This window comes from Paracraurococcus lichenis, from assembly GCF_030657435.1.
Lineage (GTDB): Bacteria > Pseudomonadota > Alphaproteobacteria > Acetobacterales > Acetobacteraceae > Paracraurococcus > Paracraurococcus lichenis.
Genome location: NZ_JAUTWS010000012.1, coordinates 1 through 107,941, shown reverse-complemented (window position 1 = coordinate 107,941; position 107,941 = coordinate 1). Strand labels below are relative to the sequence as shown.

107 protein-coding genes and 2 tRNA genes (1 of these 109 cut by a window edge) are annotated in these 107,941 nt (G+C 73.2%); 43 read left to right on the top strand and 66 right to left on the bottom strand.

Going from position 1 to position 107,941, the window contains the following annotated elements:
* Window positions 1–359, top strand: the 3' portion of a protein-coding gene (locus Q7A36_RS14535; protein ID WP_305104433.1) for a hypothetical protein. It extends 322 nt beyond the left edge of the window; 359 of the gene's 681 nt are visible here — the last part of the coding sequence; its start codon lies beyond the left edge, outside the window; it ends in the stop codon at window positions 357–359.
* A gap of 23 nt (window positions 360–382) precedes the next feature.
* Here Q7A36_RS14535 and Q7A36_RS14530 read toward each other — a convergent pair whose 3' ends face one another.
* Together Q7A36_RS14530 and Q7A36_RS14525 are read right to left on the bottom strand one after the other, a co-directional pair.
* Window positions 383–955, bottom strand: coding sequence for a 2'-5' RNA ligase family protein (locus Q7A36_RS14530; RefSeq protein WP_305104432.1), 573 nt, complete (start codon window positions 953–955; stop codon window positions 383–385).
* A gap of 185 nt (window positions 956–1,140) precedes the next feature.
* Complete coding sequence (locus Q7A36_RS14525; protein ID WP_305104431.1) at window positions 1,141–1,542, bottom strand: gamma-glutamylcyclotransferase family protein; 402 nt, start codon at window positions 1,540–1,542, stop codon at window positions 1,141–1,143.
* A 47-nt stretch (window positions 1,543–1,589) separates the two neighbouring features.
* On the opposite strand from Q7A36_RS14525, the gene Q7A36_RS14520 reads away from it, so the two are divergent.
* From Q7A36_RS14520 to Q7A36_RS14505, 4 genes are all read left to right on the top strand, one after another.
* Window positions 1,590–2,993: an L-lactate permease gene (locus tag Q7A36_RS14520; protein WP_305104430.1), complete on the top strand. Its 1,404-nt coding sequence runs from the start codon at window positions 1,590–1,592 to the stop codon at window positions 2,991–2,993.
* A gap of 172 nt (window positions 2,994–3,165) precedes the next feature.
* A complete protein-coding gene (locus tag Q7A36_RS14515) occupies window positions 3,166–3,843 on the top strand; it encodes a DNA-3-methyladenine glycosylase family protein (RefSeq protein WP_305104429.1) in 678 nt (225 codons plus the stop codon).
* Window positions 3,844–4,215: 372 nt separating this feature from the next.
* Window positions 4,216–5,178, top strand: coding sequence for a metallophosphoesterase (locus Q7A36_RS14510; RefSeq protein WP_305104428.1), 963 nt, complete (start codon window positions 4,216–4,218; stop codon window positions 5,176–5,178).
* Between the two features lie 100 nt (window positions 5,179–5,278).
* Window positions 5,279–6,274 (top strand): calcium-binding protein, encoded by a 996-nt coding sequence (locus Q7A36_RS14505; protein ID WP_305104427.1) that lies wholly within the window; start codon window positions 5,279–5,281, stop codon window positions 6,272–6,274.
* A 10-nt stretch (window positions 6,275–6,284) separates the two neighbouring features.
* Here Q7A36_RS14505 and Q7A36_RS14500 read toward each other — a convergent pair whose 3' ends face one another.
* The 3 genes from Q7A36_RS14500 to Q7A36_RS14490 form a co-directional block, all read right to left on the bottom strand.
* Entirely contained in the window at window positions 6,285–7,049 is a 765-nt protein-coding gene (locus Q7A36_RS14500; RefSeq protein ID WP_305104426.1) for an alpha/beta fold hydrolase, read from the bottom strand.
* 71 nt (window positions 7,050–7,120) lie between these two features.
* A complete protein-coding gene (locus Q7A36_RS14495; protein WP_305104425.1) occupies window positions 7,121–8,044 on the bottom strand; it encodes a DMT family transporter in 924 nt (307 codons plus the stop codon).
* Entirely contained in the window at window positions 8,041–9,048 is a 1,008-nt protein-coding gene (locus Q7A36_RS14490) for an NAD(P)H-quinone oxidoreductase (protein ID WP_305104424.1), read from the bottom strand. Before Q7A36_RS14490 ends, Q7A36_RS14495 begins: the two co-directional genes overlap by 4 nt.
* 132 nt (window positions 9,049–9,180) lie before the next feature.
* On the opposite strand from Q7A36_RS14490, the gene Q7A36_RS14485 reads away from it, so the two are divergent.
* Window positions 9,181–10,416 (top strand): ABC transporter substrate-binding protein, encoded by a 1,236-nt coding sequence (locus tag Q7A36_RS14485; RefSeq protein WP_305104423.1) that lies wholly within the window; start codon window positions 9,181–9,183, stop codon window positions 10,414–10,416.
* Here Q7A36_RS14485 and ugpC read toward each other — a convergent pair.
* From ugpC to Q7A36_RS14450, 7 genes are all read right to left on the bottom strand, one after another.
* Window positions 10,413–11,483, bottom strand: a complete 1,071-nt coding sequence (gene ugpC, locus Q7A36_RS14480; protein WP_305104422.1) for a sn-glycerol-3-phosphate ABC transporter ATP-binding protein UgpC — start codon at window positions 11,481–11,483, stop codon at window positions 10,413–10,415. The two genes, Q7A36_RS14485 and ugpC, sit on opposite strands and share 4 nt — an antisense overlap.
* Window positions 11,483–12,367 (bottom strand): sn-glycerol-3-phosphate ABC transporter permease UgpE, encoded by an 885-nt coding sequence (ugpE, locus tag Q7A36_RS14475; protein WP_456306796.1) that lies wholly within the window; start codon window positions 12,365–12,367, stop codon window positions 11,483–11,485. Before ugpE ends, ugpC begins: the two co-directional genes overlap by 1 nt.
* Window positions 12,354–13,235 carry a sn-glycerol-3-phosphate ABC transporter permease UgpA gene (ugpA, locus tag Q7A36_RS14470; RefSeq protein WP_305104421.1) on the bottom strand — a complete coding sequence of 294 codons (882 nt, stop codon included), beginning with the start codon at window positions 13,233–13,235 and terminating at the stop codon, window positions 12,354–12,356. The genes ugpE and ugpA overlap by 14 nt, the downstream gene beginning before the upstream one ends.
* A 193-nt stretch (window positions 13,236–13,428) precedes the next feature.
* On the bottom strand, window positions 13,429–14,766 hold the full coding sequence (gene ugpB / locus Q7A36_RS14465) for a sn-glycerol-3-phosphate ABC transporter substrate-binding protein UgpB (protein ID WP_305104420.1): 1,338 nt from the start codon (window positions 14,764–14,766) through the stop codon (window positions 13,429–13,431).
* Window positions 14,767–15,086: 320 nt separating this feature from the next.
* Window positions 15,087–15,407: a DUF2171 domain-containing protein gene (locus Q7A36_RS14460; protein ID WP_305104419.1), complete on the bottom strand. Its 321-nt coding sequence runs from the start codon at window positions 15,405–15,407 to the stop codon at window positions 15,087–15,089.
* A 223-nt stretch (window positions 15,408–15,630) separates the two neighbouring features.
* Window positions 15,631–15,882 carry a hypothetical protein gene (locus Q7A36_RS14455; RefSeq protein WP_305104418.1) on the bottom strand — a complete coding sequence of 84 codons (252 nt, stop codon included), beginning with the start codon at window positions 15,880–15,882 and terminating at the stop codon, window positions 15,631–15,633.
* A 55-nt stretch (window positions 15,883–15,937) separates the two neighbouring features.
* Window positions 15,938–17,101: a diaminopropionate ammonia-lyase gene (locus Q7A36_RS14450; RefSeq protein ID WP_305104417.1), complete on the bottom strand. Its 1,164-nt coding sequence runs from the start codon at window positions 17,099–17,101 to the stop codon at window positions 15,938–15,940.
* An 85-nt stretch (window positions 17,102–17,186) separates the two neighbouring features.
* On the opposite strand from Q7A36_RS14450, the gene denD reads away from it, so the two are divergent.
* Together denD and Q7A36_RS14440 are read left to right on the top strand one after the other, a co-directional pair.
* A complete protein-coding gene (gene denD / locus Q7A36_RS14445) occupies window positions 17,187–18,173 on the top strand; it encodes a D-erythronate dehydrogenase (protein WP_305104416.1) in 987 nt (328 codons plus the stop codon).
* A 2-nt stretch (window positions 18,174–18,175) separates the two neighbouring features.
* Entirely contained in the window at window positions 18,176–18,565 is a 390-nt protein-coding gene (locus Q7A36_RS14440; RefSeq protein ID WP_305104415.1) for a RidA family protein, read from the top strand.
* 16 nt (window positions 18,566–18,581) lie between these two features.
* On the opposite strand, the gene Q7A36_RS14435 is transcribed toward Q7A36_RS14440, so the two are convergent.
* The 4 genes from Q7A36_RS14435 to Q7A36_RS14420 all read right to left on the bottom strand — a co-directional run bounded on the left by Q7A36_RS14435 (window position 18,582) and on the right by Q7A36_RS14420 (window position 22,141).
* Window positions 18,582–18,962, bottom strand: coding sequence for a YkvA family protein (locus tag Q7A36_RS14435; protein ID WP_305104414.1), 381 nt, complete (start codon window positions 18,960–18,962; stop codon window positions 18,582–18,584).
* An 83-nt stretch (window positions 18,963–19,045) separates the two neighbouring features.
* On the bottom strand, window positions 19,046–19,888 hold the full coding sequence (locus Q7A36_RS14430) for an alpha/beta fold hydrolase (RefSeq protein WP_305104413.1): 843 nt from the start codon (window positions 19,886–19,888) through the stop codon (window positions 19,046–19,048).
* 86 nt (window positions 19,889–19,974) lie between these two features.
* Window positions 19,975–21,840, bottom strand: a complete 1,866-nt coding sequence (locus tag Q7A36_RS14425) for a tetratricopeptide repeat protein (RefSeq protein ID WP_305104412.1) — start codon at window positions 21,838–21,840, stop codon at window positions 19,975–19,977.
* A gap of 215 nt (window positions 21,841–22,055) precedes the next feature.
* A tRNA-Leu gene (locus tag Q7A36_RS14420) sits at window positions 22,056–22,141 on the bottom strand.
* A gap of 29 nt (window positions 22,142–22,170) precedes the next feature.
* Between Q7A36_RS14420 and lipB the strand changes: the two genes are divergently transcribed.
* From lipB to Q7A36_RS14405, 3 genes are all read left to right on the top strand, one after another.
* A complete protein-coding gene (gene lipB, locus Q7A36_RS14415; protein WP_456306795.1) occupies window positions 22,171–22,842 on the top strand; it encodes a lipoyl(octanoyl) transferase LipB in 672 nt (223 codons plus the stop codon).
* A 93-nt stretch (window positions 22,843–22,935) separates the two neighbouring features.
* The gene (locus tag Q7A36_RS14410) at window positions 22,936–23,532 is read left to right on the top strand and encodes a hypothetical protein (protein WP_305104410.1); all 597 of its coding nucleotides are present in this window, start codon (window positions 22,936–22,938) and stop codon (window positions 23,530–23,532) included.
* Between the two features lie 10 nt (window positions 23,533–23,542).
* Window positions 23,543–24,685: a FlgO family outer membrane protein gene (locus Q7A36_RS14405; protein WP_305104409.1), complete on the top strand. Its 1,143-nt coding sequence runs from the start codon at window positions 23,543–23,545 to the stop codon at window positions 24,683–24,685.
* 49 nt (window positions 24,686–24,734) lie between these two features.
* Here the strand turns inward: Q7A36_RS14405 and Q7A36_RS14400 are convergent, their stop codons facing one another.
* The 10 genes from Q7A36_RS14400 to Q7A36_RS14355 all read right to left on the bottom strand — a co-directional run bounded on the left by Q7A36_RS14400 (window position 24,735) and on the right by Q7A36_RS14355 (window position 36,815).
* Window positions 24,735–25,013, bottom strand: coding sequence for a hypothetical protein (locus tag Q7A36_RS14400; RefSeq protein WP_305104408.1), 279 nt, complete (start codon window positions 25,011–25,013; stop codon window positions 24,735–24,737).
* Between the two features lie 241 nt (window positions 25,014–25,254).
* Window positions 25,255–26,220: a Bug family tripartite tricarboxylate transporter substrate binding protein gene (locus Q7A36_RS14395; protein ID WP_305104407.1), complete on the bottom strand. Its 966-nt coding sequence runs from the start codon at window positions 26,218–26,220 to the stop codon at window positions 25,255–25,257.
* 156 nt (window positions 26,221–26,376) lie between these two features.
* Window positions 26,377–27,858: a DEAD/DEAH box helicase gene (locus Q7A36_RS14390; RefSeq protein WP_305104406.1), complete on the bottom strand. Its 1,482-nt coding sequence runs from the start codon at window positions 27,856–27,858 to the stop codon at window positions 26,377–26,379.
* Between the two features lie 312 nt (window positions 27,859–28,170).
* Window positions 28,171–29,517: a hypothetical protein gene (locus Q7A36_RS14385; protein ID WP_305104405.1), complete on the bottom strand. Its 1,347-nt coding sequence runs from the start codon at window positions 29,515–29,517 to the stop codon at window positions 28,171–28,173.
* Between the two features lie 167 nt (window positions 29,518–29,684).
* Complete coding sequence (locus tag Q7A36_RS14380) at window positions 29,685–30,770, bottom strand: TRAP transporter substrate-binding protein (RefSeq protein WP_305104404.1); 1,086 nt, start codon at window positions 30,768–30,770, stop codon at window positions 29,685–29,687.
* A gap of 197 nt (window positions 30,771–30,967) precedes the next feature.
* On the bottom strand, window positions 30,968–31,552 hold the full coding sequence (gfa, locus tag Q7A36_RS14375; protein WP_305104403.1) for an S-(hydroxymethyl)glutathione synthase: 585 nt from the start codon (window positions 31,550–31,552) through the stop codon (window positions 30,968–30,970).
* Between the two features lie 144 nt (window positions 31,553–31,696).
* Window positions 31,697–31,963, bottom strand: a complete 267-nt coding sequence (locus Q7A36_RS14370; RefSeq protein ID WP_305104402.1) for an acylphosphatase — start codon at window positions 31,961–31,963, stop codon at window positions 31,697–31,699.
* Complete coding sequence (locus Q7A36_RS14365; RefSeq protein WP_305104401.1) at window positions 31,960–32,673, bottom strand: ATP12 family chaperone protein; 714 nt, start codon at window positions 32,671–32,673, stop codon at window positions 31,960–31,962. Before Q7A36_RS14365 ends, Q7A36_RS14370 begins: the two co-directional genes overlap by 4 nt.
* Before the next feature lie 252 nt (window positions 32,674–32,925).
* Window positions 32,926–35,559 carry an AsmA family protein gene (locus tag Q7A36_RS14360; protein WP_305104400.1) on the bottom strand — a complete coding sequence of 878 codons (2,634 nt, stop codon included), beginning with the start codon at window positions 35,557–35,559 and terminating at the stop codon, window positions 32,926–32,928.
* Window positions 35,560–35,825: 266 nt separating this feature from the next.
* A complete protein-coding gene (locus Q7A36_RS14355) occupies window positions 35,826–36,815 on the bottom strand; it encodes an RluA family pseudouridine synthase (RefSeq protein WP_305104399.1) in 990 nt (329 codons plus the stop codon).
* Window positions 36,816–36,997: 182 nt separating this feature from the next.
* On the opposite strand from Q7A36_RS14355, the gene Q7A36_RS14350 reads away from it, so the two are divergent.
* Window positions 36,998–37,450: a septal ring lytic transglycosylase RlpA family protein gene (locus tag Q7A36_RS14350; protein ID WP_305104398.1), complete on the top strand. Its 453-nt coding sequence runs from the start codon at window positions 36,998–37,000 to the stop codon at window positions 37,448–37,450.
* A gap of 102 nt (window positions 37,451–37,552) precedes the next feature.
* Here Q7A36_RS14350 and Q7A36_RS14345 read toward each other — a convergent pair whose 3' ends face one another.
* The 3 genes from Q7A36_RS14345 to Q7A36_RS14335 form a co-directional block, all read right to left on the bottom strand.
* A complete protein-coding gene (locus Q7A36_RS14345) occupies window positions 37,553–38,020 on the bottom strand; it encodes a YybH family protein (RefSeq protein WP_305104397.1) in 468 nt (155 codons plus the stop codon).
* A gap of 110 nt (window positions 38,021–38,130) precedes the next feature.
* On the bottom strand, window positions 38,131–38,685 hold the full coding sequence (locus tag Q7A36_RS14340; RefSeq protein WP_305104396.1) for a demethoxyubiquinone hydroxylase family protein: 555 nt from the start codon (window positions 38,683–38,685) through the stop codon (window positions 38,131–38,133).
* A complete protein-coding gene (locus tag Q7A36_RS14335; RefSeq protein ID WP_305104395.1) occupies window positions 38,682–39,149 on the bottom strand; it encodes a disulfide bond formation protein B in 468 nt (155 codons plus the stop codon). The genes Q7A36_RS14340 and Q7A36_RS14335 overlap by 4 nt, the downstream gene beginning before the upstream one ends.
* A 111-nt stretch (window positions 39,150–39,260) precedes the next feature.
* Between Q7A36_RS14335 and Q7A36_RS14330 the strand changes: the two genes are divergently transcribed.
* Together Q7A36_RS14330 and Q7A36_RS14325 are read left to right on the top strand one after the other, a co-directional pair.
* Complete coding sequence (locus Q7A36_RS14330) at window positions 39,261–39,887, top strand: glutathione S-transferase family protein (protein WP_305104394.1); 627 nt, start codon at window positions 39,261–39,263, stop codon at window positions 39,885–39,887.
* A gap of 40 nt (window positions 39,888–39,927) precedes the next feature.
* Window positions 39,928–40,560, top strand: coding sequence for a glutathione S-transferase family protein (locus Q7A36_RS14325; protein WP_305104393.1), 633 nt, complete (start codon window positions 39,928–39,930; stop codon window positions 40,558–40,560).
* 138 nt (window positions 40,561–40,698) lie between these two features.
* On the opposite strand, the gene Q7A36_RS14320 is transcribed toward Q7A36_RS14325, so the two are convergent.
* Together Q7A36_RS14320 and Q7A36_RS14315 are read right to left on the bottom strand one after the other, a co-directional pair.
* On the bottom strand, window positions 40,699–41,124 hold the full coding sequence (locus tag Q7A36_RS14320) for a hypothetical protein (RefSeq protein WP_305104392.1): 426 nt from the start codon (window positions 41,122–41,124) through the stop codon (window positions 40,699–40,701).
* Window positions 41,125–41,171: 47 nt separating this feature from the next.
* Window positions 41,172–42,161 (bottom strand): helix-turn-helix domain-containing protein, encoded by a 990-nt coding sequence (locus Q7A36_RS14315; protein WP_305104391.1) that lies wholly within the window; start codon window positions 42,159–42,161, stop codon window positions 41,172–41,174.
* Between the two features lie 470 nt (window positions 42,162–42,631).
* Here Q7A36_RS14315 and Q7A36_RS14310 point away from each other — a divergent pair, with 470 nt between their 5' ends.
* Window positions 42,632–43,303: a glutathione S-transferase family protein gene (locus tag Q7A36_RS14310; RefSeq protein ID WP_305104390.1), complete on the top strand. Its 672-nt coding sequence runs from the start codon at window positions 42,632–42,634 to the stop codon at window positions 43,301–43,303.
* A gap of 141 nt (window positions 43,304–43,444) precedes the next feature.
* Here the strand turns inward: Q7A36_RS14310 and Q7A36_RS14305 are convergent, their stop codons facing one another.
* The 3 genes from Q7A36_RS14305 to Q7A36_RS14295 are packed head-to-tail and all read right to left on the bottom strand — an operon-like array spanning window position 43,445 to window position 45,837.
* Window positions 43,445–44,791, bottom strand: a complete 1,347-nt coding sequence (locus Q7A36_RS14305) for an alpha,alpha-trehalose-phosphate synthase (UDP-forming) (protein ID WP_305104389.1) — start codon at window positions 44,789–44,791, stop codon at window positions 43,445–43,447.
* The gene (gene otsB / locus Q7A36_RS14300; protein WP_305104388.1) at window positions 44,788–45,552 is read right to left on the bottom strand and encodes a trehalose-phosphatase; all 765 of its coding nucleotides are present in this window, start codon (window positions 45,550–45,552) and stop codon (window positions 44,788–44,790) included. The genes Q7A36_RS14305 and otsB overlap by 4 nt, the downstream gene beginning before the upstream one ends.
* Before the next feature lie 57 nt (window positions 45,553–45,609).
* Complete coding sequence (locus Q7A36_RS14295; RefSeq protein ID WP_305104387.1) at window positions 45,610–45,837, bottom strand: hypothetical protein; 228 nt, start codon at window positions 45,835–45,837, stop codon at window positions 45,610–45,612.
* Window positions 45,838–45,945: 108 nt separating this feature from the next.
* Here Q7A36_RS14295 and Q7A36_RS14290 point away from each other — a divergent pair, with 108 nt between their 5' ends.
* The 4 genes from Q7A36_RS14290 (at window position 45,946) to Q7A36_RS14275 (ending at window position 49,320) form a co-directional block, all read left to right on the top strand.
* Window positions 45,946–46,347, top strand: a complete 402-nt coding sequence (locus Q7A36_RS14290) for a cupin domain-containing protein (RefSeq protein ID WP_305104386.1) — start codon at window positions 45,946–45,948, stop codon at window positions 46,345–46,347.
* 47 nt (window positions 46,348–46,394) lie between these two features.
* Window positions 46,395–46,480 (top strand) — tRNA-Leu (locus tag Q7A36_RS14285).
* Window positions 46,481–46,837: 357 nt separating this feature from the next.
* Window positions 46,838–48,043 carry an acyltransferase family protein gene (locus tag Q7A36_RS14280; RefSeq protein WP_305104385.1) on the top strand — a complete coding sequence of 402 codons (1,206 nt, stop codon included), beginning with the start codon at window positions 46,838–46,840 and terminating at the stop codon, window positions 48,041–48,043.
* A gap of 224 nt (window positions 48,044–48,267) precedes the next feature.
* A complete protein-coding gene (locus tag Q7A36_RS14275; RefSeq protein WP_305104384.1) occupies window positions 48,268–49,320 on the top strand; it encodes an acyltransferase family protein in 1,053 nt (350 codons plus the stop codon).
* Window positions 49,321–49,849: 529 nt separating this feature from the next.
* Here Q7A36_RS14275 and Q7A36_RS14270 read toward each other — a convergent pair.
* Entirely contained in the window at window positions 49,850–50,161 is a 312-nt protein-coding gene (locus tag Q7A36_RS14270; RefSeq protein ID WP_305104383.1) for a hypothetical protein, read from the bottom strand.
* A 377-nt stretch (window positions 50,162–50,538) separates the two neighbouring features.
* On the opposite strand from Q7A36_RS14270, the gene Q7A36_RS14265 reads away from it, so the two are divergent.
* The 7 genes from Q7A36_RS14265 to Q7A36_RS14235 all read left to right on the top strand — a co-directional run bounded on the left by Q7A36_RS14265 (window position 50,539) and on the right by Q7A36_RS14235 (window position 56,750).
* Window positions 50,539–50,838: an acyl carrier protein gene (locus Q7A36_RS14265; protein ID WP_305104382.1), complete on the top strand. Its 300-nt coding sequence runs from the start codon at window positions 50,539–50,541 to the stop codon at window positions 50,836–50,838.
* A gap of 9 nt (window positions 50,839–50,847) precedes the next feature.
* Entirely contained in the window at window positions 50,848–51,312 is a 465-nt protein-coding gene (locus tag Q7A36_RS14260; RefSeq protein WP_305104381.1) for a 3-hydroxyacyl-ACP dehydratase FabZ family protein, read from the top strand.
* Window positions 51,309–52,460, top strand: a complete 1,152-nt coding sequence (locus tag Q7A36_RS14255; RefSeq protein WP_305104380.1) for a beta-ketoacyl-ACP synthase — start codon at window positions 51,309–51,311, stop codon at window positions 52,458–52,460. The genes Q7A36_RS14260 and Q7A36_RS14255 overlap by 4 nt, the downstream gene beginning before the upstream one ends.
* A gap of 1 nt (window position 52,461) precedes the next feature.
* Window positions 52,462–53,727: a beta-ketoacyl-ACP synthase gene (locus Q7A36_RS14250; protein WP_305104379.1), complete on the top strand. Its 1,266-nt coding sequence runs from the start codon at window positions 52,462–52,464 to the stop codon at window positions 53,725–53,727.
* A 69-nt stretch (window positions 53,728–53,796) separates the two neighbouring features.
* Window positions 53,797–54,819: a zinc-binding dehydrogenase gene (locus Q7A36_RS14245; protein WP_305104378.1), complete on the top strand. Its 1,023-nt coding sequence runs from the start codon at window positions 53,797–53,799 to the stop codon at window positions 54,817–54,819.
* A 2-nt stretch (window positions 54,820–54,821) separates the two neighbouring features.
* Window positions 54,822–55,721, top strand: a complete 900-nt coding sequence (locus Q7A36_RS14240; RefSeq protein ID WP_305104377.1) for a lipid A biosynthesis lauroyl acyltransferase — start codon at window positions 54,822–54,824, stop codon at window positions 55,719–55,721.
* A gap of 87 nt (window positions 55,722–55,808) precedes the next feature.
* Window positions 55,809–56,750, top strand: a complete 942-nt coding sequence (locus Q7A36_RS14235; protein WP_305104376.1) for a ketopantoate reductase family protein — start codon at window positions 55,809–55,811, stop codon at window positions 56,748–56,750.
* A 6-nt stretch (window positions 56,751–56,756) separates the two neighbouring features.
* Here the strand turns inward: Q7A36_RS14235 and Q7A36_RS14230 are convergent, their stop codons facing one another.
* Both Q7A36_RS14230 and mmsB read right to left on the bottom strand, forming a co-directional pair.
* Window positions 56,757–58,523, bottom strand: a complete 1,767-nt coding sequence (locus Q7A36_RS14230; protein ID WP_305104375.1) for a sensor histidine kinase — start codon at window positions 58,521–58,523, stop codon at window positions 56,757–56,759.
* A gap of 258 nt (window positions 58,524–58,781) precedes the next feature.
* Window positions 58,782–59,660, bottom strand: coding sequence for a 3-hydroxyisobutyrate dehydrogenase (gene mmsB, locus Q7A36_RS14225; protein ID WP_305104374.1), 879 nt, complete (start codon window positions 59,658–59,660; stop codon window positions 58,782–58,784).
* Between the two features lie 147 nt (window positions 59,661–59,807).
* Between mmsB and Q7A36_RS14220 the strand changes: the two genes are divergently transcribed.
* Window positions 59,808–60,770, top strand: coding sequence for a retroviral-like aspartic protease family protein (locus Q7A36_RS14220; RefSeq protein WP_305104373.1), 963 nt, complete (start codon window positions 59,808–59,810; stop codon window positions 60,768–60,770).
* Here the strand turns inward: Q7A36_RS14220 and Q7A36_RS14215 are convergent.
* Window positions 60,730–62,322: an alkaline phosphatase D family protein gene (locus Q7A36_RS14215; RefSeq protein WP_305104372.1), complete on the bottom strand. Its 1,593-nt coding sequence runs from the start codon at window positions 62,320–62,322 to the stop codon at window positions 60,730–60,732. The genes Q7A36_RS14220 and Q7A36_RS14215 overlap by 41 nt on opposite strands.
* Here Q7A36_RS14215 and Q7A36_RS14210 point away from each other — a divergent pair.
* The 5 genes from Q7A36_RS14210 to Q7A36_RS14190 all read left to right on the top strand — a co-directional run bounded on the left by Q7A36_RS14210 (window position 62,287) and on the right by Q7A36_RS14190 (window position 68,586).
* Window positions 62,287–63,573, top strand: coding sequence for a serine hydrolase domain-containing protein (locus Q7A36_RS14210; protein ID WP_305104371.1), 1,287 nt, complete (start codon window positions 62,287–62,289; stop codon window positions 63,571–63,573). The two genes, Q7A36_RS14215 and Q7A36_RS14210, sit on opposite strands and share 36 nt — an antisense overlap.
* Before the next feature lie 22 nt (window positions 63,574–63,595).
* Window positions 63,596–64,855, top strand: a complete 1,260-nt coding sequence (locus Q7A36_RS14205) for a flavin-dependent oxidoreductase (protein ID WP_305104370.1) — start codon at window positions 63,596–63,598, stop codon at window positions 64,853–64,855.
* 108 nt (window positions 64,856–64,963) lie between these two features.
* Window positions 64,964–66,160, top strand: a complete 1,197-nt coding sequence (locus tag Q7A36_RS14200; RefSeq protein ID WP_305104369.1) for a hypothetical protein — start codon at window positions 64,964–64,966, stop codon at window positions 66,158–66,160.
* Window positions 66,153–67,094: a DUF6384 family protein gene (locus tag Q7A36_RS14195; protein ID WP_305104368.1), complete on the top strand. Its 942-nt coding sequence runs from the start codon at window positions 66,153–66,155 to the stop codon at window positions 67,092–67,094. The genes Q7A36_RS14200 and Q7A36_RS14195 overlap by 8 nt, the downstream gene beginning before the upstream one ends.
* 7 nt (window positions 67,095–67,101) lie before the next feature.
* A complete protein-coding gene (locus tag Q7A36_RS14190) occupies window positions 67,102–68,586 on the top strand; it encodes a coiled-coil domain-containing protein (RefSeq protein WP_305104367.1) in 1,485 nt (494 codons plus the stop codon).
* Between the two features lie 3 nt (window positions 68,587–68,589).
* Here Q7A36_RS14190 and Q7A36_RS14185 read toward each other — a convergent pair whose 3' ends face one another.
* Window positions 68,590–70,002, bottom strand: a complete 1,413-nt coding sequence (locus tag Q7A36_RS14185; protein WP_305104366.1) for an FAD-binding oxidoreductase — start codon at window positions 70,000–70,002, stop codon at window positions 68,590–68,592.
* A gap of 122 nt (window positions 70,003–70,124) precedes the next feature.
* On the opposite strand from Q7A36_RS14185, the gene Q7A36_RS14180 reads away from it, so the two are divergent.
* Window positions 70,125–71,750 (top strand): GMC family oxidoreductase, encoded by a 1,626-nt coding sequence (locus Q7A36_RS14180; RefSeq protein WP_305104365.1) that lies wholly within the window; start codon window positions 70,125–70,127, stop codon window positions 71,748–71,750.
* A 7-nt stretch (window positions 71,751–71,757) separates the two neighbouring features.
* Here Q7A36_RS14180 and Q7A36_RS14175 read toward each other — a convergent pair whose 3' ends face one another.
* From Q7A36_RS14175 to Q7A36_RS14160, 4 genes are read right to left on the bottom strand one after another with little or no spacing between them, the layout of a single operon-like run.
* Window positions 71,758–72,492 carry an enoyl-CoA hydratase/isomerase family protein gene (locus Q7A36_RS14175; protein ID WP_305104364.1) on the bottom strand — a complete coding sequence of 245 codons (735 nt, stop codon included), beginning with the start codon at window positions 72,490–72,492 and terminating at the stop codon, window positions 71,758–71,760.
* Window positions 72,489–73,142 carry an enoyl-CoA hydratase/isomerase family protein gene (locus Q7A36_RS14170; protein WP_305104363.1) on the bottom strand — a complete coding sequence of 218 codons (654 nt, stop codon included), beginning with the start codon at window positions 73,140–73,142 and terminating at the stop codon, window positions 72,489–72,491. Before Q7A36_RS14170 ends, Q7A36_RS14175 begins: the two co-directional genes overlap by 4 nt.
* 38 nt (window positions 73,143–73,180) lie before the next feature.
* The gene (locus tag Q7A36_RS14165; protein WP_305104362.1) at window positions 73,181–74,155 is read right to left on the bottom strand and encodes a hydroxymethylglutaryl-CoA lyase; all 975 of its coding nucleotides are present in this window, start codon (window positions 74,153–74,155) and stop codon (window positions 73,181–73,183) included.
* Window positions 74,152–75,012 carry a CoA-binding protein gene (locus tag Q7A36_RS14160; RefSeq protein ID WP_305104361.1) on the bottom strand — a complete coding sequence of 287 codons (861 nt, stop codon included), beginning with the start codon at window positions 75,010–75,012 and terminating at the stop codon, window positions 74,152–74,154. The genes Q7A36_RS14165 and Q7A36_RS14160 overlap by 4 nt, the downstream gene beginning before the upstream one ends.
* A gap of 13 nt (window positions 75,013–75,025) precedes the next feature.
* Here Q7A36_RS14160 and Q7A36_RS14155 point away from each other — a divergent pair, with 13 nt between their 5' ends.
* Window positions 75,026–76,153, top strand: coding sequence for an ATP-grasp domain-containing protein (locus tag Q7A36_RS14155; protein WP_305104360.1), 1,128 nt, complete (start codon window positions 75,026–75,028; stop codon window positions 76,151–76,153).
* On the opposite strand, the gene Q7A36_RS14150 is transcribed toward Q7A36_RS14155, so the two are convergent.
* From Q7A36_RS14150 to tsaA, 6 genes are all read right to left on the bottom strand, one after another.
* Window positions 76,154–77,113, bottom strand: a complete 960-nt coding sequence (locus tag Q7A36_RS14150) for a Bug family tripartite tricarboxylate transporter substrate binding protein (protein WP_305104359.1) — start codon at window positions 77,111–77,113, stop codon at window positions 76,154–76,156.
* Window positions 77,114–77,137: 24 nt separating this feature from the next.
* Window positions 77,138–77,647, bottom strand: coding sequence for an MmcQ/YjbR family DNA-binding protein (locus tag Q7A36_RS14145; RefSeq protein ID WP_305104358.1), 510 nt, complete (start codon window positions 77,645–77,647; stop codon window positions 77,138–77,140).
* 2 nt (window positions 77,648–77,649) lie between these two features.
* The gene (locus Q7A36_RS14140) at window positions 77,650–79,275 is read right to left on the bottom strand and encodes a thiamine pyrophosphate-dependent enzyme (RefSeq protein ID WP_305104357.1); all 1,626 of its coding nucleotides are present in this window, start codon (window positions 79,273–79,275) and stop codon (window positions 77,650–77,652) included.
* A gap of 68 nt (window positions 79,276–79,343) precedes the next feature.
* Window positions 79,344–79,865 (bottom strand): GNAT family N-acetyltransferase, encoded by a 522-nt coding sequence (locus tag Q7A36_RS14135; protein WP_305104356.1) that lies wholly within the window; start codon window positions 79,863–79,865, stop codon window positions 79,344–79,346.
* A 111-nt stretch (window positions 79,866–79,976) separates the two neighbouring features.
* The gene (locus tag Q7A36_RS14130; protein WP_305104355.1) at window positions 79,977–80,273 is read right to left on the bottom strand and encodes a hypothetical protein; all 297 of its coding nucleotides are present in this window, start codon (window positions 80,271–80,273) and stop codon (window positions 79,977–79,979) included.
* Window positions 80,274–80,303: 30 nt separating this feature from the next.
* Window positions 80,304–80,768: a tRNA (N6-threonylcarbamoyladenosine(37)-N6)-methyltransferase TrmO gene (gene tsaA / locus Q7A36_RS14125; protein ID WP_305104354.1), complete on the bottom strand. Its 465-nt coding sequence runs from the start codon at window positions 80,766–80,768 to the stop codon at window positions 80,304–80,306.
* 78 nt (window positions 80,769–80,846) lie between these two features.
* Between tsaA and Q7A36_RS14120 the strand changes: the two genes are divergently transcribed.
* Entirely contained in the window at window positions 80,847–81,806 is a 960-nt protein-coding gene (locus tag Q7A36_RS14120) for a tripartite tricarboxylate transporter substrate-binding protein (protein ID WP_305104353.1), read from the top strand.
* 9 nt (window positions 81,807–81,815) lie between these two features.
* Here Q7A36_RS14120 and Q7A36_RS14115 read toward each other — a convergent pair whose 3' ends face one another.
* The 4 genes from Q7A36_RS14115 to Q7A36_RS14100 all read right to left on the bottom strand — a co-directional run bounded on the left by Q7A36_RS14115 (window position 81,816) and on the right by Q7A36_RS14100 (window position 85,309).
* Complete coding sequence (locus Q7A36_RS14115; RefSeq protein WP_305104352.1) at window positions 81,816–83,015, bottom strand: CaiB/BaiF CoA transferase family protein; 1,200 nt, start codon at window positions 83,013–83,015, stop codon at window positions 81,816–81,818.
* Complete coding sequence (locus Q7A36_RS14110; protein WP_305104351.1) at window positions 83,012–83,860, bottom strand: FAS1-like dehydratase domain-containing protein; 849 nt, start codon at window positions 83,858–83,860, stop codon at window positions 83,012–83,014. The genes Q7A36_RS14115 and Q7A36_RS14110 overlap by 4 nt, the downstream gene beginning before the upstream one ends.
* Before the next feature lie 69 nt (window positions 83,861–83,929).
* Window positions 83,930–84,970, bottom strand: a complete 1,041-nt coding sequence (locus Q7A36_RS14105) for a hypothetical protein (RefSeq protein ID WP_305104350.1) — start codon at window positions 84,968–84,970, stop codon at window positions 83,930–83,932.
* 60 nt (window positions 84,971–85,030) lie between these two features.
* On the bottom strand, window positions 85,031–85,309 hold the full coding sequence (locus tag Q7A36_RS14100) for a hypothetical protein (protein WP_305104349.1): 279 nt from the start codon (window positions 85,307–85,309) through the stop codon (window positions 85,031–85,033).
* A gap of 151 nt (window positions 85,310–85,460) precedes the next feature.
* Between Q7A36_RS14100 and rutC the strand changes: the two genes are divergently transcribed.
* Complete coding sequence (gene rutC / locus Q7A36_RS14095; RefSeq protein WP_305104348.1) at window positions 85,461–85,847, top strand: pyrimidine utilization protein C; 387 nt, start codon at window positions 85,461–85,463, stop codon at window positions 85,845–85,847.
* A gap of 93 nt (window positions 85,848–85,940) precedes the next feature.
* Here rutC and Q7A36_RS14090 read toward each other — a convergent pair whose 3' ends face one another.
* Window positions 85,941–87,143 (bottom strand): CaiB/BaiF CoA transferase family protein, encoded by a 1,203-nt coding sequence (locus Q7A36_RS14090; RefSeq protein WP_305104347.1) that lies wholly within the window; start codon window positions 87,141–87,143, stop codon window positions 85,941–85,943.
* A gap of 154 nt (window positions 87,144–87,297) precedes the next feature.
* On the opposite strand from Q7A36_RS14090, the gene Q7A36_RS14085 reads away from it, so the two are divergent.
* Genes Q7A36_RS14085 through Q7A36_RS14075 form a run of 3 tightly spaced genes read left to right on the top strand, consistent with a single transcriptional unit; the run spans window position 87,298 to window position 89,804 of the window.
* Complete coding sequence (locus Q7A36_RS14085) at window positions 87,298–88,446, top strand: acyl-CoA dehydrogenase family protein (protein WP_305104346.1); 1,149 nt, start codon at window positions 87,298–87,300, stop codon at window positions 88,444–88,446.
* A gap of 3 nt (window positions 88,447–88,449) precedes the next feature.
* A complete protein-coding gene (locus Q7A36_RS14080; protein ID WP_305104345.1) occupies window positions 88,450–89,202 on the top strand; it encodes a PIG-L deacetylase family protein in 753 nt (250 codons plus the stop codon).
* Window positions 89,199–89,804, top strand: a complete 606-nt coding sequence (locus Q7A36_RS14075; RefSeq protein WP_305104344.1) for an SAM-dependent methyltransferase — start codon at window positions 89,199–89,201, stop codon at window positions 89,802–89,804. Before Q7A36_RS14080 ends, Q7A36_RS14075 begins: the two co-directional genes overlap by 4 nt.
* Here Q7A36_RS14075 and Q7A36_RS14070 read toward each other — a convergent pair.
* Both Q7A36_RS14070 and Q7A36_RS14065 read right to left on the bottom strand, forming a co-directional pair.
* Window positions 89,725–90,912, bottom strand: coding sequence for a glycosyltransferase (locus Q7A36_RS14070; protein ID WP_305104343.1), 1,188 nt, complete (start codon window positions 90,910–90,912; stop codon window positions 89,725–89,727). The two genes, Q7A36_RS14075 and Q7A36_RS14070, sit on opposite strands and share 80 nt — an antisense overlap.
* Window positions 90,913–91,272: 360 nt before the next feature.
* The gene (locus tag Q7A36_RS14065) at window positions 91,273–93,219 is read right to left on the bottom strand and encodes an elongation factor G (protein WP_305104342.1); all 1,947 of its coding nucleotides are present in this window, start codon (window positions 93,217–93,219) and stop codon (window positions 91,273–91,275) included.
* Window positions 93,220–93,553: 334 nt separating this feature from the next.
* On the opposite strand from Q7A36_RS14065, the gene Q7A36_RS14060 reads away from it, so the two are divergent.
* A complete protein-coding gene (locus tag Q7A36_RS14060; RefSeq protein WP_305104341.1) occupies window positions 93,554–93,784 on the top strand; it encodes a hypothetical protein in 231 nt (76 codons plus the stop codon).
* Window positions 93,785–93,850: 66 nt separating this feature from the next.
* Window positions 93,851–94,627 (top strand): SDR family NAD(P)-dependent oxidoreductase, encoded by a 777-nt coding sequence (locus tag Q7A36_RS14055; RefSeq protein WP_305104340.1) that lies wholly within the window; start codon window positions 93,851–93,853, stop codon window positions 94,625–94,627.
* 64 nt (window positions 94,628–94,691) lie between these two features.
* Here Q7A36_RS14055 and Q7A36_RS14050 read toward each other — a convergent pair whose 3' ends face one another.
* From Q7A36_RS14050 to mgtA, 7 genes are all read right to left on the bottom strand, one after another.
* The gene (locus tag Q7A36_RS14050; RefSeq protein WP_305104339.1) at window positions 94,692–95,783 is read right to left on the bottom strand and encodes a 5-methyltetrahydropteroyltriglutamate--homocysteine S-methyltransferase; all 1,092 of its coding nucleotides are present in this window, start codon (window positions 95,781–95,783) and stop codon (window positions 94,692–94,694) included.
* 25 nt (window positions 95,784–95,808) lie between these two features.
* Window positions 95,809–96,522 carry an ABC transporter ATP-binding protein gene (locus Q7A36_RS14045; RefSeq protein WP_305104338.1) on the bottom strand — a complete coding sequence of 238 codons (714 nt, stop codon included), beginning with the start codon at window positions 96,520–96,522 and terminating at the stop codon, window positions 95,809–95,811.
* Window positions 96,515–97,267: an ABC transporter ATP-binding protein gene (locus Q7A36_RS14040; protein ID WP_305104337.1), complete on the bottom strand. Its 753-nt coding sequence runs from the start codon at window positions 97,265–97,267 to the stop codon at window positions 96,515–96,517. The genes Q7A36_RS14045 and Q7A36_RS14040 overlap by 8 nt, the downstream gene beginning before the upstream one ends.
* Entirely contained in the window at window positions 97,264–98,196 is a 933-nt protein-coding gene (locus Q7A36_RS14035) for a branched-chain amino acid ABC transporter permease (protein WP_305104336.1), read from the bottom strand. Before Q7A36_RS14035 ends, Q7A36_RS14040 begins: the two co-directional genes overlap by 4 nt.
* A complete protein-coding gene (locus Q7A36_RS14030) occupies window positions 98,193–99,053 on the bottom strand; it encodes a branched-chain amino acid ABC transporter permease (RefSeq protein ID WP_305104335.1) in 861 nt (286 codons plus the stop codon). Before Q7A36_RS14030 ends, Q7A36_RS14035 begins: the two co-directional genes overlap by 4 nt.
* A gap of 220 nt (window positions 99,054–99,273) precedes the next feature.
* A complete protein-coding gene (locus Q7A36_RS14025; protein WP_305104334.1) occupies window positions 99,274–100,443 on the bottom strand; it encodes an ABC transporter substrate-binding protein in 1,170 nt (389 codons plus the stop codon).
* Window positions 100,444–100,501: 58 nt separating this feature from the next.
* Complete coding sequence (mgtA, locus tag Q7A36_RS14020) at window positions 100,502–103,021, bottom strand: magnesium-translocating P-type ATPase (protein WP_305104333.1); 2,520 nt, start codon at window positions 103,019–103,021, stop codon at window positions 100,502–100,504.
* A 100-nt stretch (window positions 103,022–103,121) separates the two neighbouring features.
* Between mgtA and Q7A36_RS14015 the strand changes: the two genes are divergently transcribed.
* Together Q7A36_RS14015 and Q7A36_RS14010 are read left to right on the top strand one after the other, a co-directional pair.
* Window positions 103,122–103,787: a gamma-glutamylcyclotransferase gene (locus Q7A36_RS14015; protein ID WP_305104332.1), complete on the top strand. Its 666-nt coding sequence runs from the start codon at window positions 103,122–103,124 to the stop codon at window positions 103,785–103,787.
* Between the two features lie 61 nt (window positions 103,788–103,848).
* Window positions 103,849–104,535, top strand: a complete 687-nt coding sequence (locus tag Q7A36_RS14010; RefSeq protein ID WP_305104331.1) for an isochorismatase family protein — start codon at window positions 103,849–103,851, stop codon at window positions 104,533–104,535.
* Between the two features lie 79 nt (window positions 104,536–104,614).
* Here Q7A36_RS14010 and Q7A36_RS14005 read toward each other — a convergent pair whose 3' ends face one another.
* From Q7A36_RS14005 to Q7A36_RS13995, 3 genes are all read right to left on the bottom strand, one after another.
* A complete protein-coding gene (locus Q7A36_RS14005) occupies window positions 104,615–106,021 on the bottom strand; it encodes an NAD(P)(+) transhydrogenase (Re/Si-specific) subunit beta (protein ID WP_305104330.1) in 1,407 nt (468 codons plus the stop codon).
* A gap of 4 nt (window positions 106,022–106,025) precedes the next feature.
* A complete protein-coding gene (locus Q7A36_RS14000; protein WP_305104329.1) occupies window positions 106,026–106,439 on the bottom strand; it encodes an NAD(P) transhydrogenase subunit alpha in 414 nt (137 codons plus the stop codon).
* A gap of 74 nt (window positions 106,440–106,513) precedes the next feature.
* Window positions 106,514–107,671: a Re/Si-specific NAD(P)(+) transhydrogenase subunit alpha gene (locus tag Q7A36_RS13995; RefSeq protein ID WP_305104328.1), complete on the bottom strand. Its 1,158-nt coding sequence runs from the start codon at window positions 107,669–107,671 to the stop codon at window positions 106,514–106,516.
* Window positions 107,672–107,941: the final 270 nt, after the last annotated feature.

Genomic DNA, 107,941 nt, shown 5'->3' with positions numbered 1-107,941 from the left:
AACAAGATCTGGAACTCTCGAACCTGCGACAGCAACTCGTTGATGCACAACAGGTGAAGGACCAGTTGGATATACGGCTTGCGATCGCCAATCGAAACATCAATAGTCTTCAGGCCGAGCGAAAAAACAATCTTGCAGATATTGTGCAATTAAAGCAAAGCAATTCTGACTTATCCAAACAGAATACAAGTCTCGCAAGAGAACGTGCCGACCTCTCGGCCCGCCTCGATGAGACCACCAAAGACAAGGCTGCGATGCAGCGCCAGCTCACGGCAGCCCGCAATGAAGTGGAAAGTAGCCGGCGCGATCCGTCGAACGGTGACCGGGGAAACCCTTCCGCCAGATCTTGCCCGGATTAGCTCTTCGGGCGGCTAGGCCGCGGCTACAGGATGACCTCCCGCGGATAGGCCTCGGCGGTGAAGGGGAAGCGCTCCAGCGGCTCCCAGGGGCCGCCGCGGTAACGCCAGAGCAGCAGCGCCTCGGCCCGCGCCTCGCGCGGCGGCAGCAGGGCCGCGAGCGTCTCGTAGAGCGCCCGCGCCCGCTCCGGCGAGACCTTGTTCTGCACCGTCGCATGCGGCCGCCAGCGCTGCCGGTCCTGCGCCGTCAGCCAGGGCCGCCACTGCGCCGCCAGCCTGTCCCGCAGCGTCGCGACGGCGGGCGCGCCGATCTCCATGGCGACCCCGCGGCCGAGCGAGCGCGGCGGCCCGACCCGCACGCGCGACGGCGGCAGGGCGGCGCAGGCCTCGGCCAGCACCGCGCGGATCGCCGCCGCCTCCTCGCCCGGGAGGGCATGGAAGAGCGTGACATGCGCGGGCACCAGGTTGCGCGCGGGGGGGAAATGCGCGCGCCGCATCGATTCCAGCCAGGACTGCGTCTCCGCATCCAGGCCGAGCGTCAGGATCAGCGGCGCCACCGCCGCTGCCACCGGCAGCACCTCGGGGTCGATCTCCGGCATCGGCCCTCCTCGGCGCGAAATGTCATGCGCCGGACGCGAAAGGCAAATCACCCCTCGGCCATGCGCCGCCCTCGCGCCTGCCGCGCGCCCCGGCGGCTTGTTGCGCGGGCAGGCGGTGCCGCAGGCTGCGGCGGTCCGGAACGGCGGGAGCGACGGGGTTGGCGGCAGGGAGGTTCCGGGGCGGCTCAGCCGCCGCGGGCGAGCGCGGTCTCGAGCGGCGCCGGGTCGAAGCCGAAATCGGCATAGCCGCGCCGCAGACGCTCCACGTATTCGGCGGCGGGCGGGCCGGGGCGGTGCACCAGTTCCAGGTAGATCCAGGCCTCCCGCCCGTCCGGCAGCGGCAGCAGGCGGCGCCCGTAGGTATGCGGCCCCTCGTAGCGGTCGAGCGCGGCCAGGTGCTCCGGCGTGATGCGCCACAGCCCGATCGGGCAGGCCGCCGCCGGGTCCGGCTCGACCAGCGCGAATTTGCGGACAGCGAGGCGCCAGCCGGGCAGCGCCAGCGCCCCCGCCACGGTCGCGCCGGGGCAGCGCATGGCCATCTGCGCGTGCCAGAGATTGCTGCCATAGGCGGCATAGAGGTCGGACATGGAGCCGGAGCCTCGCCCCGGGCCGCCGCCGGCGCAAGCGGCTGCCGATGACGCTGGCGCTTCAGGCCCTGCCGCTCCTGCTGCTGCTCGCGCTGCTTGGCAGCGGGCGGGCGACGCCGGCCGGCGCCGCCCTCGTTGCATTGTTGGCGACCCTGCCGGCGCTGCTGGCGGGGCTGCCGGATCCCGGCGCCCTGCCCGGCGTCCTGGCGGAGCAGGTGCTGCGCGGCGCCTTCCTCGGCCTGCAGCCGGTGGCGGTGGTCACCGGCGGGCTGCTCTTCCACGCCGCGGTCACGGAGGGGGATGCGGCGGCCGGCCCGCAGGCGGCGAGCCCGGCGCGGGCCTTCGCCGTCACCCTGCCGCTTGGCATTGTCCTCGAGAGCGTGACGGGCTTCGCGGTCGGGGCGGTCTTCGCCCTCTCGAGCCTCCGGCGCATGGGCCTCGGCGGCGCGCCGGCCGGCGCGCTCGCGCTGCTCGCCCTTGTCATGGTGCCCTGGGGCGGGCTCGCGCCAGGCACCGCGCTCGGCGCCGCCATGGCGGGCGTGCCGGCGGAGGGCATGTCGATGGTCGCGGCTTGGCTGACCGCGGCCTGGCTGCTGCTGCTCGCGCCGCTGCTCTGGTCGTTGCTGGCCCGGGCCGGGCTGCCGGTGCCGGGGCGCGAGAAGGCGGCGCAGGCCGGGATGCTGGCGGCGCTGGGCGGGCTGCTGGTCGCGGGCGCCGCGCTGCTGCCCTTCGAGCTGGTGGGCCTCGTCGCCTCGGCGCCGGTCGTGCTGCTGGCGCTGTGGCGGGCGAATCCGCTGCGCGACCCCCGAGCGGCGCTCGGCCGCGCCGCGCCCTACCTGCTGCTGACCGCCGCCCTGCTGGCGGCGCGGCTCTGGCCGGGCGCGCCGGCCTGGCGGCCCTTCGCCGAACTGCCGCCCCTCCCGCTGAGCCATGTCGCTGTCGTGCTGTGGCTGGTGGCCGGCGCGCTCCTGCTGGCGCGGCGGGACGGTCTGGCGCGGGCCGGCGCCGCCCTGCGGCGGGCAAGGCGGCCGGCCATCGCCCTCCTGCTCTATGTCCTGCTCGGGCGGCTGCTGGCGGGCAGCGGTGCGGCCGCCGGCCTCGCCACCGCCGCATCGGAAGCGCTCGGGCCGCTCGCGCCCTTCGCCGTCGCGCCCATCGCGCTGCTGTCGGGCCTCATCACCGGCAGCAATGTCGGGTCGAACGCGGCGCTGATGCCGGTGCAGGTCGCGCTCGGCGCGGCGGCCGGCCTGCCGCCGCTGGCCGCACCCGCCGTGCAGAATTTTGCTGGGGCGGCGGGGGTGCAGGTGAGCCTCGGGGTCACGGCCATGCTCTGCGGGCTGCTCGCGGACGGCACGCGCCCGGCGCAGCTCTGGCGGCTGCTCTGGCCCTCGCCGGTGCTGGTGCTCGGCCTTGGCTGGGCCGCAACCTGGCTGCTGCGCGGGGCCGGCTGACACGGCGGGCCGTGCCTCGGCGGCGACGTTTCGGGGGCGGGCGAAGCGTCGCGCGCCGGCGCGGCCGGGCCCTGGCGCCGGGGCACGCGCCGCGCTGTGATCCCTCCCGGACGGAGGGTGGACACCGGATGGGTCGAGTCGTGGCCGCGCCGCCGCGCGGGGGCAGTTCCTGATGGTCGAGATCGTGGGCACCGGCGCGCCGCCGGCGAAGGCCGCCGGGCCCTGGGCCAAGGCCGAGCGCCACCTGCGGAAGGACCCGGTGCTGAAGCCGGTGATCCGCCGCATCGGCCCCTGCACCCTCGCCGCGGTGGAGCGCGAGCCCTACGAGGCGCTGGTCCGCGCCATCGCCCATCAGCAGGTGCATGGCCGGGCGGCGGAGGCGATCCTCGGCCGCTTCCTCGCGCTGCACCCAGCGCATGCCTTCCCGCCGCCCGAGCTGGTGCTGGCGACGCCGCCCGAGGCGATGCGCGCCTGCGGCTTCAGCCAGGCGAAGATCGCCGCCATCCGCGACATCGCCGAGAAGGCGGCGGGCGGGCTGGTGCCGACGCGGGAGGGCTGCGCCCGCTATGCCGATGCCGAGCTGATCGAGCGGCTGGTGGTGATCCGCGGGGTCGGGCGCTGGACGGTGGAGATGCTGCTGATCTTCACCCTGGGACGGCCGGACGTGCTGCCGGTGGATGATTTCGGGGTGCGGGAGGGCTGGAAGGTCGCGGCCGGGCTGGAGGCGCAGCCGAAGCCGAAGGAACTCGCCGGCCTCGGCGAGGCCTGGGCGCCCTGGCGCAGCATCGCCGCCTGGTATCTCTGGCGCGCGGCGGATGCGGCGAAGCGGAGCACCTTCAAGCCGCAATGATCCGGGGCGCGGGCCGGCGGCGGCGCGCCGGGGCCTGGCCCGCCGGATCCGCCGTCAGGCGCCGCCGGGATGGCGAAGAGGCAATCCGGCCGCGCCTTTCAGTAGCCCCGCCGGGACGCCTCCTGTATGAAGCGGCGCATCTCCCAGGCGCCACGGGCTGCGGGGGCCGGGCCGACGGATTCGGACTCCGGCAATCGACCGCGGTGCAACTGGGTGAAGAGAGGCCCGGGACGGCATGCGGCCGCCGGGCCCCAAGGTCGGAATTCGGCCCTTCCGCGCAGCGGCGCCAGGCGTGGCGCAGCGTTTGCCAGCCGCCCCAGGCGGCCGGTGTGCCCCCAGTGGGCGGTGCGGACGGCCAGGACGGGGTTGCGCATGGACGGTGACGTGGCGGCATTCGCCCGGAGGACAGGCATTCGGGCGGGCTGGCGGAGCAGGCTGAAGCGGCGGACGCTGCTGCGCGCGGCGGGCGGTGCCGGCGCGGCCGGGGTCGGCCTCGGCGGCTACGCCTTCGGCTACGAGCCGGGCGTCGCCTTGCGGGTGGTGACCCACCGGCTGGCGCCGGCGAACTGGCCGGCCGGCCTCAGGTTGAGCATCGCCCTCATCGCCGACCCGCATTGCGGCGGCCCGCACACGCCGCTGCCGCGGCTGCAGCGCGCAGTCGCCATGGCCAATGCGCTGCAGCCGGACCTGGTGGTGCTGCTGGGCGACTACCTGGCCGACCACCGCTTCACCACGGAGAGGCCGAGCTTCCGGCAGGTCGCCGATGTCCTGGCGGGGCTGCGGGCGCCGCTCGGCGTGCATGCCATCCTCGGCAACCATGACTGGTGGGAGGACCCTGCGGCGCAGGCCGGCCGCGCCCCGCTGCCCGGCGCCGCCGCCGACTTCGCCGCGGCCGGCCTGCCGGTGCTGCACAACGAGGCGCGGCGGCTGGTGCATGACGGGCGCGCCATCTGGCTCGGCGGCCTCGGCAGCCAATGGGCCTATCGCGGCCGCGGCGGCGGGCTGCGCGGCGCCGACGACCTGGAGGCGACGCTCGGCGCCTTCACCGATGACGCGCCGGCGATCCTGCTCGCGCATGAGCCCGACATCTTCCCGAACGTGCCGGACCGGGTGGCGGTCACGCTCTCGGGCCATACCCATGGCGGGCAGGTCCGCATCCGCGGCTATTCGCCGATCGTCCCCAGCCGCTTCGGCAACCGCTACGCCTATGGCGCCATCGAGGAGGAGGGGCGGCACCTCGTCGTCTCCGGCGGCATCGGCAATTCCATGCTGCCGGTGCGCCTCGGCATGCCGCCCGAGGTGACGATGGTCGAACTCGGCGGCGTCGAGGCCTGACGCCGGCGCCAGCCGGAGCGCGTCGCGCGGTCGTGGCCGCGCGGCGGAGGGCGGGCAGGTAGAGTCTCCCGGTCGTCGACGCGCCGGGGAGAGCAGGCCCATGGCCATGCCGGTCATCGGAACATCCGGACCCGATTCCCTGCGCGGCACGGAAGGGGAGGATGTCATCCTCGGCCTTGCCGGGCGCGACACCATCGAGGGGCTCGGCGGGCATGACCTGCTGCTGGGCGGCGCGGGGGCCGACCTGGTCCGTGGCGATTTCCCCGGCTTCGAGCACACCGGCACCGGCGGCAACGACACGATCCTGGGCGGACCCGGCGACGATACGCTCTACGGCGGGTCGGTGTCGTTCGGCGGCCCGGCCGGTGACGGCGACAACCTGATCCTCGGCGGCAGCGGCAATGATGCCATCGTCGCCGGCTGGGGCGCCGACACCGTGCTCGGCGGCCGCGGCGATGACCAGATCCGCGGCTTCGGTGAAGCCCTGGGCTTCAGCTTCCGCGGCGCCGAGCTGCTGGCACGCGCCGATCAGGCCGACCTGCTGCGGGGCGGTCCGGGGAACGACGGCATCTACGCCGGCGCCGGCGCCGATTCCGTCTTCGGCGGCCCGGGCGACGATACGCTGTCCGGCCAGCTCGGCGCCGATCTGCTCGACGGCGGCAGCGGCGCCGACCGGTTCGTGATGGCGCCGATCATCCTGCCCTTCGCCAACTCGCTCATCGATACGGGCGTCGGCGAGGGCCAGCGCGACGTCATCCTGGACTTCCGGCAGGGCGAGGACGTCATCGATCTCAGCGGCTACGATTCGCCCGATCGCTTCCCCTTCACCCGCATCGGGCCGGAGCGCCCGGAGGAACTGCCGAAGCCGGTCTTCCTCGGCACCGGGGACTTCGTGCCCAGCCTCGCCCTGCAGGTGCGCACGGAGATCCTGCCGGACGGCAATACCCTCGTGCAATTCGCCACACCCCTTGGACCCAGGCAGCCCGACCCGGACACTGCGCCGACCGTGCCGCCCCAGCCGACCGGCGAGATCGAACTCGTCGGCACCTTCTGCCTGACGGCGCAGGACTTCGTGCTGGACTATCCGCTGCGGTAGCGCGGACGCGTCACCGCCCGGCCAGGAAGGGCTCGAGCAGCGCGAGGAAGCCCTGCGGGTTCTCCGCATGCACCCAGTGGCCGGTCCCCGGCACGGTGGCGAATTCGGCGCGCTGGAAGAGCGCGCGGATGCGGTCGTGATGCACCGGCCGGACGTAGCTGGAGCGCTCGCCGTTCAGCACCAGCACCGGCCCTTCGTAGCGCGCCTCGACCGCGGGGAACCCCTCGATGACCGGCATGGCGGCGGCGATCTCGCCGAGGCCGAGGCGCCAAGCCGGACCGCCCTCCCCGAAGCGGAGGTTCTGCAGCAGGAAGGCGCGGATATTCGCCTCCGGCACCGCCCCGGCCAGCGCGGCATCGGCCTCCCGCCGTGTCAGGCCGGGGGCGAGCGGCACGGCCTGCATGGCCGCGACATAGCCGCGCAGCGCCGGCGGGTAGGCGACGGGGGCGATGTCGGCCACGACCAGCCGCTCCACCAGCCCGGGCTGCGTGAGCGCGAGCGCCATCGCCACCTTGCCGCCCATGGAATGGCCGAGGACGGCGGCCGGTGCGGCGCCGAGATCGCCGAGGGTTTCCGCCACGTCGGCGGCCATGGCGGGGTAGTCCATGGCGGCCTCGCGGTCGGAGGCGCCGTGGTTGCGGAGGTCCATCGCGAGGACCCGGTGCGTCGCGGCCAGATGCTTCTGGATCGCGCCCCAATTGCCGGCCGCCCCGAACAGCCCGTGCAGCAGCACGAGCGGCGGTCCCTCCCCTGCCTCGACTAGGTTCAGCCGCATGCCCGCACCCCTCTATGCCCGCGTTGGCCTGTCAGCGCCCCATCGGCTGCACGCCGTCAGCACCAACCACCCTAGCCCCGCGCCGCCAGCAGGACGCTCGCCCCGATCAGCACCCCGCCCAGCACCACGTCCCAGCCCAGCGCCTCGCCCAGCCAGATGTTCGAGATGGCGACGCCGAGCGCCGGCACCGCCAGGAACCCGACCGAGGCCATGATGCCCGAGAGCCGCCGTCCGGCCTCGATGGTCGCCCAGGTGCCGATCGGGGCGGCGATGGCGCCGACGAAGGCGGCATAGGGCCAGGACTCCCACCCGATCCCGCCCGCCGGCTCCCGCCACAACGCCAGTGGCAGCAGCAGCGCCGCGCCGATGGCGAAGGCCCAGGGCAGCAGCTCCATCACCGGCCGCCGCGGCGGCAGCCGCCGCGTGACCAGGATGGCGAGGCTCCAGGAGAGGCTCGCCAGCAGCAGCAGGCCATAGCCCGGCAGCACGCCCGGCCCCTGGGCACCGATCGCCCAGGGTTGCATCAGCGCGAGCACGCCCAGCAGCCCGACCCCGACGGCCAGCCACTGGTTGCGCGAGACCCTGTCGCCCAGCACCCAGACCGAGAGCGGGATGAGCCAGAAGACCGTGACATTGCCGAGGATGGCGGTGCGCCCGGCCGGCACCCATTCGAGGGCGATATGCGTCAGCGCGAAGAAGCCGCCGAGCTGCAGCAGGCCGAGCGCCGCGATGCAGGGCAGGTCGGCACGCAGCGGCAGGCGCAGCCGCCCGAGCGCGGCCAGCAGCAGCGCCGAGGCGACGGAGGCCATCCCGGCGCGGTTCAGCGCGAACCAGAGCGGCGTCGCATGCGCGAGCGCCGCCTTGGTGACGGGCCAGACGCCGCCGAACAGCACGATGGAGACGCCGAGGTAGCGGAGCCCGGCCAGCAGGCCCGCCGGCGCGGCAGCGGCGCCCATCGCGGCAGGCTGCGGGCGGGCCCCGTCGGCGAGGCTCAATCCGCCACCTTCAGCATGATCTTGCCGATATGCGTGCTGCTCTCCATCAGCGCATGCGCCGCCGCGGCCTCGCGCAGCGGGAAGACCTGGTGGATCGGCGGCGCGACCCGGCCGGCCTCGAGCAGCGGCCAGACCTTCTCCCGCAGGGCGGCGGCGATCGCCCCCTTCTGCGCCGTGGTGCGCGGCCGCATGGTGCTGCCGGTGACCGTCAGGCGCCGCGTCATGATCGGGCGGAGGTCCACCTTCGGCGCCTCGAACCCGCCGAGGAAGGCGATGATGACAAGGCGCCCGTCCATGGCGAGGCAGCGCAGGTTGCGCGCGAAATACTCGGCCCCGACCATGTCGAGGACGACATCCGCCAGCTTGCCGCCGGTCGCCTGCTTCACCGCCTCGACGAAATCCTGCTCGCGGTAGTTCACCGCATGGTCGGCGCCGAGCTTCCGCATGGCCTCGCATTTCGCGGCGCTGCCGGCCGTCGCGATCACCGTCGCGCCGAAGGCCTTGGCGAGCTGAATGGCGGTGACGCCGATTCCCGAGGTGCCGCCATGGATCAGCACGGTCTCGCCGGCGGCGAGGCGGCCATGGCCGAAGAGGTTGGCCCAGACCGTGAAGAAGGTTTCCGGGAGTGCCGCCGCCCGGATCGCGTCATAGCCCTTCGGCCAGGGCAGGCATTGCGGTGCGGGCGCCACGCAATATTCGGCATAGGCGCCGCCATTGGTCAGGGCGCAGACATGGTCGCCGATCTTCCAGGGGCCGGCCTCCGGCCCGACCGCCACCACCTCGCCCGCCGTCTCCAGGCCGATCACCGGGCTCGCGCCGGGCGGCGGCGGGTAATCGCCCTTGCGTTGCTGCACGTCGGGCCGGTTCACGCCGGTCGCCAGCACGCGGATCAGCACCTCGTTACCCTTCGGCTGCGGCACCGGGCCCTGCCGCGGCACCAGCACCTCCGGCCCGCCGCCCTGGCCGTGGTCGATATAGGTCATGGTCTCCGGCAGGGGTGGCATTGGCGGTCGTCCTCGTCCTCGCGGGGCGGCGAAGTTCCGCGCGCGCCCCCGCCGCGTCAAGCCGGGTTGGGGTTGCGCCGGAAGGCCGGCCCGACGAGTATCCGCGCATCTCCTCCACCCGAAGGCTCAGGCATGGCCCGGATCGCCCGCCGCCCGCTGCTCGGCGGCCTCGCCGCCCTGGCGGCCGCGGCGCGCCCGGCCGGCGCGCAGCAGGCCGAGGCCAACAGCACGCGCCTCGGCGCCCTCTTCCCCTTCACCGGCCCGCTCGCGCTCCTCGGCGACGAGCATTTCCGCGGCCTCGAGCTGGCGGCGGAGGAGCGCAACGTCGCCGGCGGGCTGCTGGGCAAGCCCATCCGCCTGGTCAAGGGCGATGCCGCCGACCCGGCCCAGGCAACGGCCGAGGCGAAGCGGCTGATGGGGGCGGAGCGCGCCCTGGTGCTCTTCGGAACCTGCGCCTCGCCGCTCTCCTTCGCCGCGACCCAGGCCGCGGAGCTGCAGGGCGTGCCCTATGTCGAGCTCGGCGCCGTCGCTGACCCGATCACCGAGCGCGGCTTCCGCCTGCTGTTCCGCACCGCGCCGCGCGCCTCCGAGATCGGGCGGATCGCGGTGGACGCGATCGCCGACCTGCTGGCGCCGGCCTGGGGCCTGCCGCCCGAGGCGCTGAAGATCGCCCTGCTGCACGAGGACAGCCTCTACGGGCAGTCGGTCGCGGCGGCGGAGGAGGCGCAGCTCAAGGCCCGCGGCCTGCCGATCGCCGAGAAGCTCGGCTACACGCTCCGCAGCCTGGAGGCCGCGCCGATCGTGCAGCGGCTGCGCGGCATGGCGGCGGACGTGCTGCTGCATGTCGGCTACCAGAACGACATTCTGCTGCTCTATCGCGGCCTGCGGGAGGCTGGCTGGCGCCCGCGCATGGTGATCGGCGCCGGCGCCGGCTACAGCCTGGTGGACACGGCGCATGCGATCGGCCCGGAATTCGAGGGCACGCTGAATGTCGACGTCCCGCAATTCGAGGTCAACGACCGCGTCGCGCCCGGCGTGAAGCCCTTCCTCGAGCTCTACCGCAAGCGCTACGGCAGCGAACCGCGCTCCGGCCACAGCCTGGCGAACTATGTCGGGGCGCGCGCCGCCTTCGATGCCATCCAGCGGGCCAATGCGCCGGACCGCGACCGCATCCGCGCGGCGCTCGCTGCCACCGACGTGCCGGAAGGCGGGACGGCGAATGGCTGGGGCATCCGCTTCGACGAAAAGGGCCAGAACCAGCGCGCCCGGCCGTTGCTGCTGCAATGGCAGGGCGGCCGGCTGGTGGCGGTGGCGCCGGCCGAGGCCGCGACGGCGCCGCTGAAGGCGCAGATGGGGGCGGTCGGCTAACCCATCGGATCGAGCCGCCTTCCGCCCTCGGCGACGAAGACATGCAGCGCCTCCGCCGGCAGGGAGACGGGCAGGCTGCCCTCGCGCGGCCCGGGCCCTGCCAGCTTCACGACCAGCGCCTCGCCCTGCGGCAGGCGGCCATGCAGCACCGTCTCCGACCCCAGCGGCTCCACCAGGTCGAGCGCGAGGGGCAGGCCGGCCGGATCGGGCCGCACATGCTCCGGCCGGATGCCGATGGTCAGCGGCAGGCCCTCCGGCCCCGGGCGCGGGCCGTCGGCGAAGCGGATCACCGGCCCGGCCGCGAGCGCGACCGCACGGCCGTCTTCCGCGAGGCGCCCGGCGAGGAAGTTCATGGCGGGACTGCCGATGAAGCCCGCGACATAGGTATCGGCCGGCCGCTCGAAGATCTCCATCGGCGTCGCCACCTGCGCCGCATGGCCCTGGTGCATGACGACGAGGCGGTCGCCGAGGGTCATCGCCTCCACCTGGTCGTGGGTGACGAAGAGCGAGGTGACGCCGAGCCGCTTCTGCAGCCGCCGGATCTCGGCCCGCATCTGCACCCGGAGCTTGGCGTCGAGGTTCGACAGCGGCTCGTCGAAGAGGAAGAGCTTGGGCTCGCGCACGATGGCGCGGCCCATGGCGACGCGCTGGCGCTGCCCGCCGGAAAGCTGGCGCGGCCGGCGGTCGAGCAGCGCCTCGATCCCGAGCAGCGCCGCGGAGTCGCGCACCCGGCGCTCGATCTCGGCGCGCGGCAGGCCGCGGATCTTCAGGCCATAGCCCATGTTCTGCGCCACCGTCATGTGCGGGTAGAGCGCGTAGTTCTGGAAGACCATGGCGATGTCGCGGTCGGCGGGCTCGAGCGCGGTGACGTCGCGGCCGGCGATGCGGACCGAGCCCCCGGTCGGGGTCTCGAGGCCGGCAACGATGCGCAGCAGGGTGGATTTGCCGCAGCCCGAGGCGCCGACGATGACGATCATCTCGCCATCGGCGACGGCGAGGTCGACACCGTGCAGGACGCGGGTGGCGCCGAAGGACTTCGTCACGCCGGAGAGGTCGAGGGTGGCCATTACTTTTCGGTCTCCGTCAGGCCCTTGACGAACCAGCGCTGCATCAGGACCACGACCAGGACCGGCGGCAGCAGGGCCAGCACGCAGGTGGCCATGACGATGTTCCACTCGGTGCTCGCCTCGGACCCGATCATCTTCACCATGCCGATCACGATCGTCTCGACCTCGTCCGAGGTGGCGACGAGGAGCGGCCAGAGATACTGGTTCCAGCCATAGACGAAGAGGACGACGAAGAGCGCGGCGATGTTGGTGCGCGACAGCGGCAGCACCACGTCGCGGAAGAAGCGCAGCGGCCCGGCGCCGTCCATCTTCGCGGCTTCCACGAACTCGTCCGGGATGGTCAGGAAGAACTGGCGGAACAGCAGGGTGGCGGTGGCGGAGGCGATGATCGGGATGATCAGCCCGCCATAGGTGTTCACCAGGCCGAGGTCGGAGACGACCTTGAAGGTCGGGAAGATCCGCACCTCCACCGGCAGCATCAGGGTGATGAAGATCGACCAGAAGGCGAGCCGGCGGAAGGGAAAGCGGAAGAACACCACCGCATAGGCCGAGAGGATCGAGATCGCGATCTTCCCGATCGCGATCGAGAGCGCCATGACGGTGCTGTTCCACAGCATGCGCCCGGCCGGCACGCCGGCGCCGCCGCGCTCCCAGGCCGCGCGGTAGTTCTCCAGCGCGTGGCGGCCGGGCAGCAGCGGCACCTCGCCGCGGCCGATGGTCGCGGCATCATGGGTCGAGCCCATGAGCACGATCCAGATCGGCAGGACGAAGAGGATGACGGCCAGGATCAGGATGGCATGCGCCACCCAGTCGGTGCCGCCGCTGCCGGGCGGCGCGGCCTTGGCCGGCAGGGCCAGGCCCTGCGTGCTCTCAGTAGTGGACACGGCGTTCGATGAACCGGAACTGGATGGCGGTGAGGCAGATGACGACCAGCATCAGCACCACGGATTGCGCGGAGGACATGCCGAGGTCGAGGTTGACGCGGCCGTCCACATAGGCGCGGTAGATCAGCGTCTCCGTCGCCTTGGCGGGGCCGCCCTTGGTCAGCGCGTCGATGACGCCGAAGGTGTCGAAGAAGGCATAGACCAGGTTCACCACCAACAGGAAGAAGGTGGTGGGCGAGAGCAGCGGGAAGGTGATGGTCCAGAAGCGCCGCACCGCGCGGGCGCCGTCGATCGCCGCCGCCTCCAGCACCGATTTCGGGATGCTCTGCAGCCCCGCGAGGAAGAAGATGAAGTTGTAGGAGACCTGCTTCCAGGCGGAGGCGAGGATCACCATCAGCATCGCCTGCCCCCCGTTCAGCTTGTAGTCCCAGTCGAGGCCGGCGCCGTTCAGCGCCCGGCCGAGGAGGCCGATCTGCGGGTGGAAGAGGAAGATCCACAGCACCGCCGCGACGGCGGGGGCGATGGCATAGGGCCAGATCAGCAGGATGCGGTAGCCGCCGGCGCCGCGGATCTGCCGGTCCGCCAGCACCGCCAGCAGCAGCGCGACGGCGAGCGCGGCGGCGGTCACGCCGATGCTGAAGACCGCGGTGTTGCGGATGGTCTCGAGGTAGAGCGGATCGGCGAACAGGTCGGCGAAATTCTCGAAGCCGACGAATTCCGTGCGGATGCCGAAGGCGTCCTGGCGGAGGAAGGCGAACCACACCGCCTGCCCGGCCGGCCAGAAGAAGAAGACGATGGTGATCGCGAGCTGCGGCGCCAGCAGCAGGTAGGGCAGGACGCGCTGCCTGAAGACGACCTTCCGATCCAAGCGGAGAACTCCTGGGTTCCGAGGGCCGCATGCCGGTCGGCATCCATGCCGGCCGGCATGCGGTGAACTTTGGCGCGCAGCCGCCATACCAACCCTGCGCGCCTGCCGCCGGGCTGCGGAATCCCGGCATCCGCGGCCCGGCAGCAGGCCCTGGGCGGGAGGGACTGGGGATCCCGGCGCCCTCCCCGGCTGCTCAGGCCCGGTTCGCCCGCTCGAAGTTGCGCAGCACCACATTGCCGCGCCGGTTCGCCGCCTCCAGCGCCTGAGCTGCGGTCTGCTGGCCCTGCAGCGCCTTCTCCAGCTCCTCCTGGATCACGTTGCGGATCTCGACGAAGCCGCCGAGGCGGAAGCCCATGCTGTTCGGCGTCGGCTCGGCGCGCGAGAGCTGGCGCACCGCGGCATCGGCGCCGGGATTCTGCTGGTAATAGCCCTCGGCCTTCGCCTTCTCGTAGGCGGCATTCGTCAGCGGCACGTAGCCGGTGGACTTGTGCCACCACAGGTCCTGGTCGACCTCGGAGATGAAGCGGAAGAACTCGGCGACGCCGCGGTATTCCTCCGCCGCGCGGTTGCGCGCCGTCAGCACCCAGAGGCTGGCGCCGCCGATGACGCCATTCCTCGGCTGCTGGATGACGTCGTCATGGTAGGGCAGCGGCGTGGAGATCCACTTGAACTTCGCTTCCCGCTCCACGCGGGAGCGGTTGCCGGCGGAGTTGAAGCTGATCGCCACCTCGCCCGCGGGGAAGAGCGGGTCGCCGGCATTGTCGCGGCCGCCATAGCGGAACAGCCCGTCCTTCTGCAGGCCGAGCAGGAAGTCCACCTGCTTCTGGAAGAAGGGCGAGGTGAGCTGGAGCTCGGCGTTCATCCCCTCGAAGCCGTTCGCCCGGGTGGCGAAGGGCACGTCGTGGATGGCCGCCATCTGCTCGAGCATGATCCAGGTCGGCCAGGTCGTGGTGATCGCGGCCGGCGCGGCATTCGCCGCCTTGATCCTCTCCGCCGCGGCGCGGACCTGCTTCCAGGTGCGCGGCAACTCGTCGGTCGGCAGCCCTGCCTTCTGGAAGGCATCGAGGTTCAGCCACATGATGGCGGAGGAGGAGTTGTGCGGCATGGAGATCAGCCGCCCCTGCGTGTCGGAGTAGTAGCCGCGCACGCCGGCGATGTAGCGCTTCGGGTCGAGCTCGACGCCCGACTCCGAGAGCAACTGATGCACCGGGCGGATCGCCGGGCCGGCGGCCATCATGGTGGCGGTGCCGACCTCGAAGACCTGGACGATGTGCGGCGGGTTGCCGGCGCGCCAGGCGGCGATGGCGCCGGTCATGGTGTCGATGTAGCTGCCCTTGTAGCTGGCATTGACAGTGAAGCGCTGCTGGCTGTCGTTGAAGCGCTTCACCTGCTCCATCACGCGCTCGGCCAGCGGGCCGGAGAGGCCGTACCAGAACTCGATGGTGGTGCGGCCCGTGCCCTGGGCCTGGAGGCTGGCGGGCGCGGCGAGGCCAAGGGCGGCGGTGCCCGCCAGGAGGGTGCGGCGCTGCATGTGGCGTGGTCTCCCCGATCGTTCTGCGGTGCGCCGGCAGGTAGCGGCGCCTTGTTATGGCCATGTGACGGAATTGCGGCAGAACAATGAAGGGGAGGCGGCCGCCTGCGCGCAAGGGGGCGGGCTGCGCGGCCCGGTGCCCCGGCACATGCCGCGCGTTTCGCGCCCGGGCATGAACCGGAGGCATCCGTCCGATCGAACGGCTTGCCCGCAACCTGTCCGGGCCGGGGCACGCAGGCCTGCCCTGGCGCAAAGCACGCCCGTTCACACGGGCGACCGGGCTGGCCAAACTGGCTGGGCGATGGCCAGCCTCGAAAGGACTAGCGCTGCGGGTCCTGGCCCTTCAGCGCCTCGCCCATGCCCTGGGTCTCGGCATCGTCGCTCTCGATCGGGCCGCGGAAGCCCTGCTCGTTCTCCCAGTATCCGGCGACGCGGTCGAGCGGGACGGTCAGGCGGAGCAGGTCGCCCTCGATATCGGCGGCCATGGAGAGCGGGAGCCAGTGGTGCTGGCCGCCGGCGCCGCGATCCGTGCGGGTCAGCTTGATGCGGTCGCCATCGACCTTATCCACGGTACCGACATGGCCGCCATCGGCGCCGACGACCTCCATGTGCTCGCGGATGGACTCGCGGGTTGCCTTCATGCGGGGGACTCCTGCCGGGGGTGGCACGCCCAGCAACGGCCGGGCAGCCGCGCGGATGCAGGCGCGCCGCCGCCGTTCCGCGGGCGTCTGCCGGCCGACATGGCAAGCCCTGGGGCGCGCGACGCAGGTCGGCAGCGGCCGGGACCCCGGCCGCCCAACCCTGCATGGCAGGCGGGCCGATCCAAACCTCCGCGCCCTTCGGCGCGCCGGTCCTCGGGCCGCGTCAGTCCGGATTGTTGGTGCGGCCGCTCGCGCCGCCCGTCACCCCGCCAGCGCCGCCCGCGCCACCACCGCCCATGGCGCCGTCGCTGGTGGTATCGGGGTCCCAGCGATCGGCCGGGCCGCCCTCCTCGAAGCGCCGCGTGGTGCCGTGCTTCGGCACCTCCCCCGGCTTGCGCGGCGTGCCGAGGCCGCCGGCGCCCTCGCGGCTGTCGGCCTCGTCGGTCTGGATGCGCTGCCTCTCCTGCTCCGCCATGCCTGCCGTCCTTCCTGATGCGTGGGAAGGGCCAACGGGGCAGGCGCGGCGGGGTTCAGGCGGTCAGCTTGGCATAGAGCTCCGGGTCGGTCGCGCCCTCGGTGCCGAAGAGCAGCACGCGGCTCCCCTCCTCCAGCCCCAGCGCGGCGCGGCCGAAGGGGTCGCGCGCCGCCAGCAGCAGGCCGGCGAGGCCGGCGACCGCGCTCTCCCCGGCCTCCAGCCGCGGCGTGCGCTTCGCCAGCAGCCTCATGCAGTCCACCGCCGCGGCATCCGGCACGGCCATGAAGGCGAAAGCGGCGCGCTCCAGCTCCTGCCAGGCCAGCAGGCTCGGCTCGCCGCAGGCGAGGCCGGCCATCAGCGTATCCAGCTCGCCCTCGATCGCCATGGGCCGGCCGGCCTCGGCGCTCGCAAGCAGGCAGGCGGCCTTCTCCGGCTCCACCACCACCAGCTTCGGCGCCTCGGCGCCGTAGCGGGCGCGCATCTGGACGGAGACCGCGGCGGCGACGCCGCCGACGCCGCCCTGGATGAAGACATGGGCCGGCGGCCGCGGCAGCGCCTCGGCGGCTTCCTCGGCCATCAGCCGGTAGCCCTGCATGACGTCGCGGGGGATCTCGGTATAGCCGGCATAGGAAGTGTCGGAGACGACGAACCAGCCCTCCGCCTCGGCGGTCTTCTGCGCCGCGCGCACCGCCTCGTCATAGGTGCCGGGCACCACCCGGATCTCGGCGCCGTATTTGGCGATGGCGTCGCGCCGGCCCTGGCTGACGCCTTCATGCACGAAGATCACGCAGCGGCAGCCGAAGCGCTGGGCGCCCCAGGCGACGCTGCGGCCATGATTGCCGTCGGTGGCGCAGGTCACGGTGATGCCCTGCGCGGCCTCCTTGTACTTGCCCTCCGCCAGTTCGGCGGAGGTCGCGGCATTGGCGACCCCGCGCCGGGCGAGTTCCGCCTGCAGCAGCTTCATCACCGCATAGGCCCCGCCCAGCGCCTTGAAGCTGCCGAGGCCGAAGCGCCCGCCCTCGTCCTTCCAGTGGATCGCCGCCACCCGCGCCGCCTGCGCGACCTCGGGCAGCTCGACCAGCGGCGTCGGCGCATGGCCGGGCCAGGAGGCGATCTCCGCTCTCGCCCGGCGGAAGCCGCCTTCCGGCAGGACGATCACCCCGGGCGTGCCGAGATGGCGGTTGAGGAGCAGGCGGTAGGAGCGGCGCGGGATGGGCATGGCGGCGGGACCATGCGCCGCTTGCACGCCGCCTGCCAAGGCGCGACATGAGGGCGGGCGCCGCGGCGCGACAAGGGAGGACGCCATGCAGATCACGATCCTGGGCGGCGGAGGGTTCCTCGGCCGCAAGCTGGCGCAGCGCCTGGCGCAGGAGGGCACCCTGGGCGGCCAGCCGGTCACCGGCCTGACGCTGTTCGACCTGCAGGCGCCGGCCTCCCTGCCCGCCCCCTTCCCCGTCCGCTGCCTCGGCGGCAACATCGCCGATCCGGAGGCGGTGAAGGCCGCCATCCCCGCCGGCACCGATGTGGTGGTGCACCTTGCCGCCGTGGTCTCGGCCCAGGCGGAGGCGGATTTCGACCTCGGCCTCACGGTGAACCTGCACGGCACGCTGGCGGTGCTGCAGGCCTGCCGGGCGCTCCCCGCGCCCCCACGGGTGGTCTTCACCTCCTCGGTCGCCAGCTTCTCCGGCGGGCAGGATGCGCGGCTGGAGGACGATGCCCGGCAATTGCCGGGCAACAGCTACGGCGCGGAGAAGGCGATCGGCGAGCTGCTGCTGCAGGACGCCTCCCGCAAGGGGTTCCTCGACGCGGTGAACATCCGGCTGCCGACGGTCATCATCCGCCCGGGCCGGCCGAACAAGGCGGCCTCGAGCTTCGTCAGCGCCATCCTGCGCGAGCCGCTGCTCGGCCTCGAGACCGAGCTGCCGGTGCCGGAGGATTTCGCGGTCTGGATCTGCTCGCCGCGCCGGGCAGTCGAGTGGTTCCTGCACGCCATGACCATGGACACCGGCCCGCTCGGCCTCGACCGCGGCATCAACCCGCCGGGGCGGAGCGCGACGGTCGGCAAGATGCTGAGCGCGCTTGCCGAGGTCGCCGGGCCAGCGGCGCGGGCGAGGGTGCGGCACGCGCCCGACCCGGCCATCGAGGCGATCGTCGGCACCTGGCCGGCGAGCTTCACGGCGGAGCGGGCGCGGCGGCTGTTCGGCTTCTCCGAGCAGGAGAGTCTGGAGGAGATCGTGCAGGCCTTCATCGAGGACGACTTGGCGGCGACCCGCGCCGAGCGCGGCCTCTGAGGATGGAGATCGCCCGCTTCCTGCTGCCCGAGGCGCCGCAGCGCGTCGCGCCCTTCAGCCATGCGGTGCGGGCGGGCGATTTCCTCTTCGTCACCGGCCAGATGCCGACGCTGCCGGGCGGCGGCATGCACCTGGTGGAGGGCGGAATCGAGGCGCAGACCCGGCAGGTCGTCGCCAACCTGCAGACGGTGCTGGAGGGCTGCGGCGGCGAGTGGGAGCGGACGGTCTTCGCGCGCGTCTACCTCACGCAGTTCGAGCGCGACTACGCCGCCATGAATTCGGTCTGGGAGGCGAGCTTCCCGCCCGGCGGCCTGCCGGCGCGGACCTGCGTCGGCGTCACCGCGCTCGCGGTCGGCGCGCTGGTCGAGATCGACCTCGTCGTCGCGCTATAGGCGGCGAGGCTGGCCGCTACCCGGCCGCCCCGGGCCACAGCCACCAGAGCAGCAGCGCGGCCGCGGCCAGCCAGAGCAGGACGATGACGGCCGCCCCCGCCCGGCTGCTCGGCCTGCTCTCCGCCGCAGCGGCGGCCGCGCGGTACTCCGCCATCAGCGGCCCGGGGATCAGCCGGATCACCAGCAGGATGGCGAGCGGCAGCAGCACCGCCTCGTCCAGCAGGCCGAGCACCGGGATGAAGTCGGGGATCAGGTCGACGGGCGAGAGCGCATAGGCCGCGATGCTGAGCGCGAGCGCCCGCGCCGCCCAGGGCGTGCGCGGGTCGCGCGCGGCGATCCAGAGCGCATGCACGTCCCGCCGGATCGCCCGCGCCCAGCCCTTCAGCTTCGTCAGCATTTCGTCCCATCCAACCAGGGCCCGCCGCGCCCCTGCCCTGCCCTGGACTCACGCCAGCCACATGGCGGCGCGGGACGGCGCGGTCAGCCCCGCCGCGCCTCCTGCCCGCGCAGGAAGTCGATGAAGACAGCGGCGAGGCGCGGCGTCGCCGCCTCCCAGCCCGCGAAATCGACGTCGAGATCGACCGGCGTGGTCAGCACCTCCCGGTAGGTCGCGTTCGGCATCAGGCGATGCGCCGATTGGGCGCCCTCGGCCGGATGCACCCGGTCATTGCCCGCGACCAGCACCGCCGGCGCCGCGATCCGCCTGAGGTCATCCGGCGAAAGCCCCGCCACCGGGTATCCGGAGCCCTCGTGGAAGCCGGCGAGCCAGCGCCGCATCTGCGCCGCGAAGGCCTCGGCGCCCATGGCCTCCAGCCGCGCCCGGTTGCCCGGGTTCGCCTTGATCAGGGCGGAAAAATGCTCGGTCTCGCAGACCGCCCCGATGCCGCCCTTCGCCACCGCCTCCAGGTACTGCTCGTAGTAGTTGAAGGCGAGGCGCTTCGCCGCATAGGCGCCGCCCGTCACCCGCCAGAGCAGCAGGCCCTTCACCGCCTCGGGGTGCTGCAGCGCCAGCAGCAGGGAGAGGCGGGCGCCGGAGGAGCAGCCCGCGACATAGGCCGGCGCCTCGCCCAGCGCGCGCAGCAGCGCCAGCAGGTCCTCGGCCTGCTCGTGGCTCTCGCTGTCGCCTTCGAGCGCGATGTCGGCAGCGCCGGTGTTGCGGCGGTCGTAGACCAGGGCACGGAAACCGGCCTCGGCCAGCAGCAGGCCGAGCGCGCGGTCGGAGGCGAGGCCGCGCCGCCCGCCGGGCGAGATGGTGACGAGCGGGCCGCTCCCGCCGAGGATCTCGTAGACGAGCCTGACCCCACGGACCTGCGTCACAGGCATGGCCTTGCTTCCTTCCGGACGTTCCGGCGGAAAGGCTAGCAGCCGGTGGACGAGGGTGGCGATAGCGCGGCCGGCGGCGGCGGGGCTCAGGCGTGCGGCCGCGGGCCCTGGCGGAGCGCCTGCCGCATCGTTTCGACGGGGCCGGACCAGTCGCCGGCCTCCCGCTGCCGGAAGAGCCGGACGCTGGGATACCAGGGACTGTCGGCGCGATCGAGCAGCCAGCGCCAGTCGGGATTGCGCGGCAGCACGATCCAGGTGGGCCGGCCCAGGGCCGCGGCGAGATGCGCTACGCTGGTATCGACCGTGATCACGAGATCAAGCTGGTCCACCACGGCGGCGGTGTCGGCGAAATCGGCGAAGGCGTCGCCGAGCAGGGAGGTCAGGCCCGCCTCGCGCAGCACCTCCGCCTCGCCGGCGGCGAGGTCCCGCTGCAGGCCGATCCATGCGGCCTCCTCGCGGAGCAGGGGCAGCAGGGCCGGGAGCGGCATGGAGCGGTTGCGGTCGTTCCGGTGCCCGGGGTTGCCGCGCCAGACCAGGCCGATCCGCGGCCGGCCCGCGGGCGGGAGGCGCGCCGCCCAGGCCGCCCGCAGCGCCGGATCGGCGGCGAGATAGGCAGGCGCCGCCGGGATGCTGCCGAGCCCGGTGCCGAAGGCGAGCGGCAGGCTCATCAGCGAGCAGCGCGTGTCGAAGCGCTCCGGCACCTCGCGTTCCCCGACCACCCGGATCTCCGGCTCGAATTGCCGCAGCAGGCGCAGCAGCGGCGCCTGGACCGAGAGGATCACCTCGGCGCCGGCCGCCCGCGCCAGCCGCGCGTAGCGGCAGAACTGGATGGTGTCGCCGAGGCCCTGTTCCCAATCCAGGAACAGGCGGCGGCCGGCGATCGGCTCGCCGCGCCACTCCCGCGCCACGTCTTGCCCGGTCCGCGCCGCAAGCTGGCGCTTGCGCGCTTCGAAGCCCTGCCAGCCCTCCTCCAGCCGGCCGAGGACCAGCAGGCTGAGGCTGCGGTTCCACTGCGCGTCGACATGCTCCGGATCGGCGGCGATGGCGCGATCGAAAGCCGCGACCGCCTCGGCATGCCGGCCGGCATCGGCGAGCGCGATGCCGCGATTGCAAAGGGTTCCGGCATGACCCGGCTGCAGCGCGAGGGCGCGGTCATAGGCCGCCAGCGCTTCGGCCGGGCGGCCGAGATCGGCCAGCAGATTGGCCCGGTTCGCATGCGCCTCGGCATGCCCGGCCTCGAGGGCGATGGCCTGCTCGTAGCTCGCGAGCGCCTCCGCGCGGCGGCCGAGCCCGGCCAGGACGACGCCGCGATTGGCATGCGCCCCCGCATCGCCGGGACGCAGCGAGATCGCCCGGTCGAAGCTGGCCAGCGCCTCGTCGAGCCGGCCGAGGGCGTGCAGGGCATTCCCGCGATCGGCTTCCGCCTCGGCCAGGCCGGGATCGAGGGCGAGCGCGCGCCCGGCCGCGGCCAGCGCCTCGGCGGCACGACCGAGCAGGAGCAGGACGCGGCTGCGGCCCACCTCCGCCTCGGGCTGGTCGGGGCGCAGCGCCAGGGCGCGGTCATAGGCGGCGAGCGCCTCCTCCCGCCGCCCCAGGTCGAGCAGGGCGGCGGCGCGGTTGGCATGCGCCTCGGCATAGGCGGGATCGAGCGCGACGGCGCGGTCGTAGCTCGCCAGCGCCTCCTGCGGCCGGCCGAGGGCGCGCAGCGCCGTCCCGAGATTGCTGTGCGCATCGGCGACGCCGGGATTGAGCCGGATGGCCTTGCCGATCGCCTCGGCCGCGCGCGCTGCGCGGCCCTTCTGCAGCGCCAGCACGCCGGAGAGGTAGAGGGCGCCGAAATGCTGGGGCTGGCGGTTCAGGATGCGCTTGTAGAGCCGCTCCGCCTCGGCGAGCTGGCCCTGGTGGTGGAAGGCGGCCGCCTGCTGCAGCAGCGGCGCATGGGTGTCCGTCATCCGTCGTCCCGGTGCTCGGCCATGGCCCGGCGGATGCAGGCCGGTGCCGCCAGGATTCAAGCCGCGCCGGCGGACCGGTTTATGAATGGCGGGGGATGGCGGATGCCGGACACGGTGGCCGGCCCCCTGCGGCTGGGCTACAGCGCAGCCAGACGACGACGCGATCCGGCTCGGGACCGTGCGTCGGAGGGTTCTGGACAGGCCGGGGATGAGGATGGTGCGGTCGAGAAGATTCGAACTTCCACGGGGTTTCCCCCACCAGCACCTCAAGCTGGCGCGTCTACCATTCCGCCACGACCGCATAACCGGGCGAGGCGGGGCGTATAGCGGATGAGCGAAGCGGGGGCAACGGTGGGTCTCACCGGAACGGCACTCGCGCGGCCGGAATTCCGCGTGGCGGAGGGGCTGACCCCCTATCCCGAGGCATTGGCCGCCATGGAGGCGCGCGTCGCCGCCATCCGCGCCGGCGAGGCCGGGGAACTCGTCTGGTGCGTCGAGCATCCGCCGACCTATACGGCCGGGACCTCGGCCGGCGCGGGCGACCTGCTGGATCCGCGCTTCCCGGTCTTCCAGGCCGGGCGCGGCGGGCAATGGACCTATCACGGGCCGGGGCAGCGGACGGCTTATGTCATGCTCGACCTGTCCCGGCGCGGGCGGGACGTGCGGCGCTACGTCCAGGGCCTGGAGGAATGGGTGATCCGCGCCCTCTGGCGCTTCAACATCCGGGGCGAGCGGCGCGAGGGGCGCGTCGGGATCTGGGTGGAGGACAAGGCGCGCGGGACGGAGGACAAGATCGGCGCCATCGGCGTGCGCGTCACGCGCTGGGTGACCTGGCACGGCATCGCCCTGAACGTCGACCCGGACCTCAGCCATTTCGGCGGCATCGTCCCCTGCGGGATCAGCCAGCACGGGGTGACGAGCCTGCATCGCCTCGGCGTCCTGGCGACGATGGAGGAGGCGGATGCGGCGCTGATGGCGGCCTGGGGGGAGGTGTTCGGGTAGCGGCGCGCGCACCGGAGCGACGGCCGCCACATTGCTGTGTGGCATCGCGCCCTCGGTGGCCGGCAGCGCCGGACTGCGCGTAGTGTCCATTTAATGTCAGAGAATAACAGTCCTTCGCATGAGAAATCGGCGCCCTTCGGCCGCCTCGCCGCCTGGATCGGCGGCCTCGGCGCGGTGGCTGTCGCGCTGGTCGGACTCCTCGCCTCGGTCGGCGACCTCCTCGACCTCGCCTCGCGTCTCCATGACCGGCTGGCCGGGCGCGCGGAGCCGCCGGCGGCCAGTGCAGCCCTGCCGGCTCCCCTGCGGCCCGGGGCGGGAGTCGGAACCTATGTCAGGGAGGGCCATGCGCCGGAGGCCGCCTGGCTGGCCGCGCGGCTCCGCCGGACCTTGGAACTGGAAGGCGTCCAGGTCACCGCCCAGGCCGACCACGCCCGCAGCATCGTCGCAATCTCCCCGCCACGCTTCGAGGCGGTCGAGCCGGCTCCGGCCGGCGCGCCCATGCCCTTCGGCGCGCGCATCCTGCTCGAGGCGCGCATCCTGGCCGGCGACGACGAGGCGCATCCGCTGGCCGTCGTGCAGCGCGAGGCACGCGGCCTCGGCGCCACGCCGGCGGAGGCCACCGAGCGGGCGCGCCAGGCAGCGGCCGATCTGCTCGGCCGCCGGCTCGCCGAGACACTGCAATCGAACTGACGGAGGACGCATGCCGCAACGGCGCTCAGGATGGCGCAGCCTGGTCTGCGCGGCGGGTCTCTGGGCCGCCGGCGCGGCCGCCCCGGCGCAGGCGCAGTCCCAGCAGATGTCCGGCTCGCTGGAATCCGGGCTGCAGAGCCTGGCGCAGGCCCTGCTGGCCGGGCTGCCGGCGGCGCAGCGTCCGGCCCTGTCGGTCATGCCCTTCCCGGGTGCCGACCAGTCCTGCCCCGTCCTGTCGGTCTTCGTCGTGGACGAGCTCACCACGACGATGATCGGCGCCGTGCAGCCGCGGCCGCGCCTCGTCGAGCGGCAGCAGCTCGAGACCATCGTCGCGCAGAACCGGCTGAACGAGTTCATGACCGACCCGGAGCAGCGCCGCCGCGTCGGCGGGCTCCTCGGCATCGGCGCGCTGGTGGTCGGGACCTATGCCGTCATCGGCGACCGGGTGCGGGTGAATGCGCGGCTCGTCGAAATCGATACGGGTGAGACGGTGGCGGCGGCGGCCGTGTCCATCCCGCGGACGGGGGAGCTGACGGAGCTGCTGCGGCAGGATTCCCGGCGCGGTCCCAACTGCCTCTCCGAGGCCGTCGGCCGAGCGCCGGCGAGCGCAGCGGCCCTGGGCGCGGGCGCCTCCGCGGCGCCGCGACCGGCCCTGTCCCCGGGCGAGCCCTGCGAGGAGCAGGAAAGCCTGCGCGCCTGCGTCCGCAGCCTGCGGCGGAACGGGCAGGAGGTGCAGCTTTTATTAGAAATAGAGAATATTACTGAATCCGCCGTCGCCCTAGCCGCCGTTGGACCGGCACCATCACTTCTTGATAACGACGGCGGGGTTTACGCCGCGAAGCAGGTCACGGGCGTACCGGTGTGCGGGCGGACACTAGAAAGCGTTTTGATGCATCCAAACAACCAACATGGCTGCCTGATCTCCAGCGGCTATTTGCCGAGGGCCACATTCCGACCGCTCCCGCCGGGGGCTCGCGCCATTCTTTCGATGCAGTTGAAGTCGGACGACGCTTCGAAGGGCGACACGTTCACGCTGTCGGCCGCACTGGCCGTGCTCAGCCGCCTGCCAACAGGCATGTCGGCGCAGGAAGCCGAGCGTCAGCAGGCACGGCTGATCCTGCTCACCCTGCCCGAGTTGCGGCCTCGCCTATGAGACATAGACCGCCTCCCGCCTCTGCCGCTGCAGCGCCGCCGACCGTTGGTCAGCTCGAGACGGCGTCGTTCTCCGTCGCCTTGAGGCCCGGAGCGCCACTGTCCCCCGCGACCTGCGGGGGCGGCTTGGCCGGTCTGCCGGGCGGGGCGCGGTCGCGGTCCGCCGCGACCTCCCAGCCCTCGTCCTGCAACTCGGCCAGCAACACGTCATGCATGTCGGTTCCGTGCTCGGCCGCGACATGGTCGGTCGCGTCCAGCAGCACCGTCCCGGCATCGTCGGTGCGCATCACGCGGCGGTCGCCCGCCTTCTCGAGGATGGTTTCGCGCATGGCGGCGCAACGCAGCGGCAACGCCAGGGTTCGCCGCCTGCCTCCGAACCGGTTGCAGGGCGCTGTCGGGCGAGCGGCGAATGGGGGCCCCTCCCGGCATGTCCCGGCACCGCAGCCCGTGACCAACCGTGCCAATTCGCGGCCCCTGCCCCATGGGTCATCCGGGACGACGGCCTCGACCACCGCCTGAAGAGAATCGCGATCCTGCAACGATGCCGGCCTCCGCCTCGCCGGCCGCGCCTCAGAAATCCGCCTTGACGCCGGCCCGCTTGATCAGGCTCGCCCATTTCGCCTGCTCCCGCGCCAGCAGGGCATCGCCCTCTTCCGGGCTGTTCAGCACGATGTCGAAGCCGAGATCGGCGAAGCGCGGCTGCAGCTCCGGCGCGCGGCCGGCCTCGGCCAGCGCCTCGTGCAGGCGCCGCACCGGCAGGTCCGGTGTCGCCTTCGGCGAGACCAGCATGGCCCAGCTATAGATGTCGTATTCGGCAAGCCGCTTGTCGCTCTCCGCCATGGTCGGGACCTGCGGGTAGCCTGGCAGCCGGTGCTGCACCGCCGAGGCCAGCAGCCGCACCGCGCCGGACTGGATATGCGGCGCCGCGGCGGGCAGGTCGGCGAAGACCATCTGCACCTGGCCGGCCAGCAGGTCGGCGATCGCCGGGCCGCTGCCGCGATAGGCGATGTGCACGAGGTCGGTGCCCGTCAACAGCCCATAGATCGCCCCGCCAAGATGCAGCGGCGTGCCGCTGCCGGCCGAGCCGTAGTTCAGCTTGCCCGGATTCTCCGCGACCCAGCGATGGAAGCCCGCGAGATCCTTGGGCGGCGCATCGGCGCGGACGATCAGCACATAGGGCACGGTGCCGAGCAGCGAGACGACGCGGAGCGAGGCGGCGCTGTCGAAGGGCGGCGGGTCGAGGGTGAGCGGCGCCATCATGAAGCTGATGCTGCCCATCAGCACCGTCTGCCCATCCGGCCGCGCCTGGATGACGCTCCGCGTTCCGATGGTCGAGCCGGCGCCGGCGCGGTTCTCCACCACCACCGGCTGGCCGAGGCGCTGCGACATCCTCGGCGCGACCAGCCGGGCGGCGATGTCCGGCGTGCCACCCGGGGCGAAGGGGACGACCATGGTAACGGGGCGCTCGGGCCAGGCCTGCGCCTGGGCGGGCGTGGACAGCAGGGCCGGGGCGGCGAGCAGGGTGCGGCGGCGCATGGCGAATCCTCCGTGACGTTCGGTGGCCGCACCATGCATGTCCGGGCGTTTCCGCACCATGTGCGCCCCGGCGCCTCCGCGCCAGGTTCAACCGGGCGCGGCCACTCCAGCCGCGCCCTGCCCAGGTCAGCGCCCGCGGGTTTAGCGCCCGCGGGTTTAGCGCCCGCGGGTCAGGAAGGCCGGGGCGTTGTCGCGGAAGTCGCCGCTGCGGAAAGCCTCGCGGTCGCGCCGGCTGCCTTCCTGCGGGCGGCGGCGGGTGGCGTCGCCGCCCGGCGTTTGCCCCTGGCCCTGCGGCGCGGCCTTCGGCTGCTGCGGCCGGGCGGACTGGCCCTGCGGCGGCCGATGCCCCTCGCCCTGCGGGCGCCCGCCCTGGCCCTGCCGCTGCCCGCCATGCGCGCCGGGCTGGCCGCGGCCATTGCCATGGCCCCTGCCCTGCCCGCGCCCGCCGGTCTTCGCGCCCTGCGCGCCCTGCCGCTGCAGCAGGCCGGGCTTGGCGAGCGAGCGCGTCTTGTCCTCGCGCATGTCCTCGGCCGGGATGACCTGGCGGATCAGCTTCTCGACCGCCCAGAGCTTCTCCAGGTCGTCGGCCGCGACCAGCGCCACCGCCTCGCCCGAGGCGCCCGCGCGGGCGGTGCGGCCGATGCGGTGGACATAGGTCTCCGGCACCTCCGGCAGGTCGTACTGCACGACATGCGTGACGCCATCCACATCGATGCCGCGGGCCGCGATGTCGGTGGCGACCAGGATCGGCGCCGTGCCGTCCTTGAAGGCGGCGAGCGCACGCTCACGCTGCCCCTGGCTCTTGTTGCCGTGGATGGCGTTCGCCGAGAGGCCGTCCTGGTCGAGCTGCTTCACCACCCGGTCGGCGCCGTGCTTGGTGCGGCTGAAGACCAGCGCGCGGCCCACGCCCTCCCCGCGCAGGAGATCGGCCAGGATGCGGCGCTTGTTCCCCTGCTCGAGGTGGATGACGCGCTGCGCCACGCGCTCGGCCGTCGTCGCCACCGGCGCGACCTCGACCCGCGCGGGGTCGTTCAGCAGTTCGGCGGCCAGGCGGCCGATCTCCTGCGGCATGGTGGCCGAGAAGAACAGCGTCTGGCGCTGGCTGGGCAGCGCCTTCACCAGGCGGCGGATCGCGGGCAGGAAGCCCTTGTCCAGCATCTGGTCGGCCTCATCCAGCACCAGCACCTCCACGCGGTCGAGCCGCGCGGTGCCCTGGTCCAGGTGGTCCTGCAGCCGGCCCGGCGTGGCGACGAGGATGTCGACGCCCTGGCTCAGCGCCCGGCGCTGCGGCCCGTGCGGCACGCCGCCGAAGACCACCGCGACCGAGAGGCCAAGATGCGCGCCATAGGTCCGGATGCTGTCGGCGATCTGCGAGGACAGCTCCCGCGTGGGCGACAGGATGAGGGCGCGGCAGCCGCCGCGCGGCGGCCGGCCGCCCTTGGCGTTCAGGCGGTGCAGGATGGGCAGCGAGAAGGCCGCGGTCTTGCCGGTGCCGGTCTGGGCGATGCCGAGCAGGTCCCGCCCCTCGAGCACCGTGGGGATGGCCTTGGCCTGGATGGGGGTGGGCGTGGTGTAGCCGGCCTCGTCGAGCGCGCGCAGCAGGGGCGCGGCGAGGCCGAGTTCGTTGAACTGGGTCAAGGTAGCGGTACTTCCGGTCGTGCGGCGCCGGACGCGGCCCGAGTCTCGGGACGGCGCGCCGCGGGTTTCAGGTGGAGACCCCGCGTGGCTGGGCCGGTCCGGTGGGAATTCGTCGCGTGCGCCGGCAGTTCGGCTTTCTCCGCGGGGGCTTTCCGCCGCATCCGCGGGCCGCTCACGCGGCCGGGCACCGCTGGCACGTCGAGGCGCCAGCGGTTGCTATATGCGCCTTCGCAGGTGCGAAAGCAAGGGACGCCGGCGGGGGCCGCGCCTCGGCGCCGAGGACCGCAGGGCCGCTGGACGCCTCGAGGCCCCTTATTCGTCGCGCAGGCAGGCGGCCAGGCCGCCGCGCTCGAAGACCGCGGCGCGGCAGGTCGTTGCCTGCGGGTAGTAGGGGCCCATGCTGGCGGCACAGGCGGCGATGCTGGCCGGATCGGCGCCGGCGGCGCAGTTCTGCACGGATTGCGGGAAGCCGTCGCCCAGCATGTTCCGCAGGATCAGCAGGTGGCGCGCCAGGGGCTGCTCGGTCGAGAAGGGCAGCCAGGTCGCCCCTGCCGCCGCCAGCGCCGCCTCCGTCGGCCGGTCGCCGGGATAGCTGACCACATAGGTGTAGCGCCCCTCCGCATCCAGCCTGGTGTCGAGATCGGCGGCGCAGCCAAGGATCTCCTGCCCGTCCACCTCATCCACCACGACCGGCCAGGGCCGGCGATAGACATTGCTGCAGAGCGACCAGTAGCGGAGCTGCGTCGCCGAGGGGTTCCAGGGCAGCGCCTGCCTGCCCGGCGGGAAGCTGGGTGCCTGGCCGCGGACCAGCACCAGCCGGCCCGGCGCCGGCTGCACCAGGGCGCCGACATACTTGTTGTCCACATTGGGGAAGAGCCCGCCGGTAGCGCTCTCGGTCGGACGGAAGAAGGTCAGCGAGGGCGGGCAGGCCGCGCCGCCGGGGCGGCCGCAGGGCTGGCTGCCGGCCGAGAGTTGCGCCGGCGCCTCCCCCGCCGGCAGCGCCCGCACCCGGCGTTGCCAGCCCGGCGGCAGGGCGGCGGCATCTGGCGCCGCGCCGCCGCAGCGCGGCAGAGTCACCGTGTGGCCATCGGCATAGTCGAGCGTGATCTCCGGCAGCGGCACCGCGCCGAAGCCGCCCTGCGGCAGGTAGGCCCGCAGGATGAGGAAGCCCACATCCTCGGGGATCGGACCGCTGGCCGGGGCCGGCGTGCAGGCGGCGGGATCGTAGAACGGGATTCGGTTCGCCGTGCCGGCTGCCCCGGGCGCGAGGGTCACGGTATAGCCGCCGCCCGCCGCTGCCTGCTGCTGGAAGGGATTGGTGCTGCCCGGATCGGGCGCGATGCGGAAATCCGCCAGGCCCGAAGCCACCCCGCCGCAGCTATAGGAAGCCCCGCCATTGGTATAGACGTTGAGCGAGAAATACCGCGTCTCCGGATAGGTGCCGCGAACGGTGATCGACCGCAGATCGGAGGTGACCTGGAAGGGCGTGGTCCAATAGGCGGCACTGCTGTCGGGGAAGGCTATATTGGCCGTCGTCGCGGTCGTCTCCACCCACCAGGCGCAATAGGGGAAGCCCGGCACCTGCGCCGCCGCCGGTGAAAGTTGCAGCCCGGCGGCGAGGAGGCCGGCGGCGAGGAGGTGACGGGTCTTGCGCGCCATCGTGACGTTCCCCTTCGCCGGGAGGTCCGAAGCCGGCGCGGCGCCAGTCTAGCCACGGCGTCCCTTTCGCTGCCGCCACGTAGATGCAGGACTCCGTTACGGGACGATTCAACCGGGCGGCGCGGCCTCCGCTCGACCGATGGTCCGTGCCGCCCTCCCCGCGCGCCCTACTTCGCCGCCGCCACGAAGGCGAAGTTCTCGTAAGAGTTCTCCGCGATCCGGAACCACTGGAACTGCTCGTCCCGGAAGGCCTTGTAGCTCGTCCACATCCGCCGGAAGCGCGGGTTCTGCGCCGCCGTCTCCTCGTACAGCTCGCCCGAGGCGCGCCAGGCCGCCTGCAGGATCTCCCGCGGCCAGGCCCTCAGCGTGGCGCCGCTCGCCACCAGCCGGCGCAGCGCCTTCGGGTTCTCCGTGTCGTAGCGCGCGCTCATCTCCATCGTCGCCTCGCCGCAGGCGACCTCGAGCGCATGCCGGTAGTGGTCGGGCAGGCTCTCCCAGGCCCGCTGGTTCGCCATGAAGACCCCGCGGGAGGATCCCTCCCAGAAGCCCGGGGCGTAGTAGTACTTGGCGATGCGCGCGAAGCCGAGCTTCTCGTCGTCATAGGGCCCGATCCACTCCGCCGCGTCGATCGTCCCGCGCTCGAGGCTCGGGTAGATGTCCGGCCCCGCGATCTGGGTCGGCGCGGCGCCGAGCTTTGCGAAGAGGTGCCCGGCGAAGCCGGAGATGCGGAACTTCAGGCCGCTCAAGTCCTCGAGGCTGCGGATCTCCTTCCTGAACCAGCCGCCCATCTGCGTACCGGTATCGCCGAAGGGGATGCCGATGACGTTGTAGTCGCGGTAGAGCTCGGCCGCGAGTTCGTTGCCGCCGCCATGGCGCAGCCAGGCGCTCATCTGGCGCATGTTCATCCCGAAGGGGATGGCGGTGAAGGCGGCGAAGGTCGGGTCCTTGCCGACGTAGTAGAGGCTCGCGGTCTGGCCGCATTCGACCGTCGCGCTCTGCAGCCCGTCCAGCACCTGCAGGGCGGGGACGATCTCCCCGGCCGCGAAGCAGCGGATCTGGAAGCGGTTGTCGGTCATCTGCGCGACGCGCTTCGCCAGGTATTCCGAGCCGCCATAGAGGATGTCGAGGTTCTTGGGGAAGCTGCTGGCCAGCCGCCAGCGGATCTCGGGGTTCTGGGTCTGCGCGAGGGCGGGCATGGCGAGGCCCGCCGGGGCTGCCGCGAGGGCGGCGCCCAGGATGCCGCGACGTTGCATGACGTTCGCTCCCTGTCCTGTTGGCCGCCGCTCTTCGGGCGGCGGGCGGGAGCATGCGCGGCCGGCACTTCGCGGTGCAAACATTTTCCGTGACACGCGGCGCAGCCTGCCGACTCGGGCCGGTCCAGGCCCGGCTCCGGGCCTGGTGGGGGGCCCGGGGGGGCAAGGCCCCCCGGATCCCAGGTCTCCGCCGCGCGCTACGCCGCCAGCGTGCCCATCCGCTTCGCCTGGTGCGTGGCGATCGCGTCCATCAGCGGCGGCGACAGGCAGTCATAGGGCTCGAGCCCGATCTGCTTCAGCCGCGCGCGGATCGCCGGCATGCGGTCGGGCTTCACCCCGCTCTCGATGACGGAGGAGACGAAGGCGGCGAATTCCGGCGCCGCCGCGCCGTGCTCGGCGAAGAGCTCCGGATGGATGAAATCGAGGCCGTAGAAGGGATGTGCCTGGTTCTCGATGCGGCCGAACAGGTGCACGCCGCAGCTTCGGCAGGCATGCCGCTGGATGGCGGCGGCGGGGTCGACCACCTCCAGCTTCTCGGCATGCGCCGTCACGCGCAGCTTGTCCCGCGGCACCACGGCGACGACGGAAAAGACGGCGCCTTCCGGCTTCCAGCACTTGGTGCAGCCGCAGGCATGGTTGTGGGCGACGTTGCTTTCGACCTGCACCTTCACCTGGTCGCGCTCGCAGAGGCAGGTCAGGGTGCCGCCGGCGAAGCCGGGCGCGCCGGCGCGGATGCCGTGGTCGATCAGCGGATGCAGGTGGAGTTCGCCATTCTCGGGCATTTTGCGTGTCCTCCCCGCGGCGGCGGCACGCCGCCGCGGGCGGCAGCGTGGCATGGCCGGGCGCGGGCGGCGCGCGCCTCCCGCCAAGTTCACAAGCGAGAGCGGCAGTCTGCCCGTGCGGGTCGAAGCGATAGCGCCGTTGCGCTACCGCCGCAGGAAGCCCGGCTCCACCTCCTCCTCCCAGAAGCGCTCCTCCACCGCATCGACGCGCGCGAGGCGCGGGCCCCGGCGCACCAGGGTCAGCAGCGCCTCCACCGCCGGCTCGGGGCCGGCGATCACCGCCTCGACCGTGCCGTCGGCGCGGTTGCGCACCCAGCCAGCGAGGCCGAGGCGCCCGGCCTCCCGCGCCATCCAGTCGCGGTAGCCGACGCCCTGCACCCGGCCGCTGATCAGCAGGTGGCGCGCCCTCATGACGCCGCCGCGCGGGCGAGGTCGAGCAGGCGGCCGGCCATCGCCACCTCGGCGGCGATGCGCTTGCGGCGCGCCGCGGCCTCGGCGTCGAGGCCCCAGAACTCCTCCTGGAAGGTCTCGTCGAGGATGGCGAGGCGATGCGCCTCCGCCGCGTCCAGCCGCCCCTCCACGACCGCGAGGCCGAGGACGAGGCTGCCATAGCCCGGCACCAGCACGCCCATGGCGGTGAGTTCGAGCGGCGAGCGGGCGGCGACTGCACGGTGCAGCGCCGCGATCGCGGCCGGGTCCTGCGCGATGGGCATCAGGCCGGTGGTGACGCGGAGCGGCGCATCGTGCTGCAGCGCCGCCCAGTCGAGCAGCGGCTGCCACTCCGCCGCCTGGATGGCGGCGAGGCGCCGGTCCTCGGCGCGGTAGCAGAGCAGGTCGGTCTCGGCATAGCGGGCCAGCCCCTCCACGGTCGGGGCGGGGTCGGGCGCGATACGCTCCTGCGCCGTGCCGGCGAGGCGCGTGAGGGGGATGTCGGCAGGCGACATCTCGCCGCCCCTCTCCCCGCCGGCGGCGGACCATTCGGCGGCGATCGCCTCGGCGAGGGCGGGGGTCTCGATCAGCAGCGGGGTGCCGCCCGGCAGGCGGACGGGCCGGCCATCCAGCAGCACGCGGAAGCCGCCCGGCTCGGCAGTGGCGGCGGCGGTGTCCCAGAAGCGCTTCATGCAGTGTTCCCGAGGGCAGAAGGGGCCGGCAACCGGCCAGCCCCGACAAGGTGGGACCTGGCGAGCGGCACTTGTAGCAGAGGGCGCGCGATGCGTGGGCGGCAGGTTCCGCATGCCACCCCATGGCCTGGCCCGGCCGCGGCGGACGCGCCACGAACCCGGGCCGGGCGCCGGCGGCGCGGGGCTCGCGCCCGCCTCCGTCGCGTCTACCGACCAGGGCCGGAGGTGCCGGCGGGTGCCTGCGACCGGAGGCTAGCGCCCCCGCAGCAGCCCGCGCAGCAGGTCCTGCGCGGCGCCCGGCAGCTCCCGCTGCAGGTCGTGCGGCAGGCTCTGCGAGCGCTCCGCGGGTGCTGCCTGCGGCGCCGGCGCGGCGCTCGCCGGCACCGGCCCCGCCCGCCCGCCGCGCGCCGCCGCCAGGGCCGGGCCGCAATCCGGGATCGGCGCGTCGCGCTCCGGCCGCGCCTGGCCGAGCGCGCCCAGCAACTCGCCGGCGACCCCGCCGCGATCGCGCAGCACCTCCTCGGCCAGCGCGCCGGCGGCGGCACGGCCAAGCGCTTGGCGATAGTCCGGCCGCGGCTCGGCGAAGGTCCCGGTCAGCGCGACCGGCGCGCGGATGCGAAGCTGGTTCACGCCCGGCACCGGGATCCGCAGGTCGAGGTTGAGGCGCATCGACAGCGTCTCGTCCCGCAGGCTGGCGGTGCCGCCGCCGCCGACCTTGCCGAGCGTGCCATCCAGCAGCAGCGTCTCGCTATGGGCGATCCCGCCCTCGACCCGCCAGCGGGTGGCGGCGCAGGCGATGCCGATCCGCCCCTCCGCCGCGCCGCCGAGCTGGGGCATCGCCTGCCGCAGCTCGCCGAGCGCCCGGCCGAGCAGGCTGCCCGAGCCGCTCTCCACTTGGCCATTGGTCAGCGCCAGGCCGAGATGGCCGGTCGCCGTCGCCGCCACCGCCCGGAGGTCCCGCCCCTGCCCCCGCAGGTCGAGATCGACCTCGGCCCGCCCGGCGGTGCCGCCCGGCGCGTGCAGCGCCGCCAGCAGCGGCGCCAGTTCGAGCCCGTCCGACCGCACCGCGACCTGCAGCGTGGGCGGGGCGGTGGTGACATCGCCCGCGGCGCGGATCGCCACCCGCCCGCCGGGCAGGGTGAGGTCGAGCGGGTCGAGGCGGCCGCGCCCGTCCTCGATGACGGCATGGCCCGCGACGTCCCGCAGCACCGTGCCGCCGCTGTGCAGCTCCGCGACCGAGACCTGCAGGTCGCTGTCGGTCAGCCGCAGCAGCTCGAGCGGCAGCGGCATGTCGGGGATCACCCTTCCGTCCTTCTTCGCCGGCGCGGTCGGCGCGGCCGGCGCGGCCTGCGGCGCCGGCGGGGGAAGCAGCGCGTCGAGTTCGAGCCGCTTCGAGGCCAGCGCTCCGACCGCCCCCAGCCGCATGCCCCGCACCAGGGTCAGGTCGCCCGCCACGTCGCCGGCCGAGGAGGTGACCTGGATCTGCTTCAGGAAGGCGCCGCCGGAGAAGCGGTAGCCACCCCGCTCGCTCAGCCGCGCCCGCGCTTGGAGGTCCCGCGCCGGCGGCAGCGGCCGCCCGGCGAGCGGTGTCAGCGCCGCGAGGTCCGGCAGCGCCGCGGCGAGGGCGAGGTCCACGCCGGTCATGCGGTCGGGGTCGGCGATCGTCCCCTTCACCGTCGCGGTCCCGCCACCGAGGCCGAGCGTCAGGTCGAGAGGCAGCGGCGCCGCCAGCCCCTGTGGCGGCATGGGGGAACGGGTGGTGCCCGTGAGCCGCAGCGGCACGCCCTTGAGGCTCCCCTCCCCGTCCAGTGCCAGCGGTGCATCCGCCGCCGGCAGCGCGGCGTGGAAGCGCGCGAGCGCCAGGCCGGGCAGCAGGGGGTCGAGCGGCGAGGCACCGATCGCGAGGTCGAGCGCCGTCAGCGCCGGCTGCCCCGGCCCGGCCGCGGCGAGGCCGACGCGCGCCCGAACGCCCTGCAGCGGCGGGATGGGAAGGTCCGGCAGCAGCGGGACCAGGGTGCGGGTATCCGGCACATCGGCCGTCAGGGTCGCCTGCCAGTCCCGCCGCTCCGCTGGGCGGGCGAGCGTCGCCTCCACCCCGAAACGGGCGCCGGCGGCTTCCACGGTGCCGCGGATCGGCCAGGGCCGGTCGGGCGCGGCGCCGGTCAGGCCAGCGAGCGGGCCGGTCTCCAGCGCCAGCGTGATCGGCACCCCCTCCAGCGCCAGCCGCCCCTCAGCATGCACCATGCCCTCCGGCCCATCGGAGGTGGCTTCCAGATGCGGCACCTCCAGCAGGCGGCTCGCGCCGCTGGCCCCGTCGCGCCAGGTGAGCCGCCCCTGCTCCACCGTGATGCGGCCGAAGCCGATGGCAGGCGGCGCGCCGGTGGATTCGGGCTGCGGTGCCGCCGGGGCCTGGGCGGGCGGCGCCGCGGGAGCCGGTGGCGACCCGAAGACCCAGTTCGGCCGGCCCTGCGCATCCGTCTCCAGCAGGATATCGGGCGCAACCAGGCGCAGCCGCCGCACCTCCACGTGGCGGGACAGCAGCGGCAGCAGAGCGAGTTCCAGCTCCGCCCGCTTCACCACCGCCATCTGCGGCCGGCTGCCGCCGGGCATGTTGGCGAAGGCGACATCCTCCACCGTCACGGTCGGCACCAGGGAGGGCTTCAGGCCGATCGGCCCGGCGAGCACCAGGTCGCGCCCCGTCCGCTCCTTCACCAGCGCCTGGATGCGCGGCTTCCAGGCATTCAGGTCGAGCCTCGCCAGCGCCACCCCCGCCGTCAGCAGCGTGAGCAGGACGAGGCCGCCGACCACCCAGGGCCAGCGGCGACGGCGGCGACGGGGGGCGGGCGGCTCGGGCAGCGGCTCGGGGAAGGCGGTCTCGCGCGGCATGGGTCCCCTCGATCGCCCTCGCCCTGTCCGGCCAGGGCGAGGGCGGGTCATGTCATTGTTTGCAGGATGGTGTGGCGGCCCGGGCCGTTCCGCCCCGCCCGATCCACCCCATCCGATTCTCCGGCGCGCAGGGTCGCGCCCGCGGGCCTGTCCGCCCCGCGGCCATCCGCCTCAGGGCTGCCGCCGGAGCGCAAACCTCGGGAGGCTTGCGCTCCCGGACAAGGCTCAGGGCGCTTCCGGGCGCGTCGACGCGCGCGCCGGACGGATCAGCGCTTCGGCGCAGTGGCGAGGCGCCGCGGCTTCAGGGTCTTCGGCGCCTCGAAGCCGAAATAGGCGAAAGTCTCCCGCATATGCGGCGGCAGCGGCGCCGCGGCCTCCAGCACCCCGCCATCGGGATGCGGCAGCAGCAGGGCCCGGGCATGCAGGTGGAGCAGGTTGGGCAGCCCCTCCAGATGCGCGGCGGCGCCGCCATACTTGCCGTCACCGACGATCGGGCTGCCGAGACCCTCCGCGCAATGCACGCGAAGCTGGTGGGTGCGGCCGGTGAGCGGCTTCAGCTCCAGCCAGGCGACCCGGCGCTTGGCGGCGTCCAGGGTGCGGAAATCGGTGATGGCCCGCGCCCCGGCCTCCGGGTCCTCGACCGCCTCCACCCGCTCCCCCCGCGCGCCGGCGAGCTTGGCGAGCGGCAGGTCGATCCGCCCCTCGGCGATCTGCGGCTGCGGCGTGACGACCGCCCAGTAGGTCTTCTCCACGTCCCGCCCGCGGAAGGCCTTGGCGAGGAAGGCGGCCGCCTGCGCCGTGCGCGCCAGGACCAGCACGCCTGACGTGTCGCGGTCGAGCCGATGGACCAGGCGCGGCCGCTCCTCGGCCTCGAATTGCAGGGCGTCCAGCATGCCGTCGAGGTGGCGGGCGATGTTGGGGCCGCCCTGCACCGGCAGGCCATGCGGCTTGTCCAGCACCAGCACGCTCGCGTCCCGGTGGATCACCATGCGCTCCAGCGCGCGGGCATCCTCCTCCGAAACCGGGCGGCGGCCGGGCTCGGGCTTCGGGCCTTCCGGCAGCGGCGGGATGCGCACTTCCTGCCCGGCGGCGAGGCGGGTATTCGCCTCCGCCCGCTTGCCGTCCACGCGGATCTGGCCGGTGCGCAGCATCTTCTGCAGCGCGCCCTGGGCGAGTTGGGGGTAATGGCGGCGGAACCAGCGGTCGAGCCTGGTATCGGCCTCCCCGGGGGCGACGGTGCGGTGGGCGATGGTCATGGTGGGTGCGGCTTACCACCTCGGCGCGGCCGGGGCACCTGCGCAGGCCGCGCCCGGGACCATGCAGCATGGCGCCGGGCGCAGGCGGTCGGCAGGGCGCCGGTGGTCACGAGGCCGTGCGCGGCGGGCGCCGGACCAGGAACCATCGGCGCCGTCAAGCGTCACGGCGGGCCATGACGAAAATGGCAAGGCTGGCCGCGGGAGCGGCCCTTCTGGTCCTCGGGCTCGGCGGTCCGGACCTGACCCCGAACCAGGCCGCAGCGGCCGAGCGCGGGCACACGGCGCAGCAGCAGCGCCAGGCGCAGAACGTACGGCCGCAGCGCGGCAAGGCAAGCTATTACGGCCGCGAATTCTACGGCAAGCGCATGGCGAACGGCGCCCGCTTCAACCCGAACGGCGAGAACGCGGCGCACAAGACGCTGCCGCTGGGCACGACCGCCAAGGTGACGAATCTGGAGAACGGCAAGACGGCCGAAGTGAAGGTCGAGGATCGCGGCCCCTATGTCGGCGGGCGGGTGATCGATGTCAGCCCGAAGACGGCGAACCAGCTCGACATGAAGAAGGATGGCACGGCGCCGGTGGTGGTAGAGCCGATCCGGGTGCCGGAGACGGACGAGCGGGTGGCGACGCGGTAGAACCCGCTGCGAGGCTTGCAGGGGCTCTGCCCGTTGAACGCCTTCGGCGTTCAACCCCCACCGGGGGGTCGAGCGCCCCCCCCCCCGGACCCCGGCCCGGGTTCAGCGGGCCTTGACCGGCCGCGTGCCGTGGCTGTCCTGCGGGACACCCTTGCCGAGCGACATGTGGCTGTGCACGCCGACCCAGCGCCCGTCCGGCTGCCGCGCCAGCACGATGGTGGCCCGGCCCGGCCGCGGAAAGGGCGTGCCGTCCGGGTGGAAGCCGGTGCTGGTCCAGGGCGTCACCGCCACCGCCATGGCGCCGTCGGGCGAGGCCAGGACCAGCGTGTTGTCGAGGTCAAAGGCGAAATCGGCGGTGCGCGGCCAGACATTGTCCCACTGCGTGTCGGTCCAGCGCTGCCGGCTGCGGACCAGCTCCTGGTAGGTGCCGAAGATGACGATGTCGTCGTGCCAGAAGGGATAGGCGCCGGCATAGTCGACCTCGCGCACCTTCGCCGAGAAGTCGGCCAGCCAGGCCTTGATGGCGGCGGTCGTGGCGGCATCGGCCTCGGGTAGGGGGAGATTGGTCATGGCGCGCGGTCCCTGGTGGTCCGCGCCATGCCGGCGCAGCTTCGCGTGCGGGTCAAGGCCCGGCCGCGGGCGCTCCCCTGCCCTGGTGCCGCGCGGTGCGCGGCGGCCCGCTACACCCGCTCGCTCACCGCGATCGCCACCTTGCAGCCCGCCTTGATCGCTGCGCTCAGCGCCCGGTAGGCCGGCGCCTGCTCGGCCTCGTGCTCGAGGCCGATGTCGCGGTGTTCCAGCTCCTCCGCCCGGAAGCGCTGGATGTGCCCCTTCAGCTCCGCCTCGTCCTCGCCGAGCGCCGCCTCCTGCGCCTGGTAGTGCTCGTCGATCGCCTCCTCCACCGCCACCGTGCAGGCCATGGCGGCGCGGTGGCCGAGCAGCGCCGTCGCCGCGCCGAGCGCGAAGCCCGCGACGTGCCAGAGCGGCAGCAGCGCCGTCGGCCGCACGCGGCGCTTGGGGATCAGCCGGGAGAAGGTGTCGAGATGCACCTGCTCCTGCGCCTGCATGTGGCGGATCAGCCCCTCCCACTTCGTGCCGCGCAGGACCGCGAGCTGGCCCTGGTAGATGCGCTTGGCACCGTATTCGCCGGCATGGTCCACGCGGATCACGCGCTCGACGATCTGGCGGGGGGTGGGATCGCCGGACAGGCGGCCCTCTCCGGTCATGCGGGTCATGCTTTCGCTCCTTTGCGGAGCAAGATGAGGCCGAGCGCCGAAAGGCCAAGCGCGTAGAGAAGGTTCATCGCCGCCATGGAGACCGGCAGGCCCTCGATCAGATAGGCCGGCGCGTCGCAGGGCTTGGAGGGACGGGTCGACATGGCGCGCAGCATGTCCTCGACGCTGCCGCCCGGCGCCGCGCGCGGCGCCTGGCAGCCGGCGAGCGGCGAGGGCCACCAGCCCTGCTCCACCCCGACATGAAAGGCCGCGACGGCGCCGGAGGCGAGCACGGCGAGGATGGCGAGCATCCCCAGCACCCGCCGCCCGCGCGGCCAGGCCGCCGCGGCCAGGGCGAGCGCCGCTGCCGCCCAGTAGGGCCAGCGCTGCCACAGGCAGAGCTCGCAGGGGGCAAGGCCGAAGAGGTCCTCCGAAGCGCGGGCGAAGATCGGCGCGAGGGCGGCGAGCGCCGCGAGCAGCAGCATCGGTATCATCCCCTGGCTTCTCTCCCGCCCGCCCCGCGCACGCAACCCGCCCGGGTTGGGCCCTTGCCGCTCCCGGTGCTAGCCTGCCTTCCAAACAAGAGGGGATGGGCCATGCTGAAGGTTTGGGGCCGCACCAGCTCGAGCAATGTCATGAAGGTCCTCTGGCTCTGCGAGGAGCTGTCGATCCCCTATGAGCGGATCGATGCCGGCGGCGAGTTCGGCAGGACCTCCGAGCCCTTCTACGTCGCGATGAACCCCAATGGCCGGGTGCCGGTGATCGAGGAGCCGGACGGCTACTCCCTCTGGGAGAGCAACTCGATCCTCCGCTACCTCGTGGCGACGCGGACACCGGGGGACCCCATCCATCCGGCCGCGCCCAAGGCGCGCGCCGATGTCGAGCGTTGGATGGACTGGCAGCTCGCCTCGCTCAGCGGGCCGATGACGGCGGTCTTCTTCGCCCATGTCCGCACGCCGCCGGACAAGCGCGACATGGCGGCGACCGCGAAGGCGCGGGACGAGGCGGAGGCGCTCTGGACCATCGTCGACCGGCAGCTTGCCGGGCGGGACTACGTCGCGGGCGGCTTCTCGCTGGCCGATATCGTGCTCGGCCCCTATCTGCACCGCTGGTTCGCCATGCCGATCGAGCGCGCGCCGCTGGCGAATCTGGAGGCGTGGTACGAGCGGCTGAAGGACCATCACCCCGGCTTCACCGCGCATGTCGCCGTGCCGCTAGTGTGACGGACCATCGCCCCGCCCGTAGGACCGAGAGGATGCACGCGTGCCGAAGCTGCTGACCGTCTGGGGTCGCGCCAACTCCGTCAATGTCATGAAGGTGCTGTGGCTGCTGGACGAGCTGGCCCTGCCCTTCGACCGCATCGATGCCGGCGGCGCCTTCGGCCGCACGCGCGATGCCGACTACGCCGCGATGAATCCGAACGCGACGGTGCCGACGCTGGTCATGCCGCACGGCTATACGCTGTGGGAAAGCCACGCGATCCTCCGCTACCTCTGCCGCACCCAGCCGGGCGGCAACCAGTTCTACCCGGAGGCGCCGGAGGCCCGCGCCGATGTGGAGCGCTGGATGGACTGGACCCTCGCCTCGCTGAACGAGCCGATGCGGGTGATCTTCTGGACGCTGGTCCGCACGCCGGAGGCCGAGCGCGACATGGCCGCCTGCGCCCGGGCGCACGAGGCGGCGGAGCGGCTCTGGCGCATCGTGGATGCGCAGCTCGAGGGGCGCGAGCATGTCGCGGGCGGCTTCAGCATCGCCGACATGGCGATGGGCGGCTTCCTGCACCGCTGGTTCGCCCTGCCGGTCGAGCGGCCGCCGATGCCGCGGCTGGAGGCCTGGTACGCGCGGCTGCAGGCGCGGCCGGCCTATGCCAAGCATGTGGCGGTGCCGCTGAGCTGAGGCGCGCCGCCCCGGGCGGCGGCGCCCGCTGCGCCGCGCATCATGCGGGATGTCGGCAGCGCGGCCGGTGCCCGGCCGGACGCCGGGGCGTGGCGGATCGTGGAGCCTTCCGCCGGTCCTACTGCCGCTCCGCCGGCATCACTGGCCGGTATAGCCCCGCCCCTGCATGCAGGCAGCCATTGCCCGGTCGAAGGCCGCACCGGCCTGTTGCTGCTGCGCGGCCGCCTGCCTGCGATCCTGCCGGCGCGCTCCTCGCTGGGCCGCGGCGCCGCCGACCGCCCCGGCGGCGGCGCCCTTCCCGGCATCGTTGCCGGTGATCGCGGCCGCAGTCGCCCCGGCCGCGGCCCCGCGCGCCCGGCCGCCCACGCGCGCCGGCGGTTGGCTGGCGGGCGCGCCCGGCGTGGTGCCCGTCTGCTGCGCGGCCCAGCTCCGGCAGGCCGCGAGGTCCTGGCCCTGCTGCTGCGGCGACTGCCCCCTGGCGGGGTAGAAGGCCGGTGCCTGGCCCAGCGCGGCGCCGGTCATCGCGGCCAGCAGGACGGGCGCCCAGAGTGTCGACATTCGCATGGCATGGTCCCCTCTCCCGCCCGGCCCGCGGCCGGGCACCGCAGGCGTCACGCAGCCGCGTCCGCGTCGTCCGGCACCACGCGTCGCCCCGCCCGCGCGAGCGTCTCGGACGGGGATTCGCCGAAGGTCGCCCGGTAGTCCGCGGCGAACTGGCCGAGGTGCCAGAAGCCGTGCGACAGCGCGACGGACTTCACCAGGGGCACCGCATCCGCATGCGAGAGCAGGGCGGCGCGGATCATGCTGAGGCGCCGCAGCTTGAGGAAGCGGTGCGGGCTGATGTCGAACATGGCGCGGAACGCATCGGCGAGGCTGGAGGCGGATACCGCGAGCGCGTCGCACAGGTCTTCCGTGTAGATCGGGCGATCCTTGTTCTCCCGCAGATAGGCGTCGGCCGCCATGACGATGCGCCGGCGCGCCTTCGTGCTGCGGGGCGCGCGGACCTCCTGCTCGCCCTCGCCCGAGACCAGATCGCGCGTCGCCTGCAGTAGCGCCTCCCGCAGGGCCTGGCGGGGTTGCTCGGTCCCGAAGACCTGCGGGACCGAGGCGACGGTCTTGCCCGCGGCACCGACCACCTGCCTGGCCCGCTCCCAGGCCTCCGGCGCCGCCTGCAGCAGCGCAAGCCTGCCGGGTTGCCAGAGCATCGCCCCTGCCCGGGGCCCGAGGAGCGTCTCGGCCAGCCGGGAGGGCAGGACGATGGCCGCATGGGTACCGGCGCCCCGGCTCGCCAGCAGGAGCTCGGCGCCTTCGCCGCAGACGCCGATGGTCCCGGGGCGACAGGTCACCCCGTTCAGGACGAGGCTGCCGGCGGCCTCGACGGGAAATTGCAGCGTCACCGCATCGGCATCGGTCGTGGCGAAGGCCATGAAGGGGGAGCTGTGGCAGAGGTTGAGCGCGGCATCCCCGAGGCGGATGGTCGCCAGCGACGCCTCGTAGGACGTGGTCCCCACGGGGACGACGCTCAGGGACATGCCCGGCATGGCGCGCAAGGCGTCGCCGGGCTCGGTGAACCTGTGAAACTCGGCGCCTGCACGCTGCATCCTGCGTCCTTCCCTCCAGGCGGCCATGTGGTCGGCCGGCTTGGATGGCACCTAAGCAGATATATCGCATAGGCGATTTGATCCGCCGCAATCCGCAGGATGAAAATAAGCTCACCCGATGTACGCTTCCGCTTGTCGAAGCAGGAATATCGCTGCGCCTTTCCTATCCATCAAGACGACAAGGCAATATTCGGTAACCCTGGCGATCCTGATATTATCCCGTTTCACCCTCCGGGTGGGAGAAACGGCCACAGGCACTTCGGATGCCGTTCCCGTCCGACGCCTTGACCGTCGCCGCTTGTCGCTGCGTGCAGGCTGGTCTCGGGCACCGAGGCCCGTGTCGGTCCGGGGCGCCGGTCGCCCCTTCGGCAAAGGCCGGCGGCCGCGGGTGGCGCGAAGCCGCCTGCCTTGACGCCCCGCCGCGCCGCCACCCAGCATCCCCCGCGGCACCCGCCGCGGGGGGAACAACCATGGTCAATACGGCGGCGGAGGATCCCGAGCGGCTGGTCCTCTTCGGCAGCTTCACCAGCAGTTCGAGCTACAAGCCGATGCTCTTCCTCGCCCTCGCCGGCCTGCCCTTCGGCTTCCGCACGGTGAACCTGAAGACCGGCGCGCAGCGCTCGCCGGCGTGGCTGGCGGTGAATCGCTACGGCCAGGTGCCGGCGCTGCGGCATCGCGGTCTGACCATCCTGCAATCCAATGTCATCCTCGACTACCTCGCCCGCACGACCGGCCGGTTCGAGGGCACGACCGAGCAGGCGCGCTGGCAGGCCCGCGAATGGCTCTCCTGGGAGGCGGATGCGATCACCAACGTCGCCAAGGTCCGGCACTACAGCCGCTTCCGTGCGGTGGACCCGGCGGTCATGGACTACTTCCGGCCGCTGGCCGAGGCGGCGCTGGGCTTCGTCGACGGGACGCTCTCGGATGGGCGGGACTGGCTGGTCGGCGGCGAGGTCCCCTCGATCGCCGATATCGGCTGCTGGGGGCGCATGGTCTTCATGGCCGAGGGCGGCCTCGATATCGGCCGCTGGCCGCATCTGCACCGCTGGGCGCGGCGCCTCGCGGCGCTGCCGGGCTTCGCCCTGCCCTATGACCTGATCCCGAAGAAGGACACCGAGTTCGAGGGACGGCCGGGGGCCTGAGCCATCGGCAGGAGGCGCCCCGCGCTGCGGCCCCGGGCGAGCCCTGGATGCCGGGCGGGCCGGGCCAAGGCACTGCCTTGGACGGCCTCAGCGCCCGGTGGCGCCGCGGCGATCGATCCGCCTCCTGCCGGGCGGGCCGCTTCAGGCGTCGTTCGCCCCCTCCAGCCGGCTGAGGAAGGCGCGGCACCAGGCGCGCGCGCCGTCGCGGAACACGCTGACCGCGCAGTCCTCCCAGCGCGCCTTGCGCTCGGCCGGCCGCATGGTCAGCGCCTGGTCCAGCGCCTCGGCGATCTCGTCGGGGTCGAGCGGGTTCACCAGCAGCGCGCCCGGAAGCTGCGCCACCGCGCCGGCGAAGCGCGACAGCACCAGGACGCCCGGATCCTCCGGGTCCTGCGCCGCGACGTATTCCTTCGCTACCAGGTTCATGCCGTCGCGGAGCGGCGTGACGAGGCCCACGCGCGCCATACGCATGAAGCCGGCCAGCACCGGCCGCGCCACCGCCCGCGTCATGTAGCGCAGCGGCGCCCAGTCCGGCTCGGCATGCTGGCCGTTGATGCGGCCCACCCATTCGTCGAGTTCGCGCCGCAGCGCCCGGTACTGCGCCACGTCGCCGCGCGAGACCGGCGCGACCTGCAGGTAGGTCACCTTGGAGCGGTGCGCCTTGAAGCGCGCCAGCAACTGGCCGTAGCCGCAGAAGCGCTGCGGCAGGCCCTTGGTGTAGTCGAGGCGGTCGACGCCGATGATCAGCGCGCGGTCGACCAGGCTCTGGCGGAAGCGCTCCGTCTCGCGCTTGACCATCGCCTTCTCGGCAAGCTGGGTGAAGGACTCCGCCTCGATGCCGATCGGGAAGGCGGCGACGCGGGCTGCCGCATCCGCCTCCCCCGCCGCGGCGAGGGCGGCGCGCAGATTGGCGGCATCGTCCTCCGTCTGCACCCCGATCACGTCATAGGCGGCGAGGTCCACCAGCAATTCCTCCGCCCGCGGCAGGCCGCAGAAGACCGCATGCGGCGGGAAGGGCACGTGCAGGAAGAAGCCCAGGCGCTGCCGGCAGCCCTGCGCCCGCAGCGCCGCCCCCATGGGGAAGAGGTGGAAGTCGTGCACCCAGACCGTGTCGTCCGGCCGCAGCATCGGCGCCAGCGCCGCGGCGAAGGCCTGGTTCACCCGGCGGTAGCCGGCATGGTCCTCGCGCGAGAAGACGGCGAGGCCGAGCCGGTAGTGCAGCGTCGGCCAGAGGCAGGCATTGGAGAAGCCGGTATAGAAATGCCGGTAGTCCTCCCGCCCCAGGTCGAGCGTCGCATAGGTGATGCGGCCGACCGTCACCTCCGCCACCTCGGCCGAGGTCGCTTCGCCGACCTGCCCGGACCAACCGAACCACATCACCTCCCGCCGCGACAGCGCGTCCTTGAGCGCCACGGCCAGGCCGCCCGCCGTGGCGCCGCGCTCCCGGGGGTTCGGGACGCGGTTGGCGACGACCACCAGGCGGTTCACGGCGTGGTGGTGCCCGGCCCGGGCGGGGCGACGGCGGCGGCCAGCCAGTCACGCAGGGCGGCCGGGGTGCCGAAGGCGTCCTGCAGCCGCCAGCCATGGCCGCCGAAGCGGCGGGCGACCGCCATCCCCTCCTCGTCGGTCACGTCGTCGCCGATGAAGACCGGGACGCGGCCGGCGAAGGGCGGGCGGGCCATCAGGGCGTTCACCGCCGTGCCCTTGGAGGCGCCGCGCGGCTTCACCTCCCAGGCCATGCGGGCCTCGAGCAGGGCGAAGGCCGCGGGGTCCTCGGCGACGCAGGCGGCGAGCAGCGCCTCCGCCTCCGGCCCAAGCTCGGGCGCCTGGCGGTAATGGATGACGAAACCGTGCTCCTTGTCCTCGATCAGTGCGCCGGGATGGCGCGCGACCAGCGCGGCGGCGCGGGCGCGCCAGCCCGCGGGCGGCGCCGGCAGGTCGGGGCGGAGCGCCGGCGCGGCGGGGTCGGGGCGGAGCGAGGCGCCGTGGTCGCCCGCCTTGGCGATCGGCACCGGCAGGAAATGGTCGAGATCGCGCAGCGGCCGGCCGCTGACCACGGCCAGCGCGCCGGAGAGCTCATCGGCCAGTCGGCGCAACAGGCCGGGCAGGTGCGGCGGGACACGGACGGCATCCGGGGTGGGGGCGATCTCCACCAGCGTGCCGTCGAAGTCGAGCAGGAGCGCCGCCCCCCCGAGGGGGCCCGCACCGGGCACGCCTGGGGGCGGCGGCAGGAGGAAGGTTCCGGGCATGCGGGTTGGACAAGTCCGCGAAATCGCCTCCGTTGCGTCGCGAGCGCGCGATGCGCGCTACTGTGGCCGGCGGAGGCCCGCCGCATCCTCGTGCCGCATGCCCCAGAGGGCGAAGGCCGGCGGCAGCACGCCGACGATCAGCCAGTGCACCAGCGCGGCCTGGCGACCGAGGAAGCCGGAATCCCAGAGGGCAACGCAGGCAAGCTGCACCAGCAGCATCCAGGCGACGGCGATGGCCAGGGCGCGCTGCTCGGCGCGCGCCTGCTGGCGGGAGGCTTCCCGCATGCGCGGCTTCCCTTCAGAGTATCGGCGTTGAGGGCGCCGCCCGAGGGCGGCCTGCGGCACACAATACACAGCTTCGTGAAGTTTGCACACGAAAAAGGGAGGATCTCTATGCCCGACGATGCCCCGCTGCCCCGCCCCGGCGCGCGCACCACCGTGCGCCATGCCGAGGGGGCGACGTTCGATGCCGGCCTGCGGGCCTTCTTCGCCTATCGCGACCTCGGCATCGCCGGGGCCTCGGGCGGCGCTTTCGGCGCCAATGTCATCCGCCCCGTCCCCGGCACGCATGCCCAGCCGCATTGGCACTGGCATGAGGTGACCTTCCAGATGGTTCTCGTGCTGAAGGGCTGGGTGCGCTTCGAATACGAGGATGTCGGCGAGGTGCTGCTGCGGCCCGGCGACTGCGTCTACCAGGCACCAAGGGTGCGGCACCGGGAGATCGCGCATTCGGACGACCTCGAACTGGTCGAGATCACCGCGCCGGCCGAGTTCGAGACCCATGCGGGCGAATAGCCGCGCGCTGGACCGCACCGGCAGTGCAGGCTAGACCTGCGGTCCTGGCCCCTGTGGCGGAACGGTAGACGCAGGCGACTCAAAATCGCTCGCCCGAGAGGGTGTGGGAGTTCGAATCTCCCCGGGGGCACCATGCTGGCGCGGCAATGCCCTGGATCCCGGGGTTGACCGCTCGGGCTTCCGGCGCCGGCGACAGAGTTCCGGACGCCGCTGACGCCCGTATGCGGCGGTAGGGGGGGTCCGGCTTCCCGAGTTTAGTTCTCTATGCGGATCGGTTCTGAAGCGGGCGCTTCGGCGGCGTCTCACGGTCGGAAGCAGCCAGGGGCAACCCTGCGTGCAACCGATCGAGGGTGGCCGTCGCGGCGCATGAACCGCCTCTTGTATCTCGCGTGCCGACGAATCCTCTGGTGGGCACGCCTGATTCGTGCTCTTACGCGACAATCATCAACCCAAGATTTCCAAACCCCCTAGCCGGTTCAAGGAGCAGGTTGTGGTTGATGCCGGCAAGCGGTTCGAATACGCGCCGTCCCCCGCTGCCCGCTCGTTGCCGATGGAAGGATTGCGGGGCGTTGCTGTCCTGCTGGTGTTCCTTGTGCACTATTGCAGCGGAGTGCAGGTCTATCTGTCCGGCAAAGCGCTCATGCTGGCCGATGGAATACATCTGCTGGGCAATGTCGGTGTTGACTTATTTTTCGTACTCAGTGGATACTTGATCTACGGCGCCCTGATGCGTCGGCCGCAGCCGTTTGCCGATTTCATGGCGCGACGCGTGCGGCGTCTTTATCCGGCCTTTGCGGTGGTGATGGCAGCCTATCTGGTGCTGTCGCACATCCTCCCCGCCGAGAGCAAGTTGCCGTCGGGCGGCCGGGAGGCGGCCGCCTACATCCTGGCCAACCTCCTGCTCATGCCGGGCATCTTCCCGATCCAGCCGATCATTACCGTCGCCTGGTCGCTCAGCTACGAAATGGCCTTCTATGTCACGCTGCCGGCGCTGGTTGGCGGGTTGCGTCTCCGCGCATGGCCGGCACCGGTGAGAGTCGCTGTGTTCCTCGCCGCGGTCGTCCTGGCGCAAGTCATGCACCTGCCGCATCCGCGCATCGGCATGTTCGTCTGCGGCATGCTGCTGGTGGAAGCCATGCCGGCCCTCTGCGCGGTCGCCGCGCTGCGCACGCGGCTGGATGCCGCGGCGATCGTCGCCGTGCCGCTCTGCGCCACTGCTCTGCTCTACAGGAGTGCCGGCGCCTTCGAGGCCCTGTTCCTCACCTGCTTCCTGCTTTGCGCCGCAGCGCTCGCAGGCCGAGGGCCGGTCGCGCGCAGCTTGTCAATGCGACCTCTCCGGTGGCTCGGGAACATGAGCTATTCATATTACCTGCTGCACGGTCTGATGCTGAAGGCGATGTTCTTCGCCCTCAGCCATCTGCCGGTCGCGCAGCACCTGGGCAATGCAGCACTTTGGGTGCTGCTGCCACCGGCCTTCGCGGTGACCGTCGGAGGCTCGGTTGCGTTGTTCCTGACAGTCGAATGGCCCTTGTCGCTGCGGCCGCGCGACGCAACCGGCCCCGCCACGCCGGTCGCGGCCGCGACGACGTCCGATGCATCGCCGGAGGCCATCGGCCCGGTCCTGGTGCGGAGCCGCCCAGGCGGGCTCGACGCAAGTGCCGAAGGCTCCGCGCGCCTACCGTCCGCACCGGCGTGACGTCCAGGAGCACGCCCGGGTGGTCCAGCCAGGCTTTCGCCGGCGCGAACCGCGCCCTCGTGCCGCGCCCGCCTCGGGGCCGTGCGCGGCCTCCATGCAGCACCGGCCATGCCCCCGCAACCGAGCGCATTAGCAGAAGTCTGAATTTTAAGTAGGAAATCTCTACCAAATATTCCAGCATTGAGCTAATCTTCAGCATCGCGGAATTTTCTGAGTGGAGCAGCATGACCGGCATCGGACATGGGTCGTCGAGGCGCCCACAGTATTTGCCCGCTCTGGACGGATTGCGTGGCTTGGCGGCGATGTGGGTCTTTGTCTTCCATGTGATACATAACGGCTCCGACGATTGGACGCCGGGTTATCTTGGGGTTGATCTGTTTTTCATTCTATCTGGTTTTGTGCTCTCGCACGTATATTCCGGCAGGCTCGAAAATGCTGGGGATTACGGTCGCTTCCTGCTGGCCCGCCTGGCCCGGATCTACCCCCTTCATCTCGCCACGCTTCTGGCGACCGGCGTCGTTGTTGCCCTTCTTCCCGGTTTTGCAGAGTCCTATCCGCGCGCGGACGCACGGTTTGGCACCGAAGCTTTCCTCGCCTGCCTTCTGCTCATCCAGAATTGGTGGTACTTCCTGCCCGGGTGCTGGAATGCTCCAGCATGGTCGCTCAGTGCCGAATGGGCGGGATACCTGCTTTTTCCCGCATTCCTGTTCCTGGCCGCGCGGGTCAAGTGGCCGCTTGTTATGGCGTTCGCCGGCATGGCGGCGCTTGAGATCTTGTTGCTCGCGAAAGGTGCGTCGCCGGGTGCGACCGGTCTTCCCGGCATGGGCCGCATGGTCTTCGGCGCTGTGACGGGTTGCCTGACGCATCGTGCCTGGCTGGCCGGCGCGCGCCTACCTGTCATGCCCGCCACGATTGCTGCCCTGCTCTTGCTCGGCATCGCGCATGTGCCGGGCCTCGGTGCGGTCGGGGCATTGGGCTTCCCCGCCTTCGTCCTGATGGCCGCCCGCGAGGAGGGGCCCATTGCGCAGATCTGCGGGGCCCGGCCCGCGGTGTGGCTCGGCGAGATTTCTTACTCCATCTACCTCTGGCACTGGCTGGTGCTGCAGATCGCGCAACGCCTGCCCGAAGCGGAGGCCAGGGGACCGATCTGGTACGGGGCGCTCTTCGCCGCCGTGCTCCTGCTGAGCTGGGCCTCGTACCACTGGATCGAGCGGCCGGCGCGGCGCTGGGTGCTGCGCATACCGGCGATCGTCCGCGAGCGCGCCCCGGCGGTCTGACCTGCAAAGCGCCGCACGATGCCCTGGCGGTCGCAACCAACCTCCCCCTGACTGGCGGGCCTTGGCCCCGACCCAGACGCACAGTCAGGTCCATATTGACTCAAATTACCTAAGCGCAACTGCCGAGGTCGGCCCGTCTCCCGTATAGACCGGGTTGACAGCCCGCAGGCCCGCCTGATCGGCGCCTGGCTCCCTTGCGATGGCGCGAGCCGCACCCACTTGGCCAGCCGGCCTCGGCCAGCCCGCGCGTCCTCTTGAGACGCGAAGCCCGGCATCCCCCGTTCCGGGCGCGGTCAGTCCGCGTCACGCCCAGCCCGGCGGCCCCTCTCGCGCTCGCCTCGCCCAATCCGGACCATGAACTTCCCGCGGGCCAGAATTCCGGCATACCGGTCGACTGCTTCCCGCAGGTTGGCGGTTCTGTCGGCTCCAAGCAGACTGTCGCGGGTTGGGCCACGCTTCGTTCGGCCCAACTCCCCGAAGCGAAAGGCTGCTCAGGGTTTTGTTACGGCGAAAACCCAGAGAATTTTCCTTAGCCGCCGCGCCCCATCACCACCGGCGCCGGCAGGAGTTCCCGTGGCCCACCGCCATGGTCGTCGTCGTCCGGCGGCCGGTCCTGCAGCATGACGGCGACCGCGATCTGCACGGCACCGAGGGTGAGGCCGCAGAAGAACCACAGCAGCAGCGCTGGCCAGGGATGCCCGGGGGCATGGCGGAGGACATCCGCGACGCCGCCCGGATTGGCCCGGAATAGTGCCAGCATCAGCAGCGTGGCGAGGCCGAAACCGATGGCAGCGTGCCGCATCAGGAAGGCGACGGCCTTCGGCAAGGGGGGCAGGGCCATGGCGGGCGGCTCCGGCAGCGGGTGGAATTGCGGCCAGCCTAAGCGATCCTCCCGGGCCCCGCGCCGGGAAAATGCCTGGAGCCTGCGACGCCCCGTCGATGCCGTGGATGGCCCGGCCTGACCTCCCTCGCCCTCGGCCGCCGCGCCCGGTCCGGCGCCGCCGCGTCGCGGCGAACCGCAGCGCCGGTCACCCACCGCACGCCCCGAACCCGCGGCGGGTGGCCTTCGCACCGGCGGTGCAGGGGCCACGGCCGGGGAGACTCGCCCATGCCGCCGCAGGCGGGCGGAGCCGGGAGGAAGCGGGAGCGCCGGTGCTGGACAATCGCCCCGGATCACGCCAAAGACCCCCTCCCTCAGCCGTCTTCCGGAGAGTCGCCATGGCCTCGGCGTTCGACCGCATCGCCGACATCATCGCGGAGACGTCCGACGTCCCCCGCGAGACGATCACGCCGGACAGCCATGTGATCAACGACCTGGGCATCGACAGCCTCGACTTCCTCGACATCGTCTTCGCCATCGACAAGGCCTTCGGCATCAAGGTGCCGGTCGAGGCCTGGACGCAGGAAGTGAACGAGGGCAAGGCGCCGGCCGAGCAGTATTTCGTCATGAAGAACCTGGCCCTGCGGATCGAGGAACTGGTCGCGGCGAAAGCCTCCCCCGGGGCCGCCGGCGGCTGATCCCGGGCCGTGCGGCTCGAATACTTCCAGATGATCGACCGGGTCGTCTCGGTCGGTCCCGAGGCCATCGCCGCCGAGGCCGTTGTGCCCGGCGCCGCGGAGAGCCCGGTCTTCGAAGGCCATTTCCCCGGCCATCCCCTGGTCCCCGGCGTACTATTGGTGGAGACCATGGCGCAGGCCTCCGGCTACCTGCTGCTGCACCGCTTCGACTTCGGCCGCATGCCCTTCCTCTCCGGCGTGAAGGAGGCGAAATTCCGCAGCTTCGTCACGCCGGAAACGCGCCTTGAGGTCTCGGCGAGCCTCGAGCATGACGGCTCCGGCTTCGCGGTGACCCGGGCCGCCATATCCGCCGCCGGCAAGCGCATCTGCGACGCGGAGCTGACCTTCCGCACCCTGCCCTTCCCCGCGCCCGAGCTCGAGGCCGCGATGCGCGCCCGGGCGGCGCAGATCGGCCTGCCCGGACCACCCCCATGACCGAGAGCATCTGGATCACCGGCATCGGCCTCGTCTCCTCGCTCGGCGAGGGGCCGGAGGTGCACCGCGCCGCGCTCGCCGGCGGCCGGCCCGTGGTGGATGCCACGGGCTTCGCGCCCTATCCGGTGCATCCGATGCCGGCGCTCGACCTCGACCGGCAGATCCCGAAGAAGGGCGACCAGCGGCAGATGGAGCCCTGGCAGCGCCTCGGCACCTATGCGGCCGGCCTTGCCATCGACCATGCCGGGGCGCGCGGCCTTGTCGCCGACATGCACCTCGTGGTCGCCGCCGGCGGCGGCGAGCGCGACACGCGGCTCGACGAGGCGGTCTGCGCCGAGATCGCCCGCCTGCCGGCCGAGGAGGGCGCGAAGCTGCTGAACGAGCGACTGGCCTCCGGCCTCAGGCCGACGCTGTTCCTCGCGCAGCTCTCCAACCTGCTGGCCGGCAACATTTCCATCGTGCACGGCGTCACCGGCTCCTCCCGCACCTTCATGGGGGAGGAGAGCGCGGCGGCGGATGCGGTGCGGATCGCCGCGGCGCGCCTCGCGGACGGGCGCAGCGGCGACGGCGCCCGGATCGCGCTGGTCGGCGGCGCCTATGTCGCGGGCCGCTGGGACATGCTGCTGCTCTATGCCGCCTCCGGCCAGCTCTGGCGCGGCGACTGGCGGCCGCTGGCCGAGCGCGCGGCGGCCGGCGGCGGAATCGTCACCGGCACCGCCGCGGCCTTCCTGGTGCTGGAGACTGAGGGCCATGCGCGCGTCCGCGGCGCCACGGGCATCGCGCGGCTTGGCCCGGTGCGGACCACGGCGGCACGGCGGCGCGGCGAGGATAGCGCGGCACGGGCGGCGGCGGCGCTGGCCGAGGGACTGCCGCTGCGGCCGGGCTATGCCGTCCTCTCCGGCGCGACCGGCGCCGCGGTGCCGACCACGGCCGAGGACGCCTTCCTCGCCGGCCTGCGCGACCGCGGGCCGGCCCAGGGCCCGGTGCGGCAGACCGCCGACCTGATCGGCTATACGATCGAGGCCGCCTTCCCCGCGAACCTGGCGCTCGCCGCGCTCGCGGTGCAGGCGGGCGAGGCACCGCAGGCGCTGGTCACCGGCTTCGGCGCCTGGCGCGGCGAGGCGCTGGCCCTGGTGGAGGCCATCTGACATGCAGACACGCGACCATCTCGGCCGCCATGTCGTGGCCGTCACCGGCATCGGCCTCGTCACCCCGCTCGGCTTCGGCGTGGCGGCGAGCTGGGCGGGGCTGCTCGCCGGCCACTCCGGCATCCGCCGCATCACCCGCTTCCCGACCGAGCATCTCCGCACGACCATCGCCGGCCAGGTGGACCTGCCGGGCGAGCAGGCCGAGCGCCCCTGGACCGCGCCCGAGCGGGTGGAGCGCATGGCGGCCCTGGCCGCGGAGGAGGCGATCGCGGGCGCCGGCATCGGCGGCGATGCCGCATTCCCCGGCCCGCTCTTCCTCGGCATGCCGCCGGTCGAGGTGGAATGGCCGCACCGGCTCGACCTCGCGCGGCATTGCGCGGGGGAGGTCACCTACCCCGCGATGATCGCGGCGGCCACGGGCCGGCTGGCGCTGTTCGAGAGCTGCCTGTTCGGCGGCGTTGGCGAAAGGCTGGCCGACCGCTTCGGCACGCGCGGCGCGCCGATCTCGCTCACCACCGCCTGCGCGACCGGCGCCTCCGCCATCCAGCTCGGCGTCGAGGCGATCCAGCGCGGCGAGACGGCGGCGGCGCTCTGCATCGGCGCCGAGGGCAGCGTGCAACCGGAGGCGCTGATCCGCTTCTCCCTGCTCTCGGCGCTGTCCACCCGCAACGAGGATCCCACCAAGGCTTCCCGCCCCTTCGAGAAGACCCGCGAGGGCTTCGTGATGAGCGAGGGCGCCGCGGCGCTGGTGCTGGAGAGCCTCGAGGGCGCGCGGGCGCGCGGCGCGACCGTGCTCGGCCTCGTGCTCGGCTGCGGCGAGCGCGCCGACAGCTTCCACCGCACCCGCAGCAACCCCGATGGCGGCGCCATCATCGGCGCCATGCGCGCGGCGATCGAGGATGCCGGGCTCGAGCCCGGGCAGATCGACTACGTCAATGCGCATGGCACCGGCACGCCGGAGAACGACAAGATGGAGACGCTCGGCATGCGCGCCGTCTTCGGCGATGCGGCGCCGCCGATCTCCTCCAACAAGTCGATGATCGGCCACACGCTCTCAGCCGCGGGCGCGATCGAGGCGGTGTTCAGCCTGCTGACCATCCGCGACCAGGTGCTGCCGCCGACCATCAACCACGAGACGCCGGACCCTTCCATCCCGCTCGACGTGGTGCCGAACGTGAAGCGCGCGGCCAAGGTCGCGCGCGTGCTGTCCAACAGCTTCGGCTTCGGCGGGCAGAATGTCTGCCTGGTGCTGGGGGCGGCACCGTGAGCGGTCCGATGATCGCTGCGGCGCAGCTAAGGAGCGCCGGATCGGCCCGCTGGCCGGGGGCCCACTGACATGCGCGCTCTCCGCCTCTTCGGCGACCGCGACACGCGGCTGGTCGAGATGGAGCCGCCGGCGCCGCCCGGGCCGGGCGAGGTGCAGCTCCGCATGCGCGCGGTCGCGCTGAACCACATCGATGTCTGGGGCTGGCGCGGCATGGCCTTCGCCAAGCGGCAGATGCCGCTGACCGTCGGCGCCGAAGCGGTGGGCGAGGTCGCCGCGATCGGCCCGGGCGTCGAGGGCTGGCGCCTCGGCCAGCTCGCCGTGCCCTATGGCGCGCTGACCTGCGGGCAGTGCCGCGCCTGCCGCGAGGGGCGCGACAACCTCTGCGAGAACGTCGCCGGGGTGAAGGGCTTCCATGTCGACGGCTTCGCGCAGGAACTGGTCAACCAGGACGCAAGGCTGCTGGTGCCGGTGCCTGACGGCGTCTCCGTCACCGACGCGGCCTGCGCCGCCATCACCTTCAGCACGGTCGAGCACATGCTGTTCGACAATGCGCGGCTGGAGCCGGGCGAGACCATCCTGGTCCAGGCCGCGGGCTCGGGCATCGGCACGGTCGCGGTGAAGATGGCCAAGGCGCTCGGCTGCACCGTCATCGCCACCGCCGGCTCGGACGAGAAATGCGAGCGGGCGCGCGCACTCGGTGCCGACCATGTGGTGAACTACACGACCGATCGCTTCGAGAGCGTGGCCCGCCGCGTGACGAAGAAGCGCGGCGTGGACGTGGTGTTCGAGCACGTCGGCGCCGCGACCTGGGCCGGCAGCCTGCTCTCGCTGCGGATGGGCGGGCGGCTCGTCACCTGCGGCTCGACCAGCGGCGTCTCGGCCGAGACCAACCTGATGATGATCTTCCAGCGCCAGCTCAGGATCTTCGGGAGTTTCGGCGCGTCCATGCGCAACATCGCCGACGGCCTCGCCAAGATGGCCGGCGGCCTGACGCCGGTGATCGACACCGTCGCGCCGCTCGAGGAATTCGCCGGGGCGCTGGAGCGGCTGGAGAGCCGGCGGGTCTTCGGCAAGATCCTCGTCACCCTGTAGCGATGCGGGCTTGGCTGCGACGGACGGCGGACCGGGCCGTCGCGGCCCTGGTGCGCGGGCTCTTTGCGCTGGTGCGGCTGCTCGGGCCCGACCGCGCCGCGGCGCTGGGCGCCCGGGTAGCGCGGACCTTCGGCCCGCTGCTGAAGCCGCACCGCATCGCGCTGGACAATATCCGGCACGCCTTCCCGGATCTCCCGCCAGCCGAGCATGCACGCATCGCGCGCGAGGCCTGGGACAATCTGGGACGTACCGCGGCGGAGTATCCGCATCTCGACGCGCTCTGGGACTTCGACCCGGATTCGCCGCGGCAGGGCCGCATCCGCATCGCGCGGGAGGTGGTGGAGCGCTTCCTCGCGCTGCGCGACGACGGCCGGCCCGCGCTGCTCTTCGCCGCGCACCTGGCGAATTGGGAGCTGCCGGCGATCGCGGCGAAGAAGCACGGGCTGGCCTCGGCGGTGATCTACCGCACCCCGAACAACCCGCATGTCGCGCGCGACATCATGGCACTGCGCAGCGGCAGCATGGGCCGGCTGATCCCGGCGGGGATCGAGGCGCCGCTGCGCATGATGGAGGCGTTGGACCAGGGCCTGCATGTCGGCATGCTGATCGACCAGCGCTTCGGCCGCGGCCCGCTCGTGCCCTTCCTCGGCCGCCCCGCCTATTCCAATCACCTGGTCGCGCATCTGGCGCGCCGCTTCGATTGCCCTGTGCACGGCGCCCGCGCGATCCGCGAGGCCGATGGCGGCTTCCGCCTGGACCTCACGGAGGCGGTCGACCTGCCGCGCGACGCGAAGGGCCGGGTGGACGTGGAAGCTGCCACTGCGTTGATGAACCGCATCGTCGAAGGCTGGATCCGCGAACATCCCGGCCAGTGGTTGTGGATGCATCGCAGGTGGCGTTGACTCAGGCCGGTCCAGGGGTCGCTTGACCCTTGGTGGGGGAGGCATGGAGGGGGCAAAGCCCCCTTCATCGGGTGGGAGGAAGTCGGAATGCGCATCCTGGTCCTGGGCGCCGGCGCCCTTGGCGGCTATTTCGGCGGCCGCCTGCAGCAGGCGGGCGCCGAGGTCGCCTATCTCGTCCGCCCGCGTCGGCGGGCGCAGTTGGCGCGCGACGGCCTCGTCCTCGAGAGTCCCTTCGGCCATGCCCGGCTGCCCGCGCGCACTTTGCTGGCCGAGGAGGCCGCGCCCGGCTGGGACCTGGTGCTGCTGACCTGCAAGGCCTACGACCTGGGCGACGCCATCGCCGCCATCCGCCCGGCGGTCGATGCGCGCACCGCCATCCTGCCGGTGCTGAACGGCCTCTCCCATATCGACAGGTTGAAGACCGAGTTCGGCGCGGGCGCGGTGCTGGGCGGCCTCGCCAAGATCCAGGCGACCATGGCCGCCGACGGCACGGTGCGGCAACTCAACGACTGGCGCTGGCTCACCTTCGGCGAGCTGGACGGGTCAATGAGCCCGCGGGTCGCGGCGCTGGCCGCGCTCGGCGCGAAGGCCGAGGGCATGGTGGCGACGGCGGTGCCCGACATCCTGCAGCGGATGTGGGAGAAGCTGACGCATCTCGGCACCAGCGCCATCGGCACGGTGCTGCTGCGCGCCAATACCGGCGAGATCGCGCGCAGCCCGGGCGGCGTCGCCTTCATGCACCGGGTGCTGGAGCGCAACGCGGCCATCGCGGCGGCCAAGGGCCATCCGATGCCGGACAGCTTCATGGCGGAGTTCCGCGCCCTCTTCGCCGACCCGAAGGGCGGCTATGCCACCTCCATGCTGCGCGACCTGGAGGCAGGCGGGCGGATCGAGGCCGATCACATCCTCGGCTTCCTGCTGCAGGCGGCGCGGGAGGCCGGCGTGCCGGAGGAGATCCACGAGGCGGCCTTCCTGCACGCCAAGGCCTACGAGCAGCGGCGCGAGGCCGGCCGCCTGCCGCGGGGCTGAGCGGGATCAGGCGCCGAGGCGCGCGCGGGGCAGCAGCAGCTCGACGCGGAGGCCGTCCGGATGCCAGGCGAAGCGCGCGCTGCCGCCGAGTTGCGCCGCGCTCTGGGTGATCAGGCGGTGGCCGAAGCCCTTGCGCTCCGGCGGGGCGACGGCGGGGCCGCCGGCCTCCGACCAGCGGAGACGGAGGGTGCCGTCGGCCTCCGTCCAGTCGATCGCCACCCGCCCGTGCTCGCGCGACAGGGCGCCGTACTTGGCCGCATTGGTCGCCAGCTCATGCAGGGCGAGCATCAGCGGCGGCGCGGCGAAGCTGCCGAGGGGCACCGGCGGGCCGTCGAGCGCGATGCGCTCGCGCAGCCCCTCCCCCGCGAAGGGGTCGAGCAGGGCGCCCAGCATGGCCGTCAGCGTCGTCGCCGGCACCCCGCCGCCGTCATCGGCGATCGCCGGCCGCACCAGGTCATGCGCCCGCGCCAGGGCGCCGATGCGGCCGATCAGCAGGTCCCGCATGCCGGCGGGCGTATCGGCGCCGCGGGCGCTGAAGCTCACCAGCCCGCGGACGATGGCGAAGAGGTTCTTCACGCGGTGGTCCAGCTCGCGCAGCAGCAGCTCGCGCGCGCGCTCCGCCCGCTTGCGCTCCGTCACCTCCTCGCAGACCACGCCGACGCCGACGACCTCCTGCGTCTCGGGATCGCGCAGCGGGTAGAACTGCTCCACCCAGTCGCGCTTCACCCCGGGCGCCTTGGCGGTCTCGCCGGTGAATTCGATGCCGGTGATGGTCTCGCCCTGCGCGAGCACCCGGCGCAGGAGGGGCTCCGCCGCGTTGCGCAAATCGGGCACCAAATCCCAGGCATTGCGGCCGATATGGGCTTCCACCGGAAAGCCGTTGATCTCGGCCAGGGCCTCGTTGATGCGGACGAAGCGGAGGTCGCGGTCGAACTGGGCGAGCCCGAGCGGCGCGAAGTGATAGAGCGTCTCGAGCTCGGCCAGGCGCCGCCGCGCCTCGCGCTCGCTCGCCAGCCGGGCGGCCTCCGCCGCGCGCTGGGTGGTCAGGTCGAGATGCGTGCCGGTCACGACCAGGGCGCGGCCCGCCGCGTCGCGCTCGATCACCTGGCCGCGCGACAGCACCGGGATCCATCGCCCGTCGGCGTGGCGCAGCCGCATCTCCAGCTCGAAGCGGCCATCCGCCCCGGCGATATGGGCCTCCATGTGCCGCCGCAGCCGCGCCCGGTCCTCCGGATGGACGAGGCGCTGCCACGCCGTCATCGGCACGATGCGGCGAGGCGGCAGGCCGAGCATTTCGCACCAGCGCTCGGTGACCTCGAGGTGATCGGTGCGCAGGTCGCGGTGCCAGGCGCCGAGTTCCGCGCCGGCCAGCGCCACCTCGAGGCGGCGATCGGCGAGGTCGCGGTCCGGCGCGGGCGCCGGAGGATCGAGCAGCCCGACGGAGAGCAGGCGGCGGCCGTCGAGTTCGACGCGGCGGGCCTGCCAGCGGATCGGCCGCGGCGGCTTGCTGCCCATCGGCAGCGAGGCCTCGAACAGGTCGGGGCCGCGCCCGGCCGCCGCGCGGGCGAGCGGCAGGCGCAGCGCGGCATCGGCCAGCAGCGCCTCCCAGCGCCCGGCGAGCGCCTCGCGGTCGCAGCCGAGCAGCGCCGCCGCGGCGGCATTGCCGGCCAGGAATTCGAGGTCGTCCCGCAGGAGCAGCAGGGTCGGGACGGGCGCGAGATCGACGGCGAGATCGATGGTGGCAGGCGGGCGGGCGGGCACGACGAAGGTCATGCGGGCCCGGCCCGGCGGCGCGGCGCCGGCAGCAAGGGCCAGGCCCCGGCGATCGCCGGATGCCCGAGACGGAGCAGCACCATGATCGCAGCGGAGGCCTTCGTCGGTTCCCCACAATTGCCCGTTCCGGGCGCCCGGCATAGTTCAACAATCCGGGATGGTAGGGAACGTCGTGACTGCGGCCCCGCGCCGGGCCCTTTCGCCGGGCCGGCCAATTCGGGCCCGCGCGTCAGCCGACGCGCCGGCCCTCCACCAGTCTCAGCCGCCGCGCAGCATGCGGATGATGCCGGAGAAATCGACCTCGCCATTCCCGGCCTCGACGAAGCGCGTGTAGAGCGCGAGGGCCTGGGCGCCGAGCGGCGTCGTCGCCCCCGCGCTCGCCGCCGCCTCCTGGCTCAGCCCGAGGTCCTTGTGCATCAGCGCCGCCGCGAAGCCCGGGCGGTAGTCGCGGTTGGCCGGGCTGTTCGGCACCGGCCCGGGGACCGGGCAATAGGAGGTGAGCGCCCAGGACTGGCCCGAGGACTTGCTGGCCACGTCGAACAGCGCCTGGTGCGTCAGGCCGAGCTTCTCGGCCAGCACGAAGGCCTCCGCCGTGACGATCATGTTGGCGGCCAGCATCATGTTGTTGCAGACCTTGGCCGCCTGCCCCGCGCCGGCGCCGCCGCAATGGACGATGCTGCGGCCCATGGCGGCAAGGATGGGCTGGGCCCGGGCGAAGGCCTCCTCCGGCCCGCCGACCATGAAGGTGAGCGTGCCGGCCTCGGCACCCATGGTGCCGCCGGAAACCGGCGCATCCAGCATCGGCCGGCCGGCGGCGGCCGCGACCTCCCGCGCCGTGGCGACGTCGATGGTGGAGCAGTCGATCAGCACGGCGCCCGCATCGCTCGCGGCGGCCATGCCGCCGGCGCCGAGCCAGGCATCCTTCACGTGCCTGCCCGCGGGCAGCATGGTGACGACGAACGCGGCGCCGCGCGCGGCCTCGGCGGCGCTGCCGGCGGGCGTGCCGCCGGCCGCGGCGAAGGCATCCAGCGCCGCCGGGACGAGGTCGAAGCCCGCGACCTGGTGGCCGGCCTTCAGCAGGTTGCGCGCCATTGGCCCGCCCATGTTGCCGAGCCCGACGAAGCCGATCCGTGCCATGCGTTTCCCCTCCGTTCCGCAGCACCAGGGTAGGCAAGCCGCGGGCGGCCGTCACCGGGCCGCGGCGAATAAACTTCCGCGGGAAGAGTCCGCGCGGGTATGATCCCTTCGGACGAGGAATCGCGTGCCGCGGTGATGATGCGGGGCTTGCTCGCGCTGGGTGTGCTGTTGCTCGCGGGCTGCTCCGGCGATGCGGGCGGCCCGGCGGCGCTCTGCGGCAGGATGCCGCCCGTCCAGGTCCCGCTCGCCGAGGCTCTGGGGCGGCCGTTGGCGCCCGCCCGCATCAATGGCGTGCCGGTGCATCTCCTCATCGACACCGGCGCGGGCCGCAGCAGCGTGACCGCCGAGACCGCCGCGGGCCTCGGCCTGCGTCAGGATCCGGGCCGGCCGCACTGGATCCGCGGGACGGGCGGCGTCCTGGTCTCGCAGACCGTTATGCCCGAAACCCTCGATCTGGCAGGCCGGACCCTGCGCCGTCCGCCGCTGACGGTGCACCCCCTCCCCGGGACCGAGGGCGCGCAACCCGCGGTCGCCGGGGTGCTCGGCGCCGACCTGATGGCCGCCTACGAGATCGAGTGGGATCTCCCGCAGCGATCGATGCTCCTGCACGAGGTCCAGGCGGGCTGCCCCGCGCCGGTGCCGGACTGGGCCGATGCGCGCCCCTTGCCGCTGCCGACCGAGCGGCGCGGCGACTTCTTCCTGCTGCGCGCCATGGTGTCGGGCCGGCCGGTGCTCGCCTTGCTCGACAGCGGGGCCAACGGTTCTTCGATGACGACCGCGACGGCCCGCCGGCTGGGCGTGACCGAGGCGATGCTGGCGGCCGCGCCGCGCAGCGAGGCCCGCGGCGCCGACGGGCAGCCGCGCATGGTGTCGCACCTGCGCTTCGCGGAGGTGCGGATCGGCCCGGAGGTCTTCCGCGGCCCGGTGATCGGCGTCTCCGACCTGCTGCTGCCGCCGGGCGTGGAGATGCTGCTCGGCCTCGACTACATGCGGTCGCGCCGCTTCTTCCTCTCCCATGCCACGGGCCGCGCCTGGGTCGCCCGGCCGGTCGGCGGCCGCGCGGTGGCGATCAGCCCACCGGATGCAGGCCGGGCCGCCCCGCCTCCGTGATGAAGCGCCCGCGGTCCTCGCGCGGCGCATCGGGCCGCGTGACGAAGGGCACGGCGCGGAATGTCACACCCATCCGCTCCGCCGTCGCCTCGTGCAGGCAATAGCCGCGGCGGTCGTTGAAGAAGCGGAGGTGCGGATTGCGCGCCAGCAGCGCCGGCGTGCCGGGGCGCTGCTCCGTCCCGTCGCCGCCGCTGGTGATGGAGGTGGCGACGAACTCCGTCGCCACCACCGGCCCCTCCGCCTCCGGGCGCAACTCGCCCGCCCAGGCCGTATGGACATCGCCGGTCAGCACTACGGCGTTCCGCACCCGCCTCTCCTGCAGCCCGCGCAACAGCCGCGCCCGGGCGGCCGGCGCGCCGTCCCAAGAATCCATGTTGATGCCGTCCGGCAGGGCGAGCGGCGACAGCATCACCTGCTGCGCCAGCACCTGCCAGGTGGCGTTGCTCGCGCCGAGGCCGTCCAGCAGCCAGCGCTCCTGCCGCTCGCCCAGCATCTGCGCCTCCGGCCGCGCGACCGCGTCGCAGGCCGGCTTGTTGAAGCCGTCGCCGCAGGGCTGGTCGTCGCGGAAGCTGCGGGTGTCGAGCACATGCACCTCCGCCAGCCGCCCGAAGCGCAGGCGGCGGAACGCGGTGATCTCCGGCCCGCGCGGCAGGACGGCGCGGCGCAGCGGCATGTTCTCCCACCAGGCCTGGAAGGCCGCCTGCTTGCGGAGCGCGAAGACTTCGGGCGGCACGGCGACGGGGTGGCGGGCGCCGCCATCCTCCTCGCTGAAGGCGCCGGCCCAGTTGTTGTCCACCTCGTGGTCGTCGAAGCTCGGCAGGAAGGGATGTGCGGCATGCGCCGCCATCAGGTCGGGGTCCATGTGGTACTCGGCGTAGCGGCGCCGGTAGTCCTCCAGCGTGTGGACCTCGTCGCCGGTCGCGGTGCGCACCGGCTGCGCCGGACCCCAGCCGGGCTGGCCCGGCAGACGGCCGCGGTATTCGTAGATGTAGTCGCCGTAGTGGAAGACGAAGTCGATGTCCTCCTCCCGCGCGGCGTGGCGCCAGGCGGTGAACCAGCCATGCTCGATGTGCTGGCAGCCGGCATTGAGGAAGCGCAGCCGCGCCGGGGCCGCGTCCGGCGCCGGGGCGGTGCGGGTGCGGCCGGTCTGGCTGACCTCGCTGCCCGCGCGGAAGCGGTACCAGTAGGGCCGGCCGGGCTGCAGGCCGGCGACCTCGGCATGGACGGAGAAGCCGAGCTCCGGCCGGGCGAGTTCGGTGCCGCGCGCGGCGATGCGGGCGAAGCGCTCGTCCTCCGCCACCTCCCAGGCGACCGGCACCGCGCCCACCGGCATGCCGCCGAGCGGCGCGAGCGGCTCGGGCGCGAGGCGGGTCCAGAGCACGACGCCGTCCGGCAGCGGATCGCCGCTGGCGACGCCGAGGCGGAAGGGATATCGCCCGAAGACCGGCTGCGCCCGCGCCGATGGCAGGGCGGCGAGCGCCGAGAGGCCGAGCGCGCCGCGCAGCAGGCCGCGGCGATGCAGGTCGAGGATATGGCGGGCGGTGCTGTCCATGGCCTGGTCTCCCTCGCCCGGCATCCTGCCCGGATGGCGCGCGGGACGCATGCGCGCTTTCATGACAGCCTGGGCAGAGGAGAGGGCGGCATGGACCAGCGGGCGCAACCGGGCGAGCACCTGCCGCGGGCTGGCGATTTCCTCCTCTATCCCCCGACCATCCAGCCCTGGGGCTACCGCATCGTCGACCGGCTCTTCGCCCATCGCGCGATCCGCCGCGGTACGCCGCAGCCCTGGCCGCGCGGCACCGACATCGCCGCCGGCCTCGCCGCCCTCGGCCAGGACGTGGAGGCGGTGATGGAGCGGAACTTCCTCGCCGGCCTGCTGGTCATCCGGGATGGGCAGATCCGGCTGGAGCGCTACGGCCTCGGCCTGCGCGAGGCCGACCGCTGGTCCACGATGTCCACGGTGAAGTCGCTGACCGCGGTGCTGGTCGGCGCCGCGATCCGCGACGGCGCCATCGCCTCGGTCGCGGAGCCCGTCACGCGCTTCCTGCCGGAACTGCGCGACACGGCCTATGAGGGCGTGACGCTCGAGCACCTCATGACCATGTCCTCCGGCACGCGCTGGACGGAGGTCTATGCCGATCCGGATTGCGACGTGAACCGCTACAGCCGCGCGCTGGCGGCGAAGGTGCCGGGCGGCGTGCTGCGCATCATGGCGGGGCTGGCGCGCGAGCGGCCGCCGGGCGAGGCCTTCCTCTACAACTCGGGCGACACATTCCTGCTCGGCGCCGCCGTCACCCGCGCGGTCGGGCGGCCGCTGGCCGACTACCTGTCGGAGCGGATCTGGCAGCCCGCGGGCATGGAATTCGACGCCTTCTACACGCTGGAATCGGAGGGCGGGCAGGAGATCGGCGGCAGCCGCGCCGGCATGGCGCTGCGCGACTTCGGCAGGCTCGCGCAGCTCATCCTGGATGACGGCGTCGTCGCCGGCCGCCGCGTGGTGCCGGAGGGCTGGGTGGAGGCGATGGCGGTGCCGCGCTTCGCCGTGGATCCCGGCCGTGCCCCCGGCATCACGCATTACGGCTATTCCTGGTGGCTCGGCGACGGGCTGATGTCGGCCATCGGCTTCGCCGGCCAGCGGATCGACATCCTGCGGGCGGAGAGGCTGGCCGTGGTCACCCTCGGCGCCTTCCCGCAGCCGCCCCATGCCCCGCCGGAGCAGGACCCGGCGCATCGTCGCGCCGTGGCCGACCTGGTCGCCGCCACCCGCCGCCTGCTGGCCGGGGAAGCCCAGGCCGCGCTATGAGGGCGCCGCAGGAGACACAGGCATGCGCGCGATCATCATCGGCGGCGGCATCGGCGGGCTGACCACGGCGCTCGCCCTGCACGCGGCGGGCATCGAGGCCGAGGTCTTCGAGAGCGCGCCGGAGATCCGGCCGCTCGGCGTCGGCGTCAACCTGCAGCCGCATGCGGTGCGGGAACTGACGGAGCTCGGCCTGGGCGAGGAGCTGGCCGCGACCGGAATCGCCACGCAGGAATTCCGCTACGCCAACCGCTTCGGCCAGACCATCTGGACCGAGCCGCGCGGCCTGGCCGCGGGCTATCACTGGCCGCAATATTCGATCCATCGCGGCAGGCTGCAGGTGCTGCTCTGGCGCGCGGCGGAAGCGAGGCTGGGCACGGCGCACCTCCGGGCCGGCAAGCGCCTGACCGGCTTCGCGCAGGACGCCTCGGGCGTGACGGCGCGCTTCGCCGATGGCAGCACGGCGCAAGGCGACCTGTTGATCGCGGCGGATGGCATCCATTCGACGGTGCGGGCGCATTACCACCCCGACGAGGGGCCGCCGAAATGGAACGGTGCGCTGCTCTGGCGCGCGACGAGCTGGGCACCGGCCTTCCTGACCGGTGCCTCCATGGTCCAGGCCGGGCACCGCGACACAAAATTCGTCTGCTACCCCATCGCCAAGGACGAGGGCGGCCGCCTGCTGGTGAACTGGATCGCCGAGCAGCGCTTCCCCACCGACACGCCCTGGGCGCGGGAGGACTGGAACCGCCCCGGCCGGATCGAGGACTTCCTGCCGATCTTCGCCGGCTGGAATTTCGGCTGGCTGGACGTGCCGGCGCTGATCCATGCGGCGGAGGCGGTCTACGAATTCCCGATGGTGGACCGCGACCCACTGCCGCGTTGGACGCATGGCCGCGTGACGCTGCTGGGCGATGCCGCGCATCCCATGTACCCGATCGGCTCGAACGGCGCCTCGCAGGCCATCCTCGACGCCCGGTTCCTCGCGCTGCAACTGGCGACGCAGGGCAGCGTCGAGGCGGGGCTCGAGGCCTATGAGGCCGTGCGCCGCCCGGCGACGGCCGCTGTGGTGGAGGCGAACCGCGGCGACGGGCCGGACCGCGTCATGGACATCGTCCATGCCCGTGCCCCGGAGGGCTTCGCGCGGCTGGAGGACGTGGTGCCGCACGCTGAGCTGGAAGCGGTGGTGATGAGCTACAAGCGCACCGCCGGCTTCGACCCGGAAACCCTGAACCGCCGCGAGAGCTGGTCCGTCCCCCGCCACGCCGGACTGGCGCGGGATTGATCGCGGCTTCGTTGCATTGCACCGCGCAACCGGCGGATCGCGTCACCGCGATGCGCTAGCAATCGGCCCCGCGGGCGCGCATCTCTGCACCGCGGCAGGAGGGACCCGATGGAACAGCCACAGACCCCGGTGGCGCAGCCCATGCGCTACCTCGACAAGGCCATGGGCGCGCTGCGCGACCTCGGCCTGCCGCTGCCCCCGCCGGCGGTGGAGGTTACGCCGATCACCGGCCTGCTGTCGCAGCTCGGCGACCTCGACCCCGGCCGCGTGACGCTCATCGCCCGCGTGCTGAACCAGGCGACCGTCTTCAACGAGGTGGTGCGGGAGCAGATCCGCGCCATGGAGATCGCCCAGCGCTACGAGGGCATCACCAACGCCTTCAACTCCATCCGCGACGACGCGAAGGAGATGGTGAACCAGCTCGCCGATGGCCGCATCTCCACCGGCGAGAAGCTGCGCAACATGTGGATGAACGCCACGCGCGGCGACATCTCCTCCCGCTTCCAGACGATCCGCGCCACCTATCTGGAAGTCTCGAAGGACACCAAGGGCAATATCGACCGGGAGCGGGCGATCCTCGAGGCCTATCGCGACTTCCGCGGCGCGCTGAAGCAGGCCGAGGTGCTGACGCTGGAGCTGCTGAAGACCGCCGAGGGCAAGCTCGCCGCCGCGAAGTCGGCGGTCGAGCAGGCCGGCGCCGCGGTGGATGCGGCCGGCCAGGTGGAGCCCGCCGAGCGGGCGCGGCTCGAGCTTGCGCGCGACGAGGCGTTGCGTGCCCTGCAGAACGAGGAAGGCCGCTACCAGATCTGCAAGGACCTGGCCGACAACATGGTCGTCTCCTACAACACCTCCGAGGTCATCATGGCCCGGCTGGTGCAGACGACCAGCGCGAAGGAGCGGGTCTACCAGCAATCCGTCGCCTTCTTCTCGACCAACGAGGCGGTGCTGACCGCCCTCTCCGCCTCCTTCGCCGGGCTGCACGGCCTGCACGAGAGCACCCAGACGCTGGAGGCCATGAAGAAGGGCGTGAACCAGAGCCTGGAGGTGCTGGCCGATATCGGCGGCAAGGTGCAGGAGGAGGCGCTGAAGGCCGGCTACGGCCCGACCGTCTCCGCCGCCGCGGTGCAGAAGCTGGTGGACAGCGTGGTCCACTACCAGGAGCGCTCGCGCGAGGTCATCGCCGAGATGCGGGATGCGGCGACGCGGAACTCGGAGGAGATCCGCCGCTCGGTCGAGGAGGCCAAGCAGCGCATGACCCGGCTGGCGCAGCAGGGCGCGGCGCTGCACCTGACGCCGCATGGCTGACACCGCCCTCGCGCCGCGGCCGGCGCCGGCGCTGGACGAGACCATGCTGGCGATGGACGTGGTGGACACGCTCCGCCACGCCGACCGGCTGGTGCAGCGGGAGCTGGAAGGCGATGCCCGCCGCGCCGCGCTGAAGCAGCGGCTGCGGGAGATCTATGCCGGCCAGGGGATCGCGGTGCCGGACCGCATCCTGGACCAGGGCGTCGCGGCGCTGGAGGAGCACCGCTTCGCCTATACGCCGACGCCGCCCTCCTTACAGCGCAGCCTCGCCACGCTCTGGGTCACGCGCGGGCGCTGGGGGCGGATGGCAGGCATCGCCCTGGCCGCGCTGCTGCTGGCCGGCGGCGGCTGGTGGCTCGGGGTGCATGTCCCGGCCGAGCGGGCGCGCATCGCCCAGCAACAGGAATTGCAGGGCCTGCCGCGCGCCCTGCAGGCCGAGCACGACCGGGTCCTGGCCGCCACCGCGCTGCCCGGCCCGCGCGATCGCGCCGCACGGCTGCTGGCCGAGGGCCGCGCCGCCGCCTCCGCCGGCGCGCTTTCTGATGCGCGGGCGCGGCTTGCCTCGCTGCAGGAGCTCGAGCGCGACCTGGTGCGGGAATACCAGGTGCGCATCGTCTCCCGCCCCGGGGAGCAATCCGGCGTCTGGCGCGTGCCGAAGGCCAATCCGCGCGCGCGCAACTTCTACCTCATCGTGGAGGCGGTCGGACCCGACGGCCGCCCGCTGGAGGTGCCCGTCACCTCGGAGGAGGACGGCACCACGGCCCGCGTCGCCAAATGGGGCCTGCACGTGCCGGAGGCGGAGTTCGAGCGGGTGCGCCAGGAGAAGATGCGCACCGGCCTCATCGGCGATCCGGTGGTCGGGCAGAAGCGCGCGGGCGAGCTGGAGACGCGATGGTCCATTCCCGTGACCGGCGGGGCGATCCTGACGTGGTGACGCGGCCATGCTGAGCGGCTTCCAGCTCCTCGACGCTGTGGAGGACCGGCTGCAGCGCGCCGAGCAGGAGGCGCAGGCGGCCGAGGCGGATGCGGCGGCGCTGCAGCAGCGGCGCGAGGCGGTGCGCGCCGCCCAGGCGGAGGCGCTGCGCAGCCTGGCGCGGCTGCGGGCGCAGCAATTGCGGGACGGCGGCGAGGCGCTTGGCCGGCTGGATGCGGCGGAACAGCAGGTGCGCGCCCTGCTGCAGGCCCGGCAGGAGGCCGCGGTGGCCGCCGGGTCGGTGCTGGCCGAGCGGCGCGAGGCGCTGGCCGCCGCCCAGGCGGAGCGCGACCGCCGCGCCGCGGCGCTGCGCGAGGCGGAGGAGGCGCGGAATCGGGCCCTCGCCGAGGCACGGCAGCGGGCCGAGGCCGATCCCGACTGGCAGCGCCTGCGCAGCGCGGCCGAGGAAGCCTCACGCATCGCCCAGCACGCCGAGGAGAAGGCGGCTTTCGCGCGGGAGGATCTGGCGACCAAGGGCCGGCCCTACATGGCGGACCCGCTCTTCGCCTATCTCTGGCGGCGCGGCTACGGCACCGCCGCTTACCGCGCCGGGCCGCTGGTGCGCTGGCTGGATGGCTGGGTCGCCCGCGTCGCCGGGTACGAGCCCGCGCGCCGCAACTACGCCCTGCTCGAATCGCTCCCCGCCGGCCTCGCCGGCCATGCGGCCAGCATGCGCGAGCAGGCCGCGGCGCAGGAGGCGGCGCTGGCCGCCCGCATGCAGGCCCTGGCGGGCCTGCCGGACGGCGACAACCTGGCCCCGGCGCGGGAGGCGCTGGACATGGCGGAGGCCGCGCTGGAAGCGGCGGCGCGCCGGGCGGAGGAGGCGCGCGCCGCGCTCGCCGGCCAGGAGGATGCGGCGCTGCGCGAGGCGACCGCGCGGCTCGAATCCGCGCTCTCCGCCGAGAGCCTGCAATCCCTGCGCGCCGCCGCGCTGCGCACGCCGATGCGGGAAGATGACGAGGTCGTCGCGCGCCTGGAGGCGGCGGCGGCGGAAGCGGCGCGGCTGGACGAGGCGCTGGCCCGGGCCCGCGACCAGGCCGCGGAGGCGCGCCGCCGCGCGCAGGAGACGCTCTCGGTTCGCGAGGAGATGCGCCATCGCGGCTATCGCCGCGACCACTGGGACTTCAACGACGGCGCGCTGGTCGGTGTGCTGATCGGCGACCTGCTGCGGGGCACGCTCTCCCGCGACGGGTTCTGGGACCGGCTGGAGCGGCAGCGGGTGCCCCACACGGAACCCTGGGGCAGCGGCACCTGGCAGGGCGGCGGACCCTGGAGCACCGGCCCCTGGGGAAACCAGCCGGGCGGCTGGGGCAGCCCTGACCCGGGCGGCTTCGGCGGGGGTGGGTTCGGAACGGGCGGTGGCTTCGGCGGCGGGGGCTTCCGCACCGGCGGCACCATGGAGGGCGGCGGTTCCTCCGGCGGGGGCGGCTTCAGGACCGGCGGCGGGTTCTGACCCTCAGGGCAGCACCTTCCCCGGATTCATCCGCCCCGCCGGGTCCAGCGCCTGCTTGATGCTCCGCATCAGATCGAGCGCCACCGGGTTCTTGTGCGTCGCCATCGCGTGCCGCTTGCTCTGGCCGATGCCGTGCTCGGCCGAGAAGCTGCCGCCGAGCGAGACGGCGATGGCATTGACCAGCGGCTCCATCTCGCCGGCCTGCTCCACCCAGGCGGCGCGGTCGCCTGCCCAGCCCGCCGGCGCGTGCAGCGAGAGGTGGATGTTGCCGTCGCCGGCATGGCCGATCGCGGCCATCCGCCCCTCCGGCCAGCGCGCCTTCAGCTCCCGCTCCGCCGTGTTCACGAAGTCCGGCACCGCCGAGACCGGCACGGCGGTGTCGGTGCCGACCGAGGGACTGTCGCGGCGCGAGCAGTCCGGATAGTCCTCCCGGATCTTCCAGATCATGGCGCGCTGCGCCTCGCTCTCGGCGATGGCGGCATCCAGCACCTCGCCAGCCTCCATCGCCTCGGCCAGCGAGTCCTCCAGCATGGCGCGCAGCGGCACGCTCTCATGCGCCGCGGCGATCTCGAGCATGACGTACCAGGGCGATTCCAGCGGCAGCGGCATGCGCAGCCCGACGCCGTGCTGCGCCGCCATCTCCATGCAGAAGCGGGCGCAGAGCTCGAAGGCGATCAGCTCCGCCCCGCAGCCCATGATGCGGCTGTAGAGCGAGAGCGCGGCATCCGGGCTCGGCACCGCGACGAAGGCGCTCTCGACCCGCTTCAGGGCGGGAACCAGGCGCAGCGCGGCGGCGGTGATGACGCCGAGCGTCCCCTCCCCGCCGATGTAGAGGTGCCGCAGCGCATAGCCGCTATTGTCCTTGCGCACGCGCCGCAGGTCGTCCAGCACGCGGCCATCGGGCAGCACCACCTCAAGCCCCAGGACAAGCTCCCGCGCATTGCCCCAGCGCAGCGTGCGGATGCCGCCGGCATTGGTGGAGAGCATCCCGCCGATCTGCGCCGTGCCCTGCGCGCCCCACTGGATCGGGAAGAGCCGGCCGGCCTCGGCCGCGGCCTGCTGCACCGTCTGCACGACGCAGCCGGCCTCGGCCACGATGGAGAAGTCGCGCGCATCGACATGGCGGATGCGGTTGAGCCGCTCGAGCGACAGCACGACGGAGGGCGGGCCATTGCCGGTCGGCACCGCCGCGCCGCAGAGGCCGGTGCGCCCGCCCGCCGGCACGATCGAGAGGCCCATGGCGCTGCAGCGCCTCACGACCTCGGCGACCTCCTCGGTCGTTGCGGGGCGGGCGACCGCCAGTGGCTGGCCGCGATAGGCGCCGCGCCAGTCCACGGCATAGGGAGCGATGTCGTCGGGATCGCGGAGGACGTTTCGTGGGCCGACGGCGTCGGCCAGCATGTCGAGCGGGCTCATGGCCGCCGCATCCTCCGCCCTGCGGCGCGGCGCTTCAACCCCCCTGGCCCTGGGCGCCACACCGGGCTTCACTGCGCGGCGAATCCCGGGGGGAATGCTGCGATGCACAAGGACAGGGCCCGATGAGCGACAGCGTGCCGCGGAGCGCGGACTACATCGTGGTGGGCGCCGGCTCGGCCGGCTGCGCGGTGGCCGCAAGGCTCTCGGAGGATCCTTCGGTTCGCGTGGTGCTGCTGGAAGCCGGCTCCCGCGACCGGAATCCCTGGCTGCACGTGCCGATCGGCTACGCCAAGACCATGTACCACCCGACGCTCTCCTGGAACCTGGTGACGGAGCCGGAGAAGGAGCTGGAGGGCCGCCGCATCCCCTGGCCGCGCGGCCGCACCCTCGGCGGCTCCTCGGCGATCAACGGCCTGCTCTACGTCCGCGGGCAGAAGGAGGATTACGACCACTGGCGTCAGCTCGGCTGCACCGGCTGGTCCTTCGAGGACGTGCTGCCCTATTTCCGGCGCTCCGAGGACCAGGAGCGCGGAGCGTCCGAGCTGCACGGCACGGGCGGGCCGCTCGCCGTCTCCGACCTGCGGGACAAGAACCCCCTCGCGCTCGCCTTCATCGAGGCCGCGGCCGAGCTCGGCTTCCCGCGCAACCCGGACTTCAACGGCGCGGAGCAGGAGGGCGCCGGCTTCTTCCAGGTGACGGCGCGCAATGGCTGGCGTTGCAGCAGCGCGACGGCCTATCTCAAGCCCGCGCGCAGCCGGCCGAACCTGGCGGTGGTGACCGATGCGCATAGCAACGGTCTGGTGATGGAAGGCCGCCGCGCCGCCGGCGTCTCCTTCACCCGCTTCGGCGCGAAGCTGACCATCCGGGCGGAGCGCGAGGTGATCCTCTGCGCCGGCGCCATCGCCTCCCCGCATCTCCTGCTGCTCTCGGGCATCGGGCCGGCGGAGCACCTGCAATCACTCGGCGTTCCGGTCGTGCACGACCTCCGCGATGTCGGGCGGAACCTGCAGGACCATTTCCAGGCGCGCCTCGCCTTCCGCGTGAAGGGCCCGGGCAGCCTGAACACCCGCGTGTCGAGCCTCTTCGGCAAGGCCTGGATGGGCGCCGAGTTCGCGCTCCGCCGCAGCGGGCCGCTGACCGTCAGCGCCGGTACCGCCGGGCTCTTCGCCCGCGTGCTGCCGGGCAGCGCGACGCCGGACGTGCAGTACCACTTCCTGCCCTTCAGCACATCGAAGACCATGCTGGAGTTGCACGACTTCCCCGGGATGACCATCAGCGCCTGCCAGCTCCGTCCCGAGAGCCGCGGCACGATCACGCTGAAGAGCCCGGACCCGATGGAGAAGGCGATGATCCACGCCAACTACCTCGCCACCGAGACCGACCGGCGCTGCATGGTCGAAGGCATCAAGCTCGGCCGGCGGCTGTCGCAGACCAGGGCCTTCGCCGGCATCATCGAGGAGGAGGTCGTGCCCGGCGCCGCGGCGGCGAGCGACGAGGAGATCCTCGGCTTCATCCGCCGCACCGGCATCACGATCTACCACCCCAGCGGCACCTGCCGCATGGGCGGCGACCCGGAGAGCGTGGTGGACCCCGAACTGCGCGTGCGCGGGATCGAGGGGCTGCGCGTCGCCGATGCCTCCGTCATGCCGACCGTGGTCTCGGGCAATACCAATGCGCCGAGCATCATGATCGGCGAGAAATGCGCCGAGATGGTCAAGGCCGCGGCGAAGGTGAGGCTGGCGGCCTGATCGGGCCTCAGAACCGGGCCATCGCCGCGCGCCACTCGGCCGCGGCGAGGCTCTCCTCGATCGCCAGCAACTCCGTCGCCAGCGCGCCGTGCGGGTCGCGCTCCACGCCCTCGTCGATGCAGCGCTTGGCCAGCCGCAGCGCCGCGGGCGGCGCCTGCGCGACCGTGGCCGCGATCTCCTCCAGCACCGCCTCCAGCGCCTCGGGCGCCACGAGGCGCGTGACGAGGCCATGCGCCAGCGCCTCCTCGGCGGTCAGCACGCGCCCGGTCAGCATCATGTCCTTGGCCAGCCGCTTGCCCAGCACCCGCGGCAGCCGCTGCGTCGCACCGACCGTGCCCCAAAGCGCTTCCGGCGTGCGGAAGCTGGCCGCCGGCGTGGCGACGACGAAGTCGCAGGCCGCCGCCATCTCGCAGCCCGAGCCGACGGCCGGTCCCTCCACCACGGCGACCACGGGCATCGGCAGCGCCTCGATCGCCGCATAGGCGGCGAAGCCCTTCAGCCGGCGGGCGCGGACCTGGTCGTCGGTCATGCCCTGGCGCTCCTTTAAGTCAGCACCGGCGCAGAAGACCGGGCCCTCGGCACGCAGCAGCACCAGCCGTGCGTCCTCGGCCGCGGCGCGCCGGCAGGCGGTGGCCAACGATTCCGCCATCGCCAGGTTGAAGGCGTTGCGCGCCGCGGGCCGGTTCAGCCGCAGCACCACCACGCCGCGTGCATCCGCCTCATACAGCACCGTGTCCGTCATGGCCGCACCCCCGCCGCGTCGATCCGCGCCTTGATGCCGCGCAGCATCTCCGGCGGGTACTGCGCCGCCGCCGAGGCCAGCGCGCAGGCCTCCTCCAGCAACCCATCCGGCGCCACCACACGATTCACCAGGCGCAGCGCCCGCGCCTCCGCCGCATCGAGCGCGCGGCCAGTCGCCAGCAGTTCGAAAGCGTCCTTCGGGCCGAGATGCCGCAGCAGTTGCGGCAGCACCAGATGCGGCCAGATGCCGTGCCGCGCCTCCGGCCAGGAGAACAGCGCATCCTCCGCCGCTACGACCATATCGCAGCCGAGCGCGAGCGAGGCGCCCATCCCCACCACGCGGCCATGCACCGCGGCGACCACAGGCTTCGCGGTCGCGCCCGGCGCCGCCAGCACCGCATCGGCCAGCGCGGCGCGCGCCTGCCAGGCAGCCGCGTCATCCGCCAGCAACCGGCGCTCCTCGAGGTCGCCGCCGGCGCAGAATCCGGCACCCTCGCCGCAGAGCACCACGGCCCGCACCTCCGCAGCCGCCTCGGCGGACTGGAAGGCGTCGATCAGGGCGGAAGACAGCGCCATGCTCAAGGCATTGCGCTTCTCCGGGCGGGACAGGCGCAGGACGCGGATATCGGCGCGCGACTCGATCAGCAGCATCCAAGATTCCGGGGGAAGGTATTCCCCCGGGCCCCCTTCTATTTCTGTGAGTCTGCGCGGATCACCCGCGAGGCCAACTGGCGGCCCAGGACGCGTTCGGCCTCGAGGCCGGCACCACGCACCAGGCCAAGATCCAAACCTATAGCGTAGCCCATGGCTTCCAGCGCAGTCGCCAGGTCCTCGGTGCAGGTATTGCCGGTATGGCCCTCGCCATAGGCGATCTTCGCGGGATGCCCGCCGGTGCCGCCCAGCGCGCAATCCGCATGGGTCAGCCCGGCCTCGATCGCCGCCAGGGTATTGGCGATGCCGGTGCCGCGGCTGTCGTGGAAATGCGCAATGAAGGTCGCGGTCGGCAGCGCGCCGTGCAGCCAGCCGATCAGGTCGCGCACCCGCGGCGGCGTCGCGCTGCCGATCGTGTCGCCGATCGCGATCCGCGTCACGCCGAGCCCGGCGAAGCGCTCCGCATCCTCCAGCACCCGTTCCTGCGGCGTCCGCCCGTCGAAGGGGCAGTCGAAGGCGACGCTGATGGTGCCGACCATGACGAAGGCATCGCCGGCCAGCCGCGCCATCTCCGCGACATTCGCCCATTGCTCCTCGCGCGACCGACGGAGGTTGCGCTGCGAATGTCCCTCGCTCGCGGAGATCAGCAGGGAAATCTCGTCCGGCCCCCAGCCGCCCTCCTGCGCCGCCAGCGCCCGCTTGACCGCCTGCGGGTTGGGGCAGGTTGCCTTGAACAGCACGCCCGGCCGCCGCCGCACGCCCTTCAGCACCGCCTCGGCATCCGCGAATTGCGGCACCTGCTCCGGATGCGCGAAGCTGGTGATCTCGATCCGGCGGAAGCCGCAATCGGCGATCCGCTCGATCATTGCGATCTTGGTCTCGGCCGGGAGGATCGCCGGCTCGTGCTGCAACCCGTCGCGCGCGAAGCATTCGCAGAGCACCACGCCCGGTCCATCGGGCGCGGCGCCCGCGGCGATCTCCTCCATCTCGGCGGCGGTCGGTGCGTCGCTCATCGGTGCAGGTCCTTCAGGAGGGCGATGGCTTCCTCGGGATCGCGCGCCACCTGCGCGCCGCCGGCGGCCAGCGCGGCCAGCTTCGCCGCCGCGGTCTCGCGCGCGGCGCCGGCCAGCGCGCCGGCATGGCCCATGCGCCGGCCCGCCGGCGCGTGCCGACCGACCAGCATGGCGACCACCGGCTTGCCGCAGCGCGGAATGGCCTCGGCCAGGGCGTATTCCTTGTCGCCGCCGATCTCGCCGCAATAGAGCACGGCGGAGACACGCGGATCCTCCGCCAGCGCGGCCAGCCATTCCTGCGGGTTGCGGCCGCAGACCGTGTCGCCGCCGATATGCGCCACCAGGCGCTGGCCGATGCCGGCCGCCGTCAGCAGCCGCGCCATGGTCAGCGTCAGCGTGCCGCTGCGGCAGAGCACGGCGACGGAACCCTCCATGCAGAAGGAGGGCGCGATGGAGCCCAGCAGCCCCTCCCCCGGCACGCAGAGGCCGAGCGTGTTCGGCCCCACCATCCAGGATGCCGCCGCCCGCGCCGCCTGCGCCGCCCGCAGCCCGTCATGCACCGGCACGTATTCCGCCGCGACCACGATGCTCGGGATGCCGGCCGCCGCGCGCACCGCATCCAGCACGCCCTCTGGCGGGGTGTAGATCACCGCGGCATCGGCCGGCTCCGGCAGGTCGCGCACGTCGTCGAAGAGCGGCAGCCCGTCCACCGTCTCGCCCCCGCGCCCGAGCGCGATGCCGGCAACCAGTCTGGTCCCGGCCTCCCGCATCGCGGCGACCTGCGCCGCGGCGTAGCGGCCGGTCGGGTTGAACACCACGACGCGGCGGGGGAAGCTGGCGAGGAAGGGCACGGTCATCACGGAGGGAACGGTGCGTCTCGCGGAGCATGATGGCAAGAGACTGCTGGCGCATCACGGCATCCCCGTCCCCGACAGCGTGCTGCTGCAGGATGCGCCGCCGCAGGACGCGCACGGGATCCTGAAGGCGCAGGTGCTGGAAGGCGGCCGCGGCAAGCGCGGCCTTGTGCGCCGCAGCAATCCCGGCGAGGCGCCCGCCATGGCCGCCGCGATCCGCGCCGCGCTCGGCGATCCCGCCGCGCCGCTGCTGCTGGAGGACGCCGTGCCGATGGCGCGCGAGGTCTATCTCGCCGCGCGGGTCGACGGCACGGCGCAATGCATCGAGATCCTCTGCGCGCCCGAGGGTGGGGTCGAGGTGGAGCAGGCCGGCACCCTGCTGCGCTGCGGCATCGAACCGGATGCAGCCGGCGCGCTGGAGGCGATCCACGCCGCGCTGCGCCCCGGCGTCCCGCCCGACCTCGCACCGCGCCTCGCGCGGCTGGCGCTCCGCCTCGCCCGCATCCTGCGCGCCGAGGACCTGGAGCTGCTGGAGGTCAACCCGCTCGGCGTGCTCGCCGATGGCCGCCTCGTCGCCTGCGACGTCAAGGCGATCCGCGACGACGCGGCGACGTTCCGCCATGCCGCGCCCGCACTGTCGGCGGCGCTCGAGGAGGCGGCGCTGACGCCGCTCGAGCGCCGGGCACGCGCGCAGGGCTTCCAGCTCGTCGAGCTGCCGGGCGGGACGGTGGCGATGATCACCGCCGGCGCCGGCCTCGGCATGCTGATGCTGGACCTGCTGGCCGATGCCGGCTGCCCCGCCGCCTGCTTCATGGACAATGCCAATGGCGGCCCGGCCGAGACCATGCCGGAACGCCTGGCCGCGGCTTTCGAGATCGCGGAGCGACCGGAGGTCAAGGCGGTGATGTTCTTCACCACCCTCGCCTCCCGCGGCCTCAAGGGCCGGGTGGACGCGTTGGCCGCGGCGCTGCGCGCCAATCCGCCGCGAAAGCCCTTCCTCGCCGGGATCGCCGCCGGCCATGCGGCGCTGCGCGGCTATCCGCTGGCGCAGGCGCGGGCGGACCTGGCCGCGGTCGGCGTCACCGCGCTGCACGACAACCCGCACGACCTGGTGCGGGCCGTGGCGGCGGCGGTACGGGGCTGATCACTCCGGCTCGATGCGGGCAAGGCGCATGATGCGGCCGTACTTCGCCCGCTCGCTGCGGCCATAGACGCTGGCGGATTCGAGGTCCATCGCCACCGGCTCCAGGCTCATCTCGCGCAGGCGCCGGCTGACCTCGGGGTCCTGCACCGCCGCGACAATCTGCCGGTTCACCTCGACCTGCAGCGGGATGGGCGTCGCGCTGCGGATGCCCATGCCGAGATAGCCATCGGTCTCGAAGCCCTCGAAGAGCTCCCGCATCGCCGGCAGGTCGGGGTAGCGGGGCGAGCGCGCCGGCCCGGTGACCGCCAGCGCGCGGAAGCGGCCGGAGGCGAGATGTGCATCCGCCGCCACCATGTCGATGTAGACGAACTGGATCTGGCCGGCCTGCAGGTCGGTGATCGCATTGCCGACGATCTTGTAGGAGACCTCCTCGAAGTCGAGCCGCGCCACCTGCTTCAGCAGCGCCGCCGGGATGCGGGAGGAGCCGTTGAACCAGCCCGAATTGAGCTTCCCCGGCTGCGCCCGGATGGCGGCGATCAGCTCCTCCACCGTCCGCCAGGGGCTGTCGGCCGCGACCATCAGGTAGCTGGAGGTGGTGCCGAAGACGCCGACCAGCGCGAAGTCGCGGTCGGCGTCGTAGCCCGGGTTGCGCATGAGGTAGGGATTGACCGAGAAGGTCGTGGTCGCGCCCAGCAGCAGGGTATGCGCATCGGCCGGCGCCTGCAGCACCGCGAGCGTCCCGACCACGCCATTGCCGCCGGCGATGTTCTCGACGACGAAGCCCTGCCCCGTCGCCGCCTGCATCTGCCGCCCGACCAGCCGGGCGCAGATGTCGCTCGACCCGCCGGCCGCAAAGGGCACCACGATGCGCACCGGCCGCAGCGGCCAGACCGCCGCCCGCGCCCGCCCTGCCGCCAGCCCTGCCCCGGCGAGGGCCAGGGCCCCGCGTCGTCCGATCATTCTGTCGTTTCCCCCTTTGGTCGTTCACGCGAGCATCGCGGCCAGCCGCTTCGGCGCGACCAGCCCGTAGCTGCGGCGGAGCAGCGCCGCCACCTCCGCCCAGTCCGGCGGCGGGTGCAGGCGGATGCCGATCCAGCCCTTCGGCCCGAGATAGGGCGGGGCGAAGAAACGCGCGGGATCGGCGCCCACAAGGGCGTGTCTGCAGAGGGACCGGCGAAGGATCGGCGAGGGATTTTTCGGCCTGGCCAGGACGCGGCCACAGCCGATGCTGGTAGCATCGGCAAGGCCGCGGACGCCGCCAGGACGGAAAAGACCCGCCGAGACGAGCCGCAGCCCTCTGCAGACACGCCCTGGCACCTGCTGCGCGCCGGGCGGCGCCTTGCACCAGACCTGCAATTCCTGCCCTTCGCCGGGCGCCATGGCGAAGATCTTCCCGCGCACGCGGAAGGTCGGGACGTCCCAGGTCTCGCGTTCCTCGGCCTCCGGCAGGCGGAGGCAGATGGTGCGCAGCCGGGCCAGCGGGCGCGCCGCCATGCTCAGCCCGCCGGCCGCACCTTCGGCAGCATCAGGAACTCCCAGGGGCTCGGGAACTCGCCGACCGGCACCTCGATCAGCGTCGGGCCGTCGGCATTGGCGAAGCCGCGCCGCAGCGCCTCGCCCAGCGCCGCCGGCCCCTCGGCCCGCAGCCCGAGCGCACCGAAGCTCTCGGCGAGGCGCACGAAGTCCGGGTTGCGCAGCTCGGTGGCGATCACCCGGCCGCCATAGTGCTGCTTCTGGAATCCCCGCACATTGCCGTAGGCATTGTCGGTGAAGACCACGGCGACCACCGCGATGCCGTGCTGCACCGCGGTCGCCAGCTCCTGCACGTTGAACATGAAGCCGCCATCGCCGGAGATGGAGAGCACCGGCGCCTCCGGCCGCGCCGCCTTGGCGCCCAGCGCCGCGGCCAGCCCCCAGCCCAGCGTCCCCTGGTAGCCGGAGGAGAGATAGGTCCGCGACCCGTGGACGGGCCAGAGCGCGCGCCCGGCATAGCCCACCTGGGTCAGCTCATCGACCAGGATGCCGTCTTCCGGCAGCACCTCCCGCATCGCCCTGAGGAAGGCCTGCTGCGGCGCCAGGCGCTCGGCGACGCGGCCCATCACCTCGGCCTTCACGCCCGCGATGTGCTCCATCCGGCCGGGGCGGGCGCGCCTGTGCACCGCGATGCGCTCGGCGAGGGCGGGCAGGATGGCGGCGGCATCGCCCTGCAGCCCGATGGTCGGCGCGCCGAAGCGGTGCATCTCCTCGGCATCGATCTCGACCCGCACCAGCTTCAGGCCCTCCGTGCCCCAGCCGCCGAGCGCGCCGGAAGCACGGCTGCCGACGACCAGCACCGCATCCGCCTCGGCCCAGAGCCGGTGCGCGGCCGGCACCGTGACCGCGAGCGGATGCCGCCCGTCCAGCACGCCGCGGCCCATGCGGACGGAGAGCACGGGTGCCGCCAGCGCCTCGGCGATCCGGCGCACCTCCTCCCGCGCCGCGTGCGCGCCGCCGCCGACGACGAGCATCGGCCGCTCCGCCGCGCCCAGCAGCCGCGCCGCCTGCTCCACCACCTCCTCGTCCACCGGCGGGGCGGGCAGCGGCTCCGCGGTGCGCAGCGCCGGCATCAGGCCGGTGCGAGGCCAGACATCCATCGGCACCTCGAGCGCGACGGGCCGCGGCCGGCCGGAGAGGAGTTGCCGGAAGGCCTCCTCCACTGCCGCCGGCGCATCGGCCGGGCCGGTCACCATGGCGTTCCACTTGGTCATGCTGCGGAGGAGGCCGGTCTGGTCCCGGATCTCGTGCAACTGGCCGGTCATCCGGCCGATGGCGCCCAGCGGGATCTGGCCGGAGATCGCCAGCACGCGGGCATCCGTGGAATAGGCCGTGGCCAGCGCCGCCGAGGCATTCAGCAGCCCCGGCCCCGGCACGACAGCCATGGCCTGCGGCCTTCCCGTCGCCAGCGCGGCGCCGAGCGCCATATAGGCCGCCCCCTGCTCATGCCGCGTGTGGATCACCCGCAGCCGGTTCTGGGCGTGGTAGAGCGCATCGAAGAAGGGGTCGTTCTGCACCCCGGGCAGGGCGTAGATCGTCTCGATGCCGTTGGCCAGCAGCCCCGCCACGACAGCCTGTGCGGTGCTCATCCGCTCGGACGCCATCCCGCCCCCCTCCCGCCTGTTGCGCGCCATGCTGCGGGACGGGCGGCCGGCCTTCAAGCGCCGCGCAGGTCGAGCGCCATCAGCGTCTCGTCCACATAGTGCCCGGGGCCGAGGCGCAGGCCCCGCGGTTCCGTGCCATAGGCCAGGAAGCCGAGGCTCTCGTAGAGGGCGCGGGCGGCCGGCACGGCCTCGGTCACCGTGAGCAGCAGCGTCTCCAGCCCCGCCCCGCGCGCCTGGTCGATAACCCGCTGCATCAGCATTCGGCCGAGGCCCTGGCCGCGCGCCTCCGCCCGGACATAGACACCCCAGACCGCGCCCTTGTGCGCCACCTTGCGCGGCCGGTGGACGAAGAAGCCGGCCATGTCCTGCGGCGCGGCCTCCCCCGGCAGCCAGGCGCCGAAGACGGCGTCCGGCGGCGGCTTGGCGAGGCCGGCGGCGAAGGCGGCGACCTCCGAGCCCTCGGCCTCCTCGATCGAGGCGCCGAAGGCCTCGGGGTGGCGGCGCAGCGCCTCGAGCCGGATCTCGCGGAAGGCGGCGGCCTCGCCGGCCGCGAAGGGGCGGATTATGGCGGTCATGCTCGGGCCTCGGCAGGGGACGGGCAGCATGATGCGCCCGTCCCGGCGCGCGCTACAGCGCGGCCGCGCCGGCGCCTGCGGCGAACCCGGCCCCTTGTGCGTGCGGCCGGGTCAGCGACGCGCGGCGTTGCGCGGGCTCCTGACCGGCACCGGGACCGGGATGGCGACCAAGCTGCCGCGATCCTCGTCCGGCGCTTCGGCACAGCCCAGCGCGGTCGCGCATTGCGCGACGCCGAAGGTCAGGCCGGTGAAGAGCCAGAGCAGGAAGAGCGGCAGCCAGCCGGCATCGGGCGCCCGCAGCAGCGCTCCCATGCCGCCGGGATCGGCGAGCAGGAGACCCGCGACGAAGACGGCGGCGACGGCGAAGCCGAGGGCGAAGTGCAGGGCGAGGCGACGTTGGACCGACATGCCGCCATAGCGCCGCAAGCCTGCACGGGTTCAGCCGGAGCGGCGCGTCGCATGCGGAGCGAGCCAGCCCATGCTCGCCTCCGGCTCGGCATCCGTCGTCGGCAGGTAGGGCTTGATATCGAGCAGCGGCGTGCCGTTCGCGCAGTCGAGATTCGTCACCCGCAGCAGGCCGGGCGCCGCGAAGCCATGGAAGCGCACGACGGAGAGCGCGACCGGGTTCGGCCGGAAGGGCGCGCGGGTCGCGAAGACGCCGCGCGGCGTGGGATCGAAGGGCGGCGTGAAGACCAGCGCGGGCGGCGGCGCGCGGTCCATCCAGTAGAGCAGGATGAGGTGGCTGAAGCCCTCCAGCCCCAGCAGCCCCTCGCGGTAGGGCTCCGCCACCACGGCGCGGCATTCCGGCGACAGGTCGGGCTGGCGGCCATTGCGCGGGCAGTCGGCGGGGCTCGGCCAGGGCGTCTCCAGATGGCCGATCGGCGTGAGGGTGAAGCCGGTCATCGCATCCTTCCCTGGGGGGGCCTCCCTTGGGGGCGGGCGCGCTTCCGCTGTATTCCTTCCGCGATGCGGAGGAAAGACATGTCCGGGATCGGAAAGCGGGCGCTGCTGGCGGCGGCGATGGCGACACCGGCGCTGGCGCAAGGGTCCTGGCCGAACCGGCCGATCCGCTTCGTCAGCCCCTTCGCCCCCGGTGGGCCGCAGGAGGTGCCGGCGCGGATCATCGCCGAGCATCTGTCGCAACGCCTGGGCCAGGCGGTGGTGATCGACTCGCGCCCGGGCGCGGGCAGCGCCGTCGGCACGCAATACGTGGCGCGGGAGACGGACGGGCATACCTTCCTGATCACCACCACCTCCTTCGCCACCCTGCCGGCGATCCTGAAGGATCCCGGCTTCGACGCCTTCGCCGACCTCGTGCCGGTGACGCTGATCTCGGAGAGCTCCCTGCTGCTGGCCTGCCGGTCGGATGCGCCCTTCGCCGATTTCGCCGCGCTGCTGGCCGCGGCGAAGGCACGGCCGGGGCGGATCAGCGTGGCCTCGGCCGGCATCGGCTCCTCCACCCACCTCGCCATGGCGCTGCTGATGAATCGGGCGGGGATCGAGCTGCTGCACGTGCCCTATCGCGGCGTGACGCAGTCCCTGACCGCGTTGCTGGCCGGCGATATCGACATCTGGACCGGCGATCCCTCCATTCCCGCGGCGCAGTTGCAGGAGGGCAGGCTGCGGCCGCTCGCCGTCACCACCGCGGCCCGCAGCCCCGCCCTGCCCGGCGTGCCGGCGATCGGGGAGGCGGTGCCGGGCTATGCCGTGCCCTTCTGGTTCGCCCTCCTCGGCGGCAAGGCGACGCCGCCCGAGGCCGTGGCGGTGCTGATGCGGGAGATGGCGCCGCTGCGCGCACCGGACAGCGCGCTGGCCAGGCGCATGGCCGGCCTCGGCGCCACGCTGCTGCTGACCGGGCCGGAGGCGCTGACGGCGCGGCTGCGGCAGGAGGTGCCGCAATGGAGGCAGGTCGCCGCGGCAGCGGGGATCACGCCGGAATGATGCGGCCGCTCAGCCCGGCGGCGGCACCACGGCGCTGCCGAGCAGGTCTTCGATCTCCGCCTCGGCATAGCCCGCCTCCGCCAGCACCTCCCGCGCATCGGCCGAGAGGCGCGGCGCCAGCGGCAAATCGTCCGGCCCGGCGGCGGAGAAGGTGACGGGGCGGCCGAGGCCGGTCATGGGCCCCTCGGTCGGATGGACCTCCTGCCGTAGCAGCCCGGTCTCCCAGAGATGCGGGTCCTCCAGCATGCCCTCGATCGTCTGGAAGGGCATGGCCGGGATCTCGCGCCGGCGGAACTCGGCGGCCCATTCGGCCGTCGTGCGCGTGCGCAGCGCCTCGGCGCGCAGCGTGAAATAGGCCTCCACGTTGCGGAAGCGCGCGACGACCGAGTTGAAGCGCGGATCGTCCTTGAGTTCGGGCCGGCCGATCGCCGCGAAGAAGGCGAAGGCCTGCGCATCCGTATTGGCCGAGACGGCGATGTAGCCATCCGCGGTCGGGATCGGCCGCGCATCCGGGTTCATGACGCGCGGGTCGCCGGTCGGTCCCGCGGGGTCGAAGGTGCGGCGGAACATGTGCTCGGTGAGGACGAAATGCGCCATGCTCTCGTACATCGGCACCTCGATCGCCTGGCCCTCGCCGCTCCGCTCCCGGGCATAGAGCGCGGCGGTGATGGCCTGGGAGGCGATGATGCCGGTGATGTGGTCGCAGAGCACGAAAGGCGCGAAGCGGGGCTCGCCCAGCACCCGGCCGAGCGCCGCGGCGAAGCCCGACATGCCCTGGATGATGGTGTCGTAGGCCGGGCTGTCATGGTGGCGGCCACGGCGGCCGAAGCCGGCGATGACGCAGAAGACGAGGCGCGGGTTGCGCTGATGCAGCGCCTCCCAGGTGATGCCGAGGCGCTCGAGCGCGCCGCCGCGCATGTTGGTGACGAGGACATCGGCCCGCTCGGCGAGCCTCACCAGCACCGCCTTGCCCTCCGCGGTCTTCAGGTCGACCGCGATGCTGCGCTTGCCGCGGTTGAAGTGGATGAACTTGGGCGACATGTCCGGCGATGGCGCCGGGCCGCCAAGCTTGCGCAGCAGGTCGCCCTCCGGCGATTCCAGCTTGATGACCGCGGCGCCCTGCTCGGCGAGGGTGAGCGTGCAGGAGGGGCCGACGACCACGGCGGTGAGGTCCAGCACCTTGATGCCGGAGAGCGGTCCCGTCGTCATGCCGCGCATTCCGCGACGCATTCGAAGGCGAGCCGCCCCGCATCGTCCAGCGCCCAGAGCCGGGCGCGGTCCGGCGCCTCCCGATGGCAGGCGAGCGTCGCCTCCCGCCCGACGAAGAGCGGCCGTCCCGCGCGCGTCGTCACCCGGCGCAGCGGCCCCGGCAGGTGGCACTTCGCCAGTTCCGTCAGCATCGTCGTGGCGATGCCGCCATTGACCACCAGCGCCGGATAGCCTTCCGCCCCGCGCGCGTAGTCGGCGTCGTAGTGGATACGGTGGCCGTTGTTCGTCACCGCGGAGTAGCGGAAGAGCAGCGTCGGGTCGGGCAGGAAGCGCTCGCGCACCGCCTCGGCCGGCAGCGCGGGCGGCGCCGGCTCGGCCGGCGCGGCGCCGGGCCGCGGCGCCTCCCGGAACACGAGGTCCTGCTCCTCCACCACGCATTCGCGGCCACCGCTCTCGATGCCGTGGCGGATGGTGACGAAGATCATCCGCCCGCTCCGCCCCTCCTTCGGGTTGATGGCGGCGATGCGGGAGACGCGGCGGACCTCGGCCCCGACCGGGATCGGCGCCGCGAACCAGGTGCGGCGGCCCGCGAACATCCGGCGCGGCAGCGGCACCGGCGGCAGGAACTCGCCCATGGCGGGGTGGCCGTCCGGCCCGAGCGCGGATTGCCGCGCCAGCGGGCCGAAGAGGACCACGTGCCAGCCCTCCGGCATCGGCGCGCCGCGGCGAATCGCGGCGGGGTCCTGGTCCAGCAGCGCGGCGAGGCGCCGCAGCAGCACCAGGCTCGCCTCGTCCTCCGTCACCTGCTCGCGGCCGATCCAGCCCTGCAGCGCGGCCTCGTCCATCCCGCCCCTCCCCCGATCCGGCGAGTCTCCGGCCGGCGGGCAGGGCTGTCAAACCGCGCGCGGCCGCGGCTACCAGCGCATTGCGCTCTCCCGGCCGCGCGACAGCGCCTGGCGCAGCACGCCGAAGGGCGGCCATTCCGCGACGGCGAGGTAGCGGCGCGCGAGGAACTGGTAGGTATTGCCGACGGCCTGCCACAGCAGGTCGTCGCCCTCCCTCACCCCGTCCCATTCGCCGAGGATCGGCTCCCAGCCCATCAGGGTGCGGTAGAGCGCGTCGCGGTTCTCCTGCACGAAGGCGAGGCGCGTCTCGGGCTCCCGCAGCAGCGGGATGATCTCGGTGTAGACGCCGTCCAGCTTCCGGAACCGCGCGGACAACTCCTCGAGCGCGGTCTCCGCCATCCGGGTGATGCGCCGGATCGCGTCCGACCGGACGGTGTCTGAGCGATGCAGCGTCGCGCCGATGCGCTGCGCCCGGGCGATCAGCCGCTGCACGCGGACCAGCAGCCGGTCGCGCAGCGCCTCGACATAGGCGAAATCCTCGGCCAGGCGGTCGAGGCAGGCGATCACCTCGTCCGGCCCCGCGCAGCCCAGCTCGTTCACCGCCTTGCGGCTGGCATTCTGGATGGCGGTCCTGAGTTCGGGGTCGCTGTCCAGCCGGCCGCCGGATTCGATGTCCCGCATCGCCCGCTGCGCCGCTTCCGGGTCCTGCCAGCCGAGCAGGGCGATGCGCAGCCGCACCTGGGCACGGCGGCGATGCGCCCCCTCCGGCGACCAGCTTGCGGCGCCGTTCACCACCTCGGCCGGCAGCGGGTCGCCGGGATGCAGGGCGGTGACATAGCCCAGGCTCTCCGCGACCAGGGCCAGCATGCGGCCGTCCGGACTGTCCTCGGCAATCCCGAATTCCTGCTGGATGCCCTTCAGCGGCAGCACCGCCTCCCGCTCCGCCATGGGGACGACCATCACCACCTCCCCATCAAGCGGGGAGCGGCGGAACCCGATGCCGGGGAAGCGCCGGAACACGGGATGCTCCAGCGTGCAGGTCATCTCGCCCGGCGGGTCCGCGCTGGCGGAAGGCGTCGATTGCGTGTCGTTGACGGATCCCGGCGGCATGCCGGCCAGGATCGCATGCGCTGGCTTAAGTCCTGGTAACGCCGCCCCGTCCGCGGGCGGTCAGCGTGGCTCCACCCGGCGGTCGCCGCCGGGGGTGCCGGGCGGCGGGATCACCGGCGTGGTGCCGGGGGCCGGCACCGGCGCGGGGGCCCGGATGCCGGGATCGACGCCCGCCGGCGGGCGGATCACGCCCGGGGCCGGCGCGGCGGCGGGCGGGGGCGCGACCTGCGGCGCCTCCGGCCGGGCGGGCGGCAGGGGTGCGGGCGGCCGGTCGGCCTGCGCCAGGGCGCAGCCGGGCAGCATCGCCAGCGCCGCCATCCATCGCCCCGCTCGCCGCATGCCGCCCTCCGCTGCCGTCGGGGGCGCAACGCCGGTTGCGCGGCGGCGGTTCGCCGCCCGTGTCGGCTGCCCTCCTCTTCGCACCGGCGCGCTTGCTGCGGCGCAGCAGCCATGCTCGCCTTGCACGCCCATGGAAGGAGGCAGCACCGCCATGCCGAAGACCCCGATCATCCCGCCGGGCTCCGCGCCGCCGCTGGCGCCCTATTCGCCGGGCGTGAAGGCCGGCAACACGATCTACGTCTCGGGCATCCTGGCGCTGGATGCGGCGGGGCAGGTGGTCGGCGCGGGCGATGCCGGCGCGCAGACCCGCGCGGTGCTGGAAGCCATCAAGGCGATCGTCGAGGCCGGCGGCGGCACCATGCAGGACGTCGCCTATTGCAACATCTTCCTCTCCCACATGGCGCATTACCCGGCCATGAACGCCGTCTACAAGGAATACTTCCCGAGCGAGCCGCCGGCGCGCTGGTGCATCCAATGCGGCCTGGTGCGGCCGGAATTCCTGGTGGAGATCTCGGCCGTCGCGCACCTGCCGGGCTGAGGCGGCAGGGCCGCGAAGGCCCGGAGGCCGGCCCGCCGAGACGCCTGCGCCGCATCGCCGGGACGCCCCGAGGCACCTCGCCCCGGTCGGGGCTCAGCCGGCCCGCACCGCGCCGGCCGAGACCAGCGCCGCGATCTCGGCCTCGGCATAGCCGGCCTCGGCCAGGATCGCGGCGCTGTCGGCACCGAGCCGCGGCGCCGGCGCCCGCTCGCCCGCGGGCGTGGCGGAGAAGCGCACGGGCGCGGCCATGCGGAGCGTCCGCCCTTCCGTCGGATGGTCCTCGGCCTGGAAGAAGCCGGTGGCCAGCAAATGCGGGTCCTCGAAGATGCTCTCGAGGGTGTGGACCGGCGTCACCGGCAGGTCCGCCCGCTCCAGCAGGTCCAGCCATTCGGCCGTGCTGCGGGTGAGGAACTCCCGCGCCAGCAGCCCCAGCACCTCGTCGATATGGCGCGTGCGGGTGGCATGGCTGGCGAAGCGCGGGTCGGTCGAGACCAGGTCGGGCCAGCCGACGGCGGCGCAGAAGGCGCGCCATTGGCGGTCGTTGTAGATCATGGTGCAGACGAAGCCGTCCTTCGTCCGGTAGGGCCGGCGGTCGGGCGAGAGCAGCCGTCCATAGCCGCCGGCATCGAGCGGCGGGTCGAAGACCTTGCCGCCGAGATGGTCGCCGAGGACGAAGTTGAGCATCGTCTCGAACATCGGCACCTGGACCAGTTGCCCCTCGCCGGTGCGGGCCTGGTGGACCAGGGCGGCATTGATCGCGCTCGCGGCCATCAGGCCGGTGATGCGGTCCGCCATGGCCAGCGGCACATAGCGCGGCTCGCCGCCGTTCACCCGTGCGTTCAGCGCGGCGATGAGGGCGGCGCCCTGCATCAGGTCGTCATAGGCCGGGCGCGGGGCATAGGGACCGTCCTGGGCATAGCCGAGCACCGCGGCATAGACGAGGCGCGGATTCGCCGCCCGCAGCGCCGGCCAGTCGAGGCCGAGCCGCGCCATGGCAGCCGGACGGATATTGGTGACCAGCACCTCGGCGGACTGCGCGAGCCGCAGCAGCACCGCCCGCCCCTCGGGCGTCTTCAGGTCGAGGACGAGGCTGCGCTTGCCGCGGTTGATGGTGAGGAACATGCAGCCCATGCCGGGGCTGCGGCCGGGGCCGATCAGGCGCACCACGTCGCCCTCCGGCGCCTCCACCTTGGTCACCTCGGCGCCCATCTCGGCGAGGACCTGGGTGCAATAGGGCCCGACCAGCACGGTGGTGAGGTCGAGCACGCGGATGCCCGCGAGCGGCCCGGCGCCCATGGTCAGGCCTGCCCCCGGCGGCGATGCGGCATCCTGCGTTTCCCCCTCGTTGCGTCGCGCAAGGCTGCGCGGCGGGGCGGGAGGGGTCAACCCGCGGCGCGACCCGCGTCGGCCGCGGCGCAACCGGCGGGCGGCCCGGCCGTTGCGGCCGCGCATGTCGAATCTTTCGCCCCCGATCCCCCCGGCCGACGCCCCTGCCCTCCTGGCTGCCCTGCGCCGCGCCCTGCCCGGCATCGCCGCCCGCGCCCCGGCGCGCGACGCGGACGGCGCCTTCCCGGCGGAGGATGTCGCGGCGCTGCGCGAGGCCGGGCTGCTGGCCGCGCCGCTGCCGCCAGCCATGGGCGGGCATGGCCTCGGGACCGAGCCGGCCGGGGCGGCGGCGCTCTGCACCGCGCTGCGGCTCATCGGCCGCGCCAGCCTCCCGCTCGGGCGGCTCTGGGAGGGGCATGTGAACGCGCTCCGCCTGGTGCTGGCGCATGGCGATGCGGCGCAGCGGCAGGCGGCGGCGCGGGATGCGCGGGCCGGGCGGCTTTTCGCGGTCTGGAACACCGGCGCGCCGGGCGAGCCGCCGCTCCGGATCGAGCGCGTGGCGGAGGGCGTCCGGCTCCTCGGCCGCAAGGTGCTCTGCTCCGGCGCCGGCAGCGTGGACCGCGCGCTGGTCACGGCGGTGGAGCGGCCGGGCGAGCCGACGCGCCTGGTGCTGGTGCCGCTCGCGCCGGGGGAGCGGGCCGACCTCTCCGGCTGGACGGCGCAGGGCATGCGCGCCTCGGCCAGCGGCGCGGTGGATGTCTCGGGCCTGGTGCTGCCGGAGGCGGCGCTGGTCGGCCCGCCCGGCGCCTATGAGGCGCCGCCCGACTTCGCCGCCGGCGCCTGGCGCTTCGCCGCCGTGCAGGCCGGCGGGATCGAGGCCCTGGCCGAGGCGCTGCGGGCACACCTGAACCGCCTCGGCCGCGGCGGCGATCCGATGCAGGCGGCGCGCCTCGGCGAGGTGGCGATGCAGGCCCAGACCGCCCGCCTCTGGGTCGAGGCCGCGGCGCTCCGCGCCGAGGCGGAGGACGCGGATGAGGCAGCCGTCGCCTTCGTCGGCCTCGCGCGCACCGCGGTGGAGCGGGTGGCCATGGAGGCGCTGGCGCTGACCGAGCGCAGCATCGGGTTGCAGGCCTTCCTGCGGCCGCATGACGCCGAGCGGATCGCCCGCGACCTCTCCACCTATCTCCGCCAGCCCGGGCCGGACCGGGCCCTGGCCGGCGCCGCGGCGCATGTGCTGGCCGCGCATGCCGCCTTCGGTGACCTCTGGGACTGAGCCATGGACGCCGCAGCCTTCCTCCGCGCCGCCGAGGCGCTGCCCGCGACCGAGGACCCGCGCGCGGTCCTCGGGCCCCGCGGCGCCCTGGTGCTGGCGCCGCATCCGGACGACGAGTCGATCGGCTGCGGCGGGCTGGTCGCCGCCGCCGTCGCGGCCGGGCTGCCGGTGCGGGTGGTGATCATGAGCGACGGCAGCGGCTCGCATCCCGGCCTGCCGCCGGCCCGCGTGCAGGCGGTGCGGGAGGCGGAGGCGCTGGCCGCCACCGCGGCGCTCGGGCTGGGGCCGGAGGCGGTGCATTTCCTGCGGCTGCGCGACACCGCCGTGCCCGGCGAAGGCCCGGAATTCGAGGCCGCGGTCGCGGCCGTGCTGGCCCTCGCCGTGCCGCCGCCCAGCGCGCTGCTCTGCACCTGGAAGCACGACCCGCACCGCGACCACCAGGCGAGCTCCGCCATGGCCGAGGCCGTGGTGCGCCGCCTGCCCGGCACGCGGCTGCTGGCCTATCCCGTCTGGGGCTGGGGCTATGCCTGCCCCCTGCGCGGCTTCCCCCTCGGCACCCCGCCCGAGCTGCCCGGCCCGCCGCGCGGCCATCGCTTCGAGATCGGCCCTGTGCTGGAGGCGAAGCGCCGCGCGATCGCGGCGCACCGTTCCCAGCACAGCGACCGGCTCGGCGATCCCACCGCCTTCCAGCTCCTGCCCGAGATGCTGGCGCTCGCCGAGCGGGACTACGAGATCCTGCTGGACGAGACGCCATGAGCCGCCGCGCGGAGCGCACGCTGCCGCCCGGCTATTTCGAGGCGCTCTATGCCGCCGACCCCGACCCCTGGCGCTTCGCCAGCAGCGACTACGAGCGCGACAAATATGCCGCGACCATCGCCGCCCTGCCGCGCCCGCGCTACGGCCGTGCCTTCGAGATCGGCTGCTCCATCGGCGTGCTGACCGCGCAGCTTGCCGCGCGCTGCGATGCCCTGCTGGCGGTGGATGCGGCCGAGGCGCCGCTCGCCGCCGCGCAGGCGCGCTGCGCCGGGCTGCCGAAGGTCGCCTTCCGGCGCATGGCCGTGCCGGCGGATTGGCCGGAAGGGCGCTTCGACCTGATCCTGCTCTCCGAGGTGGTCTACTACCTCGACGCCGCGGACGGCGCGCGCCTCGCCCGCCGCGTCGCGGAGTCGCTGACGCCGGGCGGCGAGGCGCTGCTGGTCCACTGGACTGAAGAGACCGACTACCCCCTCTCGGGCGATGCGGCGACGGAGGGCTTCATCGCCGCTGCCGGCCTGCCCGTCATCCGGCAGCAGCGGGCCGCGCGCTACCGGCTGGATCTGCTGGGACGGCAAGGTTCCGGGCCAGATCCGTCGCCCTGACGGCGGCGAGGATCGCTGCGGCGATCGCCGTCTCGCGCGGCAGGGCGGCGGGGTCGAGCGGCACCCGGCGCAGCGCCGGCGTCGCGGCCTGCAGCGCTTCCCAGGCCAGGCCGAAGCTCGACGCCGAGAGCACGCGCCGCATGGCGGCAGGCGCAATGCCGAGGGCGATCTGTAACCGCAGCGGGTTGCCCGGCCGCGGCGCCCCGGCCCGCAGCAGCCGCAACGCGCGGCGGGTGCGGAGGCGCAGCCAGGCGCGGCGGGCGGGCTCCAGCCGGTCGTCCACCAGCGCGTGGGGATCGGCCAGGCGCCGGCGCAGCGTCGCCGCCATGCCGCCGCCGGCCCGGCCGTCGAGCCGGCAGGAGACCAGCACCCGCGCCGCCTCGCTGTGCCGGATGCGGGCATCCCTGCGAGCGAGCGCGGCGAAGAGCGCCCGGTCCTCCCCGCGCGGGACCAGGGGGATGCCGCCGACGGCGCGCCAGGCCGCGAGCCGCAGCGCGATGGAGGCGCCGGAATGCGTGCCGTGCGTCGGCCCGGGATCATGCGCGATGGGGTCGATGCGCGCCGCCATTTCGTCGAGCAGGGCGGCGTAGCGGGCCTCCTCGGCCTCGCGGCGGCGGAGCGTGGCGGGCAGGCGCGCGGCCTCGGCCGGGTCGGGCAGGACGGCGCCGGCCACGGCGTCGGCGCCGGCGGCGAGTTCGGCGAGGTTGGCGGCCAGCCAGCCCGGCTCCGGCCGCGCATCGGCATCGGTGCAGAGCAGGGCGCCGCCCGGCACCTCGCCGAGCAAGGCGGCGGCGGCCTCCATGGCCGCGGCGCGGGCGCCGCCGGCATGGGCGCGGCCGGGCGGCAGGGCGGCCTCCAGCACGACCAACGGGAAAGGCAGGTCCGGCGCCATGGCGCGGGCGGCGGCCGCGGTGCCGTCGCTGCAGTTGTTGGCGAGCAGCAGGACGGCGGTGCCGGCGAGCGCCTCGGCCGGCCGCTGGGCGGCCAGGGCGGCGAGGCAGGCGGGGAGGCAGTCGGCCTCGTCGCGGGCAGGAATGGCGATCACGGTCCGCAGCGCGGCGCCGCGCATCGCCGAGAGGGCGGCGAGCGCCGCGGGCGGGGCAGTCATCGTGCCGGCAGAACGGTGCGCCGGTCATCGCCGTTCCCATTTCGTGGTCGGCGCGGGCGCCGCGGGCGATCACAGTGTCAGGCGCCTGACGCTCGCTTTGCACCAGGCGCCCGGATCCCGACCCTCCTCCCCAGCGCCAGGGCATGGGCCGGGCGATGGCTGACCGCCCGGTCCTGGAAAACCCCTGTTTCCCTGTTCGGCCGGAAAGGGCCGTTTCCCCGTCCCGGCCTGGGGTCCCCCAACGGGCCGCGCGCAGCGGCGGTCAAGGCGGCGGCGCAGCCGCCCCGCGCGGAGCGCGGCCTGGCCTTGACCGGCGCGAGCACGGCCCGACGCTCGATGCGCCGGGACCGCCCCCGCGCGTTACCGGTGCCGCGCCTCCGCCAGGTGGTCGAAGCGGTGCGTGTAGCTGCCGAGGCCCTGGGTCTGGCTGCGCAGCTCGATGACCAGGTCCTGCAGCTCGGCCGCCGGGACCAGCGCCTCGACGCAATCCCAGCCTTCCCAGCCCTCCTTCGCGGCATAGCCGAGGATCTGGCCGCGCCGCCCGGTCAGCAGGCGCTGCGCGTTCGGCGTGTATTCCGCCGGCACGGTGACGGTCACGGCATGCACCGGCTCCAGCAGCACCGGCTCGGCCTTGGCCAGCCCTTCCTGCATCGCCATGCGCGTCGCCGTGGCGAAGGCCATGTCGCTGCTGTCCACCGAGTGGAAGCCGCCATCGAGCAGCGTCACCGCCACGTCCACGACGGGGTGGCCGAGCGGGCCCTTCTTCGTCGCCTCCTCGGCGGCCTCGCCCACGGCGGGGATGAAGCGGCGGGGCACGGCGCCGCCCACCACCTCCTCGGCGAAGGCGAAGCCCTCGCCGCGGCCGCGCGGCTCGATCCGGATCTTCACATCGGCGAACTGGCCATGGCCGCCGGTCTGGCGCTTGAGGCGGCCATGCTGGGTGACGGCGTGGCGGATGGTCTCGCGGTAGGGGACCTGCGGCCGCACCGTCCGCAGCTTCACGCCCGAGGCCGCGGCCAGCCGGTCCAGCGCCGCGCGGAGATGCAGCTCGCCCTGGCCGTGCAGCACGGTCTGGCCGCTCTCCGGGTCCAGCACCACCGTCAGCGACGGGTCCTCCTCCGCCAGGCGCTGCAGCGCGCCGGAGAGACGGACCTCGTCCTTGCGGTCCTCCACCACCACGGCGAGGGAATGGATGGGCTCGGCCGGCTTCGGGAAGTCGAGCGCCTCCGCCTGGCCGAGCGTCGTCCCGGTCGTGACGCCTTCCATGCGCCCGAGGGCGACGATCTCGCCGGCCTGGGCCTCCGGCACCTTCTGCGCCTCGCCGTTCGGGAAGCGGTGGATGCCGCCGACCCGGTGGCCGTCGAGCTGGGCGCCGTCCTTCACCGGCCCGCGCCAGACCCTGGCCCAGGAAAGGCGCCCGGCATGGCCGGCATGCACCGTGCGGAAGACCTGGGCGAGAGGCGCGCCTTCCGGCGCGATGCCGCGGCGCGCTGCGGTCTCCTCCGGCGCCGGCACGTCGTGGCGCAGCGCCTTCCAGAGCCGCTGGATGCCGTTGTTGTGCTCGGCCGCGCCGAGCAGGACGGAGACGACGGCGCCCGACAGCTCCGCCGTGTGCAGCGGGCGGTAGATCTCGCCGGGCTCGGGCACCAGGTCCTCCAGCACCTTCTCGAGCAGCGCGTCGTCGTGGTCGGCCAGCGCCTCCAGCAGCTCGGCCCGGGCCTCGGCCTCGCGCGCGCGGATGCCGTCGGGCAGCGCGATGCGCTCGGAGGCGGCGCCGCGGCGGTAGCGGTAGGCGCGTTCGGAGACCACGTCGACATAGCCGGTGACCTGCTCGCCTTCCCGGATCGGGACCTGGCGCAGCACCAGCTTGCGGTTGGTCTGGGCCTGCATGGCCGCGAGCGTGTCGCGGACGCGGCCGTTCAACTGGTCGATCTTGTTGACGAAGACGATCGTCGGGGTGCCGCGCTCCTCCAGCATGCGGAAGACGGGGCCGAGGACGGCGGCGCGGCCCGGCGCGGGCTCGGTCACCACGACCGCGAGGTCGCAGACCGCGGCGGCGCAGGCGGCGTCATGCGCGAATTCGACCGAGCCGGGGCAGTCCAGCAGCGACCAGGTGTCGCCATTGTGGGAGGCATGGGCGAGGCGAAGCTCGGTGCCCATACCGCGGGGGCCGCCGCGGCGGGGCGGCGCGCCGGCGGCGGCGAGGAGCGCGTCGAAGAGCGCGGATTTCCCGGCCCCCTGCGGGCCGATGAGCGCGACGGAACGGGGCTTGGCCCCGCCGGGTGATCTGCCGTTGGTGTCTGGCATGGAGTCTTGCCCTCCTGCTCTGCAGGCGGGCCGGAGCGGCACCGAGGCCGGACGCCGCCGGCCAGCCCGGGTCTCCCTGGGACCCTTGGTGGACGCGGGCGTCCTGGCGCCGCCGGGACGGACCCGGGCACCACGCGTGGGCCGAGCCTAGCGGGGTTCGCGGCCGGATTGCCACAGGGCTGTCACACCCGGATCGGGCCGCCCGCGGATGAACGCATCAGTAAACATAGGGTGATGCAAACCACGCGCGGCCGGCGGGCCCGCTCGGTCCGCAGTCGTCATTTCTCCACAGGTATTTTGCTGCATCGCAGCAGCGCAGCCTTCGAGGTGCATCATGCGACTGAACCTGCCCATGTCCGGCCACCAGGCCGGGACCTTCGTCCCGAACCTGATCGTGACCCTGCTCGGGGCCGCGATCCTCCTCACGGTGCTGGCCTTCCTGCCGGGTCCGGTCCTGTTCCTGGCGGTGCTGGCCGTGACAGTCGCGCTGGCGGTGAACCTGGCCGCGCTCCGCCGCCATGGCGGGCCCGAGGTGCCGCACCTGCCGCTGCTGCAGGAACACTGAGCCGCCGGGCTGTCCGCCTTCCCTGCCATCGCCGATAGTCGGCAGGGCAATCAAAGGAGGACGGCCATGGCGGAGACGAAGCCGGGCAATCTCGGCGCGTATGACCTGAAGGACCGCGTCGCGGTCATCACAGGCGGCAGCAGCGGCATCGGCGCCGCGATTGCCCGGCGGATGGCCGAGGCGGGCGCGGTGGTGGCCATCGGCTACAATGCCGGGGCCGAACGTGCCGCGGCGCTCGCGCGGGAATTGCCGGGCAGCGGCCATATCGCGCTACAGACGCCGATGGAGGACAGCGCCGCGCTGAAGCGCGCCGCGGCCGAGGTCGAGGCCCGGCTCGGCCGCTGCGACGTGCTGGTGAACTCGGCCGCGACCACGCGCGCCGTGCCGCATGCCGACCTCGAGGCGCTGGACGACGCGCTGATCGACCGCGTGCTAGTGGCGAATGTGCGCGGCCCCTTCGCCACCATCCGCGCCTTCGCGCCGCTGCTGAAGCGCAGCGGCGACGCGGTGATCGTCAACATCTCCTCGCTCGCCGCCATCACCGGCACCGGCAGCAGCATCATCTACGGGGCGAGCAAGGCGGCGCTGGACACGATCGGCGTCTCGCTCGCGCGCGTGCTGGGGCCGGACGGGATCCGGGTGGTGGGCATCTCGCCCTCGGCCGTCGCCACCGACTTCGTGCCGGGGCGGAGCCGGGAGGCAGTGGAGAAGCAGGCGGCCACCTCACCGCTCCGGACCGTGACGGAAGCCGATGACGTCGCGCTGGCCGTCATGGCGGCCGTCACGCAGCTTCGGCTGACCACCGGGACCGTCATACTCGTCGACGGGGGCAAACACCTGTGAGATGCAGGGAGGCGCTGCCTCCCTGCACCCTCCGCCAGGGGGCGAAGCCCCCCTGGAACCCCCCTTAGATTTCGCCCCAGACCTCGCGGGCGACCTCGACGCAGAGGCGGAGCTTGGCCCATTGCTGCTCGACGGTCAGCAGGTTGCCCTCCTCCGTGCTGGCGAATCCGCATTGCGGGCTGATGGCAAGCTGGTCGAGCGGCGCATGCTTCGCCGCCTCCTCGATCCGGCGCTTGAGCATGTCCTTGCTCTCGAGCTCGCCGGTCTTGGAGGTCACGAGGCCGAGCACCACCGTCTTGCCCTTCGGCAGGAAGCGCAGCGGCGCGAAGCTGCCCGAACGCTCGTCGTCATACTCCATGAAATACGCATCGACGTTGATGCCGTTGAACAGCACCTCGGCGACCGGGTCGTAGCCCCCCGAGGCGATGTGCATGGAGCGGAAATTGCCGCGGCAGAGATGCATGGAGATCACCATGTCGCTCGGCCGGCCGGCGATGGCGGTATTGATGAGCTGCGCGTAGGTCTCGAGCAGCCCCTCCACCTGCTCGCCGCGGTTCCTGAGCTGCGCGAGCTGCTCCGGGTCGCAGAGATAGGCGATGTTGGTCTCGTCGAGCTGCAGGTAGCGGCAGCCGGCCGCCGCGAAGTCCTTGACGGCCGCGGCATAGGCGGCGCCGAGATCGGCGAAGAAACCCGCCATGTCGGGATAGGTATGGGTGTCGACGGCGCGACGCCCGCCGCGGAAATGCAGCACCGAGGGGGACGGGATGGTCTGCTTCGCCACCGCGCCGCCGGCATTGGCGGCGACGAATTTGAAGTCCTCGACGAAGGGATGGCCCTGGTAGCGGATCGGGCCCGTCACCTTCAGGCCATAGGCCTTGGTCTGGCCGCCCACGAACTGGATGCCCTGGTCGGCCTCGTACATCTCGACGCCGCCGAGCTTCGCCAGGAAGTCGAAATGCCAGAAGGCGCGGCGGTACTCGCCATCCGTGACGGCCTTCAGGCCGACCGCCTTCTGCTCGGCGATGGCGTCGCGGATGCAGCCGTCCTCGATGGCGCGCAGGTCCGGCGCCTTGGCCGCGCGCGCCTCCCGCAGCGGGACCGGGCGGAGCAGGCTGCCGACATGGTCGGCGCGGAAGGGGGGCTTGCCGTTGGGCATCGTGGTCTCCCAGGGTTGGGCAGTGTCAGACATGGCTCAGCCCGAGATGGCGTTCCGCCACCTCCGGCGCGGCGAGCAGCGCGGCGCTGTCGCCTTCATGGACGATCCGGCCGCGATCGAGGATCACGGCGCGGTCGGTGATGGGCAGCACCAGCCTTGCATGCTGCTCCACGATGATCGCCGCAAGCCCCTCCTCCCGCACCATCCGGCGGATGGCAGCGAGCAGGCCCTGGACGATCACCGGCGCGAGGCCCTCGGTCGGCTCGTCCAGCAGCACCAAGCGCGGGTTCAGCATGAGGGCGCGGCCCATGGCGAGCATCTGCTGCTCCCCGCCCGAGAGCGCGCTGCCGAGGTTGCGGCGCCGCTCGCCGAGGCGGGGGAAGAGGTCGATCACGCGCGCAAGCGTCCAGGGGCCGGGGCGGGCGACGGCGGTCAGGTTCTCCTCCACCGTGAGGGAGCGGAAGATGTTCCGCTCCTGCGGCACCCAGCCGAGGCCGAGCGCGGCGCGCCGCTCGCTCGGCAGCCGGGCGAGATCCTGGCCGGAGAAGCGGAGGGTTCCGGCGCGCAGCCGCGGCCCGGCGCCCATGACAGTGGTGATCAGCGTGGTCTTGCCGGTGCCGTTGCGGCCGAGCAGCGCTACCGCCTCGCCCGGCGCGACGCTCAGCGCGATGTCGTGCAGCACCACGGCCTCGCCATGGCCGGCAGTGACGCCCCGGAGCGCGAGCAGCGGCTCAGCCATGGGCGGCCTCGCCGAGATAGACCTCGCGCACCCGCGGATCGCGCGCGATCTCGGCCGGCGGTCCCTCCACCAGCACGGCGCCCTGCGCGAGCACCGTGATGCGCTCGGCGAAGCGGAAGACCAGGTCCATGTCGTGCTCGATCAGCAGCACCGTCACGTCGCGCGGCAGGGCGGCGACGGCGTCCAGCACCGCGCGGCTCTCGCCCGGCGGCACGCCGGCGGCGGGCTCGTCCAGCAGCAGGACGCGGGGCTTCAGGGCCAGGGCGAGCGCGATCTCCAGCAGGCGCTGCCGGCCATAGGGCAGGCTGTGCGTCTCCGCCCGCATCTCTGTGGCGGTGAACCGCAGGCTGTCGAGCAGCGCCCGCGCCTCCGCCCGCACCGCCGCATGCGCCGCGACGGGGCGCCACCAGCGCCCGGTCAGACCCTCGCGCTCCAGCAGCGCGAGCGTGACCGCCTGCTCCGGCGTGAATTCGGGGAAAAGCTGGTTGATCTGGAAGGTCCGCGCCAGGCCGCGCTTCACCCGGGCATGCATCGGCAGGGCGGTGACCTCCTCCCCGCCCAGCAGCACGCGGCCGGCGGTGGGGCGCAGCGCGCCGGTCAGCAGGTTGACCAGCGTGGTCTTGCCGGCGCCGTTCGGGCCGATGACCGCATGCCGCGCCCCCTCGGCCAGCGCCAGGTCCACGCCGGCGACCGCGCGGAAGCCGCCGAAGTCGCGCGTCAGCGCCTCGGTCGAGAGCGCGGTCATGCCCGCCCCCGCCGCAGCAGCGCCGCGCCGAGGCCCAGCAGCCCGCCGCGGCCGGCGAGCGCCAGCGCCACCAGCGCCACGCCGATCCAGAACTGCCAGAAGAGCGGGCTCATCTCGGACAGCACATGATGGGCGAAGGTGAAGGCCGCCGCACCCAGCATGGCGCCGTAGAGCCCGCCGAGACCACCGAGGACCAGCATCAGCAGCCCTTCCGCCGAGCGCTGAAAAGACAGCGCGTCGAGCGAGACGAACTGCGTGGTCTGTGCCAGCAGCGCCCCGGCGACGCCGGCATAGGCGGCCGAGAGCGCATAGGCCGCGACCAGCCGCGCCCGCACCGGCGTGCCGATCGCCGGCATGCGCCGCGCATTGCCGCGGATGCCGCGGAGCGCCAGGCCGAAGGGCGAGCCGGTGACGAGCCGCGCCAGCAGGAATAGCAGGAACAGCACGGCCAGGCTGTAGAAGAAGGCCGTATGGCCGAAGAGATCGAAGCGGAAGAGACCGAGGATGGACCACATCTCCACCCCGAGCAGCCCGTCCGCGCCGCCGGTCAGCCCGGGCAGCTTGTTCGCCGCCTCCGCCAGCATGAGCGACAGGCCGAGGGTGACCATCAGCGCCGGCAGGTCGCCGCCCCGCAGCACCAACGGCGCGGTGGCGAGGCCAAGCAGCGCCGCCAGCACCGCCGCCACCAGCAGGCCCGAGATCGGCTCGCCCCAGCCCTGCTGCGCCAGGATGCCGGCGGCATAGGCGCCGAGGCCGAAGAAGGCGGCATGGCCCAGCGTCAGCACGCCGGCGAAGCCCACCAGCAGGTCGAGCGAGAGGACGAAGAGCGCGACGATCCAGACCTGGCTCAGCAGCGGCAACTGCGTTGGCAGCAGCCAGTGGCTGGCCAGCGCCAGCAGCCAGAACGCGGCTTCCAGCGCCAGCCTCATCGCGCCGCGGCCTTCGCCAGCAGGCCCTGCGGCCGCAGGATCAGCAGCACGACCATGGCCGTGTAGATGGCGAAGGCGCCGAGTTGCGGCACGTAGTATTTGCCCGCCACATCCACCACGCCCAGCAGCAGCGCCGCGAGGAAGGGGCCGATGACGGTATTCGCCCCGCCCACTGCCACGACGATCAGGAAGTAGACCATGTATTTCAGCGGGAAGGTGGGATCGAGGCCGAGCACCTCCACCCCCAGCGCGCCGCCGAGCCCGGCAAGGCCGGAGCCGAGCGCGAAGGTCACGGCGAAGAGCCGCTCCACCGGGATGCCGAGGCCGCGCGCCACGACGGCATCATCGACCGCGGCCCGCAGCCGGCTGCCGAAGCGCGTCCGCACCAGGCCGAGATGCAGCGCCAGTACGATCAGCCCGCAGAGCGCGATGAGGAACAGCCGGTAGACGCCGATGCCGACGAAGCCCAGCTCGATGCGTCCGCTCAGCCAGGGTGGCAGGGTGATGAGCTGCTGCCGCGCGCCCATGAACCAGTCGACAACCGCGCCGGCGATGAAGACGAGTCCAATGGAGAACAGCACCTGCTCCAGATGGTCGCGGCCATAGAGCCGGCGGTACAGCACCCTCTCCAGCACCAAGCCCAGCGCCGCGGCGAAGACCGCCGCCGCGACAAGGCACAGCAGGAAGGGCAGGCCCAACCGGTTCAGCAGCACCACGCAGACATAGCCCCCGGCCATGCCGAAGGCGCCATGCGCGAGGTTGACGAAGTTCATCAGCCCGAGCGTCACGGAGAGCCCGACCGCGAGCACGAAGAGCAGCATGCCGGAGGCGATGCCGTCGACGAGGACGGTCAGCATGGGCGCGCGGCCCGCAGGGGGACCCTGTCCCCCTGCACCCCCTGCCAAGGGCTTAAGGCCCTTGGATCCCGTGAGTCACCGGCAGGCAGAGGCCCCCCGCTGGGGGGCCTCTGCCTGCCGATAAACTTACGCCGGGGTCCGGGGGGTCGCTTGACCCCCCGGCGGGGGAGTGCAGAGGGGGCAGCGCCCCCTCTGCGGCCACCCCGCGCAGGCAGCCGGCTCACGTCCCCGGATCGCGCACGGCCGGCAAGCGGTCGAACTCGATGTTCCAGAGTTGCCCGCCGCGCTCCTCGACCCGGCGGATATAGACGTCCTGCACGATGTCGCGCGTGCTGGCGTCGATCGTGATGGGCCCACGCGGGCTGGTCCAGGACTTTCCCTTCATCGCGTTCAGCAGCGCCTCGCCCTCGCCGGCGCCATTCGTCGCCTTCAGCCCCTCGGCGATCAGGTGCATGCCGTCCCAGCCGCCGACCGCCATGAAGTTCGGCCGCATGGCCGGGTTGGCGGCGAAGAAGGCCGCGGTGAAGGCCTTGTTCTCCGAGCTGTCATGCGCCGCGGAGTAGTGGTGGCTGGTGACGGCGCCGAGCGCCGGCCTGCCCATGTCGTTCAGGATGTCGTCGTCCACCACGTCGCCGGTGCCGATCAGCTTCACGCCGGCAGCGGCCAGACCGCGCTCGGCGAACTGCTTCATGACGGCCGCACCCTCCCCGGAGGGGACGAAGATGAACAGCGCCTGCGGCTTCGCATCCCGCACCCGCTGCAGGAAGGGCGCGTAGTCCGGGTTGCGCAGCGGCGTGCGCAACGCCTCGACCACCTGCCCGCCGCCGGCGGTGAAGCGCTCCTTGAACACCTTCTCGGCGTCGAGGCCGGGCGCGAAGTCGGTCACCAGCGTCGCGGCCGACTTGATGCCGTCCTTCAGCGCCCAGTCGGCGATCGGCGCCGTCACCTGCGGCAGGGTGAAGCTGGTGCGCAGGATGAAGGGGCTGCGCTGGACGATGACGCTGGTGGCGGCGGCCATGACCACCATCGGCACCTTGGCCTCGGTGGCGACCGGCGCGGCGGCGAAGGCTAGCGGCGTCAGGCCGAAGCCGGCCAGCGCCCGCACCTTCTCCCGCACCACCAGTTCCTGCGCCAGGCGGCGCGTCACCTCGGGCGCGGTGCCGGTGTCGTCGCGCAGCAGCACCTCGACCTTGCGGCCGCCGAGCGTCTCGCCGGCCTGCTTCAGGTACAGCTTCACCGCCGCGTCGATCTGCCGCCCGGTGGAGGCGAAGGGCCCGGTCATGGGCAGGATGAGGCCGATGCGCAGCGCCGCGCCCTGGGCGACGGCCGGGCAGGCCAGGGTGGCGGCGCCCGCCGCCAGGATGCCGCGCCGCGAGACTCGTCCGAGCATGGGTCCCCCCCTCTTCGTGGGCGTCTCTTTCGCCGGAGGAAGGGTGGAGGGCAAGAGGTTACGCGCGGCGCACGGCAATGCGCTTCAGCCGCTCCGCCGCCGCCAGGTAGAGCAGGACCAGCGCCAGCAGTGCCGCCAGCAGCGGCCCCGGCAGGGGCGCGAAGCCCAGCACCGGCGCCACCGGGCCGAGCGCCAGGGCCAGCGCGGCGGCGAGCGCGCCGAGCGAGGTCGCGGCCAGCACCGGATGCGGCCATGCCGCCCGCCAGGCCGGGCCGGCGGTGCGGATCAGGAAGATGACCAGGATCTGCGTCGCCATGCTCTCGACGAACCAGGCCGTCCGGAATGCCTCGGGAGCAGCCGAGAAGCCCCAGAGCAGCAGGGCGAAGGTGGCGAGGTCGAAGACCGAGGAGAGCGGCCCCATCACCAGGGTGAAGCGCAGCACCGCCCGCATGTCCCAGGCATGCGGCGCGGCGAGGTCCTCCCGGTCCACCGCATCGAAGGGGATGCCGATCTCGGAGAGGTCGTAGAGCAGGTTGTTCAGCAGGATCTGCGCCGGCAGCAGCGGCAGGAAGGGGATGGCCAGGGAGGCCACCGCCATGGACAGCATGTTGCCGAAATTGCTGCTCGTGCCCATGCGGACGTATTTCATGACGTTCGCATAGGTCCGCCGCCCCTCCTCCACGCCCTCCGCCAGCACGGAGAGGTCGGGGGCCAGCAGGATCAGGTCGGCCGCGGCGCGCGCCACCTCGGTCGCCTCCTGCACCGAGATCCCGGCATCCGCGGCATGGATCGCCGGCGCATCGTTGATGCCGTCGCCGATGAAGCCGACGGTGTGGCCGCGCGCCTTCAGGGCCAGCAGGATGCGCCGCTTCTGGTCCGGCGAGACGCGGGCATAGAGGTCCACCTGCTCGACCCGCGCGGCGAGGGCGTGATCGTCGAGTCGGGCGATCTCCTCGCCCGTCAGCAGGCCCTCGGCTGGCAGGCCGAGGGCGGCGACGAGGTGCCGCACCACCGGCGCCGCGTCGCCGGAGACGATCTTGGTGCGGATACCCAGGGCAGCGAGGCGCGCCACCGCCGCGGCGGCCGACTGCTTCGGCGGATCGAGGAAGGCACAGAAGCCGAGGAAGGCGAGGTCGCGCTCCGCCTCCGGCCCCGTCACCGCCTCCCCCTCCGGCACCGCCCGCACCGCAATGCCGAGCAGCCGCAGCCCCTCCGCGCCGCGCGCCTCGGCCTCGGCCAGCAGGGCGGCGCGGTCGAAGGCGCGGCCCTCGGCGTGGGTGCAGGCGGCCAGCACCGCCTCCGGCGCGCCCTTCACCACCAGCAGGCGAGTCGCCCCCCCTTGGCCCTCGCCCGCGACCAGCACGGAGGAGCGGCGGCGCTCGAAGCCGAAGGGCGCCTCGGCCAGGGCGCGCCAGCCCGGGGGCACCGGCTGCGCCGCCAGGATCGCCGCATCCAGCGGCGTCGGCACCCCGCTGGCGAGGCCGGCATTCAGCGCCGCCATGCGCAGCACCTCGGGCGAGGTCGCATCGGCCAGCGCGATCCGCGCCTCGGTCAGCGTGCCCGTCTTGTCGGTGCAGAGCACGTCCATGGCGCCGAGGTCGTGGATCGCCGCCAGCCGCTTCACCACGACCTGCTTGCGCGCCATGCGCAGCGCGCCGCGCGAGAGCGTGACGGTGGTCACCATCGGCAGCAGTTCGGGCGTCAGCCCCACCGCGAGGGCGACCGCGAAGAGGAAGCTTTCCAGCGCCGGCCGGTGGAAGGCGAGATGCGCCAGCAGCACGAAAAGCACAAGGAAAGCGGTCAGCCGCAGGATCAGCAGGCCGAGGCCGCGCAGCCCCCGCTCGAAGGCCGTGGCCGGGCGCCGCGCCGCCAGCGCCGCGGCGACGCCGCCGAGCCGCGTGGCATGGCCGGTGGCCACCACCAGCATGGTCGCGCTGCCCGCCACCAGGGCGGTGCCGGCGAAGAGGGCATTGGCCGCCTCGGCCGGCGTCGTGCCGGCGCAGGGGCCGGGGCGCTTGGCGACGGGATAGGGCTCGCCGGTCAGCAGCGCCTCGTTCGCATGCGCCCCCTCCCCCACCAGGACCAGCCCGTCGGCCGGGACCAGGGCGCCGGCGGCGAGGTCCACGACATCGCCGGGGACCAGATCCTCCACCGGCACCGGGCGCGCCCGGCCGTCGCGCCGGACCGTGGCGCGGACCGCGACGCTGTCGCGCAGCCGCGCCGCCGCCTGCTCCGCGCGGTACTCCTGCAACACGTCCATGGCGACCGAGATGCCGACGATGCCGAGGATGATGCCGAAGCCGGGCCAGTCGCCGGTCAGGCCCGAGACCAGCGCGGCGACGATGAGGATGGCGACCAGCGGCTCCACCAGGCGCCGCAGGACCTTCAGGGCGAGGGCGGCCGGCGCGCCCTCCGCCACGATGTTGCGGCCCTGCGCGGCGAGGCGCCGCGCCGCCTCCGCCTCCGTCAGGCCGGCGGGCGAGGTACCGAGGCCCTCGAGCAGCGCCGCTGCCGGGCGGGTCCAGAAGGGGTCCTCACGGGGATGCTCATGGCGGGACGGGGCGGGTCTGTGCAGCATGGTCCCCGGGATGGAACGCCAGGGCCAAAAGCGCCTTGATCCGGCACAGGGTGCAAGGGAAATCGCCGGAACGCCGCGGCTCGCGCCGTGTTGGGCCGCCATGCCCCTCACCCGCGCGCTGATCGCGCGCCGCCTGCCGGAGAGCCGGCACCCGCCGCAACCACCCCCGACCGCGTCCGAGGCGCTTCTCCGCGCCGGCCTGCGCGGCGCGCTCTGCGGCCATCGCGCCGGGGACCCGCTGCGGGTCTTCGCCTATGGCTCCCTGATGTGGGAACGCGCGGTGGCGCCGGGCGCAGAGGCCCGGCCGGCCCGGCTCCGCGGCTTCGCGCGGCGCTGGAGCCTGCGGGACATCCACAACCGCGGCGTGCCGGAGGCGCCGGGCCTGACGCTCGGCCTGGAGCCCGAACCCGATGCCTGCTGCGACGGGCTGCTGCTGACCCTGCCCGATGCGGCGGCGCTCTGGCCGGTCTGGCAGCACGAGATGCGGCCGGGCTTCTACCGCGCCGCCTGGGTCACCGCCGTGCCGCGGCTGCAGGGCGTGCCGGCACGGGCGCTGACCTTCGTCGCCGATGCCGCGCATCCGCTGCATGCCGGCGCGCTGCCGGAGGCGACGCAGGCGCGCATCCTCGCCCGGGCGGTCGGGCCGAGCGGGCCGGATGCGGACTACCTCCTCTCGGCGCAGGAGACCCTGCGGGGGGCGGGGCTGGAGGATGCGCTGCTGGACCGGCTCTGCGGCCAGGTGGGCCGGCTGCTGGCCTGCGGCTGATCGGCATCCTGGCTCTGGCACGGGGGCTGCTTCGCCCGGGCGGTCAGTCGAGGAGAGCGCCATGCCCCGCACCGTCCAGCTTGCCGCCCGGCCCGAGCCGATCAGCGTCGTCCCGGAGGAGACGGCGCTGATCGTGGTCGACATGCAGAACGCCTATTGCTCGAAGGGCGGCTATCTCGACCTGGTGGGGTTCGACGTGAGCGGGGCGGCGCCGGTGATCGAGGAATGCGCCCGGACCATCGCTGCCTGCCGCGCCGCGAGCATTCCGGTGATCTACCTGCAGAACGGCTTCTCGCCCGACCAGCGGGAGGCGCCGCCGACCGCGCCAGTCTGGCACAAGTCGAATGCGCTGAAATTCATGCGCATGAACGAGGCCTATGCCGGCAAGCTCATCACCCACGGCACCTGGGACCATGCGATCGTGCCGGAACTGACGCCCGAGCCGGGCGACGTGGTGGTGGCGAAGTCGCGCTACAGCGGCTTCGCCGGCACCGGGCTGGAGCAGGTCCTGCAGGCGCGGCGGATCCGGACGCTGGTCGTCATCGGCGTCGCCACCAATGTCTGCGTCGAGAGCACGATCCGGGATGCCTACCACCGGGAGTTCTTCCCGGTCATGGTCTCGGACGCGACCATGGCCGCCGGGCCGGGGGCGCAGGCAGCGACCGAGTTCAACGTGCAGGCCTTCTTCGGCTGGGTGACCAGCGCGGCGGAATTGCGGGCGGCCTTCGGAGCGAACGAGGCGGCCTGAGAAAAGGGCGCCGCGTCGCCGCGGCGCCCCTGTCCGATAGCCGGGCAGGCCGCTTCTGCGGCGCGCCGCCGTCCAGGCGCTACTTCTGCAGCGCCTGCACGATCTCCTGCGTCACCTTCTTCGCGTCGCCGAACAGCATCATGGTGTTCGGGCGAAAAAAAAGCTCGTTGTCGACGCCGGCATAGCCGCTCGACATGCCGCGCTTGACGAAGAAGACCGTCTTCGCCCGCTCCACGTCGAGGATCGGCATGCCGTAGATCGGGCTGGCCTTGTCGGTCTTGGCCGCCGGGTTGGTGACGTCGTTGGCGCCGATGACATAGGCGACGTCCGCTTCCGCGAACTCGGGGTTGATCTCCTCGAGCTCCTTGACGTCCTCGTAGGGGACGTTCGCTTCGGCCAGCAGCACGTTCATGTGGCCGGGCATGCGGCCGGCGACGGGGTGGATGGCGTATTCCACCTGCGCTCCTTCCTTCTTCAGGAGGTCGCCCATCTCCCGCAGCACCTGCTGCGCCTGCGCCACCGCCATGCCGTAGCCGGGCACGACGATGACCTTGGCGGCGTTCTTCATGATGAAGGCTGCATCCTCCGGGCTGCCGGCCTTGACCGGGCCACGGTCGCCGCCGGCCCCGGCGGCGGCACCGGCCGCCGAGGTATCCGTGCCGAAGCCGCCCAGCAGCACGTTGATGATGCTGCGGTTCATGCCCTTGCACATGATGTAGGACAGGATGGCGCCGGAGGCGCCGACCAGCGCGCCCGTCACGATCAGCAGCAGGTTGCCGATGGTGAAGCCGATGCCCGCCGCCGCCCAGCCGGAATAGCTGTTCAGCATGGAGACGACCACCGGCATGTCCGCGCCGCCGATCGGGATGATCAGCAGGAAGCCCAGCGCGAAGGACAGGATGGCGATGAGCCAGAACAGCACCGGGCTGCCGCTGGCGACGAAGGAGACGATCAGCACCAGCAGCAGCACGCCGAGCGCGGCGTTCAGCATATGCTGGCCCTTGAACAGGATGGGCGCGCCGGACATGCGGCCGTCCAGCTTGGCGAAGGCGATCACCGAGCCGGAGAAGGTGATGGCGCCGATGGCGAGGCCCAGCGACATCTCCACCAGCGACTGGGTGTGGATGTCGCCATGCGTGCCGATGCCGAAGCTCTGCGGGCTGTAGAAGGCCGCCGCGGCGACGAAGACCGCGGCCATGCCGACCAGGGAGTGGAAAGCCGCCACCAATTGCGGCAGCGCCGTCATCTGGATGCGGTTGGCCACCACCGCGCCGACGCTGCCGCCGATGGCGAGGCCGGCCAGAATCAGCACGATGCCGGTGGCATCCATGCCCGGCCGGAACAGTGTGGCCAGGATGGCGATCGCCATGCCGACCATGCCGAAGACATTGCCCTGGCGAGAGCTGGTCGGATGGGAGAGTCCGCGCAGCGCGAGGATGAAGAGGACCGCCGCGACTAGGTACGCCAGCGTCGAGATCGTCGCCATGGCGTCAGCCCCTCTTCTTCGACTGGAACATGCCGAGCATCCGGCGCGTGACCAGGAAGCCGCCGAAGATGTTCACCGCGGCAAAGGTCACGGCCAGGAAGCCGAAGATCCGCGCCGCCCAGTTGTCGGCGGTGCCGGCGGCCAGGATCGCGCCGACGACGATGACCGAGGAGATGGCATTGGTCACGCCCATCAGCGGGCTGTGCAGCGCCGGGGTGACGTTCCAGACGACGTAGTAGCCGACGAAGCAGGCCAGCAGGAAGATCGTCAGCAGGAAGAGGAAGGGATCGGCCGCGGCGGCGCCCTGCTGGATGGCCGGCACCACCTGCGTCTCGGCGAGCTGCCGCGCCTGCTGCGCCAGCTCGAGCGCACGCTGCGCCGTCGCCGTCGCCTGGTTGGCGAGGTCGGTCGGATTCATGTCTCTATGTCTCCTCCGAGACTGCCGGCCGTCGCGGCGCGGGGCGCCACGGGGCCGGCATCGGGTTGGTCACGTCAGGCGGCCTTCTGGGTCGCGAAGCTCGGATGGACGACGGCGCCGCCGCGGGTGAGCATGACGCCCCGCACGATCTCGTCCTCGGCCGGCAGCTTCGGCGCCTTCGCCTCCTTGTCCCAGAAGGTGGTCAGGAAGGTCAGCAGGTTGCGCGCGAAGAGGGCGGAGGAGGCGCCGGAGATCCGGCCGGGCCAGTTGTGGAAGCCGAGGATCTTCACGCCGTTCTCGGTCACGACCATCTCGCCCGGCTTGGTCAGCGCCACGTTGCCGCCGGCATCGGCCGCGATATCGACGATGACGGAGCCCGGCCGCATGGACCGCACCATCGCCTCCGTCACCAGTTGCGGCGCCTTGCGGCCCTGCACCAGCGCCGTCGTGACGACGATGTCCTGCTTGGCGATATGGGTCGCGACCACCTTCGCCTGCTCGGCATAGAACTCGGCCGAGAGTTGCTTGGCATAGCCGCCGGCGGTCTGGGCCTGCTTGCTCTCCTCGGACTCGTAGCCGACGAAGCTGGCGCCGAGCGACTTGATCTCCTCCTTCGCCGCCGGTCGGACATCGGTCGCCGAGACGCGGCCGCCGAGGCGGCGGGCCGTGGCGATGGCCTGCAGCCCCGCGACGCCGGCGCCCATGATGAAGACATTGGCCGCCGAGATGGTGCCGGCCGCGGTCATCAGCATGGGGAAGCCGCGGTCGAAGGCGGAGGCCGCCTCGACCACCGCGCGGTAACCCGCCAGGTTCGCCTGGGAGGAGAGGATGTCCATGCTCTGCGCGCGGGTGATGCGCGGCAGAAGCTCCATGGCGCCGGCATCGATGCCGGCCTTGGCATAGGCCTGCGCCATGGCCTCGTCGGCCTGGAGCTGGCCGAGGACCAGGGCGCCGCGCGGGATCAGGGAGAGCTCATCCACCGCCCCCTCCCCGGCGCCAAGCGGGGCGCGGATCTTGAGGACGATGCCGGCGCCCTTAAGCGCCGCCGCGGCGTCCGGCGCGACCTCGGCGCCCGCCGCGGCATAATCGGCATCGGGGATGCCGGAGGCGAGGCCGGCACCGGCCTCGACGGCCACGGTGCAGCCGAGGCCGATGAACTTCTTGACCGTCTCCGGCGTGGCCGCGACGCGAGTCTCGGCCGGCCGGCGTTCCTTCAGGACAGCCAGACGCATGCGGGGTCCCCTCTCTTCCGCGGACTAGATGCGGTTTTGCTCGCAGGCGGGCAACCCCGAACGGGGCGACCAGCGGAGGGCCGCCTGATACAGCCTGCGCGAATGCCTGACCATGGGGCCGGGTCAGGCGACCGATCTGTCGGGCTCGCCCGGGCCGGCACCGGCGAGCGCTATCCGTCAGGGCGGCGGAACCTCCGCCAGCCCCGCGCGCACGGCCCCGACGGCCTGGTCCAGCCCCGGGTCCCGCGCCGACAAGGCGTCCAGCAAGGC

Bases quoted from the DNA above. Each gene is read 5' to 3' on its own strand.
- Q7A36_RS14510 (WP_305104428.1), top strand. From the start codon at position 4,216: ATGGACGGTGACGTGGCGGCATTCGCCCGGAGGACAGGCATTCGGGCG.
- Q7A36_RS14050 (WP_305104339.1), bottom strand. From the start codon at position 95,783: ATGCCCAACGGCAAGCCCCCCTTCCGCGCCGACCATGTCGGCAGCCTG.
- Q7A36_RS14135 (WP_305104356.1), bottom strand. From the start codon at position 79,865: ATGACCGCCATAATCCGCCCCTTCGCGGCCGGCGAGGCCGCCGCCTTC.
- Q7A36_RS14395 (WP_305104407.1), bottom strand. From the start codon at position 26,220: ATGCGCCGCCGCACCCTGCTCGCCGCCCCGGCCCTGCTGTCCACGCCC.
- Q7A36_RS14515 (WP_305104429.1), top strand. From the start codon at position 3,166: ATGGTCGAGATCGTGGGCACCGGCGCGCCGCCGGCGAAGGCCGCCGGG.
- Q7A36_RS14290 (WP_305104386.1), top strand. From the start codon at position 45,946: ATGCCCGACGATGCCCCGCTGCCCCGCCCCGGCGCGCGCACCACCGTG.
- Q7A36_RS14335 (WP_305104395.1), bottom strand. From the start codon at position 39,149: ATGCTGCTGCTCGCGGCGCTCGCCGCCCTCGCGCCGATCTTCGCCCGC.
- Q7A36_RS14245 (WP_305104378.1), top strand. From the start codon at position 53,797: ATGCGCGCTCTCCGCCTCTTCGGCGACCGCGACACGCGGCTGGTCGAG.
- Q7A36_RS14190 (WP_305104367.1), top strand. From the start codon at position 67,102: ATGCTGAGCGGCTTCCAGCTCCTCGACGCTGTGGAGGACCGGCTGCAG.
- Q7A36_RS14200 (WP_305104369.1), top strand. From the start codon at position 64,964: ATGGAACAGCCACAGACCCCGGTGGCGCAGCCCATGCGCTACCTCGAC.
- Q7A36_RS14230 (WP_305104375.1), bottom strand. From the start codon at position 58,523: ATGACCTTCGTCGTGCCCGCCCGCCCGCCTGCCACCATCGATCTCGCC.
- Q7A36_RS14180 (WP_305104365.1), top strand. From the start codon at position 70,125: ATGAGCGACAGCGTGCCGCGGAGCGCGGACTACATCGTGGTGGGCGCC.
- Q7A36_RS14250 (WP_305104379.1), top strand. From the start codon at position 52,462: ATGCAGACACGCGACCATCTCGGCCGCCATGTCGTGGCCGTCACCGGC.
- rutC (WP_305104348.1), top strand. From the start codon at position 85,461: ATGCCGAAGACCCCGATCATCCCGCCGGGCTCCGCGCCGCCGCTGGCG.
- mgtA (WP_305104333.1), bottom strand. From the start codon at position 103,021: ATGCTGCACAGACCCGCCCCGTCCCGCCATGAGCATCCCCGTGAGGAC.
- Q7A36_RS14295 (WP_305104387.1), bottom strand. From the start codon at position 45,837: ATGCGGGAAGCCTCCCGCCAGCAGGCGCGCGCCGAGCAGCGCGCCCTG.
- Q7A36_RS14090 (WP_305104347.1), bottom strand. From the start codon at position 87,143: ATGGGCGCCGGGCCGCTCGCGGGCATCCGCGTGCTCGACCTCACCACC.
- Q7A36_RS14120 (WP_305104353.1), top strand. From the start codon at position 80,847: ATGTCCGGGATCGGAAAGCGGGCGCTGCTGGCGGCGGCGATGGCGACA.
- Q7A36_RS14530 (WP_305104432.1), bottom strand. From the start codon at position 955: ATGCCGGAGATCGACCCCGAGGTGCTGCCGGTGGCAGCGGCGGTGGCG.
- Q7A36_RS14315 (WP_305104391.1), bottom strand. From the start codon at position 42,161: ATGCAGCGTGCAGGCGCCGAGTTTCACAGGTTCACCGAGCCCGGCGAC.
- Q7A36_RS14140 (WP_305104357.1), bottom strand. From the start codon at position 79,275: ATGAGCACCGCACAGGCTGTCGTGGCGGGGCTGCTGGCCAACGGCATC.
- Q7A36_RS14270 (WP_305104383.1), bottom strand. From the start codon at position 50,161: ATGGCCCTGCCCCCCTTGCCGAAGGCCGTCGCCTTCCTGATGCGGCAC.
- Q7A36_RS14240 (WP_305104377.1), top strand. From the start codon at position 54,822: ATGCGGGCTTGGCTGCGACGGACGGCGGACCGGGCCGTCGCGGCCCTG.
- Q7A36_RS14040 (WP_305104337.1), bottom strand. From the start codon at position 97,267: ATGACCGCGCTCTCGACCGAGGCGCTGACGCGCGACTTCGGCGGCTTC.
- Q7A36_RS14440 (WP_305104415.1), top strand. From the start codon at position 18,176: ATGGAGATCGCCCGCTTCCTGCTGCCCGAGGCGCCGCAGCGCGTCGCG.
- Q7A36_RS14205 (WP_305104370.1), top strand. From the start codon at position 63,596: ATGCGCGCGATCATCATCGGCGGCGGCATCGGCGGGCTGACCACGGCG.
- Q7A36_RS14365 (WP_305104401.1), bottom strand. From the start codon at position 32,673: ATGAAGCGCTTCTGGGACACCGCCGCCGCCACTGCCGAGCCGGGCGGC.
- Q7A36_RS14455 (WP_305104418.1), bottom strand. From the start codon at position 15,882: ATGGCGGAGCAGGAGAGGCAGCGCATCCAGACCGACGAGGCCGACAGC.
- Q7A36_RS14145 (WP_305104358.1), bottom strand. From the start codon at position 77,647: ATGGCGGCGCGCCCGCTGGCCCGGCTGCGCACCATCTGCCTCCGCCTG.
- Q7A36_RS14055 (WP_305104340.1), top strand. From the start codon at position 93,851: ATGGCGGAGACGAAGCCGGGCAATCTCGGCGCGTATGACCTGAAGGAC.
- Q7A36_RS14405 (WP_305104409.1), top strand. From the start codon at position 23,543: ATGCCGCAACGGCGCTCAGGATGGCGCAGCCTGGTCTGCGCGGCGGGT.
- Q7A36_RS14460 (WP_305104419.1), bottom strand. From the start codon at position 15,407: ATGAAGGCAACCCGCGAGTCCATCCGCGAGCACATGGAGGTCGTCGGC.
- Q7A36_RS14505 (WP_305104427.1), top strand. From the start codon at position 5,279: ATGGCCATGCCGGTCATCGGAACATCCGGACCCGATTCCCTGCGCGGC.
- Q7A36_RS14340 (WP_305104396.1), bottom strand. From the start codon at position 38,685: ATGACCCGCATGACCGGAGAGGGCCGCCTGTCCGGCGATCCCACCCCC.
- Q7A36_RS14210 (WP_305104371.1), top strand. From the start codon at position 62,287: ATGCAGGTCGAGGATATGGCGGGCGGTGCTGTCCATGGCCTGGTCTCC.
- Q7A36_RS14265 (WP_305104382.1), top strand. From the start codon at position 50,539: ATGGCCTCGGCGTTCGACCGCATCGCCGACATCATCGCGGAGACGTCC.
- Q7A36_RS14075 (WP_305104344.1), top strand. From the start codon at position 89,199: ATGAGCCGCCGCGCGGAGCGCACGCTGCCGCCCGGCTATTTCGAGGCG.
- Q7A36_RS14255 (WP_305104380.1), top strand. From the start codon at position 51,309: ATGACCGAGAGCATCTGGATCACCGGCATCGGCCTCGTCTCCTCGCTC.
- Q7A36_RS14235 (WP_305104376.1), top strand. From the start codon at position 55,809: ATGCGCATCCTGGTCCTGGGCGCCGGCGCCCTTGGCGGCTATTTCGGC.
- Q7A36_RS14030 (WP_305104335.1), bottom strand. From the start codon at position 99,053: ATGCTGACCGTCCTCGTCGACGGCATCGCCTCCGGCATGCTGCTCTTC.
- Q7A36_RS14060 (WP_305104341.1), top strand. From the start codon at position 93,554: ATGCGACTGAACCTGCCCATGTCCGGCCACCAGGCCGGGACCTTCGTC.
- Q7A36_RS14215 (WP_305104372.1), bottom strand. From the start codon at position 62,322: ATGGACAGCACCGCCCGCCATATCCTCGACCTGCATCGCCGCGGCCTG.
- Q7A36_RS14430 (WP_305104413.1), bottom strand. From the start codon at position 19,888: ATGCCTGTGACGCAGGTCCGTGGGGTCAGGCTCGTCTACGAGATCCTC.
- Q7A36_RS14035 (WP_305104336.1), bottom strand. From the start codon at position 98,196: ATGAGGCTGGCGCTGGAAGCCGCGTTCTGGCTGCTGGCGCTGGCCAGC.
- Q7A36_RS14350 (WP_305104398.1), top strand. From the start codon at position 36,998: ATGGCAAGGCTGGCCGCGGGAGCGGCCCTTCTGGTCCTCGGGCTCGGC.
- Q7A36_RS14425 (WP_305104412.1), bottom strand. From the start codon at position 21,840: ATGACGGACACCCATGCGCCGCTGCTGCAGCAGGCGGCCGCCTTCCAC.
- Q7A36_RS14110 (WP_305104351.1), bottom strand. From the start codon at position 83,860: ATGGACGAGGCCGCGCTGCAGGGCTGGATCGGCCGCGAGCAGGTGACG.
- Q7A36_RS14490 (WP_305104424.1), bottom strand. From the start codon at position 9,048: ATGCCACCCCTGCCGGAGACCATGACCTATATCGACCACGGCCAGGGC.
- lipB (WP_456306795.1), top strand. From the start codon at position 22,171: ATGAGCGAAGCGGGGGCAACGGTGGGTCTCACCGGAACGGCACTCGCG.
- Q7A36_RS14045 (WP_305104338.1), bottom strand. From the start codon at position 96,522: ATGGCTGAGCCGCTGCTCGCGCTCCGGGGCGTCACTGCCGGCCATGGC.
- Q7A36_RS14435 (WP_305104414.1), bottom strand. From the start codon at position 18,962: ATGCTGACGAAGCTGAAGGGCTGGGCGCGGGCGATCCGGCGGGACGTG.
- Q7A36_RS14115 (WP_305104352.1), bottom strand. From the start codon at position 83,015: ATGACGACGGGACCGCTCTCCGGCATCAAGGTGCTGGACCTCACCGCC.
- ugpC (WP_305104422.1), bottom strand. From the start codon at position 11,483: ATGGCCACCCTCGACCTCTCCGGCGTGACGAAGTCCTTCGGCGCCACC.
- Q7A36_RS14010 (WP_305104331.1), top strand. From the start codon at position 103,849: ATGCCCCGCACCGTCCAGCTTGCCGCCCGGCCCGAGCCGATCAGCGTC.
- Q7A36_RS14130 (WP_305104355.1), bottom strand. From the start codon at position 80,273: ATGTCGGTCCAACGTCGCCTCGCCCTGCACTTCGCCCTCGGCTTCGCC.
- Q7A36_RS14085 (WP_305104346.1), top strand. From the start codon at position 87,298: ATGTCGAATCTTTCGCCCCCGATCCCCCCGGCCGACGCCCCTGCCCTC.
- Q7A36_RS14105 (WP_305104350.1), bottom strand. From the start codon at position 84,970: ATGCCGCCGGGATCCGTCAACGACACGCAATCGACGCCTTCCGCCAGC.
- Q7A36_RS14385 (WP_305104405.1), bottom strand. From the start codon at position 29,517: ATGGCGCGCAAGACCCGTCACCTCCTCGCCGCCGGCCTCCTCGCCGCC.
- Q7A36_RS14000 (WP_305104329.1), bottom strand. From the start codon at position 106,439: ATGAATCCGACCGACCTCGCCAACCAGGCGACGGCGACGGCGCAGCGT.
- Q7A36_RS14330 (WP_305104394.1), top strand. From the start codon at position 39,261: ATGCTGAAGGTTTGGGGCCGCACCAGCTCGAGCAATGTCATGAAGGTC.
- Q7A36_RS13995 (WP_305104328.1), bottom strand. From the start codon at position 107,671: ATGCGTCTGGCTGTCCTGAAGGAACGCCGGCCGGCCGAGACTCGCGTC.
- Q7A36_RS14360 (WP_305104400.1), bottom strand. From the start codon at position 35,559: ATGCCGCGCGAGACCGCCTTCCCCGAGCCGCTGCCCGAGCCGCCCGCC.
- Q7A36_RS14400 (WP_305104408.1), bottom strand. From the start codon at position 25,013: ATGCGCGAAACCATCCTCGAGAAGGCGGGCGACCGCCGCGTGATGCGC.
- mmsB (WP_305104374.1), bottom strand. From the start codon at position 59,660: ATGGCACGGATCGGCTTCGTCGGGCTCGGCAACATGGGCGGGCCAATG.
- Q7A36_RS14520 (WP_305104430.1), top strand. From the start codon at position 1,590: ATGACGCTGGCGCTTCAGGCCCTGCCGCTCCTGCTGCTGCTCGCGCTG.
- Q7A36_RS14485 (WP_305104423.1), top strand. From the start codon at position 9,181: ATGGCCCGGATCGCCCGCCGCCCGCTGCTCGGCGGCCTCGCCGCCCTG.
- ugpB (WP_305104420.1), bottom strand. From the start codon at position 14,766: ATGCAGCGCCGCACCCTCCTGGCGGGCACCGCCGCCCTTGGCCTCGCC.
- Q7A36_RS14005 (WP_305104330.1), bottom strand. From the start codon at position 106,021: ATGGCGACGATCTCGACGCTGGCGTACCTAGTCGCGGCGGTCCTCTTC.
- Q7A36_RS14275 (WP_305104384.1), top strand. From the start codon at position 48,268: ATGACCGGCATCGGACATGGGTCGTCGAGGCGCCCACAGTATTTGCCC.
- Q7A36_RS14195 (WP_305104368.1), top strand. From the start codon at position 66,153: ATGGCTGACACCGCCCTCGCGCCGCGGCCGGCGCCGGCGCTGGACGAG.
- Q7A36_RS14410 (WP_305104410.1), top strand. From the start codon at position 22,936: ATGTCAGAGAATAACAGTCCTTCGCATGAGAAATCGGCGCCCTTCGGC.
- gfa (WP_305104403.1), bottom strand. From the start codon at position 31,552: ATGCCCGAGAATGGCGAACTCCACCTGCATCCGCTGATCGACCACGGC.
- Q7A36_RS14100 (WP_305104349.1), bottom strand. From the start codon at position 85,309: ATGCGGCGAGCGGGGCGATGGATGGCGGCGCTGGCGATGCTGCCCGGC.
- Q7A36_RS14150 (WP_305104359.1), bottom strand. From the start codon at position 77,113: ATGATCGGACGACGCGGGGCCCTGGCCCTCGCCGGGGCAGGGCTGGCG.
- Q7A36_RS14160 (WP_305104361.1), bottom strand. From the start codon at position 75,012: ATGACCGTGCCCTTCCTCGCCAGCTTCCCCCGCCGCGTCGTGGTGTTC.
- Q7A36_RS14345 (WP_305104397.1), bottom strand. From the start codon at position 38,020: ATGACCAATCTCCCCCTACCCGAGGCCGATGCCGCCACGACCGCCGCC.
- Q7A36_RS14370 (WP_305104402.1), bottom strand. From the start codon at position 31,963: ATGAGGGCGCGCCACCTGCTGATCAGCGGCCGGGTGCAGGGCGTCGGC.
- Q7A36_RS14500 (WP_305104426.1), bottom strand. From the start codon at position 7,049: ATGCGGCTGAACCTAGTCGAGGCAGGGGAGGGACCGCCGCTCGTGCTG.
- Q7A36_RS14015 (WP_305104332.1), top strand. From the start codon at position 103,122: ATGCCCCTCACCCGCGCGCTGATCGCGCGCCGCCTGCCGGAGAGCCGG.
- Q7A36_RS14525 (WP_305104431.1), bottom strand. From the start codon at position 1,542: ATGTCCGACCTCTATGCCGCCTATGGCAGCAATCTCTGGCACGCGCAG.
- tsaA (WP_305104354.1), bottom strand. From the start codon at position 80,768: ATGACCGGCTTCACCCTCACGCCGATCGGCCATCTGGAGACGCCCTGG.
- Q7A36_RS14380 (WP_305104404.1), bottom strand. From the start codon at position 30,770: ATGCAACGTCGCGGCATCCTGGGCGCCGCCCTCGCGGCAGCCCCGGCG.
- denD (WP_305104416.1), top strand. From the start codon at position 17,187: ATGCAGATCACGATCCTGGGCGGCGGAGGGTTCCTCGGCCGCAAGCTG.
- Q7A36_RS14310 (WP_305104390.1), top strand. From the start codon at position 42,632: ATGGTCAATACGGCGGCGGAGGATCCCGAGCGGCTGGTCCTCTTCGGC.
- Q7A36_RS14170 (WP_305104363.1), bottom strand. From the start codon at position 73,142: ATGCTGCTGATCGAGTCGCGCGCCGATATCCGCGTCCTGCGCCTGTCC.
- Q7A36_RS14165 (WP_305104362.1), bottom strand. From the start codon at position 74,155: ATGAGCGACGCACCGACCGCCGCCGAGATGGAGGAGATCGCCGCGGGC.
- Q7A36_RS14185 (WP_305104366.1), bottom strand. From the start codon at position 70,002: ATGAGCCCGCTCGACATGCTGGCCGACGCCGTCGGCCCACGAAACGTC.
- Q7A36_RS14175 (WP_305104364.1), bottom strand. From the start codon at position 72,492: ATGACGGACACGGTGCTGTATGAGGCGGATGCACGCGGCGTGGTGGTG.
- otsB (WP_305104388.1), bottom strand. From the start codon at position 45,552: ATGCCCGGAACCTTCCTCCTGCCGCCGCCCCCAGGCGTGCCCGGTGCG.
- Q7A36_RS14355 (WP_305104399.1), bottom strand. From the start codon at position 36,815: ATGACCATCGCCCACCGCACCGTCGCCCCCGGGGAGGCCGATACCAGG.
- Q7A36_RS14025 (WP_305104334.1), bottom strand. From the start codon at position 100,443: ATGCTCGGACGAGTCTCGCGGCGCGGCATCCTGGCGGCGGGCGCCGCC.
- Q7A36_RS14070 (WP_305104343.1), bottom strand. From the start codon at position 90,912: ATGACTGCCCCGCCCGCGGCGCTCGCCGCCCTCTCGGCGATGCGCGGC.
- Q7A36_RS14080 (WP_305104345.1), top strand. From the start codon at position 88,450: ATGGACGCCGCAGCCTTCCTCCGCGCCGCCGAGGCGCTGCCCGCGACC.
- Q7A36_RS14065 (WP_305104342.1), bottom strand. From the start codon at position 93,219: ATGCCAGACACCAACGGCAGATCACCCGGCGGGGCCAAGCCCCGTTCC.
- Q7A36_RS14320 (WP_305104392.1), bottom strand. From the start codon at position 41,124: ATGCGAATGTCGACACTCTGGGCGCCCGTCCTGCTGGCCGCGATGACC.
- Q7A36_RS14450 (WP_305104417.1), bottom strand. From the start codon at position 17,101: ATGCCCATCCCGCGCCGCTCCTACCGCCTGCTCCTCAACCGCCATCTC.